The sequence below is a fragment of the Micromonospora qiuiae genome, from assembly GCF_016863555.1.
Lineage (GTDB): Bacteria > Actinomycetota > Actinomycetes > Mycobacteriales > Micromonosporaceae > Micromonospora > Micromonospora qiuiae.
The window spans coordinates 1-111352 of record NZ_BOPC01000013.1 but is presented as its reverse complement, the minus strand read 5'-3'; the positions used below and the strand labels follow the sequence as shown (position 1 = coordinate 111352).

Here is a 111352-nt window from a genome sequence, read left to right as displayed (position 1 = left end):
GAGACCCGGCAGGCCGTGCTGACCGCCCTGGACGTGCTCGGTTACGAGCGCCCCGCCCGGCTGCGCAAGCGCAGCGCCGGGTTGGTGGGTCTGGTGGTGCCGGAACTGGACAACCCGATCTTTCCCGCCTTCGCGCAGATCATCGAGTCGGCCCTGGCACCGACCGGCTACACCCCGGTGCTGTGCACCCAGACCCCCGGCGGGGTACGCGAGGACGAGTACGTCGAGATGCTGCTCGACCGCCAGGTCTCCGGCATCGTCTTCGTCTCCGGCCTGCACGCCGACACCGCCGCCGACCACGACCGGTACCGGGCACTGATCGCCCGGCCGCTGCCCATCGTCATGATCAACGGGTACGCACCCGGTCTTCCGGCACCTTTCGTCTCCTGCGACGACCGGGAGGCGGCGGAGCTGGCGGTGGCCCACCTGGCGGCGCTGGGGCACCGGCGGATCGGCCTGATCACCGGCCCGGACCGGTTCGTGCCGGTGCAGCGCAAGGTCAACGGCTACAAGACGGCGATGCAACGCCTCGCCGGGGTGAGCGACGAGGAGTTGACCGAGCTGACCGAGCTCTCACTGTTCGGCGTGGAGGGCGGCGAAGCGGCGGCCGGCCGGCTCATCGAACGCGGCGCGACCGGCATCGTCTGCGGCTCCGACCTGATGGCACTCGGCGCGATCCGGGCCGCCCGGCAGCGCGGCCTTTCCGTTCCGGAGGACCTGTCGGTGGTCGGCTACGACGACTCCCCGCTGATGGCCTTCACCGACCCGCCGCTGACCACCATGCGTCAGCCGGTGGCCGCCATGGCCGTGGCCGCCGTCCGAGCCCTGGTCGACGAGATCAACGGCCACGGCGCCCCGCACTCGGAGTACCTGTTCCGGCCGGAGCTGGTGGTCCGGGGCTCGACCGCGGTGGTGCGGCAGGACGGCGCGGAGCGCCCCGGGCGGCAGCGCCCCACCCCGCCCGCGCTCGCGGTACCGGCCTGACGCCGGACGCACCGGAGCCTCCACCGCCCTCCTTGCGCAAGGATTGCTTGACTCTTGCAGCATCGGCCCGGCATCCTTCTCAGACGCCCGCGCGTCCCACCGTTGCCACGCCGGGTGCCGCTGTCCCGCGCCACAGAACGAGGTTCACCGATGACCGTCAGCACCCCCTCGCCGCTGACCTCCGACGCCGACTGGTGGCGGTCCGCCGTCGTCTACCAGGTCTACGTCCGCAGCTTCGCCGACTCCAACGGCGACGGCATCGGTGACCTGAACGGCATCCGCGAGCGCCTGCCCTACCTACGCGACCTGGGGGTGGACGCGCTCTGGCTGACCCCCTTCTACACCTCGCCGATGGTGGACGGCGGCTACGACGTCGCCGACTACCGCGACGTCGACCCGATGTTCGGCACCCTCGGCGACTTCGAGGCGATGGTGACCGAGGCCCACGCGCTCGGCCTGCGGATCATCGTCGACATCGTGCCCAACCACACCTCCGACCGGCACCCCTGGTTCACTGCGGCGCTGGCCGCCGGCCCCGGTTCGGCCGAGCGGGCCCGTTACCTCTTCGCCGACGGCAAGGGCGAGAACGGTGAGCAGCCGCCCAACGACTGGGAGAGCATCTTCGGCGGCCCGGCCTGGACCCGGCTACCCGACGGCCAGTGGTACCTGCACCTGTTCGACCCGGCCCAGCCCGACCTGAACTGGCGTCATCCGGAGGTGCGGGCCGAGTTCGAGGACATCCTCCGGTTCTGGCTCGACCGCGGCGTCGACGGGTTCCGCATCGACGTTGCCCACGGCATGATCAAGGCCGAGGGGTTGCCGGACGTCGGCTTCAACTCGATGACCACCGGACGACGCCAGTCGGAACTGCTCGGCAAGGGCCGGCTGCCGTACTTCGACCAGGACGAGGTGCACGACATCTACCGCAGTTGGCGGCCCATCCTGGACAGCTACCCGGGTGGCCGGATGGCGGTGGCCGAGGCGTGGGCCGAGACCCCGCAGCGGCTGGCCCGCTACATCGGCCCGGACGAACTGCACCAGGCGTTCAGCTTCGACTTCCTCGACGCCACCTGGTCGACCGACTCCTTCCGCAAGGTGATCGACACCGCGCTCGCCGAGGCGACCATCGTCGGCGCACCGACCACCTGGGTGCTCTCCAACCACGACCGGCAACGGCACGTCACCCGCTACGGCGACGGGGAGGTCGGGCTGCGCCGAGCCCGCGCCGCCGCGCTGCTGATGCTCGCCCTGCCCGGCTGCGCCTACCTCTACCAGGGTGAGGAACTGGGGCTGCCCGAGGTGCTCGACCTCCCCGACGAGCTGCGGCAGGATCCAGCCTTCCTGCGTACCGGCGAGAGCCGCGACGGCTGCCGGGTGCCCATCCCGTGGAGCGGCGAACTGGCCCCGTACGGCTTCGGGCCGGCCGGCAGTGAGCTGAGCTGGCTGCCGGCCCCCGCCACCTGGCGTGCCCTGTCGGTGGCCGCCCAGACCGACGAGCCCGGCTCGACCCTGGAGCTGTACCGTGCGGCGCTGCGGATCCGTCGCACCCACCCGGCGCTTGCCGTCCTCGGCGGCATCACCTGGCTGGAGTCCGACCCGGGGGTGCTCGCCTTCCGCCGCGCCGCCCGCGACGCCGCGCTGACCTGCGTGGTCAACATCGGCGAGACCCCGGTCATGGTCGCCGGGTACGGCGAGCCCGTCGTGGCCAGCGCGGCGCTGACCGAGCAGGACGGCGCTCACCTGCTCCCAGTCGACGCCGCCGCCTGGTTCACCCGCCACACCGGTTAGCGCGTCACCGATCGGCCATCCGGCAGTGTCCTGCGCCGCCAGACGACGGTGGCGCTGCACCCTGAAGCGGCGGCCCTGCGGCCTGAAGCGACAGCGCTACCCCTGAGGCGGTGGGCGGCGCGGATTGCGGTATGTCGGGCTGTCCGGCTGCCCAGCGCGGACGCGGATTGCGGCATGTCGGCGTATCCGGGCCGATGGGCGAGGCGAGTTGCGGCATGTCGGCCCATCCGGGCCGGTTGAAGCCGCTAGTTGCGGCATCTCGCGGCGAACTCACCCCGGTGTTCGAGGCATTGGGCGCAGGCACGCGAGTTGCGGCATTTTGCGCAGGCCCGCCAGTCTGCGGCCGCGTGCCCAGTGGACGTCGGGGTTTCCTGGGCGACGGATGCCAGCGCTGGTCGCAAATCTCACCGGTCGACCACCTGTCGATCGGCCTCGCCGCCGAGCTGGTCGGCTCAGTCGGTTGCGCCAGGCAGGCGAGCGGCTAGGCGGCGGAAGCCGGCGCGCAGCTCGGCCTCGCTCGGCGCGGGCAGCGGCCCCGCCGGCTGGTCACGATCGGCTGCCGCGGTCAGCTCCTCGTCGATGACGTCCTCGAAGTCGCCGTACAGGTCGGCCTGGTCCACCTGGACCGCCTCGTCCTCGGCGGCGAGCTGCGCAGCGGCTATCTCACCGCGGATCTGCTCCACCGAGACCGCCGGCACCAGCGGCTCCACCACCGCCATCAGCTGTTCCTCGGCCACCACCGCCTCGGCCAGCGCCAGCGCGTGCGGTCGCTCGTACGGGCCGCAGACCACCGGCTCCCACTCGTCGGCGTCGCCGAGCGGCCCGAACGTGATGATCCACGGCAGGTCCAGCATCGGCGAGTCGTCCGGCAGGTCCAACGTCACGAGTGCCCCCACGCGCTCATCATCGTGGCCGCCCACCCGGCCCGGGCGCGGGTTCGCCGCATCCCACCGATCGAGGTGCTCCGCCGGCCACCACCCCCGTTCGAGGGGCCGATGACCCGGCGCGGGGCAGCGCAAACGGCCATCATCGCCGCGACGGAGAAGGCCGCTACGGCGGGACCCGGGCCAGCCAGGGCCGGCGGAACCTGCGGACTCAGCCGGGCCGGGCAGCGTCGAGGGCGGCCCGGACCAGGGACACCGCCATCTCCGGTGCCACCTGCAGCCGGGCTGCCTCGGCCGCGTACCCGGCGGCGAGCCGCTGCAACCGGTCCACCGCGTCGTCGCGTCCGGGAGCTACGAAGGTGCCGTGCCGGCCACGGGTCTCCAGCAGCCCCGCCGACTCCAGCTCGCGGTACGCCCGAGCCACCGTGTTCACCGCCAGCCCCAGCTCGGCCGCGAGCCGCCGTACCGTCGGCAGCTTCGCGCCGACCGGCAGCCGTCCGTCCCCCACCATCTCCGCGAGCTGCCCGCGCACCTGCTCGTACGGCGGCACCGGCGAACCCGGCTCGATCGAGATCTCCACGCCTCTCCGTTACCTTTCAGTGCGCTCTAGTGAGCGTGTGATCGGTAGTCCTACCTTGCGGTGGGACGGTCCCGGTCTGATCGGCGTTCGCCGTGCCGGGTTGACGCTTCACAGCCACCAGCCTGCCGGGGCGGGTCTTACGGTCGGCTCCACGTCCGGCCACCGGGCCACTCCCGGCGGGCTCCACCTCAGCCGCGAGAGCGGCGAGGTTGCGTGCGGCGTTAAGGTCGCGGTCGAGGTTCATGCCGCAGGTGGTGCAGGTGTAGGTGCGTTCGGACAGGGCGAGTTTGGTTTTCACCGCGCCGCAGCCTGAGCAGGTTTTCGATGACGGGTACCAGCGGTCGGCCACGATCAGCCGGCCGCCGTTCCATTGCGGTTTGTACGCCAATTGGCGGCGAAGTTCGCCGAAGCCGGCGTCGGCGATGTGCCGGGCCAGCCTGCGGTGGCGCAGCATCCCGGCCACATTCAAGTCTTCGACCACGATCGTGGCGTGGGTGCGGGCGAGGCGGGTGGTGAGCTTGTGCAGGCCGTCACGACGCAGATTGCTCACCCGGGCATGCGCGCGGCCCAACCGGGCGCACGCGCGGTGCCAGCGGTTCGACGGGCGCTGCCCGGTACGCCGGTCAGGGCCGGTCTTGCGGGACAGGGCCCGGCCCAGACGCCGCAACCGGGCCTGCGCGGCGGCCAGGTGACGCGGGTTGTCGACCAGCTCACCGGTGGACAACACCGCCAAGTGCGTGATGCCGACATCCACACCCACCACCGAGCCAGGGCACGCTGGTACCCGGTCGGCCCGGTCCACCTCGACGCAGAACGCCACATGCCACCGGCCGCCTTCACGACGCACCGTGGCCGACATGATCCGGGCAGTGCCGTTGTCAAGGCGTCGAGCCAGCTTCCGCGCCGACTCGTGGAGCTTCAACCGCCCCAGCCGGGGCAACACCACATGCTTACGGTCCGGCTCCACCCGGATCGGTCCAGTGGTGAACCGTACGCTCGGTCGGCGACGCGACTTGAACCGAGGAAACCCGACCAGCCGGCCAGCCCGCTTGCCGGTGCGGGAATCGGACCAGTTCCTCAACCCTCGGGCGAGAGCATCCAGACCGGTGTTGAACGCCTCCTTCGAGCACTCCCGCCACCACGGCGCGACCTCGTCCTTCGCGGCGTTCCACGCCTTACGCAGCGCCGGCAGCGACCAACCGATCGCGGGCGTCAGATCGACCTCGGCGACCCCGTAGGTGCGTTCGGCCGCCCGCTGGTTCATCACCGCCACCACCCGGGCCAGCGCCCAGTTATGGGCAACCCGAGCCGCCCCGGCATGGGCCAACGCCGCGCGCTCCTGCGCCGGTGTGAGGTCCAACGCGTAGCGATACGCCTGGATCGTCTTCACGCGGAGCTGTCCCCGGTGACAACCTCGACCGCCCGGCGGACGCGGTCCGCAGCGGCACGCCGGCCGTACAGACGGACACACAACGACTGCTCAACCACGATCGTGCCCAGGATCCCGTAACAGGGCGAGGAACTTCTCACGGTGACCGGTGAACGCGGATCTAACCTCGGTCACCACCCGATCCACCGCAATACCCTGCCCCGTCGCCCGCACAGCGACACGCGCCACCTGCCGGTCAAGCTCCGCCCTCTGGTCAGCCGACGACACACAGGCGTACACCACCGTCTGCCCCACAGTCGGGGCCGAACCGGCTAATGGCTCTCCGACCATAATCAGCCGCCCGAGACGGTACGTGGGAACGGGAAGCTTCCCAGCCGCGTACTGCCGCCGCGCAGTCACATACGCGACGCCCTGGGATGCCGCCCACTCCTTCAAATTCACCCGACCACTCTGCACCCCATAGAGCGCTAAACAACGCTGACACGCCAGCAGCAGACACCCCTTCCGCCGGTTCAGCCGGCTCCGCCCGGGGTGCCCGGACCGGTTTCCACGTCGGGGTCGGCCGGCCGGCGCGCCGCCAGATCCACCACCTGCCCGCGCCGGCTGGTCGCCGTCAGCGCCGCGCCGAAGAGCACCAACTGGTTGAGCAGATACAGGTAGACCAGCAGACCCACAGCGGTCGCCACCACCGTGTACGCCGGGTTGTGCTCGACCCGTCCCACCCAGAACCGGCCGACCGTGTTGAGCAGGGTGATGCCGACCGCGACGAGCAGCACCACCGGCCGCAGCCGGACCCGGCTCATCCGCAACCGCGGCACCGCCACCAGCAACAGGGTGGCCAGCACCGCGTTGACCAGGACACTGAGCACGGCGCTGATCGTGGTCAGCGCGATCGAGCCGGTGCTGCCCAGCAGGAAGCGCAGCAGCGACTCCAACGCGTCCACCGCCGCCACCGAGGCGCCGAGCAGCATGAAGACCATGAGCAGCACGCCGAGGTCGACCAACCGGCGGACGACCAGGTTGCCGGGATGCTGATCGAGACCGTGGATCAGCCGCTGCGAGGACCGGATGGCCTCCACCCAACCGATCCCGGTCAGCACCAGGATGAGCAGACCGACCACACCAACGGTGCCGCTGCTCTCGGCGACGTGCGCCGGATCGAGGAAGGGCAGGTTCTCCCGGAGGAAATCCTCCGCCGCCGCCCGGACCTCGTCGTTCTCCTCAAGGATCGCGCCGAAGACCGCGTAGCCGACCAGGGCCAGCGCGAAGACGGCGAAGAACCCGTAGTAGGCGATCGCGGCGGCCAGCCGACCGCCCTGCAGATCGGTGTAGAGCACCCCGGCCCGCCACAGGTGGCTGAAGGCCGGAAACCGGCGGCGGGCAGCGCTCAGTCGACGGTCGATGGCGGCCTCGGCCCGGCCCAGAAGGTTCACATCGTCATCCTTACCGATGCCTCCTCGGCTCGCCCGTACCTGACGCGGGCCGGTCGGCCGGTCAACCGCCCAGCCGGAAATGCCGGCGCGGCTGCCACCGGGCCTGCCCGCTGTGCGAGAAGAGGGTGAAGCACTCCACCTCGAACATCGCGGAGAAGCCGGCCAGGTCCTCGTACACCCGGTCCAGCGCCTCCGGCGCCACGTCCTGGGCCACCGTCACGTGCGGATGGTAGGGGAAGCGCAGCTCCCGGCGGAGCTGCGGCGCGGCGTTGATCGCGGCGGCCAGCAGCTCGCACTCGCTGATCCCGGCGGCCACCGCGACGAAGACCACCTGGGTCACCGGCCGGAAGGTGCCGGTGCCTCGCAGATGCAGGGTGAACGGCAGGTGAGCGGCGGCGACCCGGGCGAGGTGCCGCTCCACAGCGGGCAACACGGCCACCGGGATCTCGGTCGGCCCGAGCAGGGTGACGTGGGCCGGCACCGTGTTGGGGTCGCCGGCCTCCAGCCGACGCCGGGTCAGCAGGCTGCCCCACGGTTCGGGAATGTCGACCGCGATGCCGATCTGGACGGTGTCGCCGGCCTCTGCCGGTGCCCCGTTCCCCTGATCCACGCCTCGCGCCACCCCTTCGGCCGCCGACTCGTCCCCACCGCCCGCACTGGTACGGACGGCTACTCGCCGCGCACCGGCAGGAAGAAGCCCACCCGCTCGTACGTCCGCAGCAGTGTCGGCACCGCCACCCGGCGGGCCTTCTCGGCCCCGGCGGCGAGCAGCTTGTCCAGCTGGGCCGGATCCTCCAGGTAGGAGCGGGTGCGCTCCTGGATCGGTACGACGAACTCCCGGACCACCTCGGCGAGGTCCTTCTTCAGGTCGCCGTAGCCCTTGCCGTCGTACGCGGCGACCAGGTCGTCGATGCCGCGCCCGCTCAGTGCCGAGTAGATGGTCAGCAGGTTGGCGATGCCGGGCTTGGTCTCCGTGTCGAAGACGATCTCCCGGCCGGTGTCGGTGACCGCCGAGCGGATCTTCTTTGCCGTACGGGCCGGGTCCTCCAGCAGGTCGACGATGCCGCCCGGCGACGAGGACGATTTCGACATCTTCGCCGTCGGATCCTGCAGATCGGTGATCTTCGCAGTGTCCTTGACGATGTGCGGGGCGGGCACCGTGAAGGTCGGCCCGAACAGCGAGTTGAACCGCTGCGCCAGGTCGCGGGAGAGTTCCAGGTGCTGGCGCTGGTCCTCACCCACCGGGACCGCGTTGGCCTGGTAGAGCAGGATGTCGGCGGCCTGCAGGATCGGGTACGTGAACAGGCCCACGCTGGCCCGCTCGTTGCCCTGCTTCTGCGACTTGTCCTTGAACTGGGTCATCCGGCTGGCCTCGCCGAACCCCGTGATGCAGCCCAGCACCCAGGCCAGCTGCGCGTGCTCAGGCACCTGCGACTGCACGAACAGGGTGCAGCGCTCCGGGTCCAGCCCGACCGCGAGCAGTTGCGCGGCGGCCACCCGGGACCGCTGGTGCAGCACCTTCGGGTCGTGCCCAGCGGTGATGGCGTGCAGGTCGACCACACAGTAGAACGCGTCGTGCGACTCCTGCAACGCCACCCAGTGCCGCACCGCACCCAGGTAGTTGCCGAGGTGGAACGAGTCGGCCGTCGGCTGGATGCCGGAGAAGACGCGCGGCCGGGCGGGAACGTCGGACATGCCGGCAATTCTGTCAGCACCCTCCGTCGTACGTCATGACGGGCTGGTGGGTCGGGCCCGATCGGTGCCGTCGGCGGTCTCCCGCCGCTGCTCCGGCAGGCGGGCGGCGGTCACCGCGAGCCGGGCCACCCGCCGCCCCTCCAGGGTCAGCACCCGCAGCAGTGCGTCGCCCGAACGCCCGGCGGGCTCGGCGGGCACCGCAACCTCGTCGCCCGGCGCGGGCAGCCGCCCCAGCCGGGCCATCACGAACCCGCCCACCGTCTCGTACGGCCCGCTGGGCAGCGGCACGCCGGTGCGCTCGGCGAAGTCGGCGAGGTTGAGCCGGCCGTCCACCACCGCCGGGAGTCCGGTGAGCGGGGGCTCGGGCGGGTCGGCGTACTCGTCGTAGATCTCCCCGACCAGCTCCTCGATCAGGTCCTCGCAGGTCACGATGCCGGCGGTGCCGCCGTACTCGTCGACCACGACGGCCAGGTGGTGTCCCTCCCGCCGCATCTCGGTCAGCGCAGCGAGCACCCGCTTGCTGGCCGGCAGCCGTTTCACGTCGCGGATCAACTGGCCGACCCGGATCCCCGGATCGTGGTCCGGACGCAGCAGTACGTCACGCAGGTGCACGACGCCGACCACGTCGTCGTGGGTGCCGTCGATCACCGGATATCGGCTGTGCGTGTCCGCCCGGACCAGCGGCTCGGCCTCGGCGAGGGTCAGCGTCGCGGAGAGGAACACCACCTCGGTGCGGGGCATCATCACCTCGCGGACCAGGCTCGCCCCGGCCACCAGCACCTCGTCGATGATGCGACGCCCCACCGGGTCGAGCACCGTGTTCGCGGCCACCAGATCCCGCAGTTCCGCCGCGCTGATCCGCTCACGGCCGGTCGCCGTTCCCGCACCGAGCAGGTCGGTGACGAGCCGCAGCGCGCCGTCGGCCGCCCGGACCACCACCCGGGCCACGGCTCGGGCCAGCGGCCCTGGCTCGCGGCGGGGCCGATCCGGCTCCCGCCGCCGGGATCCGCGCCGACGCGCTGCCCGCATGACAGTGATGGTAGCCAGCGGCCCCGCCGTAGGGTGGTAGCACCACGAGGCCGACCCGACGGGTCCGGCGGGAGGAGAGCGACGTGAAACTGCTCGTCACCGGTGGCGCCGGCTTCATCGGCAGCGTGGTGACCCGGATGCTGCTCGACGCCGGTCACGAGGTGGTCGTCCTGGACGATCTGCGGACCGGCCACCGGGAAGCCCTCGCCCCCGACGCGATCCACGTCGAGGTCGGCCTCCACGACGCGGCCCGGGTGCTCACCCCGCAGGCCGGCTTCGACGGCGTGCTGCACTTCGCCGCGCTGATCGCCGCCGGTGAGTCGATGGTCGCCCCCGAGCGGTACTGGCACAACAACACCGTCGGCTCGCTGGCGCTGATCGACGCGGTCCGCGCCGCCGGCGTACCCCGGCTGGTCTTCTCCTCCACCGCCGCCGTCTACGGCGACCCGACCGAACTGCCCATCCCGGAGACCGCCCACAGGGCCCCGACCAACACCTACGGGGCGACCAAACTCGCCGTCGACATGGCGCTCACCTCCGAGGCGATCGGCCACGGCCTGGCCGCCGTCTCGCTGCGCTACTTCAACGTCGCCGGGGCGTACCTCGACGGCGACACCGCCCTCGGCGAGCGGCACGACCCGGAGACCCACCTCATTCCGATCGCGTTGGAGGTTGCCGCCGGACGGCGGGAGAAGCTGCAACTCTTCGGCGATGACTACCCGACCGTCGACGGCACCTGCGTCCGCGACTACATCCACGTCGCCGACCTGGCCCGCGCCCACCTGCTCGCCCTCGGCGTGGCCACCGCCGGCCAGCACCGCGTCTACAACCTCGGCAACGGCAACGGCTTCACCAACCGCCAGGTGGTCGAGGTGGTCCGCGAGGTCACCGGCCACCCGGTGCCGGTCGAGACGGCACCCCGCCGCGAGGGCGACCCCGCCGAACTGGTCGCCTCCGCCGCGCTGGCCCGCGCCGAGCTGGGCTGGACACCGGACAAACCCACCCTGCACGACATGGTCGCCGACGCCTGGGCTTTCTACCGCACCCACCTGCTGGACCGGCCGTGACCGGCCGTCGCGACGTCGCCGCCCGCGCCGCCGCCGGCTTCCAGACGGTGTACGCGACCCGGCCCGCCGGCCGCTGGGCGGCTCCCGGTCGGGTCAACCTGATCGGTGAGCACACCGACTACAACGACGGGTTCGTGCTGCCGTTCGCGCTGCCGCTGCGCACCGTCGTCGCCGCCGCGCCGCACCCGGCCGACCGCTGGGCCGTCTGGTCCGAGCTGACCGGCGAGACGGTCGACTTCGGTCCCGACGAGGTGGCCGCCCCCGGCCGGGTCACCGGCTGGGCCGCGTACGTGGCCGGGGTGGTGTGGGCGTTGCGCGAGGCCGGCCACCCGGTGCCGGGTGCCCGCCTGGCCGTCGCCTCCGACGTGCCGCTGGGTGCCGGGCTGTCCTCCTCGGCCGCGCTGGAGGCGGCCGTGCTCGCCGCGCTGGTCGACCTCGGCGGCCTCGACCTGCCCGCCGAGCACCGGCCCCGGCTGGCCCAGCGGGCCGAGAACCGCTACGTCGGCGCGCCCACCGGGATCATGGATCAGTCGGCGGCGATCCGCTGCCGGGCCGGACACGCCCTCTTCCTCGACTGCCGCACCGAACAGGTGACGCACATTCCGTTCGCGCTGGACGCCGACGGGCTGGCCGTACTGGTGGTCGACAGCCGTGCCCCGCACCGGCACGCCGACGGCGAGTACGCGGCCCGCCGCGCCTCGTGCGAGCAGGCGGCGGCGCTGCTCGGCGTGACCGCCCTGCGGGACGTGCCGGCGGAGAAGCTCGACGACGCGCTCGCCCGACTGGCCGACGAGGAGACCCGCCGCCGGGTCCGGCACGTGGTCACCGAGAACCAGCGGGTGCTGGACACCGTCGCTCTGCTCCGCGCCGGACGGCCCCGCCAGATCGGAGGGCTGCTCACCGCTTCACACGCCTCCATGCGGGACGATTTCGCCATCACCGTGCCCCAGGTGGACACCGCCGTCGAGGCCGCGCTCGCCGCCGGGGCGCTCGGCGCCCGGATGACCGGCGGCGGCTTCGGCGGCTGCGTGCTCGCCCTGGTCGAGGCGGCTCAGGCCGACCAGGTGGCTGCCGCCGTCACCGCCGCCTACGCCGACCGCTCCTTCACCCCACCCACCCACAGCACCGTCACCCCCGCCCCCGGCGCCACCCGCCTCGACTGAGCCACCCCCACCCCCACCCCCACGATCTTGCAGTTTCTGTCGGGACAAATGCCCACGGAGGCGGCAAAAAGGCGACCGGAAGTGCAAGATCGCGGAGAGGAGGAGAAGAGGGGTCAGGCGGCTTCGACGATCATGCCGGCGCCGACGGTGCGGTTGGTGGTCTCATCGATGATGACGAAGCCGCCGGTGGTGCGATTGCGGCGGTACTCGTCGGCGAGCAGCGGAACGGTGGTGCGGAGCCGGACCCGGCCGATCTCGTTGAGACGCAGCTCGGTCGCGGACTCGTCCCGGTGCAGCGAGTTGATGTCGAGGCGGTAGTGCAGGCCGCGGACGATCGCCCGCGCCGCCCGGGTGGTGTGCTTGATCGCGTACTTGCCGCCGATCTGCAACGGGCGGGTCTCGTCCATCCAGCAGACCATCGCCTCGATGTCCTGCGCCACCGTCGGCGCGTTGTTCGGCCGGCAGATCATGTCGCCCCGGGAGATGTCGATCTCGTCTTCCAGGCGTACCGTCACCGACATCGGCGGGAACGCCTCCGCCACCGGCCCGTCAGCGGTCTCCACCGCCTTGATCCGGCTGGTGAAGCCCGACGGCAGCACCATCACCTCGTCGCCCGGCTTGAGCACGCCGGAGGCCACCTGACCGGCATAGCCCCGGTAGTCCGTGACCACGGTCGACTGCGGACGGATCACGTACTGCACCGGGAAGCGGACGTCGACCAGGTTACGGTCGCTGGCGATGTGCACCCGCTCCAGGTGGTGCAGCAACGCCGGGCCCTCGTACCAGGGCATGTTCGGTGAACGGGTGACGATGTTGTCGCCCCGCAGCGCGGAGATCGGCACCACGGTCAGATCCGGCACGTCGAGCTTCGCGGCGAACGCGGTGAACTCGTCGGCGATCCGCTCGAAGACCTCCTGCGAGAAGTCGACGAGATCCATCTTGTTGACGCAGAGCACCAGGTGCGGCACCCGCAGCAGCGAGCAGAGGAAGGCGTGCCGCCGGGACTGCTCGACCAGGCCCTTGCGCGCGTCCACAAGGATCATCGCCAGGTCCGCGGTGGAGGCACCGGTGACCATGTTCCGGGTGTACTGAATGTGCCCGGGCGTGTCGGCGATGATGAACTTGCGCCGGGGCGTGGCGAAGTAGCGGTACGCCACGTCGATGGTGATGCCCTGCTCCCGCTCGGCCCGCAGGCCGTCGGTGAGCAGCGCCAGGTTGGTGTACTCGTCGCCGCGGGCCGCGCTGACCGCCTCCACGGCGGCCAACTGGTCGGTGAAGAGCGACTTCGTGTCGTACAGCAGCCGGCCGATCAGGGTCGACTTGCCGTCATCCACACTGCCGGCGGTCGCGAAGCGCAGCAGGTCCATCGGGCGGGCCTCCGGCCCGGCCTGGTCACCCGGTCGCGCGTCCGAAGCGTCTCCCGGCGCGAACGTCTCGGTGGTCATCAGAAGTAGCCCTCCCGTTTGCGGTCCTCCATCGCGGCCTCACTGACCCGGTCGTCACCCCGCGTCGCCCCGCGCTCGGTGATCCGGGTCGCGGCGACCTCCTCGATGACCTTCTCGACCGTGTCGGCGTCCGAGCGGACCGCCGCTGTGCAGGAAGCGTCTCCCACCGTGCGGTACCGCACCCGGGCCTTGAACCGCTCCTCACCGGCGCGGGCCGGCAGGAACTCGTTGACCGCGTAGAGCATCCCGTCCCGCTCCACCACCTCGCGCTCGTGCGCGTAGTAGATCGACGGGATCTCGATCCGTTCCCGGGCGATGTAGTGCCAGACGTCCAGCTCCGTCCAGTTGGACAGCGGGAAGACCCGGATCGACTCGCCCGGGTGGTGCCGACCGTTGTAGAGCGACCACAGCTCAGGCCGTTGGTTCTTCGGATCCCACTGGCCGAACTCGTCGCGGAAACTGAACACCCGCTCCTTGGCGCGGGCCTTCTCCTCGTCCCGGCGGGCACCACCGAAGAGCGCATCGAACCGGCGCTTCTCCACCGCCTCCAGCAGCACCGGCGTCTGGATCCGGTTACGCATCCCGTCGGCCGACTCCCGGACCAGCCCGCTGGCCAGCGCCTCCGGCACACTGGCCACCACCAGTTGCAGGCCCAGCTCAGCCACCCGCCGGTCGCGGTAGTCCAGCACCTCGGGAAAGTTGTGGCCAGTGTCGACGTGCATCACCGGAAAGGGAATCTGAGCCGGCGCGAACGCCTTCTGCGCCAGCCGGAGCATGACGATCGAATCCTTGCCGCCGGAGAAGAGCAGGACCGGCCGCTCCATCTCGGCGACGACCTCGCGCATCACGAAAATGCTCTCTGCCTCGAGCGCGTCGAGGTGCGTGACCTGGTAGGCCGGGGTGACGGTCATGACGATGACTCGATTCGCTCGCTCATCCGATTTCCAGACCTTTCCGGTCGGACATGCCAGGAACTAGCGTCAGGCTACCCGCAATGCCGATGCAGCGCTGCAAGTAACCGGCTGGCGAGATCCTTGCGGCACACCAGCAGGTCCGGCAGACGTGGATCCGCCTGGTTGTATTTCAGCGCAGAACCGTCGATACGGGAAGCATGCAGTCCGGTGGCCGTCGCCACAGCCACCGGCGCGGCCGAATCCCACTCGTACTGTCCGCCGGCATGCACGTACGCGTCCACCTCGCCGGTGACCACCGCGGCGATCTTCGCCCCGGCCGAACCCATCGGCACCAACCGCGCCCCGACCTCCTCGGCGAAGTCGGTCAGGAACGCCGGCGGGCGGCTCCGGCTGGCCGCCAAGCGGAGCTGCCCGGCACCCCCGGCGGTCGCCGTCTCCTCGGGCATCGGAGGGTACGCCGGCGGCACGTCCGTACCCAGCACCCGGTGCCGCACCGGCAACGCGACCGCGCCCGCGACCAGACCGTGCGACATCGGCGCGTTACGCGCCCAGAGCGCGACGTGCACCGCCCAGTCCGCGCGCCCTTCCTCACTGAACTCCCGCGTGCCGTCCAACGGATCGATGATCCACACTCGGTCGGCGGTCAATCGGGAAAGCGCACCGCTGCCCACCTCCGCCGACCGCGCCAGCCGAGAATCCTCGTCCTCTTCGGAGAGCACCGCGTCCCCCGGGCGCCACCTCGCCAGCTCGGTCCGGATCAGGTCGTGCGAGACCTTGTCCCCCGCCGACCTCAACGCACCCGCATCGGCGAATCCCATCTCCGCCCGCAGGTTCAACAACGCCTGACCAGCACGGTCGGCCAGCCACCGGGCGAACGCACCGTCGATCATCGGTGGACTGCTCATGCTCCGCGCTCCCGTCACCCGCCGTGATAGAGGTTCTGTGTCGGCTCCACACCCCGGATGACCACGGACTCCACCACATCAGCGGCCCGGTCCACCAGGAAATCCAACTCCTTGCGCTCCACTGCGCCGAAGTTTGACAGGACGTAGTCCGCAGGATCCTGCCGGCCTGGCGGTCGACCGATCCCGAACCGCACCCGTACATAATCCTTCGTGCCCAGCGACTTCGACATCGACCGCAGGCCGTTGTGCCCGCCCTCGCCCCCGCCGCACTTGACCCGCAACTGACCGTAACCGATGTCCAGCTCGTCGTGCACCGCGACCACCCGAGCCGGCGGCACTTTGTAGAACTGCGCCAAGCCGACCACCGGGCCGCCGGAGAGGTTCATGTAGGTCAACGGCTTGACCAACACCAGCTTCGGACCGCCGAAGCCGAGGCGCACCTCGGCGACCTCCGCCACCGCCCGCCTGTGCCGGCCGAACTTCCCTCCCAGCCGACCCGCCAACAGGTCCGCCACCATGAACCCGACGTTGTGCCGGTTGCCCGCGTACTCCCGACCCGGATTGCCCAGGCCGACCACCAGCCACGGCCCGGTCTCGTCCGTCACCGTCCGTCCCCTCTGCTACCTGTTCCGATACGCAAACAGGCGCCCCCGGCAACCGGGGACGCCTGTCGCACAGCCTGCGGACCGCTCAGGCCTCGCTCCGCGTTTCCGCAGTCTCCTCGCCACCCGCGGCGGCCGGCTCGCCGGCGTCGGCGCCCTCGGAGGACTCGGCGGTCCCCTCGCCGACCCCGGCCTCGACCTCCTCGTCGGCCGTCTCGACCTCGGGGAGCGTCGCCTCGAGCTGCTCGGCGGTCGGCGCGGCGGTGACCGTCGCGACCGGCAGCTCCGGGTCGGCGGCCAGCTCGACGCCGGCGGGCAGCTCGACGTCGGCGGCAGTCACCTGGACGCCCGCCTCGGCGCCCTCGATCGACGCCTCCAAGCGATCCGGCACCTTGGTCGCGTCGGCGGTCACCGAAAGAGTGTCGTGGTCGTGCACGATCAGGGTGTCCCTCGCCGCCTCACCGGTCAGCTGCACCGGCACATCGACGGTGACCTTCTCGCCCCGGCGCACCAGCAGCAGGTCGACGTGCTCGAAGGTGTCCCGGATCGGGTCGCGCTGGATCGCCTTCGGCAGGGCCAGCACCTGGGTGCCGTCGCTGACCTCGATCGCGAAGAGCTGGTTCGCGCCGCCCTTGCGGATGGCCGCCGCGAACTCGAGGGCCGGCAGCGCGATGTGCTTGGGCTTCTCGCCATGGCCGTACAGCACGGCGGGCACCTTGCCGGCCCGGCGGGTACGACGGGCACCACCCTTGCCGAACTCGGTGCGGGGCTCGGCGCTGATCTTTACCTCGGACACGGGGAAACTCCTGATGCTTCGCTGCGGCAGCTTGTCGTCTGGCGGTGCTGGGCGGGGGGCTCGCAGGGGCTCATGCGTCAGCAGACTGCCCGGAGCACCGCGTCGATCACGGTGCTCCGTGCGGCGCTTCTCAGCGGCCCGCAGGGCACCCTCGCCGTGGCAACCGCACCAGTCTAGCCGAGCGGATTCCTGGGTCTGCGGCAGTCCCCGCACCCGCCCGCCCAGACTGCGCGGCGGACCGGCCACGCCGGCCGGCCCGCCGGCTACGGCAGCGCTGCGCTCAGCTCAGCTCAGCCCACCGAAGAGGGTGGTCACCGAACCGTCGTCGAACACCTCTCGGATGGCCCTGGCCAGCAACGGCGCGATGGACAGCACGGTGAGCTTGTCGAGCTGCTTCTCCGGCGGCAGCGGCAGCGTGTTGGTCACCACCACCTCGCTGACCGGGCTGTTCTTCAACCGCTCGGTCGCCGGGTCGGAGAGCAGTGCGTGGGTGGACGCCACGATCACGTCCGCCGCACCGGACTCCCGCAGGATGTCCGCCGCCCGACAGATCGTGCCACCCGTGTCGATCATGTCGTCGACGATCAGGCAGACCCGACCCTCCACCTCGCCTACCACCCGGTTCGCCACCACCTGGTTCGGCTTCAACGGATCCCGCGTCTTGTGAATGAACGCCAGCGGACAGCCGCCCAGCCGGTCGGTCCACCGCTCGGCCACCCGCACCCGACCCGAGTCCGGGGCAACCACGGTCATCGGCCGGCCCGCGTACTTGCGTTGCACGTACTCGGCCAGGATGTCCATCGCGAAAAGGTGGTCCACCGGGCCGTCGAAGAAGCCCTGGATCTGCGCGGTGTGCAGGTCCACGGTGAGGATCCGGTTCGCCCCCGCGGTCTTCAACAGGTCCGCGATCAACCGGGCCGAGATCGGCTCCCGGCCGCGGTGCTTCTTGTCCTGTCGGGAGTACGGATAGAACGGCAGGACGACCGTGATCCGCTTGGCCGAACCGCGCTTCAGCGCGTCGACCATGATCAAGGTCTCCATGATCCAGGTGTTCACCCCGTGCGTGACCGACTGCACCACGAAGGCGTCCGAACCACGTACCGATTCCTTGAACCGGACGAAGATCTCGCCGTTGGCGAAGTCGTACGCGTCGGCCGGCGTCGGCGCAACGCCGAGCACCTCGCCGATCTCCCTGGCCAGCTCCGGAAACCCACGTCCGGAGAAGAGCATCAGGCTCTTGCGGTTTTCGGCGACGATGCTGCCCATGGGCCCGTCTGCTCCCGTTTTGGTCGGTGGTACCCGGTGCCTGGTAGTGGTGCCCGGGGACTATTCGGTTGCAGTATCTCCCGCCTCGGCTGCCGCTCCCATCGGCTCGGCGGCGCCGTGGATTGCCTCACCTTCACTTGCGGCCGACCCCTGGGACGACGCACTCTGCGACGCCCGCTCGGCCGCCTCCGCCGAGCGCGTGCCCGGTCGCTTCTGCGCCACCCAGCCGTCGATGTTGCGCTGCGGGGCCCGAGTCACCCCGAGCGCACCAGGCGGAACGTCCTTGCTGATCGCACTGCCCGCCGCCACGTACGCCCCGGCGCCCACCTCGACCGGCGCGATCAAGCTCGTGTCACAGCCCACGAACGCGGCCTCGCCGACCACCGTGCGGTGCTTGTTCACCCCGTCGTAGTTCACGAAGATCGTCGCCGCGCCGATGTTCGCCCGCGCCCCGATCGTCGCGTCACCGACATACGACAGGTGCGGCACCTTGGCACCCGCACCCAGCTCGGAGTTCTTCACCTCGACGAACGTGCCGACCTTCGACTTCTCCGCCAGCCGTGCGTCCGGCCGCAGGTACGCGTACGGTCCGACGCTGGCGCCCGGACCGATCTCGGCGCCCACCGCGTGACTGCGCAGCACCGTGGCGCCGGCATGCACCACCGTGTCGATCAGCGTCACGTCGGGCCCCACCACCGCGCCGCTGCCGACCACCGAGCCGCCGCGCAGCTGGGTGTTCTGGTCCACCACCGCGTCCCGGTCCAGGGCCACCGTCACGTCGATCCACGTCGTGTCCGGGTCGAGCAGGCTCACCCCGGCACGCATCCAGCGCTCGTTGACCCGGTCCCGCAGCAGCCGGCGCAGCGCCGCCAGCTCCACCCGGTCGTTGCAGCCGAGGGTCTCGGTGTGGTCGTCCGCCAGGTGCACCGCCACCGGCTCGCCAACCGAGACCAGCAGACCGAACACGTCGGTCAGGTACTCCTCGCCTTGGTCGTTGTCCGTGGAGAGCTTGCCCAGCACGTCGCGCAACCGCGCCGCGTCGAACGCGTAGATGCCCGCGTTGATCTCACGGATCGCCAACTGCTCCGGGCTGGCGTCGCGCTGCTCGACGATCTGTCGCAGTCGGCCCGCGGCGTCCCGCACGATGCGGCCGAGCCCGGTCGGATCCGGCACCTGCGCGGCCAGCACGGTCGCCGCCGCGCCCTCGCCCTCGTGCGCCGCGACCAACGCGGTGACCGTCTCCGGCCGCAGCAGCGGCACGTCGCCATTGAGCACCACCACGGTGCCGGTCGCCTCCGGTGCCGCCTCCAGCGCGATCCGCACCGCGTGCCCGGTGCCGAGCTGCTCGGCCTGGAACACCGCGGTGGCCTCCGGCGCAACCTCGGCCAGATGCGCCCGGACCTGGTCCGCGCCGTGCCCGACCACCACCATCGTGCGCTGCGCCGCCAGCGGCTCTGCCGCACCGAGCGCGTGACCGAGCAGCGTCCGGCCGAGCAGTGGATGCAACACCTTGGGCAACGAGGACTTCATCCGCTTGCCCTCACCGGCGGCAAGCACGACGACGGTGCGGGGGTGGGGCTCGGACACGACGTGGCTCCCGTCGGAACACGGACACTCTCTCGCGGCCATGCTAACCAGACATCAGCCGCCGATAAGCGGAAGCTCCCGGGAGAGGACTCGAACCCCTACAATCAGGACCAAAACCTGACGTCCTGCCATTAGACGACCCGGGATGGACTAAAACGGGCAAAACGCTAACGCTAGCCAGCTCCTACAGCTTAGCGTCCCGCGTCCGCGACACCATCACTCATACCCTTCATGATCCCCTCGATCTTCCAATACAACCGCCGCGACCGTGGAACCTCGACGCTGAGGCACCCTCGGTACGCCTCTCCAGTGTTGTGCCAGACGGTGGTGGGGGGGTGCCGCTTCAACGTGGCGGGCTGGAAGGTCTCGGCGGACACCCCGATCTGCTCCGCCCACCAGTTGACTGCCTCCTCGACATCCGCGCTCTCGTGAATCGCGACGCGATAGCGCAACCCCTCCCGGCGCTCGCCCAACGCTTCCACGAATCGCACGAAGAGTCCGATCAACGCCGGGTCACTGTTGACGAAGCGGACCCGGCAGTCATGCGGTCGCCAGGGCTTGGCCTTGGCACCCTCCGCCCAGTAGAGAGCTGCCCCGACCAGCACCAGTTCGCGGTACCGCAGATCTTTCACCCAGGCCGCCGTGGCCTCGACCGTCGTCGCCCGAGCGGCGTCGCGCGCCCGCCGATGCTGCTCCCATTGCGCGTCGGTCATGACCTTCGAGTGGGCGCGGCGGCGCTGCCGTTCCTCTTCCTCGTCCCGGTGCAGCGGCATGTGCCGTACCCACAGGTAGGCGGTCGACCGGCTCACCGCCAGCCGGCGGGCGATCTCCGGCACGGAGAGCCCTGTCGCGCGGAGCCGCTCCGCCTCGGCGCGCAGGTCGTCCTTGGCGTTGGGCCGCCGGGTCCACTCCGGCGCCGGCACCCCGCGCAGCAACTCGTACACCCGGTTGCGGCCGAGACCGGTGCGGGCTCGGATCTCGCGCACCGAAAGCTGTTCCTCGGTGCGCAGCCGGCGCACCTCGGCGGCGTCGAAATCGGTCATGCGGCGCAGCTTAGGACGAGCGTACGACGGTGTTGGCATCGCTCTGAGTCGCTGTCTGATGTGATCTACAGGTCCGTAAGTTACGGTGACGTAGCCGTAGATTCACGTTCCACCGTCCCCTGCGAGGTGACATGTCCACCGCTCTCATCGATGCACATCCAACCGGCCCGAAACCCCTCACCCAGGGCACCCAGTCCCGCGGCATCCTGATCGCGTTGTGGGCCTTCGTGGCGATCCCGTTCGCCGCGCTGATCGCCGCCGTGCCAGTTGCCTGGGGTGGCTGGTTGAGCTGGATCGATGTGGGCATCGCCGCCTTCTGGTACGTGCTGGCGGGCCTCGGCATCACCGTCGGCTACCACCGCTACTTCACCCACGGCTCGTTCAAGGCGAAGCGGTGGCTGCGCGTCGCCCTGGCCGTCTCCGGCTCGCTCGCCGTGCAGGGCGACATCATCCAGTGGGTCGCCGACCACCGCCGCCACCACGCCTTCTCGGATCTGGAGGGCGACCCGCATTCGCCGTGGCGTTTCGGCGCCAGCCTCGGCGGTCTGACCAAGGGGCTCTTCCACGCGCACGTCGGCTGGCTTTTCGGCCGCGAGTTGTCCAACCGGGAACGCTTCGCCCCGGACCTGCTGGCCGACCCGGACATCCGGCGGATGGACAAGCTCTTTCCCCTGCTGGCGGCCACCTCGGTGCTCGGCCCGGCGCTGATGGGTGGGCTGCTGACCTGGTCCTGGCAGGGTGCGCTGACCGCGCTGTTCTGGGCCGGTCTGGTCCGCATCTCGCTGCTGCATCACGTGACCTGGTCGATCAACTCGGTCTGCCACGTCTACGGGGAGCGGCCGTTCATGATGCGTCACGGTGACCGGGCCGCCAACTTCTGGCCGCTCGCGCTGGTGTCGTTCGGGGAGAGCTGGCACAACCTGCACCACGCCGACCCGACCAGCGCCCGGCACGGTGTGCTGCGCGGTCAGATCGACATCTCGGCCCGGGTGATCTGGCTGTTCGAGAAGGTCGGCGCGGCCTGGGACGTCCGCTGGCCGAAGCCGGAACGAATCGCGGCAAAGCTGGCGAAGCCGGCAACGTGACCGGCGACCGGCCCCCTGCCGGCAAGTTACCTGGCAGTATGTTCAGGTGACCGGGCAGAAGGCAGCAGGCAGGATCCCACAGCAGGGCCTCACCGAGCGCCGTCGAGGTGACGAGTTGGCCGAGAATCCCAGCGAGGACGGCGGCAAGCGCCGACGACGCACGGCCGCCGCATCCGCATCGGCCAAGCCGACCTCTCGGATACGCATGTCGGCGGCCCAGCGCCGCGAGCAACTGATCTCCATCGGTCGGCAGATCTTCGCCGAGCGGGGCTTCGACGCCACCTCGATAGAGGAGGTGGCGTCCCGGGCCAAGGTGTCCAAGCCGGTGGTCTACGAGCACTTCGGCGGCAAGGAGGGGCTCTACGCGGTGGTGGTGGACCGGGAGGTCCGATCCCTGCTGGATCGGATCACCACGGCGCTGACCGCGGGCCATCCGCGTGAGCTGTTGGAGCAGGCGGCGTTGGCCCTGCTCGGGTACATCGAGGAGGAGACGAGCGGCTTCCGGGTGCTGGTGCGGGAGTCACCGGTGCTCTCCGCCACCGGCAACTTCAGCAGTGTCATGAACGACGTCGCCCACCAGGTGGAGCACATCCTGGGCGCGGAGTTCTCCAGCCGGGGGTACGACCCGAAGCTGGCCGAACTGTACGCGCAGGCGCTGGTGGGCATGGTCGCGCTGACCGGCCGCTGGTGGCTGGAGGTCCGCAAGCCACGCAAGGAGACGGTGGCGGCGCATCTGGTGAACATCTCCTGGAACGGGCTGTCGCACCTGGAGGCGAAGCCGGGGCTGATCACCGTCGGACGTTGACCGGTCGGGCACGTCGTCGTGGGCCGCCGAGGCGGTCAGCGGCGGCGGTGGATTTCGGCGACCGGGTGGTGGCGGTGGTCGCGTGCCGCCTCTTCGTGCTCCTCCGGGCCGACCTTGTCGTACGCCCCGGTGCCGATCAGGATCAGCCCGAAGACCATCGAGACGATCACGGTCGACATGGAGAAGTTCAGGAAGTTGGCGCTGGTCTGTAGCACCGACATCATCAGGATGCTGGTGACCAGGAAGATGACGCCGGCGGTCAGGTTCATGTAGTGGCCGAGATTGCCGCGCCGGGACGCGCCGATGACGAGCACGAGCCCGAAGACCACGGAGACCAGCGAGAAGGCCAGGTTGGTGCGGAGCCCGAGGGCCCAGGCGCCGTCCCGGGCGAACAGCGGCTCATTCCAGGTCAGGACGGTGCCCCAGACCCCGAAGACGAGGATGTAGAGGCCGATCAGGCCGGCAAGCGCCCGGTAGATGGGCCGCGCGGGGTGGTTCACCGGAAGCTTCGCCATGACTTTCTCCAGGCCAATGGGAACAATCACCACAATTGTCCCCCATCCGGAGTCACCACGACCGGTTTTCGCCGGAGACCGATCCGCGCAGGGATCAAGCCTGACCGCCCGGAGCGGGTCGGGCTCCGGCGAAAACCCCAGCTCGTCGAGCATGGCCAGCCCAGGCACGGGCACCGTGTCCCAGCAGAAGCCCCGACAAGCCCTCAGAGGACGAGCCGAGCCTTCTGCCACGCCTCGTGCTCCTCGTCGCTGCCGACCTTGCCGTACATGCCGGCCATCAGCAGCACCAGGCTGACCATCATGAGCACGATGACCGTGGTGACGCTCATGTTGAAGAAGTTGGCCTCGGTCCGGATGAAGCTGAGCCCGGCCAGGCTGACCACCATGATCAGGTACGCCGTCCACTGGTTGATCAGCACGTCGAGGTTGCGGCCGATCGCCGTGCCGACCAGCACGAGGCCGCCGACGAGAACGCTGAACACCGCGAAGCCGAGGTTCGTGCCCTGCCCCAGGACCTGGGCGTCGCCTCGGCCGAGGAAGGGTTCGCCGCTGCCGGTGAAGAAACCGAGCACACCGAAGACCACCAGGTACAGACCGGCCAGCCCGCCGATCGCCCGGTAGATCGGCTGCGCGGGGTGGTTGACGGGGGTATGCATGTCTGTGTCTCCAACGCCGTTGGGTGAGGGTCGTCGCCGATTCTCCCGCACCCCGCGATATGACGCCGCACACGGGTCCCCGGAATGGCCGCAGGTCGCGGCGTCGCGCCCGGTCCTAGGCCGGAATCTCCTCGGCCAGCTCCAGCCATGCCTGTTCGACCTGTTCCCGCTCGGCGCGTACCTGACTGAGCTGGGCGTCCAACTCCGCGACCCGGGTGTAGTCGGTGGCGCATGCGGCGAGCTGGTCGAGCAGTGCCGCTTCCTTCTGCTCCAGCTTGCCGACCTGCCGCTCCAGCCGGGCCAGTTCCTTGCGGGCCTGTCGGGCCTCGGCGGCGCTCATCCCGGTGCCGCCTGTCGCGGTGCCGGGTGCGGTGCCGGCCGGTGCGGCGCTGCGGGCGGGCCCCGGCTGGCCGGCGCTCCGCGCCAGGTACTCCTCGACCCCACCGGGCAGGTGCACCAGCCGACCGTCGCCGAACATCCCGTACGTCGAGTCGGTCACCCGCTCGATGAGGTAGCGGTCGTGGCTGGCCACCACGATGGTGCCGGGCCAGGAGTCGAGCAGGTCCTCCAGGGCGGCGAGGGTGTCGGTGTCGAGGTCGTTGGTGGGCTCGTCGAGCAGTAGCACATTCGGCTCGCCAGCGAGCAGCCGCAGCATCTGCAGCCGGCGGCGCTCACCGCCGGACAGGTCACCGACGGGGGTCCAGAGCCGCCGGTCGTCGAAGCCGAACACCTCGGCGAGTTGAGCAGCGGAGATCTCCCGGTCACCGAGGCGCACCCGCCGGGCCACCTCCTCGACGGCCTCCAGGACACGCAGTTCGCCGGGCAGTTCGGCGAGTTCCTGGGAGAGGAAGGCGGGCCGCACGGTGGCGCCGGTGATCAGCCGTCCACCGTCGGGACGGGTGACGCCGGCGAGCATCCGCAACAGGGTGGTCTTGCCGGCACCGTTGGCGCCGAGGATGGCCACCCGGTCGCCGGGACCGACCTGCCAGGTGACGTCGTCGAGGATGGTCTTGGGACCGGCGTGCAGGCGGACCTGCTGGAGGTCGTACACCTGTTTGCCGAGCCGGGCGGTGGCCAGCCGTTGCAGCGACATGGTGTCGCGCGGCGGCGGCACGTCGGCGATGAGCGCGTTGGCCGCGTCGATGCGGAACTTCGGCTTCGACGTACGGGCCGGCGGGCCCCGGCGCAGCCAGGCGATCTCCTTGCGGAGCAGGTTCTGGCGGCGGGCCTCGGTGGCTGCGGCGATCCGTTCGCGTTCGGCGCGGGCGAGGATCCAGGCGGCGTAGCCGCCCTCGTAGGCCCGCACGGTTTGATCGGCGACCTCCCAGGTGGTGGTGCAGACGGCGTCGAGGAACCACCGGTCGTGGGTGACCACCACCAGGGCGCCCTTGCGGCCGAGCAGGTGCCGGGCCAGCCAGTCGACGCCGCCGACGTCCAGGTGGTTGGTGGGCTCGTCGAGGATGAGCAGGTCGGCGGTGCGGACCAGCAGGGCCGCGAGGGCCACCCGACGGCGCTCGCCGCCGGACATCGGCCCGACCGGCGCGTCGAGGCCGAGGTGCGGCATGCCGAGCCCGTCGAGGATGGCCCGGACACCGGCGTCGCCGGCCCACTCGTGCTCGGCGCCCATGTCCTCGGCGAGCCAGGCGGTGCCGAGGACCACGTCGCGGACGGTCGCCTGCGGGCTCAGGGTGAGGTTCTGCGGCAGCCAGGCGACCCGCAGGTCGCGGCGGTGCGTGACGCGCCCGTCGTCGGGTTCCTCGGTGCGGGTGAGCAACCGCAGCAGCGTCGACTTGCCGGCACCGTTGAGCCCGACCACGCCGATCCGGTCGGCGTCGTCGAGGCCGAGCGAGACGTCGGTGAGCAGTGGCCCGGCGGCGCCATAGCCCTTGGACACCCGGTCCAGGTTGACGATGTTGGCCACGCCCCACCTCCCATGATCAAGGCGTCCCGGTGCCGTGAGGGCACCTGGGGACGCCTGGAACCAGCGTACGCGGAGCGCCGCCCGCGTGATCGGGTCAGGTGATCCGGGCCCCGGGAACCGGGCCGTGGGCGGTGCGGGCCTGCCGGCACACCTCGGCGGCTTCCAGTTCGGCGGCGACGCGTTCGGCGTCGGCGGCGTCGGCGGTGAGGAAGACGCAGGTGGGGCCGGAGCCGGAGACGATGCCGGCCAGTGCCCCGGCCGCCTCGCCGGCCTTGAGGGTGGCCGCCAGCGCGGGACGCATGGCCAGGGCGGCGTCCTGCAGGTCGTTGCCGAGGGTGGTGGCGAGCACCCGGGGGTCACGTTGCCGCAGGGCGGCGAGCAGCGCGTCGGTGCTGCCGAGCGGCGGCCCGGCGGCGCCGGTCTCGCGGAGCCGATCGAGTTCGCGGTACGCCTGCGGGGTGGACAGCCCACCGTCGGCGATGGCGACCACCCAGTGCCAGGAGGTGGGGCGGGCCAGGACGGGGCTGACCGCCTCACCTCGACCGGTGCCCAGGGCGGTGCCGCCGTGGATCAGGAAGGGCACGTCCGAGCCGAGGTCGGCGGCGATGCCGGCCAGTTCGTCGCGGGACAGTCCGGTGCCCCAGAGAGCGTCGCAGGCAACCAGGGCGGCGGCGGCGTCGGCGCTGCCGCCGGCGAGCCCACCGGCGAGCGGGATCTGCTTGCGCAGGTGCAGCCGGGCGTGCGGCATGACGCCGGCGTACCCGGCGAGGGCGTGGGCGGCCCGGAGGACCAGGTTGGAGTCGTCCAGGGCGAGTTCCCCGGTGCCTTCGCCCTCCATGGTGAGGGTGAGCGTGTCACCCCGTCGGGCGGTCAGCTCGTCGTAGATCGAGATCGCGTGGTAGACGGTGTTCAGCTCGTGGTAGCCGTCCCGGCGCAACGGGCCGACTCCCAGGTGCAGGTTGACCTTGGCGGGCACCCGTACCCGGACCGGGCCGCTGGCCCCGCGCGGCTCGTCGTCCTCCGGATGCCAGGCTTCGGTCACGGGGTGATGTCCCGGACGGGCAACCGCAGGTCGAACGGCTTGGTCACGATCAGCTCCTCGGCGGAGTCGGCGACCAGCTCGTACCGGCCGTCGACGAGGTCGTACGCGTACACGTGCACCGGATTCTGCTCGATCCGCCAGTAGTGTGGGATGCCGGCGTCGGCGTAGTCGGCGGGCTTCTCCAACCGGTCCCGCCGCCGGGTGCCCGGCGAGACGACCTCGACGGCGAGCACCACCTGCTCGGCGTCGAAATAGTGGCTCTCGGCGACAACCGGACGCTTGAGCAGCACCACGTCCGGCTCGAAGGTGTTGCGATGACTGATCGCCACCCCGACCGCAGTGGCCGGGGAGACATCGAACGGCACATTTTGCCGGAACCACGTCCACAGCAGGTTGCTGATGGTCTGGTGAGCGTAGGTGGGGGAAGGGACCACGACCAGGACTCCGTCACGCAGCTCGACGCGGGGGGCGTCGTCGGGAAGGGCCAGCACGTCCTCGATGGTGTAGCTGGCCAGGCGCTGCCGGACCGGGTCCGGGCTCCACATGCCGGACGCGTCGGGCTCGATCGGCTGGGCGGTCACTCGTACACCTCCTCGGCGGGCACGGCCTCAGCCTACTGCGCGCCGCTGGTGGCGCTCGGGGCCGACGCGGCCACGGCGGCGAACTGCTCGACGGTGAGTGACTCGCCGCGCGCGCCGGGGTCGATCCCGGCGGCGGTGAGCGCCGTGGCGGCCCGGTCGGCGCCGCCGGCCCAGCCGGCCAGGGCAGCGCGCAGTGTCTTGCGGCGCTGCGCGAAGGCCGCGTCCACCACGGCGAAGACCTGTTCCCGGGACACGTCCGCGCGGGGCGGGTCGTGGCGGGTGAAGGCGACCAGACCGGAGTCCACGTTGGGCACCGGCCAGAACACGTTCGGTGGCACCTTCCCGGCGGCGCGGGCGCGGGCGTACCAGGCGAGCTTGACCGACGGCACGCCGTACACCTTCGAGCCGGGGCCGGCGACCAGCCGGTCGGCGACCTCCTTCTGCACCATCACCAGCCCGTGCCGGAGGGTGGGTAGTTCGGCGAGCAGGTGCAGCACCACCGGCACGGCGACGTTGTAGGGCAGGTTCGCGACCAGCGCGGTGGGCGGCGGGGCGGCCAGGTCGGCGGCGGTGATCCGCAGCGCGTCGGCGTGGTGCACGGTGAGCCGGTCGGCGGCCGGGCCGGCGTGCCGGGCGGCGGTGTCGGGCAGCGCGCCGGCCAGCGCCGCGTCGATCTCCACGGCGTGCACGTGGGCGACGGCCGGGAGCAGGGCGAGGGTGAGCGAGCCGAGACCGGGGCCGACCTCCAGCGCCACGTCGTCGCCGGTGAGCCCGGCGGTGGTGACGATCCGTCGCACGGTGTTCGGGTCGTGCACGAAGTTCTGGCCGAGCTTCTTGGTGGGGGCGACACCGAGCCGGGCGGCGAGGTCCCGGATCTCCGCCGGGCCGAGGAGACCGGTCACCTCGGTAGCGTATGCGGCCGGCCTGCGGTGTTAAGAAGGGGCCCTTTTACTGCACGAGGCGTTAAGAAGGGGCCCTTCCTTTCACCAGGGGCCGAAGGCTCGCTCGCCGGTGGCGGAGATGTTGGCGCACAGCTCGTCCAGGTCGGCACCGATGGTGGCGGCCAGCGCCCGGACGGTCAGCGGGATGAGGTACGACGCGTTCGGCCGTCCCCGGTGCGGCACCGGCGTGAGGTACGGCGCGTCGGTCTCCACCAGGAGCTGGTCGAGCGGGGTCAGCGCGGCGGCCTCACGCAGCGCCCCGGCGCTGGCGAAGGTGACGGTGCCGGCGAAACTGAGCAGGTATCCCCGGCGGACGCACTCGGCGGCGAACTCGGCGTCGCCGGAGAAGCAGTGCAGCACCACCGTGTCCGGCGCGCCCTCGGAGTCCAGGATGCGCAGGACGTCGGCGTGCGCGTCCCGGTCGTGGACGACCAGCGTCTTGCCGTACCGCTTGGCGATGGCGATGTGGGCCCGGAAGCTCTCCTCCTGCGCGGCGCGGCCGTCGTCGCGGGTGCGGTAGAAGTCCATCCCGGTCTCACCGATGCCGCGTACCCGGTCCCGGGCGGCCAGCGCCTCGATCTCGCGCAGGGCGGCGTCGAGGTCGGGCAGCCGGGGCGCCTCGTTGGGGTGCAACGCCACGGTGGCCAGCACCGCGGAGTGCTCGTCGGCCACCTCGGCGCCCCATCGGGAGGATTCGACGTCGACGCCGACCTGCACCAGCCGGTCGACGCCCACCATGGCGGCGACGTCGATGGCCGCGGCGATCGGGTCGGTGGCGGCGCTCCCGGCGGGCACGCCGACCTCGCTCACGGTGATGTCCAGGTGGGTGTGGCTGTCCAGCACCGGCTGCGGCAGCGGCTCGGGTGCGGACGGGAACTCGCCGGCGCGGCGGGCCGCGCGCTGGCTGCGGGACTCGGTCGGCTCGCTCATCTCCTCGACAGCATCACACACCGGCTGAATCCACCCGGTCGCCACCCGGGGTTCACCTCGACTACGCCCAGCCCCCTTACGGTCACCGAAAGGTGCGGTGCGCGAAGCGAGGTGACGACGTGGGGACGGCACAGCGACCGGCGCCTCGCGCTCACGACCAGGGAAGTGGGCTGAGGTGAATGTGACGTCCCGCGCGGACGGCGCGGCACCGGAGCGGACGGGCCTACGGGTGGCGTACGGCGGGACGATGTACCCGGCCGAGGAGATCGCCCGCGGCGCGGCGTACGAGCTGTTCAGCGCCGACGAGGTGGCCGGATTCGAGTGGATGCCCCGGCCGAGCTCGACGCTGCCGTGGCGACGGTTCGTCCACGTCACCGAGATCACCGCCGTGCACGGGGCGGCCGAGCAGGCCGAAGCTCCGGAGGCACCGTTGCTGGTGCCCCTGCATCGCGAACGGGGCTGGTCGGAGGTGCACCGCCTCGCCCAGCAGCCGGCCGCTGCGGATGACCCGCTGGTCGCCGCGGTACGGGCATCGGCGAGCCTGCGGCGGGGTACGCGGATGATGAAGATCCTCTCCGCTCGACAACTGGCCGGATACGTGCGGGGTTGGCTACCGCACGGGTTCTGCTATCGCGAGTACGACGTGGCGCACCTGCGTACCCCGGGGACCACGAGCGTGCTGCGTACCGATGGCGGCGACGGCCGGGACAGCGGGGACGTGACGTACGCGCTGCGGTGGCGCGCTGCCGACCCGGGCGACTACGACGTGCCGGCGGGCGCCGCGTACCGGGGACTGACCGCGATGAACGCCCGGGACCGGTTGGGACCGGCGGTGCTGGGCACGGGTTTCACGCCGAGCAGTCATCACCTGCTCCCCGAGTTCGTCACCCGCGATTTCGCCGAACTGCCGATGCCGGCCAACGCCACCCTGCTCGCGTACCCGGCCGAGGGTGTTGAGGTGATCCTCTACGCCTATCAGGCGGAGCAGCACGGCTGGCTGCGTATGGTCGGGCCGCAGTGGCGGCACCTGCTGGCGGCGGTGCCCGGCTTGTCGCCGGAGCAGGAGTACGTGCCGATCGGGAATGCGCCGCTGTCGACGCGGCTGGTCGGCACGTACGCGGGCGGGGAGTACGATGCGGTGGCCGACCCGCCCGGCGGCTTCCGCGTGCTGGCGTTGACCCGGGCCGCCCGGTATCCGGTCGAATCGGCGAGCCGGCGGCTGCGCCTGGCCACTTGGCGCGGGGTGCCGTGCCTGGTGCTTCGCGAGGAGGCGGGTTGGCTACGGCTGCGTCTGCGACGCCCGGATCCGGACGCGGTGGCCGCCCTCGGGGCACAGTGCTGCGAGCGGGGTGTCTACGAGACGTGGGCACCGGGTGCCGAGGTCACCGACGACCAGATCGTGGACCACCCGTATCTCCTCTGAGGCTGTCAACGGGTGGTGCGGCGCAGGAATATCGGTCGTCCGCTGGGGAAGGCTCGGTCTCCCGCCTTGGACAGGAGGAGACTATGCCCTTCATCACCGTCGGCACGGAGAACTCCGCGCCCATCGACCTGTATTACGAGGACCACGGCTCCGGCCAGCCGATCGTATTGATCCACGGGTTCCCGTTCAACGGGGCGACGTGGGAGAAGGTCTCCGGGCCGCTGCTCGCCGCCGGATACCGGGTGATCACGTACGACCGGCGGGGTTTCGGCAATTCGGCGCAGCCAACTGTCGGGTACGACTACGACACCTTCACCGCCGATTTCGACGTGCTGATGACGGAGCTGGACCTGCGTAACGCGATCCTGGTCGGCCACTCGATGGGCACCGGCGAGGTGACCCGCTACCTGGGCGCGTACGGCTCGGACCGGGTGGACCGGGCGGTGCTGCTGGCACCGTTGGCGCCGTACCTGAAGCAGGCGCCGGACAACCCGGAGGGTGTCGACCCGAGCCTTTTCGAGGGGTTCAAGCAGGCGATCATCAAGGATCGGTTCGCCTACCTGACTCAGTTCTGCAACAACTTCTTCAACTACGACGAGAACAAGGGCAAGTTGTTCAGCGAGGAGGCGTACCGGGCGCACTGGGACATCGGGGCGCGCGCCTCGGCGAAGGGCACCCACGACAGCGTGGACGCCTGGGGCACCGATTTCCGGGGCGACGTGTCGCGCATCGATGTGCCGGTGCTGATCGTCCAGGGCGACAAGGACAGGGTGCTGCCGTACCCGAAGACCGGGCAACGGTTGCAGCCGATGCTCTCCGACAGCCGGTTGGTCACCCTCAAGGGTGCCCCGCACGGCACCCCGTGGACCAACGCCGACGAGGTGAATCAGGCGATCATGGAGTTCATCGGATCGCCGGCCATGGCGCGGGCCTGATCGGGCAGGGCCGGACGACGGGCGCGGCCTCCGTCGAGGTCACGCCCGTCGCGCGGGTGCGGGTCAGCCGCCGAGCCGGGCCAGTTCCTCGTCCACGATCGAGGGGTCGAGCTTGCGGAACACCGGCTTGGGCGCCGCGAGCGGCCGGCCCACCTCGATCGGTACGGACTCCCACCGCGCGCCCTGGGTGTAGTCCCCGGTCAGCACCGGATAGCCCGGCCCTCCGTCGAGGTCGGTGACCTCCTCGATCACCGGCATCGGGGCGTGCACCCCGGTGCCGCCGAGCAGCTCGTGCACTTTCTGCGCGGAGTGCGGCAGGAACGGGGTGAGCAGGGTGTTGGCGTCGCTGACCACCTGGAGGGCGACGTGCAGGACGGTGCCCATCCGGGGCTTGTCCGCCTCGGCCTTGAGCTTCCACGGCGCCTGCTCGGAGAGGTACCTGTTGGCCTCGGCGACCACCTTCATCGCCTCGCCGATGGCCTGCTTCTGCCGGTGGTGGGCGATCAGGTCGCCGACCGTGGCGAAGCCGGCGCGGGCCACGGCCAGCAGCGCCTCGTCGGCCTCGGTGAGCCCGTCGGGGCCGATCGGCGGGATCGTGCCGAAGTTCTTCGCCGCCATCGAGATGGACCGGTTGACCAGGTTGCCCCAGCCGGCGACCAGCTCGTCGTTGTTGCGCCGCAGGAACTCCGCCCAGGTGAAGTCGGTGTCGTTGCTCTCCGGGCCGGCCACCGCGATGAAGTAGCGCAGCGCGTCGGCGTCGTACCGCTCGAGGAAGTCCCGGACGTAGATGACCACCCGGCGGGAGGAGGAGAATTTACGCCCCTCCATGGTCAGGAACTCGCTGGAAACCACCTCGGTGGGCAGGTTGAGCCGCCCGAGGTCACCCGGCTTGCCGTCCCGGCTGCCTTCGCCGGAGTAGCCGGCGAGCAGCGCGGGCCAGATCACCGAGTGGAAGACGATGTTGTCCTTGCCCATGAAGTAGTAGGACCGGGCATCGCCGCCGGAGGTGTCAGCGTCCGCGCCGTCCTTCGGGTGCCAGTACCGGCGCCACGCCTCCGGATCGCCGGTGCGGCGGGCCCACTCGATGGACGCGGAAAGGTAGCCGATCACCGCGTCGAACCAGACGTAGATCCGCTTGTCGGTGCGCTCGCGCCAGCCGTCGAGCGGGATCGGGACCCCCCACTCCAGGTCCCGGGTGATGGCCCGGGGGTGCAGGTCGTCCAGCAGGTTCCTGGAGAAGCGCAGCACGTTGGGGCGCCAGCCCTCGCGGGTGTCCAGCCACTGCCGCAGGACGTCGGCCAGGGCGGGCAGGTCGAGGAAGAAGTGCTCGGTCTCGACGAACTTCGGTGTCTCTCCGTTGATCTTCGACCGGGGGTTGATCAGGTCGATCGGGTCGAGCTGGTTGCCGCAGTTGTCGCACTGGTCGCCGCGGGCGCCGTCGTAGCCGCAGATCGGACAGGTGCCCTCGATGTACCGGTCGGGCAGGGTCCGGCCGGTGGACGGCGAGATGGCGCCCATGGTGGTCTTCGGCACGATGTAACCGTTGCGGTGCAGCCCCTCGAACAGCTCCTGCACCACCGCGTAGTGGTTGTGCGTGGTGGTGCGGGTGAACAGGTCGTAGGAGAGGCCGAGGCCGTGCAGATCCTCCACGATCACCCGGTTGTACCGGTCGGCCAGCTCACGCGGGGTCAGCCCCTCGGCGTCGGCCTGCACCTGGATCGGTGTGCCGTGCTCGTCGGTGCCGGAGACCATGAGCACGTCGTGGCCGGCCATCCGCATGTACCGGACGAAGACGTCGGAGGGAACGCCGAAACCGGAGACGTGGCCGATGTGGCGCGGGCCGTTGGCGTACGGCCAGGCGACCGCCGCGAGAACGTGACTCATGACCAGCAAGCCTAGTGACCCGCCCGGGGTGGCTGCGAACCAATACGGGTGCACGGTCGAGCCGGGACCGCGGCTGGTCCGATTTGTCGCCGACACGCTGCCTGAGCTGCCTGATGACCCCTGCCCGTCGGTGTCCAATGAACCGCGTGACTGGCAGCAGAGCCACCCACGGCCCCGAGGACGGCCACCCCACCGAGCAGCAGCCGGATTCGGCCGCGCCCGCGCGTACCCAGTCGGTGACGCCTCCCCACCCCCGGGCCGTGCCTGAGGGCGGCGAGGTGCCGGCCGGGCCGGAACCCGCCGCGGTCGAGCTGGAACCGACCACCGGCGCACCGGCGGACGCCCTGCCCCGCCGGGTTCCGCTCCGGCCGGCCGGCGGCCGGCACACCCAGGACGCCGGTACGCCGGACGACGACGTTTTCTGGGCGCCCATCGAGGAGGTGCACTGGGACGGTACGCCGGTGCGGCCGGAGGCGACCGGCGACGGCGGCCTGCGGTGGCGCCGTGTGTGGCGCCGGCGCCGGGCGAGGAGCAACCATCCCCCGGATCCGCTGCCGGGGCTCGCCTCGCTGGTCGGGCTGAGCCTGGTGGCGGCCTTCTTCGCCTGGGTCAGCGCCGGTCCGTTCTGGATCGCGGTCGACCATGCCACCCCGGGCACGGTCGTGGTGACGGAATGCTCCGGCGGCGGCCTGACCCAGCAATGCCGGGGCATCTTCACTGCGGCGGACGGCACCTTCCGCAGTCACGGGGTACGGATCAGTGGGGTGCCGGCCCACCGGACAGCGGCCGGGGGGAGTCTGCCGGCCCGGGTGACCGGCCCGGACGGCGGCATCGCGTACGTCGATCGCGGGTTCGGCGTCCACCTGCGTTGGCTGCTCGGCCTGCTGGCCGTGCTCGGTTGCGGCGCGGGCATCGCGCGGTGGACCGGCGCGACGCGGCTGCCCGAGCCACGCGCCCGGCGCTGGGCGGTCATCGCCTCGCTCGCCGGCCCACTCATGATCACGATCGGTTTTCTGGCCGCCGCCTGGTAGCCGGGCACCGGCGTTAAGAAGGGGCCCTTCTACTACCGGAGGCGTTAAGAAGGTGCCCTTCCTTACACCTGGTGCACGACGGCGTACACGTCGCGTCGGCGCAGGTTGAGGGCGCTCGCGACGGCGGTGATCGCGTCGCGTCGGCTGAGGCCCGCGGCCTCGTGTTCGGCCACCGCGGCGCGCAGCGCGTCGTCGTCGGGGCGGGTCGCGGGCGCGGCCGGGGCACCGGCCACCACGAGGGTGATCTCGCCGCGCGGGTCGCCCTCGGTGGCCCAGCGGGCCAGCTCGCCGAGGGGCCGACGCAGCACCTCCTCGTACGTCTTGGTCAGCTCCCGGCACAGCGCGGCGGGCCGGTCGGCGCCGAACGCGTCGGCCAGGTCGGCCAGGGCGGCGGCGACCCGGTGCGGCGCCTCGAAGAGGACCAGGGTCCGTTCCTCGGTGGCCAGCGTCCGCAGCCGGGAACGCCGTGCGCTCGACGCACGTGGCAGGAAGCCCTCGAAGCAGAACCTGTCGCAGGGCAGCCCGGACAGGGCCAGGGCGGTCGTGACGGCGCTCGGCCCGGGGGCGGCGGTGACCGGCACACCGGCGTCCAGGGCGGCCCGGACCAGCCGGTAGCCGGGGTCGGAGACGCTCGGCATGCCGCCGTCGGTGACCAGGGCGACGAGCTGTCCGGCGGCGAGCATCTCGACCAGTTCCGGTGTACGCCGCTCCTCGTTGCCCTCGAAGTAGGAGACGATCCGCCCGGGGATCATCACGTCGAGATCGCGGGCGAGCCGGCTCAGCCGCCGGGTGTCCTCGGCGGCGACCACGTCGGCGGTGCCGAGGACGTCGCGCAGCCGGGCGGAGGCGTCAGCAGGATTGCCGAGCGGCGCGCCGAGTAGCACCAGGCGACCCAAACCGACCATTTCACCCACAGGTCCGCCACTCCTTCATCGACATCCGTACCGGATTCAAGGACGACGTACGCCATCGGCCCCTTTTCCAGCCTACGATCGCCGAGTGACGAGCGCGTCGACAGCACAGAGCGCCAGCGCGGACCGGCCGGATCCGACGGTCGAGGCCGCCATTGCCGGCTCCACCGACCCGACGCCGCGTGGCGTACCGGAGATAATCCGGCGCCGGCTGGCCACCGTCGAGGATCGGCTGGACGGACACTCGTGGCATGCCACCCTGGTGGTGGTGGCGATCGCGGCGATTGTCCGCTTCGCCAACCTCAGCCATCCGTCCGGCAAGATTTTTGACGAGATCTACTACGCCCGCGACGCCTGGGCGCTGATCGACAAGGGCGTGGAGTGGAACTACAAGGACGGCGGCCCGTCGTACGTGGTCCACCCGCCACTGGGCAAGTGGTTGATCGGCCTCGGCGAGTGGGCCTTCGGCTACTTCGACGCCGAATACGGCATCTCGGTGCCCGGGCACCTCTGGACCACCTCGCCGGAGTTCGGCTGGCGCTTCTCGGCGGCGTTCATCGGCACCCTGTCGGTGCTGTTGCTGGTCCGGATCGGCCGCCGGATGTTCGGCTCGGCGTTGCTCGGCTGCGCCGCCGGTCTGCTGCTCGCCCTCGACGGCTTCCATCTGGTGCTGTCCCGCACCGCGCTGCTCGACATCTTCCTGCTCTTCTTCGTGCTGGCCGCGTTCGGCGCGCTGGTGCTCGACCGGGACGCGACCCGCCGACGCTGGGCCCGCGCCCTGGAGGCCGGCTTGGATCCCACCGCGCCGGGGCGCGCCGGTCGCCCGCCGGGCGGGTGGCGGAACTGGCCCTGGTGGCGGTTGGCGACCGGGGTGCTGCTCGGTTGCGCCTTCGCGGTGAAGTGGAGTGCGCTCTTCTTCGCCCCGGCCTTCGCGCTGCTGATGCTGCTCTGGGACGTCGGCGCCCGCCGCTCGGCCGGGGTGCCGAGGCCATGGCGGGCGACCCTGCTCGACGGGTTCCCGCAGATGGTGCTCGCCGGCGTGCTGATGCTGGTCACGTACGTGGCCACCTGGTCGGGCTGGCTGTTCAGCCAGGAGGGCTACTACCGGCTCGCCGAGCGGTACCCCGGGGCGGGTCTCAGCGACCGGCCGGTGATCGGGGCGCTGTGGAACCTGGTGCAGTACCACCAGGCCGCGCTGGGCTTCCACAGTCAGCTCGACGATCCGCACAAGTACCAGTCCTGGCCGTGGCAGTGGCTGCTGCTGGGCCGTCCGGTGGCCTTCCACTGGCACTGTGACGGCGGCGTCTGCAGCGGAACGACGCCGACCTCGGAGGTGCTGCTGCTCGGCACACCGCTGCTGTGGTGGTCGTTCCTGCCCGCGCTGGTCGCGCTGGTCTGGCTCGGCCTCGCCCGGCGGGACTGGCGGGCCGGCACGATCCTGCTGTTCGTCGGCGCGGGGTTGCTGCCCTGGTTCTGGTTCGCCCTCGACGGCCGGACGATGTTCTCCTTCTACGCCGCTCCCGCGCTGCCGTTCCTCGTGTTGGCGGTGGCCTACGTGCTCGGCGCGATCGCCGCACCGGACGGCCTGAGCGGTGCTCAACCCGTGGGAGGCGCCGACGACGAGGCCAGCCGGGACCGCCGGCTGGTCGGCGGGGTGATCGTCGGGGCGTACCTGGTGCTCGTCGTGTTCTGTTTCGCCTACTTCTATCCGATCTTCGTCGGCCAGGTCATACCGTACGACGAGTGGTCGACACGGATGTGGTTGGACGGCCGCTGGATCTGACCACGGCGACGGCCCCGGGCTGACGCCCGGGGCCGTCCGCGCAACCACACGATGAAGGGCCCACGCGCCGAGCGCATGGGCCCTTCAAAAGCACACGTGGGCCTTCTGAAGCACAAAAGGGCGCGCCCCGATCGCCTGCCACGGGGGAAGCGGGCGATTGGGGCGCGCATCAGAAGCTTAACCACCCATGACCAGCGGCACAACGGTCGGCGTGGGTCAGATTTCCGACCAGCATCGATCAAGGCAAAAATTGCCACCGACGACCACCACTGCGTGACCGGCCCGGGACGCTGCGCTCACTCCTTCTTCGGTCGAGGAGGCAACCAACCGAAGAACCGTTCCTGCAGCGTGGTCGACCCGCGAGCTCCCAGATCCTCGGCCGCGGCGGCCAGACAGGAGCCGAGGTAGACGCTGAGCATCGCCCGGTCGGTCCCGTACTCGCTCAGAAGCCGGTCACGTTTGACCTCGCAGGGCCAGTCCGCGCCACAGGATCCGCACGTCCAGTCGGGCGACACCGGGGCGTGTTCGCCCGGTGCCGCTGCGGCGCTCCTGCCCGCCTGTGACGCCGTCACACCCGGGCGATCCGCACTCGTCATCGCTTCCTCCGCCTCCACCCTGGACGGCGGGCGAGCACCCGCCGTCGGTCACACATCACCCCCACACCAAACCCAGCAGCGTCCGGAGACCCCGCGGCGTTACTTTCCCGCGGCAGCCGGTCACCACGGTCAGCGCGCTCCAGCCACCGAGCGGCATTCGTCACCGCCGACAAACTCTACGTGGCCGGTCGGCCCGGCGGACCTGACCGGTCGGTGTTGCCGGTACGCGGTAGCGTCAGGCGGTTCGCGTCCACCACCAGGTGCCCGAGGAGTACGGTGAGCCACCCCCAGCCCCCACACGGGCCGCACGATCCCTACCAGCCGAATCAACCACCCGTCTCGGGTACGCCGTACCCCCAGGGCGCTCCCTACCAGGCGAGCGGTCCCTATCCGCCCGGCGACCCATATTCGCCGGGCGGCGGCTACCCGCCGAGCGGTCCGTACCCACCCGGCGGCCCCGGTGCCCCACTCGGCCCACCGCAGCCGGTCGGTGGCGGTGGCGGCCGGAAGGTCCTGATCGTGGTGATCGTGGTGGCGGTCGTGGCGCTGCTCTGCTGCGTCGGCGGCATCGTCGCGCTCGTCGCCGCAACGAAGCAGGCCGCCGACCAGGTGTCCGAGGCGCTGCCCATGCCGACGGTCAGCTACGAACCGCCGGCACCGGCGACCAGCGCGCCTGCACCGGGCACGCCACCCTCCCCGGCCGCACCGACCACGCCGGGCAACCGCGGCGAGACGTTCGACATGAAGCCCGGTGACACCCTGGTCATCACCGACGACGACGGCACCATCGAGGTCACCGTGACGAAGTTCCGTACGGTCACCGAGGCCTGCCGATCGTTCGCACCGAAGCCCGAGAAGGGCCGCTACCTGATCGCCGAGGTGACGGCCAAGGTGACCAAGGGCACCGGTTCGATCAACCCGTTCTACTTCGAGTGGGTGGCCGACGACGGCACCACGGTCAACGGGCTGGTCGGGGCGCTTTCCGGCTGCGGGGACCCGCTCGGCTCGGGCAACGACCTGCGGACCGGCAGCAAGCGTTCCGGCACCGTGGTCTTCGATGTCGCCGACGCCAAGGGCACCCTGGAGTACCGGCACCTCTTCGAGACGGCCGGCTCCTGGAAGCCGTAGCCGGCACAGCACCGGACGCCGGGGGCGGACCGGCGCGTTTGTCCTGATTGGACATCGCTACACTCCGCCCGGTGATCAACAAGAGATGGTCGTCAGCCGTCCTGCTCGGGCTGCTGGCGGCGACCACGCTGGCCGGCCCGGTGCCGGCATCCGCCGACGACAGGGCGGAACCAATCGCCGAGCCGCCTCGCGTCCAGCTGGTACTGGACGTGAGCGGCTCGATGCGGGCCACCGACATCGACGGACGCAGCCGGATATCGGTGGCGCAGCAGGCGTTCGGCGAGGTGGTCGACGCCCTGCCCGACGAGACCCAGCTGGGCATCCGGGTGCTCGGCGCCACCTACCGGGGCAAGGACAAGCAGCAGGGCTGCCTGGACACGCAGCAGATCGTGCCGGTCGGCCCGGTGGACCGCGAGGCGGCCAAGGCGGCGGTGGCCACGCTGCGCCCGACCGGATTCACGCCGGTCGGTCTCGCCCTGCGTGAGGCCGCCAAGGACCTGGGCACCGGCAGCACCGCCCGGCGGATCGTGCTGATCACCGACGGCGAGGACACCTGCGCCCCGCCGGACCCGTGCCAGGTGGCGCGGGAACTGGCGGCGCAGGGCACCACGCTGGTGGTGGACACCCTTGGCCTGGCCCCGGACGAGAAGGTACGCAAGCAACTGCTCTGCATCGCCGCCGCCACGGGCGGCACGTACACGGCGGCGAACAGTGCCAGCGACCTGACGGATCGGCTCAAGCAGTTGGTGGACCGCGCCCGCGACACGTACGCCACGACGCCCGCTAAGGTCGACGGCACCGAGGCGTGCCCGGACGCGCCGCTGCTCGCGCCCGGTATCTACACCGATCGGGAGACCTTCTCCGAGCACCGCTGGTACCGGGTGCCGGTCCAGCCGGGACAGGAACTTCGCGCCTCGGTCAGTGTGGCGCTCGACCGTCCGGTCAACCTGGACTACGGCGTACTGCTGCGGGCCACCGCCGCCGACGGCCGGGAACTGGTGCGCGGCGTGGACGCGGGCAGCGGCCGCACCGACGTGATCTCGGCGGGCCTGCGCTGGTCGGCCGGGGCCGACGACGAGACGGACGAGCGCGACGCGGACGCCCCCACCCCCACCACCCCCGCCGTCACCACCGTCTGCCTGGTGGTCAGCAACATGTTCGCGCCGCAGCCGGGCACCGCCAAGAACCCCGGAATGCCGGTCGAACTCACCGTCGACGTGGTCGCCGCGTCGCCCACCCCGGATGGCCCGGACCTGGGCCGGGGCTGGGTGCTGCTGCTCCTGCTGACCGTGGCCGGCCTGCTCACCGGGCTCGTCGCCGGCTGGCTCACCCGCTGGTGGGTGGCGACCTGGAGGGAGAACTGAGGATGCGTACCCGCTCGGCAACCCCGCACGCCCGGCTGGCCGCCGGCCTCGCGCTGGCCCCGGCCGCACTGCTGGCCGGCGTCGCGCTGACCCCGGCCCCGGCGCTCGCCGCGCCCACCCCGACCCCTTCACCCGGTGCCGCCACCGTGACCAAGGCCGGCACGTCCTTCCTGAGCGCCACCCCGGTCGCCGCCGGCCAGCCGGTACGGGTCGGTGCATCCACCGGCGAGTACCTCTACTGGTCGTTCCCGGCCGCCGCAGGCGAGACCCACGAAATCAACGCCACGGTCTCCCTCGCCGCGAACCGCAGCGGCCGGTCGACCTGGGCCGTCGAGGTCTTCGACGGGCTGCGGCGCCGGCAGGCGTGCACGGCCGGCGCGCAGACACCGACCGCCGACGCCTCGACGAGCACCGTGGCGATCGGCTGCACCCTGCGCCGGGTCCGGCCCTGGGCCGAACCCTGGTCGGCCGACCCGCTGCCCGGCACGTACTACGTCCGCCTGACGGTGGTCGACCTGCCGGAGCCCGACCTCGGCCTGCCGATCGACGTGGACCTGCTGATCTCCACCACCGGTGATGCCGACACCTCGCCGGAGGACGGCAAGCTGGAGGCGCCGCTGGTGCCGCCGACCAACGCCGGCACGGTGCTGGACGCGGTGCCGACGCCCGCCCCGGGGGGCTCCGACGACGACGGCTGGAACCTCGACCTGACCGGCTGGTTGCCCGAGGCCGGGTCCCGCTGGGTCTGGACCACCGCCGGTGGCGTACTCGCCGCGGTGGCCGGCGTGGTCGGCTTCGCTCTGACCCGCCGCCCCGGCCGGCGGGTCGCCAGGTGACTCGCACCACCGGATGAACCCCGCCGGCAGGTCGCGCCCAGGTGCCCGGGCGTGACCTGCCGGCGGCCGGCGATCAGGCCCGATGCGGATGCGCTCTCAGCTCGACAGGCACGTGCCGACAGCACGACGCCCGGCGCGCGCATCGATCACGACTGTCCGACGGGGGCGATCTGCCGAGTGATCGACGGGTCGGTGATCTCGGCGTCCTTGGCGAGCAGCATCGCCTTGCTGAGGATGACGGCGAGCATGGCGTCCCCCTCGAACGGCAGGAACTGCTGCTCTCCCGGCCGGGCCGCGCCACGGTCCGGCACGATGCACAGGTACGCGTCGTTCGGGCTCATCAGGATGTTGCCCGACCCCAGGTGGATCCGGTACGTGCGCAGGTCCCCGTCGACGACCAGGAACCGGCCGTCGACGCGGGCCCGCCGACCCACCGCCAGGCGGGGCAGCAGCCGGGCCAGCAGGTCCCGTCGGGTCTCGGCGTTCGCCGACAGTTCCCCGAAGCTGTACGACGACCAGTACTCCCGGAACCGGCCCTGCGGGCCGCCGTCCGACCAGGTCGGGTCGTTGCCGACGCTGGCCACCCCGACGAACAGGTCCACGTCCCGCATGATCTCGCTGAACACCAGCGGCGGAACCTGGTCCAGCGGCAGCGGGTCGGCTGGCCGGGCGTCGGTCCACCGGGCACCTGTGTAGCCGCCGCCGGAGGCGTGCGACCAGTTCTGCGCGGCGTCGATCGGATAGAAGCGCACCTGATCGGTGACGAGCCGCAGGTACGACCCGCCCTCGGTGGTGTCGGCACCGTACTCGTCCCCGATTCCCTCCACCCAGTACTCGGCGCGCAGACCCCACCTGGGCAGCTCCCGGCTGGTGGGCGGGTACGAGTCGTCGACCATCAGCCGGAGCCGGTCGGTCCAGCCCCTGATCGCGGCCAGCGCATGGTACTGGTGTTGGCGCAGGATGTGCCCGGCGAACCGGTTGGAGTAGGTGCCGGTGGCCTCCTCGGCCGGGGTGAGCAGGTAGACCTCGCGGTGTGCCTGCTTGAACGGCTGGACGATGCGGTGCCGCTCCAACCACTCCCGCCAGCCGACGATCTCCGGCACCGGCCGGCCGATCGGGTGCCAGATCCGCACCTCGGCGTCGTCCTCGGCGGTCACCGGGGTGTCGTCCACCGTACGCAGCGCGCCGTCGGCCCAGCCGCAGGGCACCCCGTCGACCAGCCAGAGCAGCCGACGGGCCAGCGCGCCGACCAGCGGATGGTCGAGGTAGCGCTGCCGCCAGGTGGCCAGGCCCCAGGTGCGCTGGGCCAGGAAGAGCCCGTCCAGCCGGGCCGTCTGGGCGGCCAGCATCCCGGTGATCTCCTTGGTCAGGCCCTTCAGCTCGGCCAGCTCCGCCGCGTGGCCTCGGCGGACCGCCGCCGGTGGGCTCTTCACCTGCCGCCCGGACTCGTTGTGCCAGGTCAGGGTGGCCCCGGCGGACCCGATCAGCAGCTCCGCGCGGCACCCGCCGAGGCTCACCTCGTGCCGGCCCACCTCGGTCAGGCCGTAGTCCGGGACGGCCAGCTCCTCGATCTCGTCCCGGCCGACGCCGAGCGCCGTAGCGCGGGCGTCCAGCGCCTTGTCGATCTCCTTGCGGGTGCCCTTGTAGGTGACCCGGGCCGACAGCCGGGCGAGCTGCGCCAGCGCCGCCTCCCCGTCGAGCCGGCCGAGCACCCCGACCCCCGCGTTGGCGACCTTCGGGCAGGCCGGCCCGATCCCGGGCAGCCGACGCAGCATCGCCTCGACCAGGCCACCGATCCGGCGTACCTGCTCGGGCGTCGGGTCGGCCCGCTCGACCAGCCAGAGCAGGCCGCGCAGCAGGTCCGCGTTGATGGCGGACGGCGGCCGGTGCGGGGTACGGGAAGCGGCGGCCAGCCACCGGTCGAGCATCTGCCGCACGTCAACCGGGTCGAACCCCGCCAGCTGCCGGACCGCCTCGGTCGACCAGCCGGCCGTGGGCCGGGCCGTGGTGGCGGTGCTGGCGTGCCCGAGCAGCCGCTGCCAGGCCGGGTCGAGGGTGGGCAGCTCGGTCCGGATCTGCTCGGCCCACGGATCGTCCGGGTCGAGCTGCGGCCCGGTCAGCCCGACCACCAGTTGCCGCAGTCGTTGGCTCTCGTCGGATCGGTCGACCAGCACCGCCACCAGGTCGGCGGAGAGCGGACCGGTGGCGACTAGGCCCCGGGCCACGGTCTCCAGCGTGGTCGGCGACAACGAGTACGGCTCCTCGACGGCGTACGCGGCGAGGTCCTGAAGCTGTTCCGGCGTCAGGTCGGCGGGCAGCCGGCGGGCCAGCTGCCCGATCAGATCCAGCACCGACCAGAACCGCTTCTGGTCCCGCCGATGCACACCGATCATGGCCTGCACCAGCCGGGACACGTCCGGCCGGGACAGCGCGCGCAGCGCGGCGGACACCTCCGGATCGTCCCCACAGCGCCGGGCGTGCGTGTAGAGGTGGTCGGTCAGCGCGGTCAGGTCGTTCGCGGCGACCAGCTCGCGGGCGCGGATGCCGTACCAGGCGGTGTCGGTGCTGGTGGTCATCAGCCACCCACCAGCGGGACGAGCTTGAGGAAGGTGACCTCGGTGTCGCGGCGCAGGTCGACCTCGTCGTCCAACTCCTCCACCTGGCGGTCGCCGACCAGCACCACGAAGCCGTTACGGGTGAACGCCTCCTCGGCGAGTGCGACCTGCCGCTCCGGGTCGATCCGGCGGCGCGACCTCTCGGCCGGCTCGCCGTTGAGCGTCCGCTCGGTCGGGGTGCGCTGCACCAGCAGCCGGCGCGGCGCCGAGGCGGCGGCGTTGCACTCGGCCACCTCCTGGTGGATCCGCCGCCGGATCAGCTCGCGCAGCGTCAGCCGCTCCTCGAAGATCCGCAAAGCCCAGGCCGGGGTGCGGGCACCGGCCGTGCTCTCGTCCACAAAGGTCACCGTCGCCATGCCGAGGGAGTTTAGGTACGCCCCCCGACACGCACGTCAGTCCAGCGCGAAGGTGGCCGACGCCCGCCCGGCCGCGTCCGAGACGCTCTCCAGGTACAGCAGCCCGTCGCGGTGCCGGACGTACTGACCGGGAAAGTTGACCGACTCCAGCGACAGCTTCGCCGCGTCGGCCAGACCGGCCCGGCGAAGGAACGTGGCATCCTGGCGGAACAGGTTCGAGCCGTCGTTACGCTCGACCCAGAGCTGATGGTTGCGGTGCCGCAGGTAGTAGCCGGGATAGTTGGTCGACTCCAGCGAGACGCCCGCCGCGTCCGCCAGACCGCCGACGATCCGGAACTGTGAATCGGCCAGGTTGGTGACGTTCGGCTCCAGCCGCACCCGGAACTCCCAGTGCCGCAGGTAGCGGTCCGGCAGGTCGTGCGAGCGCAGCCGGACCGGGGTGACGCCGTCCGGCACCGGTACGCCGAAGTTCGGCGTACCGTCGGCGTTCCAGTAGACCCGCTGGATCCGGGTCCGCCGGTTCGGGTCGCTCAGCGGGTCGTAGCCGTTGCCGAGATACCGCTCGTAGTTGCGGGAGTGGTAGACGATCACGTCGCTGCCGTCCTCGGCGACGGTGAAGGAGTTGTGCCCGGGACCCCACTGGCCGGTCCGACTGTCGCTGGCCAGCACCGGCGTGGCGCGCTTGGACCACGAGGCCGGGTTGAGCAGGTCGCTACCCGCCGAGGCGGTGAGCAGCCCGACGGCGTAGCTGGCGTCGGTGGCGCTCGCCGAGTAGGTCATGAACACCCGGCCGTTGCGGATCAGCACCGCCGGTCCCTCGTTGACCCGGTAACCCCGGGTCTCCCAGGCGTACGTGGGGGTGGCGATCAGCGACGGAGTGCCCGCGTACGTCCAGGGGTTGACCGCGCGGGCGAGGTAGATGTTGGAGTTGCTGCCGGCGTACTCCGCCCAGGCCAGGTAGCGCTGGCCGTTGTGCACGAAGGTGGTCGCGTCGAGCGAGAAGCTGCTGCGGGCCGGCTGGAGCTGTCCACGCTCGACCCACGGCCCGTCCAGGGGGTTCGCGGCGCTGCTCTCCAGCACGTACGGCCGGATGGCCCAGACGTCGTCGGTCCGGCCGGCGGCGAAGTAGACGTACCACCGGCCGTCGATGAAGTGGATCTCGGGTGCCCAGATGTGCGCGCCCATCTCGCCGGTGCTGTGCTTACGCCAGATCACCCGCTCGGTGGCGGTGGCGAGCCCCTGGAGCGTGGTGGCGCGGCGGAGCACGATGCGGTCGTACTCGGGCACCGTCGCGGTGAAGTAGTAGTAGCCGTCGGTGTGCCGGTAGACGTGCGGGTCCGCGCGCCGTTCGGCGAGCGGATTGGTGAAGGTGACGGCGGCGGCCAGCGCCGGGACGGCCGGTCTCACCAGTGCGGCGGTCGCCACCACGACCAGGGCGGTGACCGCCGCCCCTATCGCACGTCCGCTGCCGAACCCCTGTCGCGTCATCGTGATCGCCTTCCGCCGCACCGACTCCCCGCCTTGATAGCGTTCACAAAGCAATCAGGTCAAGGGACCATCTTCCATATGACCGCCATCTGATTACGCTCTGGTATGCGGGTGATGAGCTGGAACCTCTGGTGGCGCTTCGGGGGTGCCTGGCGCGAACGGGAGTCCGGGATCGTGGAGACCGTCCGCCAGGTCCGACCGGATCTGCTCGGCGTCGTGGAGACCTGGGCCGGCGAGGGCACGACGCAGGTCGCCCGGCTCGCCGACGAGCTGGGTGGCGACCTGGCGACCACCTTCGTACCGACCGCACTGCCCCCGGCGCCCGATCCGCCCGAGGAGCCGTCCCAGGCCGGCATCGAGGTCGGGATCGGCCTGCTCAGCCGATGGCCGATCACCTCCACCGAGGTGCACGAACTGCCGCACTCACAACGCGGCGGCCCGCCACCGACGGCGCTGCTGGCCACCGTTGCCCACCCGCTCGGACCGCTGCCGGTGATCGTCGCCTGCACGGAGTGGGAGCCGGTCTTCGCCGCCGATCACCTGGCGCAGGTCACCGCGCTCGCGGCGCTCGCCACCGAGCCCCGCCTCGACGGCGAACTGCCGGTGCTGCTGATCGGTGACCTGAACGCGGCGGTGGACCAGCCCGACCTGGCGCCGCTGCTCGACGTCATGATCGACACCTGGCCGGCGGGTGGCGGCGACCCGGCCGCGGTCACCCTCAGCTCCGCCGTGCCCGAGGCCCCGCTGGCCGCGGCGAAACAGCTCGACCGCCGCATCGACCACATCCTGGCCCGACCGGGTCGGGCCGGCGGGACGATCACCGTACGCCGGGCCTTCCTCGCCGGTGACCGATCCATCGACGGACGCTACCCGTCCGACCACTTCGCGGTCGTCGTCGACCTGGAACCGTCCGGGTGACTGACTCCGTTCGGGCTGCCGGGCGGAGGCTCAGGCCGTTGCGCCGCCGTCGACGGCGATCGACGCGCCGGTGATGTGCCGTCCGCCGTCGCCGACCAGGTGACTGACCGTGGCTGCCACGTCGGCCGGTGACGCGTACCGGCCGAGCGCGATGTGCGACCGCTGGGCATCCGCACCGGTGCTGTCGGCCGGGTTCATGTCGGTGTCGGTGGAGCCGGGCAGGATCAGGTTGACGGTGATCCCGCGCGGCCCGAGTTCACGGGCGAGCGCCCGGGTCAGGCCGTTGACGGCGCTCTTGGTCATGGCGTACGCGCTCACCCCGGGGGCCGGGACGCGGCTGGCGAAGCTGCTGCCGATGTTGACGATCCGCCCGCCCTCGCCCATGTGGCGTACCGCCGCCTGGGTGGTGAGATACACCCCGCGCACGTTCACCGCGACAGCCCGGTCAAGGTCGTCGAAGCTGACCGATTCGATCGGCCCGCCCGCGAACACACCGGCGTTGTTGACCAGGATGTCCAGACGCCCCAACTCAGCGACCGTCCGCTCCACCGCACCCACCACCGCCGCCGGGTCGGCGCTGTCCGCGCTGATCGCCAGACCAGTGCGCCCGTACGCCTCGATGTCGGCCACCACGGCCTTCGCGCTCGCCGCAGCAGCGCGGTAGGTGAACGCGACGTGAATGCCGTCCTCGGCCAGTCGTCGCGCGATGGCGGCACCGATACCACGGCTGCCACCCGTGACCAGGGCAACCCTGCCGGCACGTCGGACCATCATGTCGCAATCCTGACAGTCGACCCAGGACCTGGATCATGGGGGTCGCTCGCTGCTGGGCAAGCTCTGGGACGGGCAGCGGTCCCGCGCCCGAAGGCTGAGTGGGGTGTCGCCCCTCGACCGCGCCCGGCGCCGGTCACTGCTTGCTGATCCGCAGCAGCCATTCGTCGAGCAGGTTCCGTTCTGCCAGGGAGAGTGCGGCCGCGTCGTCGAGTGAGGCTCGCAGGGAGACCGCCGCGTTCGTCAACCCTCCGGCGGCGTCCGGCGGGGACTCGCTGGTGACCGCCGCCAGGACCGATTCCCTGGCCATCGACGACAGACCCAGGTCGCGCTGTTCTGGTGGTGTCGCGATCAGGGTGAGGGTCACGCCTTTGCCGGTGGCGTGGACGAACTGAGCAGCGCGCTCTTCACTGACCCGGAGGCGGCCGGCCTGGGCGATCCGCTTGACCCGGTAGGCGAGGAGTTCGGCGGCCTTGAGGGCCGCCGCGGGCTCCTGACCGGGACGCGCGTCACCGAAGATGAGGGTGTAGAGGGATGGCTGAGCCAGGCCGAACCCGACGTGCAGATCCCATCCGGCTCGCAGGTCCGCGACCGGGTCGTCGCTGTCCTGGATGGCCGACTTCTGCGCGAGGTAGGCGGTGAAGCCGTGGCTGGCGACCGCGTCGAGCAGGCCGCGCATGTCGCCGAAGAGCCGGTAGATCGTGGGCGTCTGAACACCGGCCGCCGCGCAGACCGCGCGGGTGGACACCGCGTCCCTGCCACCCTCGGCGAGCAGGGCCGCTGCTGACTCGATGATGCGATCCCGTGGAACCTTCGCGGCCATGACGGAAATGTACCTCCGGCCCTTTCTGCGGCTCGGTCAGCGGTGGATCACCCCGACATTAGCGCCGCTAACTTGTTTTCGCAGTCATCGCTATGGTTACATGGCTACCAAGAACATGTTAGCGGCACTAACATGGAGGTGGAGTCGATGGCCGTCATCCTCGTGACCGGCGCCGCGACCTGCACGTCATCGAACTGGACGTCACCGCTCGAGACGGTGATCGTGATGCCGGGGGCGATCACCGAGGGCACCGAGCACTTCGCGAATGCCAGCCGGGCCAGCGATCAGGAAGTCGCCGCGGCGTACGCGGACCTGGACCCGCTCGTCGAACGCAACCACGAGGCCACCGCCGGGCTGCTGAGGCATCCGCCGATGGCGGCCGGCGTGGTCGGCCGGCTGGGCTTCGCCGACCTGCTGAACCCGGCCCGGCACTGATCCACCGAGCACCTCCCACTGAACCAGGAGTGCCACCATGACCAGCAACAACAACCGTGTCGCGATCGTCACCGGCGGTTCCCGGGGGATCGGCCGGGCCGTCGCCGAACGGCTCGTCGCCGACGGGCAGCACGTCGTGATCGCGTACGCCGGTAACGAGACCGCGGCCAAGGCCACGGTCGGGGCGATCGAGAACGCCGGCGGACACGGCGTCGCCGTACGGGCCGATGTGGCCGACGAGGCTGCGGTCACCGCACTGTTCGACACCGCCGAGCAGCGGTTCGGCGGTGTGGACGTCGTCGTCAATGCCGCCGGGATCATGATCCTCAAGCCGATCGTGGATCTCGATCTCGACGAGTTCGACCGGATGCACCGCACCAACGTTCGGGGCACGTTCGTGGTCGCGCGGGAGGCAGCCGGTCGGCTGCGCCCCGGCGGCACCCTGATCAACTTCTCCACCTCGGTCACCCGGGCGAAGCTGCCGACCTACGCGGCCTACGCGGCGAGCAAGGCCGCCGTGGAGGCGCTCGGTCCGATCCTGGCCAAGGAGTTGCGCGGCCGCGACATCACCGTCAACACCGTGGCGCCCGGCCCCACGGCCACCGAACTGTTCCTAAAGGACAAGAGCGACGAGCTGATCAAGACCATCGCCGGGCAGAACCCGATGGGTCGCCTCGGCCGGGGAGAGGACATCGCCGAGGTGGTGTCCCTGCTCGCCGGTGCCGGCCGCTGGATCAACGGCCAGACCCTGTTCGTCAACGGCGGCGCCTTCTGAGACGAAAAAGGCCGTCTCCACCACGGGAAACGGCCTTTGAGCGGGGTGGAGCTGAGGGGATTTGAACCCTGACCCCCTCGATGCGAACGAGGTGGTTACCCATCTATCGACGGTAGCAAGATCGCCCGATCCGGACTGACATGCTGTTCAGAGGCAACAACTGAGTGCCGCTCAGTGCCGGCCGATGAGGCTCCATGAGGCCTCGTCAGGGCCGGCGAGGGCATGGCACCATGACCTCTGTACCACGCCGAGTGGAGCGGGACAGACGCTGATGGAGTCGGGATGACAGAACTGACCCGTGGCCCGCTGCCGGGGCTGACCCCGTTGTGGACCCACGACCCCACGGTTGCCGGCCCGTACCGACTGTTGGGCCGTGTCGGATCGGGCGGCCAGGGGGTGGTGTACCTCGGCGAGGACGAGGCGGGGGACCGGGTCGCGGTCAAGATGATCAACATTGATCTACGCGATGCCCGGGCCCGGTCCCAGTTCATGAAGGAGATCGCCGCGGCCCGGCGGGTCGCCCCCTTCTGTACCGCCCAGGTCCTCTTCGCCGAGGTCGACGGGGAGCGCCCCTACGTGGTCAGCGAGTTCATCGAGGGACCGACCCTGTACCGGCAGGTTCGGGAGACCGGCCCGGTCGCCGGTAACGCCCTGCACCGGCTCGCCGTGGGCATCGCCACCGCCCTCACCGCGATCCACCGCTCCGAGGTGGTGCACTGTGACCTGAAGCCGGAAAACGTCGTGCTCGGCCGGGACGGTCCCCGCGTCATTGACTTCGGTATCGCCCGCGCCCTGGGAGTCACCGAGACGGCGACCAGCCAGGTGGTGGGTACCGCCGCCTACATGGCGCCGGAGCGGTTCCGCAACGATCCGATCGGCCCGGCCTGCGACGTCTTCGCCTGGGCGGCGACGATCGCCTTCGCTGCGGGGGCCCGGCCGCCCTTCGGCAACGATTCTCTCTTCGCGGTGATGCACCGGGTGCTCAACGAGCCCCCGGACCTCCCGTCCCTGCCGGTGGGGCTCGACGGTCTCGTCCGGGAGTGCCTAGCCAAGGACCCGACCGACCGGCCGGTGGCCGAACAGGTGCTGATGCGGCTGCTCGGGCAGGACATCCGGGTCGCCGGGCCGGTGCGGCCCAACACCGCCTTGGAGGTGGGGCAGGAGACCGCCGGCGCCCCGACGCCCGACCAGCCTCTTCCCCTGCCTTCCCGCACCCCGACGGTCCCGGTCACCCGGACCGCTCCGGTCGGTCCGCCGACCCTGGTCGCCGCAACTCCGGGAACCACGGCCGTGTTGGGCACCGGGATCGACCCGGGGTCGGGCGCGGCGACCATACCGGTGGGTCCGTCGCCCGTCCTCGGGGATCCCACCGCCTCGGTCGGGGGCTTCGGCCATCGGCTGCGTCGTGAGGCCACCGACGCCGGGGGCATCTCGACCGCGATCTTTCTCGGTTCGGTGGGCGCCGCCGCCGGCTACCTCGCCTCCGATGCGGTGCCGCAGGCCGGGGTGACCGGGGCGGCCACCTTCGTGGTGGTGTACGGGGTTCGGCTGCTGCTCGCCACGATGCTCGGAGGTCGACCCGACCGTCCCTGACCGTGCTGGGCCCTGGCCGCGTCGACGCCGACCCGGGCCGGGATGGCGGGCGGGAGCGGGTGGCTCGGGACCGATAGGTTTGCGGTCTCCCGTTGAGCACTGAGGAGGAGCCTTGATGGCCTCAGCCCCGACGCGTACCCGGAAGTGGTTGCCCTACGCTGCCTCAGTCAGCGCAGGGCTGGTGGTGATCGCGGGAGCCGTCGTCCTCGGGCAGCGGGAGGCAACGCCCACCGGGCAGGACCGTCCGGAGTGCACCGTCGCCCTGGAGGTCAACTCCTCCACGGAGAAGGCCGCCCTGCTCATCGAGTTGGCCGAGGGCTACAACGACAGTCGACGTTCCCTCCCCGGTGGGGGTTGCGCCCGGGTCCACGTGTCCCGCCTCAACTCGGGGGAGGCCACCGATGCCCTGGCTATCGGGTGGCGGGGTACCAACCTGCCGGAGCCCCACGTCTGGCTGCCGACTTCGAGCCTGTGGACCGGTCAGCTCCGGCTGCTGGACCGGGCCGCCGGCCGAGAGCCGCAGACCCCCGACGACTACCCCTCGATCGCGAACAGCCCCCTGGTGATCGCAATGCCCCAGCAGAAGGGGGAGTTGGTCCGCCAGCAGGGACCCCTGGGCTGGGGGGAGATTCTCGGCCTCTCCGGGCGCGAGGGGTGGGCTGGCTTCGGCAAACCGGAGTGGGGGCGGTTCACCTTCGGCAAGGACAACCCGAACCTGTCCACCTCTGGGCTGGCGGCGACCATCGCCACCTACTATGCCGCCGCGCAGCGGTCCAGCGACCTGACGCGTGCCGACCTCGCTGATCCGGCGGTGACCCAGTTCGTCCGGCGCATCGAGGCGAACGTGTCGCACTACAGCGACGACTCGGTGGAGCTGCTGCGGGACCTCGCCGAGGCCGACCTGGCTCGCGATGGGAAGGGCTCGGGTCACATGAGTGCCATGGTGCTCCAGGAGGAACTGGTCTACCTCTACAACGAGGGCAGGCTGAGCCCACGGCGCGACGGCCAGGAACAGGGGGCCCGTCCCCGCGTACCCCTGGTCGCCGTTCATCCGAAGGAGGGAACCTTCAACCTGGACCACCCGTTCGTGGTGCTCCCCTCCGCCGACGAGCAGCAGCGGGCGGCGGCGGCCGACCTCCTAGCCTATCTAACCGAGGACGCCCAGCAGGAGAGGTTCGCCCGCCTCGGGTTCCGGGACCACGAGCGGCGGGCCTCGGCGGCGCTGCTGGCCAGCGTGGGGGCCGAGCCGCCGGGCGGGTTGACCTACTTCAGCCCGCCGGAACCCGAGGTGGTCAAGGCGATGCTGGACGGGTGGAGCATCCTGCGCAAGAAGGCCAACGTGCTGATCGCCCTGGACACCTCCGGGTCGATGAAGGCGGCGGTCGGGGACCGGACCCGGTTCCAGGTGGCCTCGACGGCGGCGGGCAAGGGGCTGGCTCTGCTCAACTCCGAGGATCGGGTGGGGCTCTGGTCCTTCTCCTCGGAGACCCGCCGGCGGCCGGACCGGCCGTACCAGGAGGAGGTCCCGCTCGGCGACTTCGACCAGAAACGCCTCACCAGTCGGATCGCCAACCTGCACGTCGACGGGGGTACCGCGCTCTACACCACCGTGCGGGCCGCCCACCAACACCTGGTCGACCGCTACGACCCGGAGCGCATCAACGCGGTGGTGGTGCTGACCGACGGCAAGAACGAGTACAGCCCCGACAACGACCTGGCCAAGCTGCTCGCCGACATCGAGCTGAACCCCCAGCGCCCGGTGAAGGTGTTCTGCATCGCCTTCGACCGGGATTCGGACTTCGCCACCCTGGACAAGATCGCCAAGGCATCCTCGGGAAAGGCATTCGACGCCACCGACCCGACGAAGATCGACGACGCCTTCGTGAAGCTGGTCAGCAGCTTCTGACCCTCCCCGGCACGGTCTTGCTCGACCTCAACACCGTGAACACGGGCTGTCTCGCGGTGGTGTCCAGCCGCGGGAGGGTTCGTGCGCGCAGAGTGAGCGCGGTCATGCTGAGCAGTCCGATGAGTACGACGAAGCCCATCGTGGCTCGCCAGCTGAGGTCCTGCCCGATCAGCATCCCGACCGGTACGCCCGCGACGGTCCCGGCGGAGAGCCCGAAGGCCACCAGTGACATCGCCCGGCCACGCTCGTGCTCACCGACCATCGCCGCGGCCGTGGCAGTGGCGACCGCGGTCAGAATGCCCGCGCCGGCGCCGGTGATCACGCGGGAGGCAAGGAACACCGTGACGTCGGGGGCGAGCATCGTGATGAGGTTCCCGAGGTTGAACACGCCCAGGGCGATCAGGATCGCCCGCGCCGTGCTCCCGCGCGTCAACCGCCCGAACAGCAGCGGGCCGGCGACGGCGTACGCGGCGGTGAAGGCTGTGACCCCAAGGCCGACCATCGCCACGGTGGTGGCCAGGCTGGTGGCGATCTGTGGGAGGACTCCCGCGACGACGTAGACGTCGATGCCGAGGGCAATGGCGGCCACGGTGAGGGGCCAGACCTTGCGGATCACGCGTCCTCCTCGTCCACCCCCATCGACACCGCCATGCCCAGCGGGTGGGCTGCGCGCGACCTCTTGCCTGTCCCTGTGAGTGCTAGGCAATTGAGGGTTCTGGCTGCACTGGTGCCGCCCGAGCAGGGTGGATGCATGGCCGGTTCCGCAAGGTCAACGCCCGGCTGTGACACCAGATTCGTTGAGAGAGAAGCAGCGCATGGCAAGCCCAGTTCAGCCCGCAACACACTCCGAGCCGGCGCCTGTCGCGCGTCGCGGGACCGGGCCGGCGCTGTTCGCTCTGAGCCTGGGCGGGTTCGGCATCGGGCTGACCGAGTTCATCATCGCGGGCCTGTTGACCGAAGTGTCCGGTGATCTGAGCGTCTCGATCAGCCAGGCCGGCCATCTCGTCGGCGGCTACGCGCTCGCGGTCGTACCCGGGGCGCTCCTTCTCACCCCGTTGCTGATGCGCAGGCCGCCGAAGTACGCGCTGGCCGTGTTGCTGGGGTTCTTCATCGTCGGGAACGTGCTCTCGGCGTGGGCACCCGGGTTCGGGGTGATGCTGATGGGGCGGATCATCGCGGCACTCGCGCATGGCGGCTACTTCGGCATCGGCGCGGTCCTCGCCGCGTCCCTGGTCCCGGCGTCGAAGAGAGCGTCGGCGGTCGCGGCCTTGTTCGCGGGGTTGACGATCGCGAACGTGCTCGGCGTCCCCGCCGGGGCGCTGGTGGGTCAGCAGTTGGGCTGGCGGGCGGTGTTCTGGATCATCAGCCTCATCGGACTGATCGCTCTCGCGGGGCTGGTCGCACTGGTGCCGCGGACTGAACCCGAGCAGGGCCAGCTGCCCATCGCCGCGCAGTTCCGTGCGCTGGTACGCCCCCAGGTGCTCGCGTCACTGGCCGCGGCGGCGCTGGTGTTCGGTGGCATGTTCGGCGTGTTCACGTTCATCGAGCCGCTGCTGCGCGAGGTCACCGGATATTCCACGGCGGCGGTTCCGTGGCTGCTGGTGATCTTCGGCGCCGGACTGTTCGTCGGGAACATCGTGGGCGGGAAGGCCGCCGACCGTAACCCTGACAACGCGGTGCTGGTCCTGGTGATCCTGCTGCCGATCGTGATTCTGGCTCTCGGCGCGGTCGCGGCCTTTCCGGTACCGGTCGCGATCGTGTTGTTCCTGCTCGGCGCGGTCGGATTCGCGACCGTCCCGGGGTTGCAGGCGCGGGTAATACGGCACGCGACCGGGGCGGCGACGCTCGCTTCTGCGACCAACATCGCCGCGTTCAACCTCGGCAACACCATCGGCGTCAGCCTCGCCGGCGCCGCGATCGCGGCCGGTTGCGGGCTGCGCAGCCCGACGATCACCAGTACTGCGGTCACCCTCATCGGTCTGGCCATCATCGTGGCCGCCCGTCTTCGCGCACGCCGCACCCCTGACCCCGTCGTTTCCTCGACCTCCACCTCCGTAGCCAAAGGGAACCCCTCATGGATCTCGATTTGAACAACCTCGTCGTCATCGTCACCGGCGGCACCAGCGGCATCGGCCTGGCCACCGTTCACGCCCTCGCCGCCGAAGGAGCCCACCCGGTCGCCGTCGCCCGCCATACCCCCGACGACGGGACACTCCCCGAGAGCGCGGACTTCCTCACCGCGGACCTCGCCGACCCGGACGCAGCCACCTGGCTTGTGCAGCAGACGCTCGATCGGCATGGCCGGATCGACGGGCTGGTGAACAACGCGGCCCTGTTCGAAACGCGCGATTCGTTCGCCGCGATCGACGACGAGCTGTGGACCTCGACCTTCGAACTCAACGTCCTCGCGGTGGCGCGTCTCACCCGTGCGGTCTTCCCCGCCCTGCACGCTGCCGGGGGCGGGAGCATCGTGCATCTGGGCAGCGAGGCGGCTCGGATGCCCGACCCGACTATGGCCGCGTATGCGGCCTCGAAAGCGGCGGTGCTGTCGCTGTCGAAGTCGCTGGCGATCGAGTACAGCCCGACAGGTATTCGCTCGAACGTGGTCTCGCCCGGCCCGACCCGCACCGCCTTGTTCGACGCTCCGGGCGGGTTCGCCGACCAGCTCGCTGCCCGCTTCACCACCGACCCGAATAGCGCGGTTGACCGGTTCATCCGGGAGGAGCGCCGTCTGCCGACCGGCAGGATCGGCGCACCGGATGATGTCGCCACGGTCATCACCTATCTGCTCTCGCCGCGGGCGGGGCAGGTGACCGGTGCGGAGTGGGCCGTCGACGGCGGCGCGCTCCGCCAAATCTGAAGGGGACCCCCTGATGCTCACCGACACAGGCACGGGCGCCGTGATCCGTACGAGCCTCGCCCAGGTCACCGCCGTCGACGGGGCGCGAGTGCCGCTGCTTGTGCACCGTCCGGCCGCCCCGCGCGGCTGGCTGGTGTGGGCGCACGGCGGCTCCTGGCAGCACGGCTCCGCCCGCGCCTGGGCTCCGATCACCGCCCAGCTCGCGGCGCAGTCGGGGTGGGCCGTGGTCTCGGTCGACTACCGGCTCGCGCCGGCACATCGGTTCCCGGCCGCCGTCCTCGACATGCTCGCCGCCCTCGACTGGACCCGGCAGCAGACGACAGACCTTTCGGCAGTCGTCGGGGGCGACAGCGCCGGCGGGACGATCGCGGCTCTCGCGGCTTTGGCGTACCGCGACACCGGGGACCCGGTACCGGCCCAGGTCCTCGCGTACCCGCCGCTGGACCCGGACTGCACCGGCCCGTCCTATGGCGCTGATCCGGGGGCGTTCCCGCCGCGGGCTGACCTGCGTACGGCCTGGCGACTCTGGCTCGGACCCGACACCCCGCACCACGCAGTTCCTGCGACGCCGCTGCACGCGGGAAACCTAGCTGGGCTGTCGCCGGTCGCACTGATCGTCGGCGACGAGGATCCCGTCCGCGACGACGCAACCGCGTATGCCGACCGGCTCCGGGCCGACGGCGTTCCGAGGAGCCTGCGAGTGCTCCCCGGCGTCGGCCACGCCGACCTCCTGAACCCCGCCGGCCGGGTGCTTCCCGCCGTGACCGCCGCACTGTCCACGCTCACCACCGATTCCCGAACGACCCCACCCACGAAAAGACCCGTGTCATGACCACGACGACCCCTGCACCGCTGGACGCGCTGACCCGCCACTTCACAGACCTGCGCGATGGCGATCATTTCGGGCAGGTGACGCGCACCGGCAAGGAGTCCGCGTTCACCGAAGCCGCCCAGCTCCTCGACGCACCAGCCCGGCGGGTACTCGCCGAGTTCAACGCCCACCTGCTCGCAGACACCGGCCGGATCGATGCGACCGGCCTGCACCGCGACCAGCGCGGCGGGCTGATCGCCTCGTGGCTGCTGACCTGGCCCGAACAGCGCGCCGCCGGCCTGGCCCCGATCAGCCTGATCGCGACCTACGGGGCCGGGTTCCATCACCCGCACCTGTGTGGCGCGACCGTCGGCGAGTGGCCGCTGAACGTCGCCGAACCCGCGCATGCCGAGGAGCTGGTGCCGGTGCTGCGCACCATCGCCGCCGGGGACATCCACAACCTCGTCTTCCAGGTCGGCGGCGACTGGCGCATCATCCCCGCCCTCCACCCGGCGACCGAACGGCGGTCGGCATGAGGGTCTCGATCCTCGATCAGGTGCCGCTCACCGAGCACACCCCCACCCGCTCCGATGCCGTCGCTGCCGGGCTCCGGCTCGCGCAGGAAGCCGAGGCGCTGGGGTACCACCGCATCTGGTTCGCCGAGCACCACCACTCGGCCTCGTTCGCCAGCCCCGCCCCGGAGATGATGACCGCCCTCGCGCTGGAACGCACCGCCCGCATCCGGGTCGGCACCGGCGGCATCCTCCTGCCGCTGTACCCGGTGCAAAAAGTGATCGAGGTGATGGGCCTGCTCGGTCAGGCGCACGGCGACCGCGTCGATACCGGCATCGGACGCGCGAACCTCGACGACCCCGACTACGGAGAGAAGATCGACGCGCTCACCCGGGAACTCGGCACCCTCCACCAGCCCGTGCCCGGCGAGCCCACCGGGCGGGTGTGGGTGCTCGGCGCAGGCGGCTCCACCGCACCCCTGGCCGGGAGCACCGGTGCAGGGTATGCGCACGGGCACTTCTTCGTGCCCCGGGGCGGCGAGACCGCCACCGCCGCCTACCGGGACGCCGCGACCGCAGCCGGGCATCAGTCGCAGACGGTGCTCGCGGTGCGGGCGATCACCGCCGAGACTGCCGAACGGGCTCAAGGGCTGGCGGATTCGATGCTGCTGTGGCGCGCCCGCAAAGACCTCGGCCACGACGGCCCGATCCCATCGGTCGAAACCACGCAGTCGTACGTGTGGAGCGATCAGGAGCGCACCCGCGCGAAGGCACGATCCCAGGCGATCATCACCGGCACCCCCGACCAGGTGGCCGAAACCATCGCGCACCTCGCCCACACCCACGGGGCCGACGAGGTCATGATCAACACCCTCACCAGCGACCCCGACGACCGGCACACTTCCTACCAGCTGCTCGCCGAACGACTCATCACCTAGCCGCCCCAGAACAGAGAAGCGCTCCGCAGGCCGTTCCTGCGGAGCGCTTTCGTCCGTCTGCTGGCCGTGCGACTCGGGGCGGCCGAGTTCGGGTCAGGTGGCCGAGGTGAGCAACCGGAGGGCGGCGAAGGAGGCGCTGCCGGGTTCGGCGGTGTGGGTGAGGATGCGCTGCCCGTTGCCCTCGGGCAGGTGCAGCACCTCGTAACCCAGGGTCAGTTCGCCGACCTCGGGGTGACGGAACCGCTTCGCGCCGCTCGTGCACAGCCGCACATCGTGCCCAGCCCACAGCTGCGCGAACTCCGGGCTGCGCATCGACAGCTCACCGACCAGCTCGGCCAGGCGGCGATCGTCGGCGAACTGCGCCGCCACGTACCGCAGCGATGCGACCGCGAGCGCGGCCTCATCAGCCCAATCGACGTACAGGTCGCGGGTGTGCTCGTCCAGGAACAGCAGCTTCATCTGGTTCGGGCGATCCTCCACCTGTGAGGGGGCGTCGCAGTCCAGATGCCCGGCCAGCAGCAGGTGGCCGGCACGGTTCCAGGCCAGGATGTCGTTGAAACGGCCCAGCAGCACCGCGGGCACGTCGCCCATCGAGTGCAGCAGCTGTTTCGCGCCGGGCTTGGCGACCTCGGGCTGCCAGGCGCGGGGCCGCTGCGGTGGTGCCGGATGCGCCAGCGCATACAGGTGCGCCCGCTCATCCGCATCCAGCTGCAGGGCTCTGGCAAGAGCATCGATGATCGAATCGGACGCGTTCTGCGACTGCCCCTGCTCCAGACGAGTCAGATAGGTCACCGACACTCCGGCCAGCTGCGCGAGTTCTTCACGGCGCAGACCCGGCACGCGGCGGCGGCCATAGGAATTGACGCCGGCCTCGTCAGGGGTGATCCGGTCGCGACGCGAGCGCAGGAACTCGCCCAGCTCGGTCACCGGACCATCCGCACTCACGTTGATCGATGCTGCGAAGTTCGGTACCGCCATGCCCTCCATTGTCGCTCAGCCCATCGAGCGGAGCCTGACCCTGCCAGTGCTAGACACGTCCAGGCCACGCAGACCGGGGCTCTGGCTACCCCCCTGGCCACCCCGCGAATCTGGATGGCATGAGCAGAATCGACACCTCAGACCCATCACCAACCCCCACCAGCACCAGCACTCCCGCGTCGGGTGAGCGGTTCACCGGGACGCAGAAGATCGCCATGGCGGTCCTGCTGACAGCGAACTTCACCCTCGCCGTGGACTTCTCCATCCTCAACGTCGCCCTCCCGCACATCGGGCACGAACTCGGTTTCGCCACCGGGGCGCTGCAATGGATCGTCACCGCGTTCGCGCTGTGCGCAGCCGGGTTCACGCTCTTCTTCGGCCGGGTCGCCGACCTGTTCGGCCGCAAGCGGCTGTTCCTCATCGGCATCGTCCTGCTCGGAATCTCCTCCCTCGCCGGCGGCCTCGCCACCGAACCCGCCCTGCTGCTGACCGCCCGGGTCGGGCAGGGCATCGCCACCGCGATGGTCACCCCCGCCGCCCTGTCGCTGATGACCACGATGTTCCCCGAAGGCCCCGCCCGCTCCCGCGCCCTCGGCCTCAACGGCGCGCTCATGGCCGCCGGATTCACCGCCGGCGCCGTCCTCGGCGGCGTCCTAACCGGCACCGTCTCCTGGCGGTGGGCGTTCTTCATCAACGTCGTCGTCGCCCTCGCCGTCATCCTCATCGCCCCGTTCGTGCTCCGCGAACCCACCACCGACGGCCGCCGCCCGCGCCTGGACGTGCCGGGCGCGATCCTCATCACTCTCGCCCTGGTCGCGCTCGTATTCGGCATCGACACCGCCGGCCACAACGGCTGGGCCCACCCCGGAACCTGGGGACCACTGCTGGCCGCGATCATCCTGTTCGTCGTGTTCCTCGCCGTCGAGTCCCGCGTCACCGAACCCCTCATCGCCCCCACGCTCTTGAAGCGCCGCAACATCGCGTGGGGCAACTTCGCGGGCCTGCTCGCGTTCGCGACCGAAACCTCGCTGGTGTTCCTGCTGACCCTGTACCTGCAAGAGGTCCTCGGCTACACCGCCGTCACCGCCGGCCTCATCCTCGGCGTCCTCGGCATCGGCACCGTCATCGGTGGACTCATCGCCCCGAAGATCATCGGCAAGACCAACTCCAAGGCCGCGATCATCATCGGATTCATCGTCCAGGCCGCCGCAACCCTGCCGCTCGCGTTCGTCTCCGACAGCCGCAGCTGGCTGATCCCGCTGCTGATCGTCACCTTCATCGGCGGCGTGGCGAACCTCGTCGCCATCGTCGGCTACACCGTCACCTCCACCGCCGGAGTCCCCGCCGACCAGCAGGGCCTCGCCACCGGACTGGTCACGATGAGCCAGCAGGTCGGCATCGCCCTGGGCACCCCGCTGATGTCCGCGATCGCCGTCAGCGTCACCGCCGCGACCCTGCTGCCCGGCCTCCAACTCGCCATCGGCATCAACGCCGCCATGGCACTGGCCGCAGCACTCCTGGTCACCCTGTTCCTGAAACTCCCCAATGCCAACCGCGCAGCGTGACAAGGACCCGGGGTGCGGCATGGTCACCGGCGATCACCGCCATGCCACGCCCCGGGCCGTGGAGGTTCGGAGCACGACTCGTTTCGAACCGATCATCGCCCGAAGCTCGGCCCTGCACCGCATGATCGAGTCCCTCGCCCACAACTGTGTGAAGCTCGTCTTCGTGCGCGGCGGGTCGGCGATCCTGCACAGTGAGTTCGTGAGCAGCCGGTTAAAGTCGGCGACCTCGTTCTGCTCGGAGCAAACGTGCTCTGCGGGGCAGAGCCCGAAGGCCGTCTCACCGTCACGACGATCTACGCAGATACCGACTATCTGCTCGATCAACTGTTCTGGCAGTACGCGGATGTGCTCCGCGACCGGCTCGACGCCCAATCACTGGCCGAAAGCCTTACACCGAACCGGCACAAATCCTGCGGCTGGGCGAAGAACGGCTGAGGGTATTGAGGCCGTGGCTGGACGAACTTGTCACGCTGAGCGTCAGCAGAGCCGGTCGTGAAAGGTTCCATCGGGTCCAAGCGTTATGGTTCTCCGTGCTCGATGAGATCGCCCCGTACATTCGCAGCACCCCGTACGGGCCGCATCGCGGACAGCGGACATCTATCCGACCTGCCGATCCACGAGTCCGCCGCTTCCGCCCGCTACGCGCGGAAGCACGCCAGGCGCGCGAGGCACTGCACTCCGACATCACCCAAGCCTGGTCACTGCCAGAACTTGCCATGAAGGTGCATCTGTCCTCCAAGCAGCTCAGCCGAGTGTTCGTTGCCGCCTACGGGAAACCCCTCTTGCATACCTGACGATGCTGCGCATGCAGGAGATGGCGCGCCTACTTGCCGAACCGGAGATGCCCATCGCGGAAGCAGGCCGACGCGTCGGGTGGCAATCACGCAACCGCGCCACCGAGGCGTTCCGGGAACATTCGGGCGTCATTCCGACCCGGAGTTAATCCTCCCGGGGGCAGTCAGGGCAGTGCCGAGGCCGCGATGCCTGCGATGCCGTCGAGTTCTCGTCTACTGGCGCCGTCGCGGGCACGTTGGACGAGGCCGGCGAGCGTGGCCATCACATAGGCCGAGAGGGTCGGGGAGTCGATCTCGTCGGGCAACTGCCCGGCCTTGATATCTGCGTCGATCTTGGTCTTGAGCTGGGCGCGCTTGGCCTCGCGCAGGCGGGCCATCGCATCTCGCACGTCAGTGTCGGTCGTACCTGCATCCCCCGTGGTGACGAGGCATCCGCGCGGCAGCCCACGGCGCGTGTAGCGGGCGGGCGCTTCGGTGAGGATGCGGCGCATTGCCAGGCTGGCCGTGGGCTCCTCGACGATGGCGGCATCGATGAACCCGCCGTAGTCGCGGTCGTATGCCGCAACAGCCTCGTCGAACAGGGCGCGTTTGCCGCCGAAGGCGTTGTACAGGCTGGGCTGCCCGATCCCCAACTCTTCGCTGAGGTCGCGCACGCTGGTCGCCTCATAGCCGCGGGTCCAGAACAGTCGGATCGCTCGGTCCAGTGCCTCGTCCCGGTCGAAGGCCCGGGGCCTGCCACGTGTCGCCGTCACCATGCGACCAATTTTAGGGCATCCGCTACATAATCTGCTACCGTCGAATTATCTAGCAGTCGCTACACAACAGGAGGAACGCATGGCCACACTCGACGGCAAGACCGCACTGGTGACGGGCGGCGGGCGCGGGATCGGACGCGCGATCGCACTCCGACTGGCCACCGACGGGGCTCGGGTCGCGGTGCACTACGGGGCCAGCGCGGATGCTGCGACCGAGGTGGTCGAGCTGATCCGGGCTCGCGGCGGGGATGCGTTCGCGCTCCAGGCGCAGCTCGGCGTGCCGGGCGATGCGGCAGCGCTGTGGTCGGCGTTCGAGCGGCACGCCGACGGGGTGGACATCATCGTGAACAATGCGGGCGCCCTCGGCGCGCGCGAGCCGTTCGAGGACGTGACCGAGGCGGGCTTCGACGACGTGTTCGCGATCAACACCAAGGCCCCGTTCTTCATCGTCCAGCAGGGCCTGACCCGGTTGCGCGATGCAGGGCGGATCGTCAACGTCTCCACCTCGTTCACCCACGGCTCCCGCAACCCGGACCTGCTGGCGTACTCGATGTCGAAGGCCGCGATCGACGCCTTCACCGGGGCCCTTGCCAAGCACCTCGGCCCGCGCGGCATCACCGTCAACGCCGTCGGCCCGGGCGCGACCGCCACGGACATGAACGCCGCCCGGCTCGCTACACCGGAAGGCCGCGACGCGATCGCCTCCCGATCCCCGCTCAACCGAGTCGCCGAGCCCCAAGACATCGCCGACATCGTCGCGTTCCTCGCCTCACCCGATGCGCGATGGGTGACCGGGCAGTGGATCGACGCGACCGGCGGAGCGCTGCTGTAATGCCGCGCGCGATCTAGATCATCGGGTTCGGCATCTTCGCCCAGGGCACCAGCGAACTCATGCTCGCCGGACTCCTGCCCGACATAGCCACCGACCTCGGCGTGACCATCCCGCAAGCGGGCGGGCTGATCAGCGCGTTCGCGCTCGGGATGCTCATCGGCGCACCCGTGCTCGCAATCCTCACCCTCCGCTGGCCACGCCGCCTCGCCCTGCTGGTCTTTCTCGGCGTCTTCATCGCCACGCACATCGTCAGCGCGGTCACCGACAGCTACGGGCTGCTGTTCGCGATGCGGTTCGTCGGCGCGTTCGCCTATGCCGGGTTCTGGGCCGTGGGCGCGTCCACCGCGATGGGGATGGCCGGCCCCGCGCGACGCGGTCGGGCGATGAGCATCGTGGCCAGCGGGCTCACCGTCGCCACCGTGATCGGGCTGCCCGCCGGCACCTGGATCGGGCAGCACCTCGGCTGGCGCGGCGCGTTCTGGGCCGTCGCGATCCTCTCCGCCATCGCCGCCGTCGCAACCATCGCCGCCATCCCGACCCTCCGCCCGGAGAACCCGCCGAGCATCCGCGCCGAACTGCGCGGTCTCACCCCGCCAAGACTGTGGCTGTCCTACGCGATGACCGCGGTCGCGACCACCGCGCTGATCGGCACGTTCTCCTACCTCGCGGCGATGCTGCTGGCCACCACCGGCCTTGATGGGTGCCCGCCGTGCTCTTCGGCTACGGGCTCGGCGCCCTCATCGGCATCACCATCGGCGGACGAACCGCCGACCGCTACCCCAGGGCGATCCTCGGATTCGGATTCGCCGGGCTCCTGATCACCTCCGCACTGCTCGCCTTCGCCGCCGCCCACCTGGTCGCGACGATTGTCCTGGTCTTCGCTCTCGGACTGATCGGGTTCAGCACCAACCCCGCCCTGAACTCCCGCTTCATGGCCATCGCACCGAACGCGCCGACGCTCGCCGTCTCCGGCAACATCTCCGCGTTCAACATCGGCATCACGGCAGGCCCCTGGCTCGGCGGACTCGCCCTCACCGCCGGCTACGACTACCCGGCCGTCCCCGCCATCGGTGCCGCCGTCGCGGCCATCGCCCTCGCGCTGTGGGGGTGGGACCTCATCATCCAGACCCGCCAGCATCGAGCCCACGCACCAACGCTCGAACCCACCGGCGCGCGGGGCTGAAAGACTGACGGATGCACGCCCAGAAACGACATGCCCCAAACCCTTTTGCGGGGGCATAAGTGCGTGGACCGCCCGACGACTTTCAGGCGTTGCTTGCCCGGAACAAGACGTACTTTCGGCCCGTCGGCCCGGCAGCGTTCGACTGTGTCCAGGTGGTATTCATCCGCGACGGTTCAGCCATCCTCCTAGGCGAGGCAGGGCAAGAGCCGGTCAGCATCGGTGACGTGCTGCTGCTCGGCCCGAACGTGCTCTACGGTGCCGAGCCCGAGGGGCACGTCACCGTCACGACCATCTACCTTGACCTCGACTACCTGCTCGACCAAGTCTTCTGGCAGCACAGCCACATCCTCCGCGACCGCCTCGACGCGCAAGGCTTCGCCGAGACCATCTACGCGGAGGCGGCGCAAGTACTGCGGATCGGCGAGCAGCGAGTGAGTCTGCTGCTTCCTGCTTTGGATGAGCTGGTTGCAGTCAGTATCGACGGTGGGTTGCATCGGTTCCACCGGATGCAGTCTCTCTGGTTCGCGATCGTGGATCAGATTGCGCCGTCCATCCGCGTCACCCGCACGCGACAATCAGCCTCGCAACGCGCACGTATTCACCCGACGCACCTTCGTGCTCGTCAGTTCACGCCAATGCGTCCGGAAGCGCGGACCGCACTCGACCTGCTGCTCCGACATCGCCGCGCCGTGGACTCTCGACATGCTGGCCGACGCGGTGCATTTGTCATCGAAGCAACTCGGCCGGGTGTTCTTGGAGACGTACACCGGCCTCACTCCAGGCCAGTACCGCACGTCGTATCGGTGGTCGATCAAGCCGACGCCCGATCCCGCCGCACGTGCGTCAAGTCTGCCTTGACATTGTCAACTCAAAGTTGACCGACCATCGTCTTGCCCTCCGGCCGCAAAGGCTGTGACATCTGCGGCGATAAATCTCGGTCGCGCCTCGCTTGAAAGAAGTGTGGCAGGTCGGAGAACGCGGAGGGCAGGGCTCCGATGGCGGCTGGTTCTCGAGGTCGATCGGCGGCGCGGCATCCGGCCTTGGCGAGGCTGGCGAGTCTGTTCGTGGCGGTCGTGCACCTGGCAGGTGATCAGCCGATGCATTCCCGATGTCCTGGCCGACGCGGTCCGCTCCGCGGCTTCCTCGGTCCGGGTCGACACCACCCGGCCGGACGGCGCGCCCCTTCCTCTCGGTTGGGGTGAGCAGGTCGACGTGAAGGACATCACAGCTACCGACATCGACGTTGCCGACAACGCGGGTGACGACGAGGACCAGGCGGTGGCCGACACCCGGCTTGCCGGCTACATCGCCAAGTACGCCACCAAGGGCACCGAAGCGACTGAGACCGGAGACCGCCGCATCCGCTCACAGATGCACATTGACCGGCTCACCGTCTCCGACCATCACCGCGCCATGATCCAAACCGCGTGGGACCTCGGCGGCCTCGACCAGTACGCCGATCTCAAGCTTCGGCACTGGGCGCACATGCTCGGCTTCCGGGGCCACTTCCTCACCAAGTCGCGGATCTACTCCACCACCTTCAAGCGCCTGCGCGCGGAGCGTCAGGCTCACCAGCTCCGCACGGCGCTCACTGACGCCGGTCTGCCCGAGGACACCGACGTCCTGGTCGTCAACGACTGGCAGATCCTCGGCATCGGCTACGACACCCCCGAGCAACTCGAACTCGCCGCCGCGATCGGAGACCGCATCCGAGCCGCGCGGCAAACGCGAAAGGAACCCGAATGAACGCCACCCCCACCACCGAACGGCTGTGGAGCGTGACCGACGTATCGGCGTTCCTCGGCATCCCCGTCGGCACTCTCTACCAGTGGCGGCACCGACGAATCGGCCCCCGCGCGTCCCGCGTCGGTCGGCACCTCCGATACAACCCCGCCGACGTGCGGGCCTGGCTCGACCAGAAGGCGGCCTGACGATGTCCATCGATGACCTGTGGTACCTCACCAAACGCGGACCGGACAAGAAACGGCTGCCCTCCAAGCGACACGGCCGGGGCAAACGCTGGCGGGTCCGCTACACCGATGCTGCTGGTGAAGCTCGGGAGAAGCTGTTTGAGCGCAAGGTCGACGCGGAAGCTTTTGACCTGAGCGCCCGTGCCGGGATCGCGGAAGAGACCAAGGTCGACCAGGCGGAACGACAGGTGACGTTCCGTGAGTACGGCGAGCGGTGGCGGCTCTCGCGTCAGATCGGGCAGGCCCTCGACTACCAGCGGCACACGGAGTCTCGTCTTCGGCACCATCTCTATCCGTACATCGGCAAGCGGCAGATGCAGGCAATCACGGTTACCGACGTGATGGAGTGGGTGGCGCTCCTGCTGCGGAACAACGTGGCGCAGTCCTCGGTGAAGACCTACTTTGACCTGTTCAACGCCGTCATGAATGCGGCTGTTGCAGACAGGGTGATCTCTGACAACCCGTGCAAGGCGGTGCGGTTGTCGGCGATCCTGCGGGGTTTCTCTCGGGCTCCGAAGTGGGTGCCGACCGATGAGGACATGCTCGCCCTGGTCGACGCCGTTCCCGACCGCTGCCAGGCGGCCATCTGGTGCGGCGCGGGTGAAGGGCTGCGGCTGGGTGAAGTGCTCGGCCTGGAGGACGGCGCGGTGCGTCGATCGACTTCGCCAGGAACTGCACGTGGTTCAGCAGCTCCGCTTCCACAAGAGTGAGTACGGCGGCTTCTACCTCGCTCCGCCGAAAGGCAAGTTCGGTCGCTGATGTCGACTTGGACGACCATGTGGCGTTGGTGCTCGCGGAGCACGTCCGCAAGTATCCGCCGGTGTTGGTGGAGCTGCCCGACATCACTGCGGGGACGCCGGACCCGGGGAAGCAGACGAAGCGCCGGGCGGTCCCGCTGTTGTTCACCGACGAGCAGGGCAAGCCGATTCATGATCAGCGCTGGTCGGACTTGTGGCGTGGGTGGCGCAAGGCGGCGGGGTGGCCTGAGAGGAAGGCACGTTTCACTCTCTGCGGCACTACTTCGCGACTCGGCTGATCACCTCGGGTGCCGACCCGACCGATGTGCAGAACGCTCTACGGCACTCCAGCCTCCGCATCACGTTGGAGACGTACGTGCATTGGTGGCCGAAGAAGAACCGTCGCCGCAACATCGTCAGCACGGCGCTTCGGAAGGCTGCGGGGAACCGTTCGGGGTCGGCGCTTCCGGGCTGAGTTGTGCCGGATCTGTGCCGGATGATCAATGACCAGCGTTTCCGCTGGTCATTGGCGTTACTGGTGGAGCTGAGGGGATTTGAACCCCTGACCCCCTCGATGCGAACGAGGTGCGCTACCGGTCTGCGCCACAGCCCCTCCGCCGGCGGACCGGCGTCGGTCCCACCCGGCTGACACCGGGCGGGCCGGCGACAAGGCTAACAGGTCAACCATCCCCACTGCGAACCGCCCCGCCCGCCGGCGCCAGCACCCATAGGCGTGCCAGCGCCAGCGCCGGTGCCGGCAAGATCCGCACAACTTCTCCGAAGTTGCGGCCTCAACCACCGCCGGAGGCAGCAACTTCCCCGTAACTGCGGTGCACGCGCGGACGCTCTACGGCGCACGCACGTACGGACGTTGCGGGTCGGGCGCACGTACGGATGACCCGAGGCGCACGCACGCGCGGATGACCCGGGGCGCACGCACGCGCGGATGACCCGGGGCGCACGCACGCGCGGATGCCCTGCGGCGCGCGCACGCGGGGACGTTGCGGGTCGTGCAGGTGCCGAGGTCGCCCAGCGAGGCCGCGGGGGTGGGGCACTCCCCCACGCGCTGCTCGCCCCCGAGTGCGGCGCGCCCGCGGTGTTAATAAGGGGCCCTTCCTCTACCGCAGGCGTTAAAAGGGGGCCCTTCCTTACACCCTCACCCTCACACCCTTACACCCGTGCTTGCTTACATGCCGCGGCCGGCTTCGTAGGGGCGGCCACGGAGGCCGCCGGCGCGGCGGTAGGAGACCGAGCCGCCGCTGGCGGCGGCGGGAAGGTCGGCGGGGCGGTCCAGGCCCATGGCGGTACGGCGGACGGCCTCCCGCTGGGCGGCCAGCCGACGCTGAGCCTCACGGCGGGCGGCGGCGCGTCGGGCTTGTTCGCGGCGCACCTCGGCCTGTCGGGCGGCCAGCCAGGCGGCCTCGCGGGCACGGGCGCGACGTCGGCGGCGTTCGGCCACGGCGCGGGCGCGCAGGTGGAAGACGTACACGACCAGCAGGGTGGCGGTGACGGCGAAGCTGATCCAGAACCCGGGACCGACCACCACCACGCCGACCAGTTCGACGCCGTTGAGCAGGACCAGGGCGGCGAGCACCCGGCGGCGACGGTAGATGGCCGGGGTGTGCTGGCGACGCCGATCGGGACGGCGGCGGGGCCGGCTCGCGGCTGGCGGTACGGCGCGCAGCCGGCTCTGACGACCGGAGCGGCCTGCGGCGGGTGGTCCGGAAACAGGCACGGTTAGCCCGCCGGAGCTGGCCTCTTGGCTGAGGGTGACCACCAGACTGCGAGGTGCGTTCACCGGGCGCCGACCCGGGACAGTGCGGCGTCGTCGGCGGCGCTCGAGCACCCGCGCCGTCGACTGCGCCCGCTCCGCCACCAGCCGCTCGGCGGCGTCGTACCGGCGGACCAACGCCGGGGCGAGGGCGAGCAGACCGGCGGCGGCGAGGACGGCGAGGAGCACCGAGGTCGGCACCCTCACCCCTCCCGTCACCGAATTCGGAGCAACCGCCGCCCGGCCGCAGGATCTTCCACCGACCGGCATCGTCGGCGTGAATCGTGCAGGTCGGGCAGCGCCTGCCGCAGCTTGCAGTTACCTGAGGTTACGGGTCACCGCTCTGGGAACAACTGCGCCGCGCCGATTCCAGACGTGGGACGGCTCACCGGGCAGCGGCGCGCAGCCGGTGCCAACGGGCCAGCAGGCCGCCCTCGGCGGCGACTTCCTCACTGGTCATCGCGTACCCGATGTGATCGCGCCAGGCACCGTCGATGTGCATGTAGCGCGCGTGGTACGCCTCCTCGCGGAAGCCCAGCTTCTCCACCACCCGGCGGGACGGCCGGTTCTCCGGGCGGATGTTCACCTCTACTCGGTGCAGGCCACCGGGGCCGAAGGCGTGATCGACGGCGAGCGCCAACGCGGTGGGAATCACGCCACGGCCGGCCACCCGACGGTCCACCCAGTATCCGACGTAGCCGGAGCAGAACGCCCGGCGCACGATGTTGCCCACGTTGAGGTGGCCGACGAAACGCTCTGCACCGCCCTCGCACAGGCAGACCGCGAACGGCATCCCCTCGCCGGTACGCGCCGAACGCCGCTGGTCGCGGTGCATCCAACGGAAGGTGGCCGGCGAGTTCAGCTCGGCCCAGTCTCCGGCCAGCGACGACTCCCAGGGTGCCAGCCAGTCTCGGTTGGCGCGGCGCACCTCCGACCAGGCGGCCGCGTCCGAACGCCGGTACGGCCGCAGCAGCACCGGGCCGTCGGCGAGCACCACCGGCCAGCCGGGCGCCCGTCTGAGCCGCACCGATCCTCCAACCCCGAGCGTCAGCGGCGATTCACCGTCGGCGGTCCAGCAGCAGCACATCCACGGTGGAACCCGCAGCGGCGGCGGTCACCCGCTCGCCAAGGACGAGAAGACCATTCGCTTCTGCCAGGCCGGAGAGGGTGAACGGGCCGCCGTCGAGCGGTTGGACAGTGTATCCCCCGCCACGCCGTTCGGCGACGTGGGCGGGCCGGAACTCGCGCAGCCCGGCCGGTGAGGAGACGGTCTCCAGCAGATGTGCCCGCACGCTGGGGCGAAACACCGGCTCGGCGCCGGCCAGCAGGTTGATCGCCGGGCGGGCCAGCACCTCGAAGCCGATCATCGCGGCGCCGGGGTCGCCCGGCAGGCACACCACGGGCACCTCCTCGGCGCCGACGGTGCCGAACCCGAGCGCGGTGCCCGGGTAGAGCGCCACATCGGTGAAGGTGACGGGGCCGGCCCGGCCGCCCTCCCGACGGGACAGGATCCGGCGGACCATGTCGCCCGGCCCGGTGCCGGTGCCGCCGGTGGTGATGATCAGGTCGGCGCGCAGGGTCTGGTCCTCCAGCAACCCGCGCAGCCCTTCCGGGTCGTCGTCGCAGATACCCACCCGGTACGCCAGGGCACCCGCCTCCGCCGCCGCAGCGGTCAACGCGTGCGAGTTGGCGTCCACCACCTGGCCGGGCTGGCTGCCCCGGCCCACGTCGACCAGCTCGTCGCCGGTGGCCACGATGACCACCCGTGGGCTGGGGCGGACCACCACGTGCCCGATCCCGGTGGCGGCGAGCACGGCGACCAGGGCCGGTGTGACGTACGTGCCGGAGCGGGCGAGCAGGTCTCCGGCGGCCACCTCCTCGCCGGCCCGGCGTACCCCGTACCCCCGTTTCGGGACGCGGAAGATCTCCACCGCGGCCATGCCCTGGTCGGTCCATTCCACCGGCACCACCACGTCCGCCGCGATCGGCAGCGGCGCACCGGCGGCGACCGAGAAGCACGAGCCGGGGGTGAGCCGGACCGGCCGCCAGCTCGCCGCGCCGAGATCACCGACCACGTTGAGCCGCACCGTGCGGCCCCCCGGCCCGCCGGACTGGATCGGGACGTATCCCGCCCCCCGAGCCCCGCCGGCGATGTCCTCCCAGCGCGCCGCGTACCCGTCGACGGCCGCCTGGTCGAAGGCCGGGAAGGCGTGCGGTGCGACGACGTCCTCGGCGAGGACGTTGCCGTACGCCTGGGTGAGGTCGAGGTCGAGCGGAGGCAGCGCGCGTAGCCTGCGCAGCACGCTGCCCAGGTAGTCGGCGAGCCGCGTCAACCCGTTTTCGGCCGCCTCGGCGTCGGCCGGCGCGGTCATGTATTCGGACCGCCCGACGCGTCGCTGTTGACGAAGTCGGTCAGCCACTTGCGGAATTCGCTGCCCAGGTCCTCGCGTTCGGCAGCGATCTGGACCACGGTCTGCAGGTAGCCCAGCGGCATGCCGGTGTCGTAGCGGGTGCCCCGGTAGACGATGGCGTGCACCGGTGTGCCCTCGGTACGCAGCAGCTCCATCGCGTCGGTCAGCTGGATCTCCCCGCCGCTGCCGGGCGGGGTCCGACGGATGGCGTCGAAGATCTTGCCGGGCAGGACGTAGCGGCCGAGCACGGCGAGGTTGCTCGGCGCCTCCTCCGGTGTCGGCTTCTCGACCATGCCGGTCACCTTGACGACCTCGCCGATGTCGGTCAGCTCGGGCTCCGCCGGCTCGACCGAGGCGATGCCGTACCGCTTCGTCTCGGCCGGGTCGACCTCGAAGAAGGCGAGCACCACGCCACCTGTACGGGCCTGGAGTTCCAGCATGGCCGGCAGCAGCGGCTCGGAGAGCTTGACGAACTCGTCGCCGAGCAGCACCGCGAAGGGCTGGTCACCGACGTGCGACTCGGCGTACCCGACCGCGTGGCCGAGGCCGAGTTGCTCCGGCTGCCGGCATGTGTAGATGGCGGCCAGCTCCTCGGTCCGCTTGACGGCGGCGAGCAGGTCGGGCTTCTGCGCGAGCCGCTCCTCCAGGTCGGGGCGGCGGTCGAAGTGGTCCACCATGGATGTCTTGCCGCGGCCGGTGATCAGCAGTACGTCGCCGATCCCGGCCTGGGCGGCCTCCTCGACGATGTACTGCAACACCGGCCGGTCGACGACCGGCAGCAGTTCCTTGGGAACCGCCTTGGTGGCCGGCAGGAACCGGGTCGCCAGGCCCGCGGCCGGGATGACCGCTTTGGCGGCACGGGGACGGCCGCTGACGACGGCCGCTGAGGGGTTCGCTGAGTGCTCCGACATGTCGCGAGACTATCGGCCATGGCCGTACCTCGGCGGGTGAGGACCAGAAGACGCGCCGCCCGCCTGACCGGTTCTGCCGGTGCCGGCAGAACCCACCGCGGTGGGTTCGCCGCCTCCGTGGGCTCGTGCCGCCCGCCAGGTGTCCCGGCCGGCCGCCTTGGCCGCATAGAGCGCCTCGTCCGCTGCCTCCAGCACCCCGGCACCGGTATCGGCGTGGTCCGGATAGACGGCGATGCCGATGGAAACCGTGACCGGGATCGACTCCTGGACCCCGGCGTGTCCGACCACCGCGACCGGGGTGGTGCGGATGGCCGCGCCGAGCCGCTCGGCGACGATCGCCGCACCGCGAGCGTCGGTCTCCGGCAGTAGCACCACGAACTCCTCCCCACCCTGCCGGAAGGCGAGATCCACCTCCCGGATCTCGCCTCGTACCCGGCGGGCGAACTCGACCAGCACGGTGTCACCGGCCGCGTGGCCGTAGGTGTCGTTGACTTCCTTGAACCGGTCCAGGTCCAACGCGAGGACGCTCACCATCCGGCCGAACCGGGTGGCCCGTTCCACCTCTCGTCGCAGCGATTCACGCAGGTAGCGGTAGTTCCACAGCCCGGTGAGCGGGTCGGTGAGCGACAGCCGCTGGGTCTCCTCGTGGACGCGTACGTTGTGCACCGCCACCGCCGCGTGTCCGGCGAAGGTACGCAGGGTGGCCAGGTCGTCGTCGTCGAACTCCTCCCCGCCGAGCCGGTCGTAGAGGGCGAGCACCCCCAGCGTCGGCGCGACCCCGGCTCCGGTGGCGGCCGGCGGGCCCTCGGTGGGGCGCGCCGCCGGGGGTCCGGCCAAGGGCACCGCGATGTACGTCCGGCAGCACGGCTCGCCGGGCGGCCCCGTATCGGTCGCCAGCCGGCCCCGGCAGGGTTGCCCGGTCACCACTACGTCGCCGACCACACCGCCGCCCAGCGGTACCCGGAGCGGTCCGGTGCCGGGCCGCCACCCGTCGAACCCCTCGGTGCATTCGACGACGAGGCCGTCGTCCTGCGCGTTGAGCAGCACCGCGCCGGCCCGGGCGCCGGTCGCCGCGAGCGCGCTGTGCAGGATCACCCGCAGGATCCGTTGCAGGTCGTGAGTGCTGGCCAGAGTGTCACCGAGCACGGCCAGGTGCCCACGCAACTGGTCTCGACTGCTGGCCAGCGCCGCCAGGTAGCCACCGGTCTCGCGGGTCAGCCGGTTGACGGCATCGGCCAGCTGACCGATCTCGTCGCCGTCGCGTACCGGGACCCGGGCGGTCAGGTCACCGGCGACCACGCGGTCCACCGCACCGGCCAGTTCCACCAGCGGCCGGGTGGCCACCCGGGCCAGCCGCCAGGCCGCGACCACCCCCAGCAGAGCGGCGAGCAGCACCACCCCGACCAGTACCGCGTACAGGCCGGGTGGCTGGTCGCTGGGCACCGAGAGCACCAGCGGCAGCGGCTGCCCGGCGGCCGGGCCAGCCCGGCGCAGGTAGCGGCCGTCGGGGGTGCTGGTGACGCGATCGCCACGCAGGGCGGAGGCGGCGGCGAGCACGGCCTCCAGACCGCCGGGAGACTCGGTGCTGTGGGCCACCCGCGCGGGTGGGATTGTGCCGTCGAGCAACGTCACCGCGACCCCGGTCACGGCCGCGAGCCGCGCCACGAACGCCGGGTCCACCGGCTGCGCCGCAGCGACCGTGCCCAACGTCGTGCCGGCCGTGTCGCGCAACTCCACCCGGGCCACCAGCGCCCCGACGGGGCCACCGAACGGTGCCGATGTGGTGCAGTCCCGCCAGGGCGCCGGCGGCGCGTTCGGGGTCGCGTAGCTGACCCGGCCGGTCACGTCGGTGACCTGCACGGCAGCGGCGAGGCCCCGGTTGACCACCTGGGCGGCCACGCCCGCGTGGTCGGTGGTGAGGGCGACCGCGTCCGCCGCGGCGCGCAGTTGCTGGCAGAGTGCGTCTATCGAGGTACGCACGGCTGTTGCCGCCACCGCCAGCCGCTCGGTGGCGCGGCTACGGTCCACCGCCGCCACGGTGGAGGCGACGAACGCGCCACCGAGCAGGACCGGACCGAACGTCACAGCCAGGAAGGCTGCGGTCAACCGCCCGCGTAGCGTCAACACTTCCTCCCGGAAGTTGCGACCGTCGCCTGCGATGCTGACACAGAGCGACCAAGATGCAGGCGTTGCGTGAGGAGTGTTGCGTGCCGGATTTTGCGCAGGACGCGGAAGTGACCCATGAGGCGAAGCGGGAGCGGAGAGTCGCGCTGCTCGCCCGCCGCCGGGCCCTGCCCGAGGCCGTCCGTCGGGATGCGGCGGCACGGGTCCAGGCCGAACTGGTGGCCCTGGTACGCCGCCTGCGGCCGGGCCGGATGGCCGCGTACGCGCCGGTCGGCACCGAGCCCGGCGGACCGGACCTGCCGACGGTGCTCGCCGACGCGTTGCCGGCGGGGGCGCAGTTGATCCTGCCGGTCCTCCGCGACGACCTGGACCTGGACTGGGCCGCGTGGGCCGGGCCGGCGGCGATGGTGGCCGCCGGCCGGGGCATCCGCGAGCCCGCCTCACCCCGGCTCGGGGTGGCCGCGATCGCCGCCGCCGAACTGGTCGTGCTGCCCGCGCTGGCGGTGGATCGACGCGGCGTACGTCTCGGCCGGGGCGGCGGCTCGTACGATCGGGCACTGGCCCGGTTGGCCGCGACCGCCCGCACGGTGGTGCCGCTGTACGACGGCGAACTGCTGGACGCGCTACCCGCCGAGCCACACGACCGGCCGGTACGCGCGGTGGTCACCCCGACCGGTGGTCTGCACCCGCTGGCGGCCCCCTCGGGTGTCGTACCCCACACTTCCGCTGGACGAATCAGGGGACGATGACGCACCATTGGCACTCGAATACGTCGAGTGCCAACCGGCCGTACCAGATCCGGAGGAGAACGTGCCCACGTACCAGTACGCCTGCACCGCGTGCGGTCACCAGCTCGAGGCGGTGCAGTCCTTCTCGGACGACCCGCTGACCGACTGCCCGGCGTGCGAGGGGCGGCTGCGGAAGCTGTTCAACTCCGTCGGCGTCGTCTTCAAGGGCTCCGGCTTCTACCGCACCGACTCCCGTAAGCCCGGGCCCGACAGCGCGTCGAGCAACGAGACGAGCAAATCCGAGAAGTCTGGGAAGTCCGACTCGTCGTCCTCCGGTTCGACGACCTCGACCTCCTCGTCGACCGGCTCCACCAGCGGCTCGTCGAACGGCACCTCGGGCGGGGGCGCGAGCAAGGCTCCGGCCACCGCCACCACCTGAGCAGCAAGGAAGGGCCCCTTATTAACGCCTCGTGCGGTAAAGGGGCCCCTTCTTAACACCTGCCGCCGAAGCGCTCGGCACGGGCAGCCGAAGTTTCAACACCTGCAGCCGAAGCGCTCAGCAGATGCCGCGGCGGCGGGCGGTCAGTCCCAGTGCGGCGGGCGCTCGGCGAGCAACCGGTCGTCGTTGCCGCCCGCCAGCTCTCCCCAGCCGTGGTCGGTGTCGTCGACGGTCTGCTCGGGCAGCACCACGAAGTCGTCACTCAGGTCGACCGTACGGTCGTCGTCGCTCCGCCTGTCGGTATCCCGCGTACTCACGAGCGGCAAGGGTAACGCAGCCCGCGGCGGCGCGGCCTGACCGTCGGGTAGTGCGGTGGTTGGTAGCGTCGGAGGGCGTGACGACCCCCCGCTCCGGCCCGGCGCCCGACGATCAGTGGCGCCGGCCCGATTCCGGTGCCGGGTCAGCGCCCGGCGCCCCGGCGGGCCACCCTGCCCCAGCAGATCGTCCCGCGCCGGCCAGCGGCAGCCCCGAGCAACCGCCGGCCCCGCCAGCCCCCGCCCCGGCCGGTGGGAGCCCCGGGCCACCGATCCCGCCAGTTCCCGCCCCGGCCAGCTACCTCGGGCCACCGCCCACCATCGCCCCGCCGGCCGGCTGGCGGCCGGAGGTGCACCTGCGGCCGAACCCGCCCCGGCAACTACCGCCCCAGGACATGACCGCCCTGGACGCCGAGGAGCAGCGGGCGCAGCGGGTGACCTGGGCGGTGGGCCTGGTCGCCGCCGCCGTCCTGCTCCTGCTGGTCTGCCTGCTCTGCTCCCGGGCGCTGCGCTGAAGCCACCAGGCCGGGCCTAGGCACCGCCTCGCGGACCATGAGTGCTGCTTATCCGACCACTGCGGCACGAGGACGAGAGCACGAGTGAGCGGCGCCGGCGCCGATACCCGTGGTGGACGGCGCTGATCTGTCTTCGACCACGACCGGTCGAATCTGCCGCCTTCCGGTCAGTTGGTCGTCAGCCTCTATGGGCAGTGGCATACTCGCACGAGTGTCGATCGAAAGCATCTTTACGAGATCCAGCGCGCAGGCGGCAAGATACCTCGGCTCGACGATCGTGAAGACGCTCAAGACGAAACGGCTCGCGGAGAAGGCCCCGCACCCGATCGCCCAGAAGACAATCGCCGAATTCCTCGAACGCCTGACTCCCGCAACAGCCACCGAACTGCACGGCTTCCTCGAATCTGCACAGTTTGACTACTTGGCGAACCAGGTCCTGTCGTGGCAGATGACTGGCTGGCACGAAGACCGGCGCGCGGAATTGCTGCATGACTTCCGCAGCAACTTGGGCCGCATTACCGGCATGGAGAGAACCGACGTCTGGGTCTGCGCCGACATTCTCCTGCAATTACTTACCGTGGTCATCGCGGACACGGCGACGCGCGTTGACAGGAACGTGCATCCCCAAGCGGTCAGCGCTGCCACCGCCATGGCCTGCCAGCACCTGAGGAACAACGACTTCATCGCCTACTTGCGCAATCTCACGGCAATTGAAGAGTACAGCACGCGGCTGCGGGACCAGGTCGCCACGCTCCGGTCCAAACTACGCCTGGCCCATCTCGCGAGCGGTCCGGTAACCGGCTACGACGGTCTTCACGTCGAGCCCTCGTTCAGCCGAGGAGAAGATGCCACTCGATTGTTCGACATCCACCAACTGGTCACGGCCTACAGCCGGCTGGTCGTTCTGGGCGATCCCGGCGCCGGCAAGTCCACCTTTGCTGCGAAACTGGCCTTCGATCTCGCAACCGACCGCGTGCCCGGATTCGTCGGCAAGGTGCCGTTCCTGCTCCTCGTGCGCGAGTACGCGCACATGCTTCAGGGCGGACACACTCTCAACGACTTCCTGGACGCGACCTCGCACAATCCGTATAACCTGACGCCACCCGACGATGGGCTGGAGTACCTGCTGAAATCGGGTGCCGCAGTCGTGATCGTTGACGGTGTGGACGAACTCGGCACGCCCGAGGCCCGCCGCCGTTTTGGCGAATTGGTGGAAGGATTCGCCAGCAGGTATGCGGCGACTCAGATCGTGGTCACCTCGCGAATCGTCGGCTACGACGACGCCCCGCTCGATCCACATCGCTTCTTCCGCGCACGGGTACAACCGTTCACCATGGCGCAGTGCCGGCAGTACGCCTTGAATTGGTTTGCCCTCGACGACGAGTCGACGCCGGAGCAGCAGGAGCGAATGGCGCACGGTCTCATCGCCGAGACCGACCCCGTCGACGATCTGCGCCGCAACCCGCTCCTGTTATCGCTACTGTGCTCGGTTTACGCCTCGAAGCACTACATCCCGCGGCACCGTACCGAAATTTACGAACAGTGTGCCGAACTTTTGTTCGAGCGCTGGGACAAACGCCGCGAGATCTTCGTGCCCCTGAAGTACGTGGTTGACGTTCGGCCCGCAATTACCGAACTCGCCTGGCGGCTGTTCTGTGATCCGTCCAAGCGCCAAGCCATGCGGAAGCGGGAGATCCTTGACTTCCTGACCCGCTACCTGCGGGAGGAACGGTATGCGACTGACCACGAAGCCGCTGCCGCCGCCCAGGATTTCCTGGCATTTTGCGCCGGCAGGGCATGGGTGCTCACCGAGATCGGAACGGTTGACCACGAGCCGCTGTACGGCTTCACACACAGCACCTTCCTGGAGTACTTCGCCGCCCTCCAGCTGGTCCGGCAGAAGGAGACGGTCGAGGCCACATGGCAGGCCCTGCGACCACACATCGGCGACGCATCGTGGTCGGTGATCAGCGAGCTCGCGGTGCAGATCCTCGACCGTAACAGCAACGGCGGCGCCAACCGGTTCGTGGGCCATCTGGTACGTGACCAGGTCGAGGCGACCGAAGCCGTCCGGCTGAACTTCGCAGCCCGGCTCACCTGTCACCTGACGCTCAACAACGTGTCGCTCCAGAACCTGTGCCTACGCGCAGTCGACCGCTCGTGCGCGGTCCCGGCGAGCCTCCGACGACGGTTCCTGGACCACGGGCCCCGCAGCGAGGTCCGCTTTATCGATCAGCCCCTGTCTGATCTGCTGCTGGTTTCGCTACCAGAGAACGCGAGCCGCGTCGCGAAGTACGTCGTCGACGCCCTGCTCGACCGATCAGAGGCCGCCGACCATGTCGACTGGCGCGAGAACACGCCGGATTTCCTACTCGCCTTCCTGAGGAGCTTCTCGCGAAAGAACAACGAGACGTCCCAGTACATCACCGCGCGCATGCATGAGCTGCAACTCCCGCCCGGGGCGCGCCAGTGGGAGGCGCTGTTCAACCCCCAACCCGAGCACCTGTCTGAGCACGGCCTCGGGATCCTCTATGAGGAAACCCTCGTGGGCCAGGTTGGGCTCCCCTCGAACGCACAGGTCCTGCTGGCACTGGCGCTGGCCAACGACCAGGGCAACACGTTCGACGACCATCTCCAATGGTGGCTGCCCCAACTTTACGACTTCATGATCGGCCAGCCATGGCCTTGGCTGATCTCTCCAGTGTCACACGGGCACGGCTACGCGGCCGTCCGCGACGAGGCCGCCTTCCTTGCCCCACGCGTGTCGACGGCACGGTTCATGCGCCTGCCGCGAAGGGCACGGTCGGCGGCGCTCCTGATGTTGCTTCCCTACGCGCAGTTGTTCACTCCCGCCCCGACCGATTCACCGAGCAACATCGTCAACCTGCTGAGCCTCGCCCGGCACCAGCCCGATCGCATCAATCATGTGATACGCGCGATTGATCAATGGGATCTGGACCCCTACGCCTACGGTTTGCTCATGCAATACCTCCATGGAGAGGCATCCCCGATCGGCTAGGTCCTGCATTGGGGATCACGAGTCTCGCTCGTCAAGCGGGGTATGGCGCGAGGTGGTCTCACGAACCATGAGTGGGCGGTGCCGGCACCGTTGCTGCCGGCACCGCCCCTGCGGGTCGGCCGGTGGCGGGGCCACCGGATCGCCAAGCGGAAGCGGCGGGGACGACGCGGAGGCCAACCACGCAGACAGCGCTCAGTCGAAGGTGTTGCCCCAGACCATCTCGGCACCCGAGTGGCCGGCCAACCAGGTGTAGACGACGGCGAGCACGCCCAGCCCCACCACCGCGACCGACAGCACCGGCGGCACCCAACGCGGCAGTCTCGATGCTCGGGGGTGGCTGCCGGTCGCCGCCAGCAGCAGGATGACCGCCAGGGCGAGACCCAGCGTGTAGCGGAACAGCAGCTCGCCGTACTCGGCATGTTCGTTGATCTTTTTCAGGATCTCGCCGGAGAAGCCCCGCGCGATCTGCCGTTCCTGGAGCGCCTCGCCGGACTCTTCGGCGACCCAGGCGGTGACCGGCGCGACCACCGCCAGGATCCCCACCGCCCAGTCCAGCCGCGGCCAAAACCGCGGCAGCGCGATGTAGGCGACGGCGAGCAGCACCAGCAGCGGAACGAAGACCACAACCGCGTGTACGACCAGCACGTGCACGGGTAGACCCAGCACCTTCTCGAACATCGGACCTCCGGCGTAGGTGATGGAACGTCAGGGTACGGCGGTGCCTTCCACCCGCCCAGACCCTCTTGGTGCACACGCGAAACCGACCGGCCGGGTTCAACCGGGCCCGTGCCGGCCGGGAGCCCGGCACCTGGTTGTCGCGTCACGATCGCCGTGCTGTCATTGACGTATGTACAGCGGGGAGGAACTGCTCCGGTCGCGTGGCCTGCGCGTCACCCGGCCGCGCCTCGCCGTTCTCGACGTCCTGGCCGAAGGGGGCCACCTGGAGGTCGAGGAGATCACCCGACGGGTCCGCCAGCGCCTCGACTCCGTCTCCGTGCAGGCGGTCTACGACGTGCTGGGCGCGCTGTCCCGCGCCGGCCTGTCCCGCCGGATCGAGCCGGCCGGCAGCCCCGCCCGCTACGAGGCCCGCGTCGGTGACAACCATCACCACGTGGTGTGTCGGAGCTGCGGCGAGATCGCCGACATCGACTGCACCGTCGGCAGCAGCCCCTGCCTCGACCCGGGCCGCGGCCACGGCTTTCAGGTGGACGAGGCGGAAGTGACCTTCTGGGGGCACTGTCCCGCCTGCCAGGTCCGCCGCGACGCCGACGACTGACCGCGCGACGGCAACGACTGACCGCGCGACGCCGACGACTGACCGCGTGACGGCAACGACTGACCGCGCGACGGCGACGACTGACCGCGCGACCGGGGCATGGCACGCTTGACTGGTGGATGCCCATGACGTCGGACTGTTCGGTCCCGGTTCGGTCACCTGGAAGCTGCACGCGGAGCCGATCCTGTTCCTCGCCGGCCTGCGGTCGCTCTACCTCCAGGCGCTGCACCCGCGGGCGATGGCCGGGGTCGCGCAGAACAGCAACTACCGCCGGGACGCCTGGGGGCGCCTGATCCGCACGGCCAACTACGTGGGAACCACGGTCTTCGGCACCTCCAGCGAGGCGGAGGAGGCCGGGCGGCGGCTCCGCCGGCTGCACGGCAGGATGACGGCGGTCGACCCGGCCACCGGTGAACGGTTCCGGATCGACGAGCCGGACCTGTTGCGCTGGGTCCACGTCACCGAGGTGGAGTCGTTCCTCGACACGGCGCGCCGCGCCGGCGTACCGCTGGACGCGACGGAGGTGGACGGGTATTACACCGAGCAGCGGCGAAGCGCCGCCCTGGTCGGGCTGGACCCGGAGACCGTCCCCGGCACTGCCGCAGAGGTGGCAGAGTACTACCGGCGCGTCCGGCCGGAGCTGCGGATGACCCGGGAGGCCGCCGAGACAGCCCTGTTCCTCACCGCGCCGCCGCTGCCCTGGCGGCTCAGCCTGCCCGCCCGGCTCGGGCTCAACCTCGGGCCACCCCGCTGGGCCTACCTGGGGATCGCCGGCACCGCGCTCGCGCTCCTGCCGGCCTGGGCCCGGAGACTGTACGGCGGGCTGGGCCTGCCCACCACCGCCCTCTCGGCCGACGTGACCGTACGCGCGCTGCGGCTCGCCCTCACCGCGCTGCCCCGTGACTGGCGGGAGGGCCCGATGCAGCGCGCAGCCAAGGAACGTGCCGCCCGACTGGGCGGCACTCAGCCCTGCTCCGGGGGGCGTTCCACGGCGGCCCACGGGTCCTTCCCCGGCGCGGCGGCACCGGCCGGGCAGGTCCGCCGGTAGTCACACCAGGCGCACCGCGGCCCGGGTGTGGTCGGGAAGGCGTCATCCGGATCGTCGCCGTCGGCGACCGACCGCTCGGCCGCCATGATGTCGCGAGCGGTCTCCTCGGCCCGGGTCACCTGCCGCGCCAGCGACTCGGCGGTGTGCTCGTGCGCCGCGACGGTGCCGCTCGGCAGGTGGTGCAGTTCGACCCGGCGGCAGGGCCGGCGGAACACCCGCTCGGCCGCGTACGCGTAGAGCGCCAACGCCTGCGAGCCGCGCGCGTCGTCGGTGTCCAGCGCGGCGCGGCCGGTCTTGTAGTCGACGATGGCCAGCTCGGGGCCGTGAGCACCGGCCCGGGCGTCGATCCGGTCGGCACGGCCGTTGAACGCCAGCACGCCGGTCTTCGCCGCCACCACCCGCTCCACCCCGACCGGTTCGTCGGCCGGATCGAGCCCGTCGACGTACGCCTCAAGCCAGCCCAACGCCCGCCGGTAGACGTCGCGTTCCTGCTCGTCGTCACGGTAACCCTCGCGCACCCAGGTGCCCTTGAGCAACGTGGGCAGCACCTCGGGGCGACGCCGGTCGGGCGGCAGGGCGTACCAGTTCTTCAGGGCGGTGTGCACGCTGGCGCCGAGCGAGTTGTGTGCCCACGGCGGCCCCTTCGGCGGAGCCGGACGGTCGACGTAGGAGTAGCGGTAGCGCCGCGGACAGTCGGCGTACGCGCCGAGTTTGCTCGGGGTGCAGACGAACAGCCGCTCCGGCATGCCCTCGAAGCCGAGCTGCTCGGGCTGCGCGTCGCGGGGTCGGGGCGCACGACCACCGGCGGGTCGTCCGGTCGGGAAGGCTCGTCGCACGCCGATGATCCTGCCACCCACCTCCGACACTTCCGCCGACCGGTCAGCCCGCGCCGGTGAAGTCGGCCACAAAGGCGAAGATCGCGTCCGCAATGAGCTGTACGGCGATCGCGGCCAGCAGCAGGCCGGCGATCCGGGTGACCACCTCGATCCCGCCGGGACGCAGGATCCTGACGATCCCGCCGGAGAACCGCAACACGATCCAGACCGCCAGCATCACCGCGACGATGGCGACGGCGATGGCGACGTAGTCCCCCACCGCCTCGGCCTGCTGCACGAAGAGCATCGTCGCCACGATCGCGCCGGGTCCGGCCAGCAGTGGCGTACCGAGCGGCACCAGGGCGATGTTGGAGGTGGCCTGCTTGGTCGGGTCGTCGGTCTTGCCGGTGAGCAGCTCCAACGCGACCAGGATCAGCAACAGCCCGCCGGCCGCCTGCAACGCCGGCAGATCGACGTGCAGGTAGGCGAGCAGGGTCTGGCCGGCCACCGCGAAGACCACGATGACACCGAGCGCCAGTGCGACCGCCTGCCAGGCCGCCCGGTTGCGCTCCCGCGCCGACAGCGGCCCGGTCAGCGCAAGGAAGATCGGCATCATGCCCGGCGGATCCATGATGACCAGCAGGGTCACGAAGACCCCGCCGAAGAGCTTGAGATCCACCCGGTCACGGTAGCCGTGCCGGGCGGCACCGAAACCCCGGTCAGCCGGAAGCGACCTCGGTCACGCCGGACGAGGCGGCGACGATCCGCTCGTACGCCTCGGGTTCGGTGGTGAAGGCACCCAGCCGGACGGTCTTGTGGGTGCCATGAAAGTCCGACGAGCCGGTGACCAGCAGGCCCAGCTCGGTGGCGAGCCCGCGTACGTGCGCCCGCTCGGCGGGCGAATGGTCCTCGTGGTCGGCCTCCAGCCCGGCCAGACCGACCGCCGCCAGCTCGGCGATCAGCTCGTCCGGCACGATCCGGCCACGCCGGGTGGCCCTGGGGTGGGCGAACACCGGCACGCCGCCGGCCGCCCGGACCAGCCGGACGGCCCGGAAGACGTCGATGTCGTCCTTGGGCAGCCGGTACCGCTCCCCCAGCCAGTCCGGGCCGAATGCCTCGGTGGTGGTGGCGACCAGGCCGGCCTGGATCAGCGCATGGGCGATGTGTGGCCGGCCCACCGTTCCGCCGCCCGCTGCGGCCAGGATCTCCGTCCAGCTCACGTCGATGCCGTCGGCCCGCAGCAGCGCGACGATCCGCTCGCCCCGTTCCGCGCGGGCGATCCGTACCCGGGCCAGCTCGGCGGCCAGTTCCGGAAAGTCCGGATCGAAGAGGTACGCCAGCAGGTGCAGCGGCACCGGCGGCTGTTCGCCGGACCAGCGGCAGGAAAGTTCGGCTCCCCGTACCAGCCGCAGCCCGCGCGGCAGCGCCCGCAGCGCCGGCTGCCAACCGGCGGTGGTGTCGTGGTCGGTGATCGCCACCACGTCCAGCCCTTCGTCGGCGGCGGCGTGGACCAGCTCTGCTGGGCTGAGCGTGCCGTCACTGGCGGTGGAATGGGTGTGCAGGTCGATCCGGGCGATCATCGCCCGAGGCTACCGGCCGGCATCAGCCACCGCTCACCACCACCGGGCGTATCCCGTCGGGAAGGCCGGCAATGACGAGCGGCTCGGCAGGGCGACCGGCGGTCACCCGGTCGACGTCCATTCGGATCAGGCGGCCGGCGGCGTCGGCGTAGTAGGCGGTGCCGGGCCTGCTCCAGACCACGTCTCCGGTCGCCGCCAGCCCGACCGGAACCGGATCGACGGACGGGTCGAGCCGGCGCAAGTCGACCAGTACCGCCCCCTCCTGCCGCCCGGACCGCCCGTTGACCAGTAGCCAGCGTCCGTCCGGCGAGACCGAGCCCGGTCCGTCGCCGCTCAGCTGCGGGCCGCATTCCCGGCCGGCCGGGGTGAGGCCCGCCGGGTTGAGCACGGTCAGGCAGGACTTTTCCGGCGAGCCCTCGGTGATCTCAGCAACGAGGCGTCCGTCGGGCAGCGCGCCGAAAATTCGGTTGCTGGCCCGGTCGGTGCCCGGGTCGAGCGGGCCGGGTTGCAGACGCCACAGCACATGCCCGGGACGGTCGGGAGCGAGCCGCACCAGGACGGCGCCGCCGACGAACCGCAGCGGCACGGCTTCGGCCGGCGCCTCCGCGCGTACGGTGGCGACCAGCTCCTTGTTGACGACCTTGGCGGCGGCCAGCGCTGTGCCCTGCTTCCAGGCGACCTGCTGGCCCCCCTCGTCCAGGACGATCTCGTCGGCGCCGCCGAGCAGCACCCGGGCGGTGCCGTCCGGTGCCACCGCCCAGAGAAATCGGCCGGCCAGGCTCGGTGGCCCGATGACCAGCCAGCCACGATCGTCGGCGAGGCGGTGCGCGCGCTCGATCCCGCCGGTGTCGACGAGGGGTACCCGTCTCCCCTGCGCGGTGGCGATCGTTCCGCCCAGCACCAGGTCGACGTCGGCGAGCGGGGCCCCGGTGCCGGGGCCGGTCGGCGGGCTGCTCGGGGCCCAGGTCACCGTCGACTCGGAGTCCGGCTCGCCGATCACCACGGTGCTCCCGGTCGGCGGCCGTTCCCCGCCCAGTTGCATCGCCGCGGCGGTGGCGAGGACGACCACCATCGCGGCGAGACTCGTTCCGGCCACGGTCCGGCAATGCTGGATGCGGTTCGCCCGCCGGATGACCGCTGTGGCTCGGTCCCCGGCAGGGACATGCGATGCCGCCGCCTGCCGGACGAACGCCTCCCGGACAGCACGTTCCAGTTCGTTCTGCCCCACGTTCAAGGAACGGCCCGGAGCCCTCTCCGGGTTGTCACGGTCTCCGGAACCAGCGCTCACCGACGCTCTCCCGCCAGGGCACCGCTCGGCTGCGCGACGACCGGCGGTCGCTGTCCGGACCGGCCGGAAAGGTCACCAGTTGGCGCCGGCAGTGGCTCGGGCGCCGGCCGCACCGCGCCGGCCATGCCGCCCGGCCGGACGGCGACCGGCTCGGCCCGGGCCGCCGTGCCGAGGAGCGAGTCACCCGGCCCGCTCTGCGGCGTTCCGCCGGCCCGCCGCGCCGTGGTCAGCCCGGACCGGCCGGTCGTCACCGGCCCGCCGGGACGGCGGGTCGTCGCCCGCGTGCCGGAACGGCCGGTCGCCGCCTGCGGATCGCCAGCGGGCGGGGCATCGGAGCCGGGCAGTGCGAGCGCGTCCTCCGTGCCGATCCGCCGACGCAGGGTGGCCAGTGCCCGAGAGGTCTGGCTCTTGACGGTGCCCCGCGAGATGTCGAGCAGGGCGGCGGTCTGCGCCTCCGACATGTCCTCATAGAAGCGCAGCACCAGCACGGCGCGCTGTCGGGCGGGCAGCGCGCGCAGGTGCCGCCAGAGCACGTCCCGGTCGAGTTGCTGCTCGATCACGTCGGCGGCGGCCCGCTCGGGCATCACCTCGGTGGGGCGCTCGCCGTGCCAGCGGCGTCGCCACCAACTGGTCGAGGTGTTCACCATGACCCGGCGGGCGTACGGCTCGATCGCCTCGATCCCGCCGAGCCGCTTCCAGGCCAGGTAGGTCTTGGTCAACGCGGTCTGGAGGAGGTCCTCCGCGGTGCCCCAGTCCCCGGTGAGCAGGTACGCGCTCCGCAGCAGCGCGCCGGAGCGGGTCGTGACGAAATCACGGAACTCCTCCTCCAGCGGGTCGCTGTCGGCCACGCGCCACCTCCGTTCCTGGTTTCGTCCAGGCAGCCTGCCATGCCGGACCAAGCGGGTCGAGGGCGAAGGGGTTTGCGGCAGCTCCAGCGTGCGGCCGGAGGATTTCAAGCGCCGTCGTCGGCCTTGGCCTCGTCCTGCTCCTTGCCCAGCCGCGCCTCGACCGCCTGCGGCTCGTACATCTCTTCGACGACGCGCAGGTAGAGCTCGTTGGGGTTGGGCAGGTTCTTCACCTCGCGCAGCGCCTGCTCCTGACCGGCGGACTCCAGCACGAAGGTGCCGTAGTTGAGCGCGCGGCCGGCCGGCGACTGCTCGTACTTCATGTCGGTGACCCGGGTCAGGGGCATCATCGCGACCCGTCGGGTGATGATCCCGTTGACCACCATGACCCGCTTGTTGGTCAGGATGAAGCGGTCGTACCACCAGTCGGCGACCCGCCAGGCCACCCAGCCCATGACCGCGAACCAGAGCAGGACCGCGATCGTGGTGAGCGCCCCGACGTCCTGCCCGGCGAGGAAGCCGGAGAGGTAACCGAGCACGAAGGTGGCGGCGATGCCGACGATGAGCGGGGTGGTGAGGTGGATCCAGTGCCGCTTCCACTCGCCCCGGTAGCGCTCGGTCGGGAAGAGGTAACGCGCGACCAGCGAGCTGGGTTCGTCCTCCAGCGGCAGGACCCGGCGCGGGGTCATTCCACTGGCGTCGGCCCGCAGCCCCGCCAACTCCTCCTCGGAGATCTGCGGCGGCTGGTAACCGGCCTCGGGATCCCGCACCCAGGCGCGCCCCGACCGGCTCTCGCCGGCGTAGCCCGGGCCGTCACCGTAGCCCGCGTCGTCGGAGAAGACAGGGCCGTCGGAGCGGCGGGGGTCGGAGCCGTAGCCCGGACCGTCATCGGGATCGATCCGGGGAATCGGCTCGGTGTCACGCTCCCGACGAGCCCGGTCGGGGTCGTCGGGATCAAAAGGCGGGCCGGTGGGGCTTCCCATCGGCGGCTAGGCGACCAGGCTGGTGAAGAAGTCGCCGAAGCCCTGGGCGATGTCCATGATGCCGCCACCCAGTGACTTGAACACGTCTGCGGCGGAATTTGGCCGGTAGGCGACGAAGAAGATCAAGAATGCGATTCCGGCCCAGGTGAGGACCTTCTTGACCATGGCGGGCCATCCTCTCGCGCGGCGCCGGGTCCCATTACCGCAGCGGCACCCAGAGTATCAGCGTGGTGTCTTACCGTGAATATCTGCGTCCGTTCTCCGACATTCCGGGGAGCTTGTCAAGCCCTCCCGTGCAGATACGGAGACGGTGCGCCGTACACGAGCTCGGACGGCGTCCACTCGACCAGGTCGTGCAGCACCACGTCCTCCGCGAGCAGATGCCCCGCACTCGCCGGCCAGGCTATCGCATACAGCCACAATCCCCGAGCCTCACCGGCGTACGCGCTTCGATCTGTCAGCGAATTCACCAACCACAGTGGAGTGGGATGGCCGGCCACCCGGATTCCCGCCCGCCCGACATGCCCGGGATGCCCGGGACCGGGCTCGGTCAATGCCTCGGCCAGCTCCGGTCCCGCGTCCGGGCCGGGCACCCCCGCGTACCGCGCCCCCAGGCCCACCCCCGGTTCCTCGGCCACGAAGACCAGGTCGGCGGGGCCGCCACCGAGCGGTGCCGGGCCGGCGCAGGCGATCGCGGTGGCGCGGACCCCGAGCCGGTCATCGCCGGCCCACGCCACGCCGGTCGTCGTCCAGCCCGGCGGCAACGGCCATGGGCACCACAGCGGCACCGCCCGCCGCCGCTCCGCGTCCGCCTGGATGCGCTCGACGACGCTGGCCACGATCTCGGCGCCGATGCGCTCCGGCACGTGCAGCGGTGCCACCGGCCCGCAGTCGAGGCAGCGCGACTCGCCGTGCATCAGGTCCGGCGACCGCACCGATCCACCACATCTGGGGCAACTCACCGCGACACTCATCACACCACCGTCACCCCGGGCCGAGGAGCCGTCAAGCGGAGCGGCCTCATTGCCACGCCGGAGACGCTCGCCTCCGGTCCGGCACGGATCGCCGGGAAGGACCAGCGTTCGGGGCGGTCGCTCAGTCCGGCGGCGGGCCGGCGTGAGCGCGGATCCACGCGTGCATCGCGATCCCGCTCGCCACGCCGGCGTTGATGGAGCGGGTGGAGCCGTACTGGGCGATGGAGAAGAGCTGGTCGCAGGCGCTGCGTGCGGCGTCCGACAGCCCCGGGCCCTCCTGACCGAAGAGCAGGACGCACCGCCGGGGCAGCGTGGTGGTCTCCAGCGGACGGGAACCGGGCAGATTGTCGATCCCGACCAGCGGCAGGGCCTCCCGCGTGGCCCAGGCGGCGAACTGCTCGATCGTCTCGTGGTGCCTTACGTGCTGGTACCGGTCGGTCACCATCGCGCCCCGCCGGTTCCAGCGCCGCCGGCCGACGATGTGCACCTCGGCGGCGAGGAACGCGTTCGCGTTGCGCACCACCGTGCCGATGTTGAAATCGTGCTGCCAGTTCTCGATCGCCACGTGGAAGTCGTGCCGCCGGCGGTCCAGGTCGGCCACCACAGCCTCCCGCCGCCAGTACCGGTAGCGGTCGACGACGTTGCGCCGGTCGCCTTCGGCGAGCAGGTCCGGGTCGTATCGGGGATCGTCCGGCGGATCCCCGGGCCAGGGTCCCACGCCGACGTCGAGCTGCTCACCGGTCACGGTCACGCAGGTTACGCCCCAGCCACCGGGCCCCCACCGCCCGCCGTCCGGACGCCGGAACCGAGAGAAGCGCGGGACCTAACGGAGTCCGAGCGCGGCGCCGAGCCGGTCGAGGAAACGGCGGTCGACGGGGGCCAGCCCCGCGCCCGGAAGCGCCACCGATGCCATGCCGCAGACCCGGGCCGCGACCGACTGCACCCATTGCCGGTACGCCGCCGAGTCGGCCGGATCGGCGCGCCGGTCGAGCACCCGGACCACCGTGCGGCATGCGGCTAGCACGTCAACGAGATCGGTACGCGCGGCGGACAGCGGCGCATCGTCGTGCCGGGCGTAGATCGCGGCCACCACGGCCCGGACGAGGTCACTGTCGAAGGCCCGACCGGCGGCCACCGCGTCCAGCCCGGCGACGCCGGCGCGTACCCCCCGGTCGGGTCGTCCGGGACCGGGCTGGGCAGCGGCCACGATCACCCGGCCCGGCAGGCCGGTGAGCAGATCCCACTCGGTCGTCGAATAGGGGCCGGCGCTGGTGGGCCCGATGGCTTGTTCGCAGCGCTCGCTCATGGCGGGAACCTCCGGCGTCAGCATATGCGCCGACGCGGGAGCCGAACCCCATCCGCCGCGAACCGGTTGTCGCGGATTGGCCGAAGACCGCCGACCGGGTCCGGACGCAATGAGCGGCGGGGCCCTCCCCGGCACCCGCCGCCCACGCTCTGATGTCTCAAGATTCTGCCGTACGCCAGTGCAGCGGCACAGAGACCGAGGTCACATTTATCTTTTTGTTACATTACGGAGAGTGATTGATCATCTTCCATCAAGCGATCTCCGCAGGTCGAATCGGTGCTCGTCAACGCGCAAATTACCAGCCCGTAGCGTGATCGGCGATCGCTTGAGCTGGAAACGCTCCCATCACGGCTGGTTACGCAAATGCGACATGCATTTGCGATCTGCGTGCCACGGCAGGACCGACAGTGATCGATGCGGACAAAGCTCCCAACGGGGCCAGGCAACCGGGTTTCGGGGGCAGCGGGGCGGGAATGCGATGGCTCGCGGCCGGGTTCCACCAGACGTAGATGTTCCGGGTGATCGGAGAGATTCGCATGGCAACCGTCGAGCTGACCACGGCTAACTTCGACCAGGTGACCGAGAGCGATGGCATCGTGCTGGTCGACTTCTGGGCCGACTGGTGTGGCCCCTGTAAGCGGTTCGCCCCGGTCTACGAGCGCTCGTCCGAGAAGCACTCCGACATCACCTTCGGCAAGGTGGACACCGAGGCGCAGCAGGAACTCGCCGCCAAGTTCGAGATCCGGTCGATCCCCACGATCATGGCCATCCGCGATGGTGTGATCGTTTTCGCTCAGCCGGGCGCGCTGCCGGAGTCGGCCCTGGAGAACCTCATCGAGCAGGTCCGCGGGCTGGACATGGACGACGTACGCAAGAAGCTCGCCGAGCACAAGCACTGACACCGCGTACCACCGCGGCGGCCGGGTCCCGCATCGGGGCCCGGCCGTCGTCGCGCCTGCCCGTCGCCACAGCTCCGGACACGGCCCACCAGACGAGCACGGGTGCCGTATCTTCTGTCTGGAGATGGATACGTTGACCAGCCGTGGCCGCGCGGTCCGGGTGGGAGTCACCGCGCTCGCCCTGGCCGTCCTGCTGGCCGGCACCCTCTGGGGCGACGACGACCACTTCCCGTTCGGCCCCTTCCGGATGTACTCCACCTCGGATCCGCCGAACGCGGACGCCCGGGACACCCGGGTCGAGGGGGTTGACATCACCGGCGACCTGGTCGACCTCGGGGAACGTGCGACCGGCATCCGGCGGGCCGAGATCGAGGGCCAGCAGGCGCGCTACGCGGCCGATCCCGGCCTGCTGCGGGAGGTGGCCGAGGCGTACACCCGACGGAACCCGGACGCCCCGCAGCTGACCGAGGTCCGCATCGTGATCCGTTGGCACGACATCACCGACCGCCGGCCCACCGGGCGGTGGTTCGACGAAACCGTGGTGCGCTGGCAGGTGACTCCGTGAGCCGCTGGTTGACCGAGCCGGTGCCGCGCGGTCGCGTCGCCGCCTTCCGTACCCTGGTCTACCTCTTCATCGTCGGCGACCTGCTGATCTTCACGCCCTGGATACGTTCCCGCGTCGACGTCTCCGGGGACCTGTACCAGCCGCTCTTCGTCGGGCGCGTACTGCCGCTGCCGACCCCCACCCCGGCGCTGGTGAGCGTGATCTTCTGGGCGTTGCTGCTGCTCGCCCTCCTCGCGGCCACCGGTCGCGCTCCCCGGCTGCTCGGTTGGGCCGTCTTCGCGCTCTACCTCGAGTGGATGATCATCGCGATGAGCTACGGCAAGGTGGACCACGACCGGTTCGCCCTGCTCGTCGCGCTGGCCGTGCTGCCGACGGCGGGTCGCGCCCGGCACGGAGATCCGACCAGAAGCGAGGCCGGCGGCTGGGCCTTGCGGGTCACCCAGATCGCGGTGGTCTGCACCTACTTCCTCGCCGCCTGGGCGAAGTTCCGCTTCGGCGGCCTGGACTGGGCGACCGGCTCGGTGCTGGCCAAGGCGATCATCCGACGCGGCACCGAACTGGCCGACCTGATCGCCCAGGTGCCCCACCTGCTGCTCATCGCCCAGTTCGGCATCCTCGCCTTCGAGTTGCTCAGCCCGTTGGTCTTCGTGCTGCCCGAACGCTGGCGGCTCGCCACGGTGGGTTTCTTCTACTCGTTCCACCTGGTCACCATCGCGACCATCACCATCTCGTTCGCCCCGCACCTGGTCGCCATGACCAGTTTCCTGCCACTGGAGAAGATCCGTCCGCTGGTCGCGCTGCGGGGGCTGCTGGCCCGCCGATCCGGTCACGGCAGGCCCGGGGCCGCCGCGCCAGCGGTCACCCCGGCCGACGGCCGACCAGAGGAGGTCCCGGTGGTCGCGGACGAAGCCCCGGCCACCGCCCCGCTCCCGGACGCCGGCTCCGTCCCGCGCCCCGCGAGCCCTCAGCAGGCGCCTTCGTCCTGAACTGCGCCGCCAGGCGGGCCGGCACAGGACGGGCGTGCCGGTCAGCCGCCCGGCGGGCCGTAGAGACGCTCCCGGGCCGCCTGCGGCAGGGAGCAGGCGGCCGTACCGCCGGGCATCCGGTGCCGGTTGCGGGCCACCCAGCGGTACGCGGGCCAGGCGGCGGCGCGCACCGGCGCGAAGCGGAGCCCGGCCCCGGCGATCCGCCAGACCCGGCCGCTGCTGGCCAGCAGGGCGGCGATGGCGTCCGGGCCGGCGGCGCGACTGCCGTCGGTCCCCACCCACTGCACCGCCTCGTCGCACTCTGCCTCGGTCAACCCGAGTTCGTCGAGATCGGCGAACTGCCAGGGCAGCACCCGGGCACGGGTCGGGATCCGGCGCTCGACGAACTCAGCGCAGCGGGTGCAGAACGCGCAGTCCCCGTCGTAGACGAAGGTCGACCTCTCCATGCCACCATCCTCCACCGGCACGGCAGGAACCACCGCCCGATGTCCGCCGCCTCACTTGCGCCGCTGTCGTACGTGTGTTCGAATAAGCGCCATGCGCTGGGAGAACCTGACCGCTCCCCCGGTCGAGGGAGTTCCCGGTCGGGCAGCGCCGGCGGCGTCACCCCTGCCGCTGGCGCTGCCCGACGCGATCGTTCGCACCTTCGACACCCCGGCCTTCGCCGGCATGACCTTCTACGAGGTGCGGGCCAAGTCGATCCTGAACAAGGTCCCCGGCACGTCCCGCGTCCCCTTCGAGTGGACGGTCAACCCCTACCGGGGATGCAGCCACGCCTGTGTCTACTGCCTCGCTCGAAACACGCACAGCTACCTCGATCTGGATGCAGGGGCGGACTTCGACCGGCAGGTGGTCGTCAAGGTCAACGCGGGCGAGTTGCTGCGCCGGGAGTTGTCCACGCCGCGCTGGCGGGGCGCGCACGTCGCGATGGGCACCAACGTCGACTGCTACCAGCGGGCCGAGGGGCGTTACCAGCTCATGCCGCCGATCATCGAGGCGCTGCGCGACTTCGCGAACCCGTTCTCGATCCTGACCAAGGGCACCCTGATCCTGCGGGACCTGCCGCTGCTGCGACAGGCGGCCCAGGTCACTCGGGTCAGCGTGTCATTCTCGGTGGGCTTCGTCGACGAGCCGCTGTGGCGGTCGGTCGAGCCGGGCACTCCGAGCCCCCGGCGGCGGCTTGAGGCCGTACGCCAGTTCGCCGACGCCGGTTTCGAGGTGGGGGTGTTGATGGCGCCGATCCTGCCCGGCCTCAGCGACTCCGACGAGTCCATCGACTCCACCGTCGCGGCGATCGCCGCCGCCGGGGCGGCCAGCGTGACGCCACTGCCGCTGCATCTGCGCCCCGGCGCCCGCGAATGGTACGCACACTGGCTGGGCCGGGAACACCCTCACCTGGTTCCCCGCTACCGGGAGCTGTACGCCTCGGGCGCCTACCTGCCGCAGCCGTACCAGCGGGAGTTGGCCGCACGGGTACGCATCGCCGCCCGCCGTCACGGCCTGCACCGCCCCGATCGGGGTGACCACCGCCAGGCGTCGCCGCCCACCGCGCCGGAGCCGGTGCAACTCACCCTGCTCTAACCGTCAGCGCGCGACGACGCGGTGGCACGGCAGGCGGTGGGTCATGGCGCGGTGGGTCATGGCACGGTGGGCGACTGGCGGGCGGAGCCGGCACGGCGCGGTTACAGTCGGCGGGTGCGTTCCGCTGAGCAGATCCTCGCCGACTCCGCCGTCATCGCCGTCGTCGGCGCCTCCCGCGACCCGAGCAAGGCCGCACATCGTGTGCCGGCGGAGATGCAGCGGTACGGATGGCGGATCATCCCGGTCAACCCGACCGCTGATGAACTGTTCGGCGAGCCGGTGTACCGGTCACTGGCCGACATCCCGCACCCGGTCGACCTGGTCGACGTGTTCCGCCCGGCCGAGGAGGCGGTCGACGTGGTCCGCCAGGCCGCGGCGATCGGCGCATCCGCCGTCTGGCTGCAGCTCGGGATCGTCTCTCCCCAGGCACGCCAGATCGCCGAGGAGGCCAGCATCGACTATGTCGAGAACCGCTGCCTGGCCATCGAGCGCGCCGCCGCCAATCTCACTCGACTGGGCTGAACTCGGCCGCTCGGGTGGTGGCCCAAAGGCCGTCATGTCGGCCTTGGGCCCTGTCGAGCTGAGAGCGCAAACGGGTCAGCTCGACAGCAGCCGACAGCGACATCTCTGGGCCCGACGCGTCCGGGCGGATCACCGGCATGGTGGTGCGCGGGCTGACCGCGAAGACGGGTACAGAGCGGGCCAAGACTCGCCGGATGCTCCAGGCCCCGTGTGCACGGGTGTCGGCACACCTCAGCCGAACCCGGCGAGGTTGACAGCGGGCGCTTCCTTGCCAAAAAGCTTCGTGCGGCGGGTAGCGTCCGGCAGTGTGAGCCAGCCGCCAGAACCGGACCAGCCACCGTCGCCCTACGAGCCGCCGTCGGCTGAGCAGCCTCAGTACGGGCAGCCGTGGAGTGAGCAGCCGCACCACGGGCAGCCGGCCTACGGGCAGCCGTCGTACGAGCACCCGGGGCAGCCGCCGCACGGCCAGCAGTGGGGGCAGCAGCCGCCGTACGCCCCACAGGTGCCCTACGGGCAGTACGGCCCGCCGGCACCGCCCGGCGGCGGTCGTGGCACCAACGTGCTGGCCGTCCTGTCGCTGGTCTTCGCGTTCGTCTTCGCGCCCGCCGGCATCGCCCTCGGACATCTGGCCAAGCGGCAGTTACGCACCAGCGGCGAGGAGGGCGACCAGTTGGCCACCTGGGGCCTGGTCCTGAGCTACATCTTCACCGGGTTCTACCTAGTGTTCTGCTGCGGCTGGCTCGCCCTGGCGCTCTGGGCCGGCTCAGACGGCACCCGCACCTGACCCCCGGCGCCGCTCAGCGGAACTGGGCCTCCCGCACGCTGTTGCCCCCGTCGACCACCAGCATCTGGCCGGTGATGTAGGACGCCGCCGGTGAGCAGAGGAACGCGATCGCGGCAGCCACCTCGTCGGGGGTGCCGGGACGGCCAACCGGGGTGCCCAGGCCTTGCTTGATCTCGGCCATTGTGGAGGCGGCGGTGTAGATGGTGCCCGGGGCCACCGCGTTGACCGTCACGCCGTCGGCGATCATCTCCATCGCCAGCGCCCGGGTCAGCCCCACCACGCCCGCCTTGGCCGCCGCGTACGCCGCCTCGGTGGGCAGCGCATTGACCGGACCGGCCGTCGCCGCCAGGTTCACGATCCGACCCCAGCCCCGCTCGGCCATCCCGCCGATGAACGCCCGGCTGCACAGAAACGCGGTGGTGAGATTGCGGTCGATCTCGCCACGCCATTCGTCGTAGCTGAGCTGGCCGACCGGGCGCAGCACCTCCGGGCTCGCCCGGCTGGCCAGACCGGCGTTGTTGACCAGGACCTCCACGTCACCGAGCTGTTCGGCAACCGCGTCGGCCAGCGCGCCTACCTCCGCCTCGTCGGTGAGGTCGGCGACGAACCCGGTGACGCCGAGTTCGCCGGCGCGCTCGTGGATGCGCCGGGTGGTAGAGACGATCGCCACCCGGGCGCCCAGATCGGTCAGCCGCCGCGCGGTGGCGTACCCGATGCCGTCCGGACTGCCCGCACCGGTCACCAGGGCGACCCTGCCGTCCAGCCGCATGGTCACCGGCTCGGGCAACGGGGCCGATGTGCTCTCGTCGCCGGGACCCGGTGCCGTGCCGACGCGGGAGCGTCGTGCCACGCCAGGCCGGCTCACGTCCCGCCTCGATCTGCCGCCGGACCGGTCAGCCGCACGCGCGTCAATGCCCATGCCGAGATCCTGCCCCTTGCCGGGGCGTCGAGCAATGCGGCACCGCTTGCCGGGCGCGTCGAGGCGTTGCCCGGCGATGGCTACCCTGACTGGGTCCGAGCATCGCGACGGAAGTGAGCCCGATGACACAGCCCCCGCCGTCCGGCGGCTGGCCCGACCCTGCGTCGACCGGCCAGCCTTCCAGCCCGCCGGCCGATCCGACCCTGCCGGTGAGCCCTCAGCCCGTACCGCAGCAGCCCACCGGGTACGACCCGTACCAGCCGACCGTCCAGTACCAGCAGACCGACCCGTACGCCGGGGCAGGGCCGGTGCCGGGCACCGCGGGGGCCGCCGGCTACCCGCCGCCGCCCCAGCCCGGCTACGGCTATCCACCGCCGCCCGGATACGGCTTTCCCCAGCAGCAGACGAACGCGCTGGCCATCGTCGCCCTGGTGCTCTCCCTGATCGGGATCGGCTCGTGCATCACCGCGCCGATCGGCGCGATCATGGGGCATGTGGCCATGCGCCAGATCCGGGAGACCGGCGAAGGCGGCGAGGGCATGGCGAAGGCGGCCATCATCGTCGGCTGGATCCTCACCGGCCTGCTCGCGCTGGTGATCATCGGTTACGTCGTGGCCATCGCGATCGCCATCGCGAACTCGTCCACCACCTGAACGCCGAGGCGCCCGCCCCGACTCCGGTCCGGGTGGGCCCTTGGGGTGGTCACCCCGGCGGCGTGAAGGTCGAGGTACGCGTCATGCCGGCGGCCCGGCCCTTGGCCGCGATCACCAGCGCCATCTTGCGGGACGCCTCGTCGATCATCTCGTCGCCGAGCATGACCGCGCCGAGTTTGCCGCCCGCCGCCGAGGTGTAGTGCTCGTACGCGTCGAGGATCAACTCGGCGTGGTCGTAGTCGGCCTGAGCCGGCGAGTAGACCTCGTTCGCTGCTTCGATCTGCCCGGGGTGCAGCACCCACTTGCCGTCGAAGCCCAGGGCCGCCGAGCGCTTCGCCGCCTCGCGGAAGGCGTCCACGTCCCGGATCTGCAGGAACGGGCCGTCGATGGCCTGCTTGTCGTGCATCCGGGCGGCCATCAGGAGCCGCATCAGGATGTAGTGGTACGGGTCGCCCGGGTAGTCCGGAATCAGCCCGCCGACCATCAGCGACCTCATGTTGATCGAGGCCATGAAGTCGGCCGGGCCGAAGACGATGGTTTCCACTCGGGGCGAAGCGGCGGCGATGGCGTCGACGTTGACCAGGCCGGCAGCGTTCTCGATCTGCGCCTCGATGCCGATCCGCCCCACCTGGAGGCCGAGCGTCTTCTCCAGTTGGGTGAGCGTCAGGTCCAACCACTGCACCTGGACGGCGTCCTGCACCTTGGGCAGCATCACGCAGTCGAGGTTGGCGCCCGCCCCCTCCACGACGTCGATCACGTCCCGGTACGTCCACGGTGTGGTGAGGTCGTTGACTCGGACCACCCGGGTCTTTCCCGTCCAGTCGCCCTCGTTGAGCGCCGCCACGATGTTCTTGCGGGCATCCGACTTCGCCAGCGGCGCGACCGCGTCCTCCAGATCCAGGAAGACCTGGTCGGCCGGCAGACCCTGGGCCTTGCCGAGCATCTTGACGCTGGATCCGGGCACGGCCAGGCAGGACCGGCGGGGTCGCCCAACAGCGGCCATCGATTGTTCTCCTCCCGGCACGGCCCGATTCGACGATTGCACAGGCACGTGTGACGCCACGGTAACCTCACGGCGTGACCGGGGCGAACGGACCTGTGGAGGATCTCACTGGCCGTCGACTGCGCAACGGCCGACCTCAGTCGGGTACCGGTGCCGGGGCGGCGGGGACGGCGGCGGGAGGCAGCGAGGCGCGGCGGGCCGTCCGGGCGCTGGAGAGCACCACCACGGCGACGCCGGCCACGACCAGCGCCAGGCCGGGCAGGGTCGCCGGGGCGGGCAGTTGGCCCAGCCAGGCCCAGCCGATCAGCGCAGCCCCGGGCACCTCCAGCAGGATCAGCACACTGATCGTGGTGGCCGGGATCCGCCGCAGCGCATAGCTGAACATCGAATGGCCGAGCAGTTGGGCCCCGGCGACCAGGGCCAGCACGGCCAGCCAGGTCCCGGTGTCGAAGCCGCCCAGGGGCACCCGACCGACCAGGCAGACCACCAGCAGGATCAGCCCGCACACGCTGTAGCAGATCGTGGTGTAGGTGGCGGTGCTGACGGTGACCCGGGCACGCTCGCCCAGCGCGACGTAGACCGCCGCGAACATGCCGCCGGCCAACGCCAGCAGGTCTCCGGCGAAGGCCGCGCCGGAGACGGTGAAGTCGGCACCGGTGGCCAGCATCGCACCGACGACGGACACGCCCACGCCGGCCCACACCCCCAACGGCAGCCGCCGGCCCTGAACTCGGGCGATCAGGCCCTGCCAGACCGGCTGGGTGGCGACCAGTGCCGCCGCCGCGGCGACCGAGGTCAGCTTCGCACTCGGCATCCAGGTGGCGAAATGGGCCGCCAGGGCCACGCCGGAAAGCACGCAGAACATGCCCTCCCGCCGCCCGGTACCGCCGATCAGCCGCCCGAACTCGGCCCGCCGACGCACCAACACGAACGGGCTCAGCGCGGTGACCGCGATCAGGTTGCGCCAGAACGCCACGGCCAGGGCGGGGGCGGCGGCGAAGGCGATCAGCGGCGCGGACGAGGAGACGGCGACGACGGCGAGCGCCAGTGCTCCGGTGGTGAGCAGGTCCAGCGGTGGTCGGCGGGGTTCGGCAGACACAAGGCGAAATCCTCACATGTCACCGACCGGCACGCTGCGTCAGGGGTCACTCACGATCAAGCATCGCGCCGCCGTGACCAGGCAATATCCGACGTACGTCAGCGGCGCCGGACCCGGTGCAACCGGAACGGCCTGCGGGTCGGACGGACCACCGGTGCCGGCCGGGGCGGTTCCGCGAGCGAGCCGTCGGGCAGCTCCGCGCCGTGTACCGGTGTGCCGGCGGGAGCCAGTCGGAGCAGGGCGCAGTCGTCTGCGGCCCAGCGGGCCACCAGGTCCACGGTGGGGCCCGACGCGTTCAGCCGCTTGGCGCCCACCAGCGGGGCCAGCGTCTCCCACTCGTCGGTCCCCGGGACGACCCGGGTCACCCGTGCCGGCCAGGTCACGATCCGGCCGCCGTGGTCACCACGGAGCGTCACCTGCGCCTCGTCGGCCTCGGCCAATCCCGGCGCGGCCTGCTCGCCGGGCCCGGTGACCACGAACAGCGCGTTCTCCAGCGGCACGCACCACAGGGCGAACGACGGGCCACCGGACACCGCGACCCAGGCCACGGACGCCTTCTTCATCGCCTCGTCGACCAGGGGGCTGCGGTCGCGCTCGTCGGTCACCGGAACATCCTCTCGTACTCGCCCGTGGGGTGGTGTCAGCCGACGAACGGCGGGACCAGGATCTCTCCTCGCGCCACCGCCATCACCTGGCCAGCGACGGTGGCACCCACCGCCACACCGCCGTCCGCGGTGACCGTGCAGGCCAGCGAGGACGGCCGGCCCATCTCGACACCCTGCCGGACGGTGTACGACGATTTTCCCTCCGCTGGCAGCAGGCCGCTGGCGACCAGCCAGACCCCCAGGCCGAGCGCGGCCGATCCGGTCGCCGGGTCCTCGGGCACACCGAGGCTGGGAACGAAGACCCGGGCGTGGGCGGTTTGCGTGGCGGCGTTCCAGGAGAAGACGCTGACATGCTCGATGCCGTACCGCCGCGCCGCGACCGGGTTGACCTGTGCGCGGGCCAGGGCGTCGGGACGTACCGGCAGGAACGGGAACTCCAGGCCGCAGCCGGCCACCCGGGGCGGCGGGCCGGAGTGGTCCTCGGCGGTCAGTCCGGCCATCTCCAGCAAGGGTTCCGGGTCCAGTTCCGGGCCGAGCGTGGGATTGCCACCGGTCAGGGTCGCGCCGCCGTCGGTCACGTCGATGAGCAGCACGCCGGCATGGCACTCCTGGGTGATCTGCCCCATACCGAACAGGCCCCGTCGGCTGGCGGTGACCGCCGCGCCGACGCTGGGATGACCGGCGAACGGCAGTTCCTCGGTGGGGGTGAAGATCCGGGCGCGGTAGGTGGCACCGACCTGGGTGGCGGGCAGCACGAAGACCGTCTCCGAGAGGTTGAACTCCCGGGCCAGCTGCTGCATCTGCTCGGTCGCCAGCTCCTCGGCGCCGAACACCACTGCGAGCGGGTTCCCGGCGTACGGACGGTCGGTGAACACGTCCACGATCTCGTAAGCCAAGGTCGACATGTTGATAAACCCTAGGCCCTTAGGCTGGTGCGCGTGAGCACGCCGACCCGGGTGTACGTCGCCCGTCTCGCCGGAGTGGCCGTCTTCGATCCCAATGGCGATCAGGTTGGCCGGGTCCGCGACGCGGTGGCCCGGCTGCGTCCTGCCCAACGACCGCCCGAGGTGGTGGGCCTGGTCGCCGAGATGCCGCTGCGGCGGCGGATCTTCCTGTCCATCAACCGGATCACCACGATCGATGCCGAAGCGATCGTGCTGGGCAGCGGCACGTTGAACCTGCGTCGGTTCGAGAAGCGTCCGAACGAGCTGCTGGTGCTCCAGGAACTGCTGGACCGCCGGGTGCAGATCGAGCCGGACGGGCGGGCGGCGACGGTGGTGGACGTGGCGATGGAGTGCAGCCGTGCCGGCGAGTGGTCGTTGGTCCGGGTGGCCGTCCGCGAACAGACCGGCCGGCTCGCCCGCCGGGGCAACCTGCAGCAGGTCGAGTGGGAGAAGGTACGCGGACTCGGCGGCGCCGCCGACACCCGCGGCACCGCGAACCTGCTGGCCATCCTCTCGGACCTGCGCCCGGCCGACATGGCGAACGCGTTGCAGGACCTGCCCGACGCTCGGCGTAACGAGATTGCCGCGGCCCTGGACGACCAGTTGCTCGCCGACGTCATCAGTGAGCTGCCCGAACGCGATCAGGTCGAGATCCTCGCCGCGCTGGGTCGCAGGCGGGCCGCCGACGTCCTGGAGGTGATGGATCCGGACGACGCCGCCGACCTGCTCGGCGAGTTGCCCCCGCCGGAGCAGGACGTGTTGCTCGACCTGATGGAACCGGACGAGGCCGACCCGGTGCGGCAGTTGCTGAAGTACACCCCGGGCACGGCTGGCAGCGTCATGACCTCCGAACCGGTCATCCTGCCGCCGGACGCCACCGTCGCGGAGGCGTTGGCGCGGATCCGGGAGCCGCAGTTGTCCCCGGCGGTGGCCGCGCAGGTGTTCGTGGCCCGTACGCCGATGACCACCCCGACCGGCCGTTACCTCGGCATGGTGCACTTCCAGCGGCTGCTCCGCGAGCCGCCCGCCGATCTGCTCGGCGGGGTGGTGGTCAACGACATCGACCCGTTGCGCCCGGCCACCCCGCTACCGGAGATCACCCGCCGGATGGCCACCTACGATCTGGTGGCCATGCCGGTGATCGACCGGAACAACCGCCTGGTGGGCGCCGTCACCGTGGACGACGTGCTGGATCATTCGCTGCCCCGGGACTGGCGGGAGCGCGATGGCGCGAACACCGCCTCGGAGGCGACGATGAAACCGACCACCGCCACCACGGAGCACCGCAATGGCTGATCAGCGACGCGCCGAGCGGCTGGACCTGCCTCGGGAGCCACGCGGCGTGCGGTTGCCCCGAGTCGATCAGGAGACTTTCGGCCGGTGGGCCGAGGGCATCGCGCGGGGCATGGGCACGGCGCTCTTCATCGTGTACATGACCCTGGTCCTGGCGCTCTGGTTCGTCTGGAACACCCTCACTCCGGAGAACCTTCGCTTCGACCCGTACACCTTCACCTTCCTCACGCTGATCCTCTCCATCCAGGCGTCGTACGCGGCACCGCTGATCCTGCTGGCGCAGAACCGCCAGTCGGACCGGGATCGGGTGGCGCTGGAGGAGGATCGGCGCCGGGCCACCATGCAGAAGGCCGACACCGAGTACCTGGCCCGGGAGATCGCCGCGCTGCGTATCGCATTGGGCGAGGTGGCGACCCGGGACTTCGTCCGCTCGGAGCTGTCCCGGCTGGCCGAGGAACTGGACGAGGTGACGCTGCGCCGGCGGCGGCTGGAGCGCCGGCAGCGGACGGAGGCCGTTCCGCGTACCGGCGACGGCGACGGGCTCGACGAGCCCCTTGACGAACTGGATGGCGACCGGTCCGGTGGCGAAGCCCGCGACCAGTCCGGTGGCGAAGCCCGCGACCAGTCCGGTGGCGGAGTCGGCGACGCCGGGGCGGGGCGTCCTCCGGAGAGCTGACCGACTCGCTCACATCGGGCACCGCTGACCCTGGTCCCGGATCCCGACCGACGTAGCATTGCGGGCATGTCAGCTCCCGTCAGCACCGTCAACGACGCCATCCAGGCCGCCCTGGCCACCGTCAACGACCCGGAGATCCGCCGGCCGATCACCGAGCTCGGCATGGTCCGCTCCGCCGAGATCGGCGAGGACGGTGTGGTCCGGGTCGAGCTGCTGCTCACGGTGGCCGGCTGCCCGCTGAAGGACAAGCTGCGCTCGGACATCACCGACGCGGTGGGCGCGGTGGCCGGGGTTGCCGGCGTCGAGGTCATCTTCGGGGTGATGAGCCCCGAGCAGCGCCAGGCACTACAGACCAAGCTGCGCGGCGGCGCGACCGAGGAGCCCGTCATCCCCTTCGCCCAGCCCGGCTCGCGTACCCGGGTGTACGCGGTGGCCAGCGGCAAGGGTGGCGTGGGCAAGTCCAGCGTGACGGTGAACCTGGCCGCGTCCCTGGCCGCCCGGGGTCTCTCCGTCGGCGTGGTGGACGCGGACATCTACGGACACTCCGTGCCCCGGATGCTCGGCGCGGACGGCCGGCCCACCCGGGTCGAAGACATGATCATGCCGCCTCAGTCGCATGGCGTGAAGGTCATCTCGATCGGCATGTTCACTGCCGGCAACGCCGCCGTGGTCTGGCGCGGCCCGATGCTGCACCGCGCGTTGCAGCAGTTCCTCGCCGACGTCTACTGGGGCGACCTCGACGTTCTCCTGCTCGACCTGCCTCCGGGCACCGGCGACGTGGCCATCTCCCTGGCCCAACTGCTGCCCAACGCCGAGATCCTGGTGGTCACCACGCCGCAGGCCGCCGCCGCTGAGGTGGCCGAGCGGGCCGGCGCGATCTCCCTGCAGACCCACCAGCGGGTGGTCGGTGTGATCGAGAACATGTCCTGGCTGGAGCTGCCGGACGGCTCCCGGATGGAGGTCTTCGGTGCCGGCGGCGGCCAGACCGTGGCCGACTCGCTGACCCGGACCATCGGCGCGCAGGTGCCGCTGCTCGGCCAGGTGCCGCTGGACACCCGGGTCCGGGAGGCGGGCGACGAGGGGAATCCGATCGTGCTCGCCGAGCCGGACTCCCCGGCGGCGAAGGCGCTGAACCAGGTCGCCGACCGTCTCGCGCTGCGGCGCGAGTCGCTGCTCGGCAAACCGCTGGGCCTCAAGCCGGCCGGCCGCTGACCCCACCGGGCCGCCCCGCCCAGCCGGCCGCTCGCTGGCTCTTCCGCGCCGCCCCGCCCAGCCGGCCGCTCGCTGGCCCCACCGGGCCGCTCTGCCCAGCCGGCCGGGTCGCCGTCAGGTCATCTCGTCGTAGCCGGCTGCGCGGGGAGCCGGGGCCGCGCCGCCGGCCGGTGCGGAGCCCGACGACGACGAGGCGGCGGACGAGCGGGGATCCGCTGCGGTAGCCACCTCCTTGAGGTCCTTGTGCACGTTCGTGACGTCCGCGCGGAGATCGTCGTAGATGCCCTGCAACGGCTTCCGGATCGCCTGCTCGTCCTCTTCGCTGAGCAGGTGCTTGCGGATGAACGCCTTGGGGTGCAGGTCCTCCAGCTGGATGTCGGTGCCGAGTTCCTTGCTCAGGTCGCTGGTGGCGTTGCGGGCCATGGCGCGGAGGTTTCGCACCATGCGCAGCCCGTCAGCGATCACCGCCGGCAGCCGGTCGCCGAAGATCAGTAGCGCCAGCAGCAGCAGCGCACCGACCTCCCACACGTTCAGGTTCTCGAACACGCTGGGCCTCCTCCCCGGCTACGAGGCCAGGGTACGCACGTCGGGGGCCCGGCCAGAAGAGGGCGAGCGGTCACTTCACATCCGCGGCGAGGGTCACCGAGGCGTTCTGCCGGGTGGAGCCCCGGCGGTACTCGACGGTCACCACCGAACCGGGCGCGTATTTGCGGACCAGGGCGATCAGGTCGGTCGGCTCGCTCATCGGGCGGCCGTTGAGCTTCAGGATCACGTCACCGGTTTGGAGCCCGGCGCCGGCCGCCGGGCCGGACGGCTCGACCGCCGCGAGGCGTACGCCCGAGCCGCCGGTGCCTGAGCCGGGGCCACCGACCTGGGCGCCGATCACCGTACGGCGGGCCTTGCCGGTGCCGATGATGTCCTGTGTGATCCGCTTGGCCTGGTTGATCGGAATGGCGAAGGCGAGACCGATGTTGCCCGCCTCCTGACCGTCGGAGACCAGGGACTTGATGGTGGAGTTCACCCCGATCACCCGCCCGGCCGCGTCGACCAGCGGCCCACCCGAGTTGCCGTGGTTGACCGCGGCGTCGGTCTGGATCGCGGCGTAGTAGCGCGTCGGCCCGCCGGGCTCACCGGCCTGCATCGTCCGGTCCAGGGCGCTGACGATGCCCGCGGTGACCGTGTTGGCCAGCGACAACGGTGAACCGATGGCCAGCACCGGGTCGCCCACCGCCAGCGCGTCGGAGTCGCCGAACTCGACCGGCCGCAGCCCGTTGCGGGAGACCTTGATCACCGCGATGTCGGACTCCGGATCCTGGCCCACCACCCTCGCAGAGGCGGTACTACCGTCGTTGAAGATCACCGACGCCCGCCCGCTGCCACCCGCGACCACGTGATCGTTGGTGATCACGTGCCCGTCGGCGCTGGCGATGAAGCCGGAGCCCTCGCTCGTGCCAGCCACCCCGGCCACCCGGACGGTCACCACGCTGGGCAGGACCCGCTCGGCGACCCCGGCCAGCGACTCCGGCGGCCGTTGCGCGAGCGTGGGAGCCGAGCCCGCAGGGGCGCCGAGGACCGGCGCGACCGCCCCGCCACGGACGGCGAAGGCGTACCCGAGGGCACCACCGAGCGTGCCGGCCAGCAGGGCGCTGATCAGCGTGATGAGCATCAGTTGGTGCAGTCTCGGCCGCCCGGGCGCGTCCGGGTCGGTGACCGGTTCCGGCTCGGATCCCGGGGCCGGTGCCACCGGTATCACCACCGCCGCCGGCGCGTGCGGGTCTCGCCACGGGTCGGCGAGCGCATCCGACCACCATGGCGACGCCGCGTGGCCGCTCCGCAACGGTGACGCGGCCGGCTGGCCGCCTTGCTGCGGTGTCGCCGGCGAACCCACCGGCGGGTGCCCGGGCACCGGCTGCCCCGCCGGTACGCCGCTCCCGCCGGGCTGGCGCCAGTCCCAGCCGTCGGTCACTCGGTGCCTCCCACTCCGTCCCCGGCATCCACGTCCCGCGATCGGGTACCGCCCGTGAGCGGTCGACGGGATACCGCTTCCAGGATTGCACGGATACGCCTCACGGGGTCAGCGGTTGTCACTGCGGGTGGACGCCCGGCTGCGGCCCTGGCGGGCCGCCTCTAGAGTCACAGTGCCCACCCGCCCCACGCATCATGCTCGCCGCCCGGAGGTGTCCCATCGCCACGGTCGCCGGTTCCGGCAGTTCGACGAACCCGACTTCGCAGTTCGCCGAGTCGTACGTCACCGAGGATCTCGTGCTGCGCACCGCGCGCAGCCTCGCCCGCGAAGTCGGCCTCGAAGCGGTCACCCCCGGCGCGGGTGCCGCCTTGCGCCTTCTCGCCGCCGCCGGCAACGCCCGTGCGGTGGTCGAGATCGGCACCGGCACCGGAGTCAGCGGCGTGTGGCTGCTGCGCGGCATGCGCGCCGACGGGGTGCTCACCACCATCGACGTCGAGGTGGAGCACCAACGGATCGCCCGACGCATCTTCGCCGAGTCCGGATTCGCCGCCGGCCGAACGCGGATCATCACCGGTCGGGCGCTGGACGTCCTGCCCCGGCTGGCGGACGGCGCGTACGACCTGGTCTTCGTCGACGCCGAGGCGACCGGTTTCACCGCCTGCGTGGAGGCCGCCCTGCGGCTGCTGCGCCCGGGAGGTGTGCTGGTGCTCAACGGCGCATTCGCCGGAGGGCGGATCGGCGATCCGGCGGCGCGCGACGCGGACACGGTGACGGTGCGCGAGACGGTCAAGGCCATCCGTGAGTCGGAGCACTGGGTGCCGGCGCTGCTGCCCGTGGGAAGCGGGCTGCTCGCCGCAGTCAGGTGCTGAGCCACCCCGGTCAGGCGAACGTGGCCAGCCAGCGCAGCAGGCCGCGTACGCCCCATCCGGTCGCGCCCCGGGTCAGCTCCGCGTCGTCCCGCTCGCACCAGGAGGGCGCGGACATGTCGACGTGCAGCCATCGCTCACGCAGGTCACCGGTGAACTCGCGCAGGTAGAGCGCGGCGAGCACGGATCCGGCGCCCTGCGTGGGCGCACTGTACAGGTCGGCCAGGTCGCTGCCGAGGTGCTCGACGTAGTCGGCGGTCAGCGGCATCCGCCAGGCGGACTCGCCCGCCGCGTCGATGGCGGCCAGCAGATCCTTGGCAAGCTGGTCGTTGTCGCTGTAGAGGGCGCCGGTACGGGTGCCGAGCGCGACCGCGTTCGCCCCGGTCAGGGTGGCCAGGTCGATCAGCAGATCCGGCTTGAGCTCCTGCACGGCGTACGCCAGCGCGTCGGCGAGGACCAACCGCCCCTCGGCGTCGGAGTTGGTCGTCTCGCTGGTCAGCCCGCCGTAGTGGCGGACGACGTCGCCGGGTCGGAAGGCGCCGCCGCTGACCATGTTCTCGGCCAGCGGGGCGAGCGCGGTGACCCGGACCGGTAGCCGCAACGCCGCCGCGCCGAGGGTGGCCGCAACGACGGCCGCCGCCCCGGCCATGTCCTTGCGCATCAGCTTCATCGCCGGCACCGGCTTGATCGAGATGCCGCCGGTGTCGAAGGTGATGCCCTTGCCGGCCAACACCACGTGGGTAGCGGCCTCGGTCGGCTGCCAGTCCAGCTCCACCAGCCGCGGACCGCTGGCCGAGCCGGCGCCGACGGCGAGGATCCCGCCGAATCCCTCGGCGGCCAGTTGCTCCGGCTCACGCACCCGCAGCCGCAGCCCGGGCAGCCCGGCGGCGGCCTCGGCGACCTGGTCGGCGAACCACTGGGGGTTCTTGACCGAGGAGGGGGTGTTGGTGAGGTCTCTGGCCAGGCGGGTCATCCGGGCGGTCGTGCGGGCCAGTTCCACCGCCTGCTCGTGGGCGTCGGGATCGGCGACCGCCAGGTCGACGCCGGCCAGCGCGGGGGCATCGGCGTCGGCACCCAGCCGGAACCGGTACGAGCCGAGTAGCAGCCCCTCGACGAGGCCACGGATCGCCTCCGGCGACACGCCGACCGGCAACCCGAATGTGACATGTGTCTCATCCTTGGCTGCCCGGACCAGCGCCGCCCCGGCCGACCGCCACGCGGCCTCGTCGCCCTCGCCGATTCCCACCAGCAACAGCCGGGTCGGAACAGCACCCGGTCGCAGCTGGTCACGAACCTCACCTGCCCGGCCGGTCAGCCGCGCCAGCGGAACCAGCGCGACGGCTGTGTCGGCGACCCCGTCGGGCAGCGCCACGGCGGTCGGGACCGGCTCAGCCGGCGCCTCGTCGGCACCGCTCGGCCGGACGGGCAGGGCCACGGTGTCGAGCCGGTCCGGCTCGGCAGTCAGACGGATGGCGAGCACGCGGAGCCGTACCTCCTGAAGAAACCGCGAGTCGTACGCCCGCGAAATGGTATGGAGGCCCTGAGCCATCGGCGAAACCGATGGCTCAGGGCCGGACGAAACCGTCCGCGGCGGCGAACGTCGCCAACGGACCGGCCTTGATCAGCCGGTGGCCGCCTTCAGCGCGTCGCTGAGCGCCGTCGCCTCGTCGGGAGTCATCTCGACGACGAGCCGGCCACCGCCCTCCAGCGGAACGCGCATGACGATGCCCCGGCCCTCCTTGGTGACTTCCAGCGGACCGTCGCCCGTCCGCGGCTTCATCGCCGCCATGTTGTCTCCCCTCAGACCTACACCAGGGTCGGTGGGTTGCCCCACAGCCACTTAGCCATGACCACCCGCACAGCGCACGGGAGTTGTCGACCAACGATTTTCCCTGATGAACACCGCCGGACCCAAACTGAAGCAGCATTGATGTAACAGCATCTAGCTTATCCCGAGATGGCCTGTCACAATGTGCGGTCATGCAGGCACGGTCGGCGCTCTTCGACCTGTACGGCGACCACCTCCGGCCCCGGGGTGGCCGCGCACCGGTCGCCGCCCTGGTCAAGCTCCTGGCACCGCTCGGGATCGCCCCACCGGCCGTCCGGACGGCGGTCTCCCGGATGGTCCGTCAGGGCTGGCTCGAACCGCTGAAACTGGCCTCCGGACCGGGCTATTCGATCACACCGAAAGCCGCTCGCCGACTGGACGAGGCCGCTTCCCGGATCTACCGCACCGGCCGGATCACCTGGGACGGCCGGTTCGACCTGCTGGTGCTGGACGCCCCGACCGCGCGTCGGGAGCGCCAACGACTCGCCGCCACCCTGCGCTACCTCGGCTACGGCACGCTCGACGAGCACACCTGGGTCGCCACCCGGTCGGCCGAGGACGTCGACCTGCTGCTCAGCGAGGCGGGCGTGCGCTTCGAGCGGTTCAGCGCCGTGCACGCCGCCGGCACTCCCGGCGCGATGGGCCTGGTCCGCCGGGCCTGGGACCTGGCCGAGATCGGCCGGGCGTACGAGCGCTTCGTCGCCGAGCAGCGGGCGGCGCTGGCCGGGATCACCGCCCGCAGCAACGACGAGGACGCGTACGCGGCCCGGTTCCGGTTGGTGCACGCGTGGCGCACTTTCCTCTTCCGGGACCCACAGTTGCCTCCGGCGCTGCTGCCCGAACGCTGGCCCGGCATCGCCGCGGCCGGCTTCTTCGACCGCCACGCGGCCCGGCTCCGGCCGGCCGCCGACCGGTATGTCGAGCAGTGCCTCGACGGTGGTAACCGGCCAGCCCGACCGAAGGATCGCCGAAAGTGACCGACCCGCTGCTCGTTGACCGTACCGATGCCGTCGTCACCCTCACGTTGAACCGCCCGACGGCGATGAACGCGCTCGACGTGGCGCTGAAGGAGGCGCTACGGGACGTCCTCGCGGAACTGGAGGCGGACCGGAGCTGCCGGGCGGTGGTGCTCGCCGGGGCCGGCGGGTCGTTCTGCGCCGGCCAGGACCTGCGCGAGCACGTGGGCGCCCTGGAGGCGGGAGCCGGCAACCCGCTGGACACCGTCCAGGCCCACTACAACCCGATCGCCGCCCGGCTGGCCGGGCTGCCCAAGCCGGTGGTGGCCGCGGTCCGCGGGATGGCCGCCGGGGCCGGTGCCTCGCTGGCGTTCCTGGCCGACATCCGGATCGGCGGCCCGTCGACCAGCTTCCTGATGGCCTTCGCCAAGGTGGGGCTCGCCGCCGACACCGGCGCGTCCTGGACGTTGCCCCGGCTGGTCGGCCACGCCAAGGCCGTCGAGATGCTGATGCTGGCCGAGCCGGTACGCGCCGAGGAGGCATGCCAGCTGGGCCTGCTCAACCGGCTGGTGGACGACGACGAGGGCGTACTTCCGGCCGCCCAGGAACTCGCCGCCCGGCTGGCCGCCGGCCCGACGGTGGCGTACGGGGCGATCAAGCGCCAGCTCTCCGTGGCCGACGCCGGCACCCTGGCCGACGCGTTGGCCGCCGAGGCGCAGGCGCAGACGATCTGCGGCGGCACCAGCGACCACCGGGCGGCCACGATGGCCTTCGTCAACAAGCAGAAGCCGGTCTTCGAGGGCCGCTGAGCCGCTCGCGGGGCGGCGTCAGTCGTCCTCCTCCGGATCCTGGTTCGCCTCCGCGCCGAGCACGAACGCCTGCATGGCCAGCTCGTCGCCGGAGGGCGAGACGAAGGCGGGCAGCTCGCGCGGCCCCAGCTCCTGCACGTACGCCCAGAACAGGCGGACCGCCTCGGCCGGCGAGTCGGCCTCGATCGGCAGGTCCAGGCTGACCAGCCAGGAGCGTCGCTGCGGCGGCGGGCCGAGTCGGTCGACCAGCTCGCGGAAGGTGCCCGGGTCGAGGGCGGTCACCGGGCCGCCGAGGGCCAGCGCGTCGGCCGGCACCGGCTCGTCGAAGGCCCGCCGGGTGTACGCCACCACCAGTGCCCCGGGCCCCCGGTCGGACTGTGGGTCGTCCGGGTCCTCCGGACGCCGAGCGGTCGGCGCGGCGACCCGGCCCACCGCCACCAGCCGGGGCGGCTCGTCGGCGAGCACCGCGACCTGATCACCCGGGCGGGGCAGGGCGGCCTCCTCCAGTCCGGTCAGCTCCAGCGTGTCGTGGTGGACGAGCCGTTCGGCGTCGTATCGCCCGGCGGGCAGCAGGACCGCCCAGGTGCCCGTACCTCCCGCGTGGCTCGCCCCGTTCACCCGGCGTGCGGCGTCGGTTGTCATGGCTTTATCCCATCACGCCCGCTCCGGCCGGCACGACGTGGCAGCCCGCGAGGTGGTCGTCGACCATCCCGGTTGCCTGCATCAGCGCGTACGCCGTGGTCGGGCCGACAAACCGGAAGCCGCGCTTCTTGAGCGCCTTGGCCATCGCGGTGGAGACGTCGGTCAGCGCCGGCACCTCGGCGTTGCTGGTGGGCCGGGCCCGGCCGGGCGGGGCGAAGGACCAGAGCAGCGCGGACAGCCCTTCGGGCAACTCCAGTGCGGCCCGCGCGTTGGCGATGGCCGCCTCGATCTTGGCGCGATTGCGGACGATGCCCGCGTCGGCGAGCAGCCGAGCCACCTCGGCTTCGCCGTAGCCGGCCACCGTGGCGATCCGGAAATCGTCGAAGGCTCGCCGGAACGCCGACCGCTTGCGCAGAATGGTCAACCAGGACAACCCGGACTGGAACGCCTCCAACGTGATCCGCTCGTAGAGCGCGTCGTCGCCGTGCAGTGGTTGCCCCCACTCGGTGTCGTGGTAGGCCGCATAGTCGGGGGTGCTCGCTCCCCAGGCGCAGCGCGCCAGCCCGTCGGCACCGATCACCAGGTCAGTCACGCCGTCCAGAGTAGGCGGGCCCCCGACAACCTGATGATCGACACAGCTCCGGCGAAGTTGCGGTGTCAGCGTGCAGCCCGTGAGGCAGCAACTTCGGCGAAGTTGGGGTATCTGCGTGCCCGCACTCAGGGTAGGCGGCCCTGCTCGACCTGGCGGGCGAAGCGCCGCAGCGCCTGGGTGAGGCTGAACTTCGAGCCCGGCCAGAGCACCGGCCAGGCCACCCGGCCGGCCGTCCCGCCCGGCACGTGGAACCACTCGTGCCAGACCACCTGGCTGCGGCCGTTCGCCAGCGGGGTACAGCGCAGCACACCCGGGCCGCGCAGCAGTTTGCCGCAGTGCACCACGCCGATCTCGTACGGCGCGTCCACCCGGACCACCCGCATCTCGTCCCGCAGCACCGCCGGGCCGAGCGTGGTGACGGCCTCGATCAGGCTGCCCTCGCCGCCGTCGCCCTCGACCACCCGCACCCTGGTGAACGGGATCCAGTCGGACTGCCGTTCCCAGGCCAGCAACGCCGCGAAGACGTGCTCCGCCGGAGCGTTGACGATCACGGTGGCGGTTACCTCACCGGCACCGGGCTGGGCCGCCTCTCGGAGATCGTCGGGAGTGTCCGCTTCACTCACGTCGACTCCGAGCGGACCGCGGAAGCGTCCGGCTCGTCCTTCGGCGTCCCGATCTGAGCGTCCGCCGCATCGGCCGGCGTCACCTCGCCGTGCCCGCTGTCGCCGAGCTCAGCTCCGGCCGACCGGCCGCTGGCCGGTGCGGTGTCGGCCGCCGGGCCCGCCGACGCACCACGCGCCCCTCCCGCCGGCACCACAGCGTCCTCGCCCTCGGCGACGGCGGCGAACTCGGTGCCGCTCTCCGGCGTGGGATCCATCGCCAGCGCGGCACTGGCCGACCCGGCGTCCGTGGTCGCCGACGCGCTGGCCCCAGTCGCCGGCGCGCTGACCACAGCGGCTGGCACGGCGCCCGCGACGGCGGCCGACTCAGCCGGCACGGCGCCCGCGACGGCGGCCGACTCAGCCGGCACGGCGCCCGCGACGGCGGCCGAC

At 71.1% G+C, this 111352-nt stretch carries 116 protein-coding genes, 2 tRNA genes and 3 pseudogenes (1 of these 121 cut by a window edge); 54 read left to right on the top strand and 67 right to left on the bottom strand.

Annotated elements, in window-relative coordinates:
- Positions 1–984: the 3' portion of a LacI family DNA-binding transcriptional regulator gene (locus Vqi01_RS05215; protein ID WP_204033341.1), read on the top strand. Its footprint begins 93 nt before the window's first position; the window shows 984 of its 1077 coding nt (coding positions 94–1077); the start codon falls outside the window, past its left edge; its stop codon occupies positions 982–984.
- 150 nt (positions 985–1134) lie between these two features.
- The gene (locus Vqi01_RS05210) at positions 1135–2772 is read left to right on the top strand and encodes a glycoside hydrolase family 13 protein (RefSeq protein WP_204033340.1); all 1638 of its coding nucleotides are present in this window, start codon (positions 1135–1137) and stop codon (positions 2770–2772) included.
- A 452-nt stretch (positions 2773–3224) separates the two neighbouring features.
- On the opposite strand, the gene Vqi01_RS05205 is transcribed toward Vqi01_RS05210, so the two are convergent.
- From Vqi01_RS05205 to Vqi01_RS05170, 8 genes and pseudogenes are all read right to left on the bottom strand, one after another.
- Positions 3225–3668 (bottom strand): hypothetical protein, encoded by a 444-nt coding sequence (locus tag Vqi01_RS05205; RefSeq protein WP_204033339.1) that lies wholly within the window; start codon positions 3666–3668, stop codon positions 3225–3227.
- 199 nt (positions 3669–3867) lie between these two features.
- On the bottom strand, positions 3868–4236 hold the full coding sequence (locus Vqi01_RS05200; protein ID WP_204033338.1) for a GntR family transcriptional regulator: 369 nt from the start codon (positions 4234–4236) through the stop codon (positions 3868–3870).
- A 16-nt stretch (positions 4237–4252) separates the two neighbouring features.
- The gene (gene tnpB, locus Vqi01_RS05195; RefSeq protein ID WP_204033337.1) at positions 4253–5626 is read right to left on the bottom strand and encodes an IS607 family element RNA-guided endonuclease TnpB; all 1374 of its coding nucleotides are present in this window, start codon (positions 5624–5626) and stop codon (positions 4253–4255) included.
- A pseudogene (locus Vqi01_RS05190) lies at positions 5623–6067 on the bottom strand (recombinase family protein). The gene tnpB and the pseudogene Vqi01_RS05190 overlap by 4 nt, the downstream one beginning before the upstream one ends.
- A 71-nt stretch (positions 6068–6138) precedes the next feature.
- A complete protein-coding gene (locus tag Vqi01_RS05185; RefSeq protein ID WP_204033336.1) occupies positions 6139–7059 on the bottom strand; it encodes a YihY/virulence factor BrkB family protein in 921 nt (306 codons plus the stop codon).
- A gap of 61 nt (positions 7060–7120) precedes the next feature.
- On the bottom strand, positions 7121–7669 hold the full coding sequence (locus Vqi01_RS05180) for a 2'-5' RNA ligase family protein (protein WP_204033335.1): 549 nt from the start codon (positions 7667–7669) through the stop codon (positions 7121–7123).
- A 59-nt stretch (positions 7670–7728) separates the two neighbouring features.
- Complete coding sequence (gene trpS, locus Vqi01_RS05175) at positions 7729–8754, bottom strand: tryptophan--tRNA ligase (protein ID WP_204033334.1); 1026 nt, start codon at positions 8752–8754, stop codon at positions 7729–7731.
- Positions 8755–8787: 33 nt separating this feature from the next.
- Complete coding sequence (locus Vqi01_RS05170) at positions 8788–9783, bottom strand: hemolysin family protein (protein WP_204033333.1); 996 nt, start codon at positions 9781–9783, stop codon at positions 8788–8790.
- 83 nt (positions 9784–9866) lie between these two features.
- On the opposite strand from Vqi01_RS05170, the gene galE reads away from it, so the two are divergent.
- Both galE and galK read left to right on the top strand, forming a co-directional pair.
- Positions 9867–10850, top strand: coding sequence for a UDP-glucose 4-epimerase GalE (gene galE, locus Vqi01_RS05165; RefSeq protein WP_204033332.1), 984 nt, complete (start codon positions 9867–9869; stop codon positions 10848–10850).
- Positions 10847–12013 carry a galactokinase gene (galK, locus tag Vqi01_RS05160; protein WP_204033331.1) on the top strand — a complete coding sequence of 389 codons (1167 nt, stop codon included), beginning with the start codon at positions 10847–10849 and terminating at the stop codon, positions 12011–12013. The genes galE and galK overlap by 4 nt, the downstream gene beginning before the upstream one ends.
- 113 nt (positions 12014–12126) lie before the next feature.
- Here galK and Vqi01_RS05155 read toward each other — a convergent pair whose 3' ends face one another.
- The 9 genes from Vqi01_RS05155 to Vqi01_RS05115 all read right to left on the bottom strand — a co-directional run bounded on the left by Vqi01_RS05155 (position 12127) and on the right by Vqi01_RS05115 (position 20571).
- Positions 12127–13458 (bottom strand): sulfate adenylyltransferase subunit 1, encoded by a 1332-nt coding sequence (locus tag Vqi01_RS05155; protein ID WP_372444308.1) that lies wholly within the window; start codon positions 13456–13458, stop codon positions 12127–12129.
- Positions 13458–14369 (bottom strand): sulfate adenylyltransferase subunit CysD, encoded by a 912-nt coding sequence (cysD, locus tag Vqi01_RS05150; RefSeq protein ID WP_204033329.1) that lies wholly within the window; start codon positions 14367–14369, stop codon positions 13458–13460. The genes Vqi01_RS05155 and cysD overlap by 1 nt, the downstream gene beginning before the upstream one ends.
- Before the next feature lie 74 nt (positions 14370–14443).
- Positions 14444–15277, bottom strand: a complete 834-nt coding sequence (locus tag Vqi01_RS05145; RefSeq protein WP_204033328.1) for a 3'(2'),5'-bisphosphate nucleotidase CysQ — start codon at positions 15275–15277, stop codon at positions 14444–14446.
- 14 nt (positions 15278–15291) lie between these two features.
- Complete coding sequence (pth, locus tag Vqi01_RS05140; protein WP_204033327.1) at positions 15292–15882, bottom strand: aminoacyl-tRNA hydrolase; 591 nt, start codon at positions 15880–15882, stop codon at positions 15292–15294.
- 85 nt (positions 15883–15967) lie between these two features.
- Complete coding sequence (locus Vqi01_RS05135) at positions 15968–16675, bottom strand: 50S ribosomal protein L25/general stress protein Ctc (RefSeq protein ID WP_204033326.1); 708 nt, start codon at positions 16673–16675, stop codon at positions 15968–15970.
- 285 nt (positions 16676–16960) lie between these two features.
- On the bottom strand, positions 16961–17941 hold the full coding sequence (locus Vqi01_RS05130) for a ribose-phosphate diphosphokinase (RefSeq protein WP_204033325.1): 981 nt from the start codon (positions 17939–17941) through the stop codon (positions 16961–16963).
- A 60-nt stretch (positions 17942–18001) separates the two neighbouring features.
- Positions 18002–19528 (bottom strand): bifunctional UDP-N-acetylglucosamine diphosphorylase/glucosamine-1-phosphate N-acetyltransferase GlmU, encoded by a 1527-nt coding sequence (glmU, locus tag Vqi01_RS05125; RefSeq protein WP_372444307.1) that lies wholly within the window; start codon positions 19526–19528, stop codon positions 18002–18004.
- A 75-nt stretch (positions 19529–19603) separates the two neighbouring features.
- Positions 19604–19674, bottom strand: a tRNA-Gln gene (locus Vqi01_RS05120).
- Between the two features lie 45 nt (positions 19675–19719).
- Positions 19720–20571, bottom strand: a complete 852-nt coding sequence (locus Vqi01_RS05115) for a helix-turn-helix domain-containing protein (RefSeq protein WP_204033323.1) — start codon at positions 20569–20571, stop codon at positions 19720–19722.
- Between the two features lie 131 nt (positions 20572–20702).
- Between Vqi01_RS05115 and Vqi01_RS05110 the strand changes: the two genes are divergently transcribed.
- Complete coding sequence (locus tag Vqi01_RS05110; RefSeq protein ID WP_204033322.1) at positions 20703–21656, top strand: acyl-CoA desaturase; 954 nt, start codon at positions 20703–20705, stop codon at positions 21654–21656.
- A gap of 115 nt (positions 21657–21771) precedes the next feature.
- On the top strand, positions 21772–22461 hold the full coding sequence (locus tag Vqi01_RS05105) for a TetR/AcrR family transcriptional regulator (RefSeq protein WP_204033450.1): 690 nt from the start codon (positions 21772–21774) through the stop codon (positions 22459–22461).
- 35 nt (positions 22462–22496) lie between these two features.
- Here Vqi01_RS05105 and Vqi01_RS05100 read toward each other — a convergent pair whose 3' ends face one another.
- From Vqi01_RS05100 to Vqi01_RS05070, 7 genes are all read right to left on the bottom strand, one after another.
- Positions 22497–22976, bottom strand: a complete 480-nt coding sequence (locus Vqi01_RS05100) for a DUF4383 domain-containing protein (RefSeq protein ID WP_204033321.1) — start codon at positions 22974–22976, stop codon at positions 22497–22499.
- 203 nt (positions 22977–23179) lie between these two features.
- Positions 23180–23632 carry a DUF4383 domain-containing protein gene (locus tag Vqi01_RS05095; protein ID WP_204033320.1) on the bottom strand — a complete coding sequence of 151 codons (453 nt, stop codon included), beginning with the start codon at positions 23630–23632 and terminating at the stop codon, positions 23180–23182.
- Between the two features lie 115 nt (positions 23633–23747).
- Positions 23748–25553, bottom strand: coding sequence for an ABC-F family ATP-binding cassette domain-containing protein (locus tag Vqi01_RS05090; RefSeq protein ID WP_204033319.1), 1806 nt, complete (start codon positions 25551–25553; stop codon positions 23748–23750).
- 94 nt (positions 25554–25647) lie between these two features.
- A complete protein-coding gene (locus Vqi01_RS05085; RefSeq protein ID WP_204033318.1) occupies positions 25648–26595 on the bottom strand; it encodes a 4-(cytidine 5'-diphospho)-2-C-methyl-D-erythritol kinase in 948 nt (315 codons plus the stop codon).
- Positions 26592–27176 (bottom strand): Uma2 family endonuclease, encoded by a 585-nt coding sequence (locus Vqi01_RS05080; protein ID WP_239098196.1) that lies wholly within the window; start codon positions 27174–27176, stop codon positions 26592–26594. The genes Vqi01_RS05085 and Vqi01_RS05080 overlap by 4 nt, the downstream gene beginning before the upstream one ends.
- A gap of 32 nt (positions 27177–27208) precedes the next feature.
- Positions 27209–28078: a 16S rRNA (adenine(1518)-N(6)/adenine(1519)-N(6))-dimethyltransferase RsmA gene (gene rsmA, locus Vqi01_RS05075; RefSeq protein WP_204033316.1), complete on the bottom strand. Its 870-nt coding sequence runs from the start codon at positions 28076–28078 to the stop codon at positions 27209–27211.
- An 81-nt stretch (positions 28079–28159) separates the two neighbouring features.
- Entirely contained in the window at positions 28160–29047 is an 888-nt protein-coding gene (locus Vqi01_RS05070) for a TatD family hydrolase (protein WP_204033315.1), read from the bottom strand.
- A 175-nt stretch (positions 29048–29222) separates the two neighbouring features.
- Here Vqi01_RS05070 and Vqi01_RS05065 point away from each other — a divergent pair, with 175 nt between their 5' ends.
- Together Vqi01_RS05065 and Vqi01_RS05060 are read left to right on the top strand one after the other, a co-directional pair.
- Positions 29223–30470 carry a hypothetical protein gene (locus tag Vqi01_RS05065; protein WP_204033314.1) on the top strand — a complete coding sequence of 416 codons (1248 nt, stop codon included), beginning with the start codon at positions 29223–29225 and terminating at the stop codon, positions 30468–30470.
- 83 nt (positions 30471–30553) lie between these two features.
- Complete coding sequence (locus Vqi01_RS05060; protein WP_204033313.1) at positions 30554–31405, top strand: alpha/beta fold hydrolase; 852 nt, start codon at positions 30554–30556, stop codon at positions 31403–31405.
- A 63-nt stretch (positions 31406–31468) separates the two neighbouring features.
- Here the strand turns inward: Vqi01_RS05060 and metG are convergent, their stop codons facing one another.
- The gene (metG, locus tag Vqi01_RS05055) at positions 31469–33289 is read right to left on the bottom strand and encodes a methionine--tRNA ligase (protein ID WP_204033311.1); all 1821 of its coding nucleotides are present in this window, start codon (positions 33287–33289) and stop codon (positions 31469–31471) included.
- Positions 33290–33426: 137 nt separating this feature from the next.
- On the opposite strand from metG, the gene Vqi01_RS05050 reads away from it, so the two are divergent.
- Positions 33427–34320 (top strand): hypothetical protein, encoded by an 894-nt coding sequence (locus Vqi01_RS05050; protein WP_239098195.1) that lies wholly within the window; start codon positions 33427–33429, stop codon positions 34318–34320.
- Positions 34321–34382: 62 nt separating this feature from the next.
- On the opposite strand, the gene rsmI is transcribed toward Vqi01_RS05050, so the two are convergent.
- A complete protein-coding gene (gene rsmI / locus Vqi01_RS05045) occupies positions 34383–35225 on the bottom strand; it encodes a 16S rRNA (cytidine(1402)-2'-O)-methyltransferase (protein ID WP_204033447.1) in 843 nt (280 codons plus the stop codon).
- A gap of 94 nt (positions 35226–35319) precedes the next feature.
- Here rsmI and Vqi01_RS05040 point away from each other — a divergent pair, with 94 nt between their 5' ends.
- Positions 35320–37014, top strand: coding sequence for a dolichyl-phosphate-mannose--protein mannosyltransferase (locus Vqi01_RS05040; RefSeq protein WP_204033310.1), 1695 nt, complete (start codon positions 35320–35322; stop codon positions 37012–37014).
- 296 nt (positions 37015–37310) lie between these two features.
- On the opposite strand, the gene Vqi01_RS05035 is transcribed toward Vqi01_RS05040, so the two are convergent.
- Positions 37311–37610, bottom strand: coding sequence for a hypothetical protein (locus tag Vqi01_RS05035; protein WP_239098194.1), 300 nt, complete (start codon positions 37608–37610; stop codon positions 37311–37313).
- 276 nt (positions 37611–37886) lie between these two features.
- Here Vqi01_RS05035 and Vqi01_RS05030 point away from each other — a divergent pair, with 276 nt between their 5' ends.
- From Vqi01_RS05030 to Vqi01_RS05020, 3 genes are all read left to right on the top strand, one after another.
- On the top strand, positions 37887–38738 hold the full coding sequence (locus Vqi01_RS05030; protein ID WP_204033307.1) for a DUF4352 domain-containing protein: 852 nt from the start codon (positions 37887–37889) through the stop codon (positions 38736–38738).
- Between the two features lie 71 nt (positions 38739–38809).
- The gene (locus Vqi01_RS05025) at positions 38810–40102 is read left to right on the top strand and encodes a vWA domain-containing protein (RefSeq protein WP_204033306.1); all 1293 of its coding nucleotides are present in this window, start codon (positions 38810–38812) and stop codon (positions 40100–40102) included.
- A gap of 2 nt (positions 40103–40104) precedes the next feature.
- Entirely contained in the window at positions 40105–40938 is an 834-nt protein-coding gene (locus Vqi01_RS05020; RefSeq protein ID WP_239098193.1) for a peptidase, read from the top strand.
- A gap of 146 nt (positions 40939–41084) precedes the next feature.
- Here the strand turns inward: Vqi01_RS05020 and Vqi01_RS05015 are convergent, their stop codons facing one another.
- Genes Vqi01_RS05015 through Vqi01_RS05005 form a run of 3 tightly spaced genes read right to left on the bottom strand, consistent with a single transcriptional unit; the run spans position 41085 to position 45397 of the window.
- A complete protein-coding gene (locus Vqi01_RS05015; protein ID WP_204033305.1) occupies positions 41085–43514 on the bottom strand; it encodes a DUF4132 domain-containing protein in 2430 nt (809 codons plus the stop codon).
- Complete coding sequence (locus Vqi01_RS05010; RefSeq protein WP_239098192.1) at positions 43514–43909, bottom strand: hypothetical protein; 396 nt, start codon at positions 43907–43909, stop codon at positions 43514–43516. Before Vqi01_RS05010 ends, Vqi01_RS05015 begins: the two co-directional genes overlap by 1 nt.
- A 36-nt stretch (positions 43910–43945) precedes the next feature.
- Positions 43946–45397 (bottom strand): family 43 glycosylhydrolase, encoded by a 1452-nt coding sequence (locus Vqi01_RS05005; protein WP_239098191.1) that lies wholly within the window; start codon positions 45395–45397, stop codon positions 43946–43948.
- Between the two features lie 114 nt (positions 45398–45511).
- Between Vqi01_RS05005 and Vqi01_RS05000 the strand changes: the two genes are divergently transcribed.
- Positions 45512–46315, top strand: coding sequence for an endonuclease/exonuclease/phosphatase family protein (locus Vqi01_RS05000; protein WP_239098206.1), 804 nt, complete (start codon positions 45512–45514; stop codon positions 46313–46315).
- A gap of 30 nt (positions 46316–46345) precedes the next feature.
- Here Vqi01_RS05000 and Vqi01_RS04995 read toward each other — a convergent pair whose 3' ends face one another.
- On the bottom strand, positions 46346–47089 hold the full coding sequence (locus Vqi01_RS04995) for an SDR family NAD(P)-dependent oxidoreductase (protein ID WP_204033302.1): 744 nt from the start codon (positions 47087–47089) through the stop codon (positions 46346–46348).
- Positions 47090–47222: 133 nt separating this feature from the next.
- A complete protein-coding gene (locus Vqi01_RS04990; RefSeq protein ID WP_204033301.1) occupies positions 47223–47909 on the bottom strand; it encodes a TetR/AcrR family transcriptional regulator in 687 nt (228 codons plus the stop codon).
- 147 nt (positions 47910–48056) lie between these two features.
- Here Vqi01_RS04990 and Vqi01_RS04985 point away from each other — a divergent pair, with 147 nt between their 5' ends.
- From Vqi01_RS04985 to Vqi01_RS04970, 4 genes are all read left to right on the top strand, one after another.
- Complete coding sequence (locus Vqi01_RS04985; protein ID WP_204033300.1) at positions 48057–48344, top strand: hypothetical protein; 288 nt, start codon at positions 48057–48059, stop codon at positions 48342–48344.
- A 37-nt stretch (positions 48345–48381) separates the two neighbouring features.
- The gene (locus Vqi01_RS04980) at positions 48382–49119 is read left to right on the top strand and encodes an SDR family oxidoreductase (protein WP_204033299.1); all 738 of its coding nucleotides are present in this window, start codon (positions 48382–48384) and stop codon (positions 49117–49119) included.
- Between the two features lie 282 nt (positions 49120–49401).
- The gene (locus tag Vqi01_RS04975) at positions 49402–50712 is read left to right on the top strand and encodes a serine/threonine protein kinase (protein WP_204033298.1); all 1311 of its coding nucleotides are present in this window, start codon (positions 49402–49404) and stop codon (positions 50710–50712) included.
- A 115-nt stretch (positions 50713–50827) separates the two neighbouring features.
- Entirely contained in the window at positions 50828–52618 is a 1791-nt protein-coding gene (locus Vqi01_RS04970; protein ID WP_204033296.1) for a vWA domain-containing protein, read from the top strand.
- On the opposite strand, the gene Vqi01_RS04965 is transcribed toward Vqi01_RS04970, so the two are convergent.
- Positions 52605–53234: an MFS transporter gene (locus Vqi01_RS04965; RefSeq protein ID WP_204033295.1), complete on the bottom strand. Its 630-nt coding sequence runs from the start codon at positions 53232–53234 to the stop codon at positions 52605–52607. The genes Vqi01_RS04970 and Vqi01_RS04965 overlap by 14 nt on opposite strands.
- 181 nt (positions 53235–53415) lie before the next feature.
- On the opposite strand from Vqi01_RS04965, the gene Vqi01_RS04960 reads away from it, so the two are divergent.
- The 5 genes from Vqi01_RS04960 to Vqi01_RS04940 are packed head-to-tail and all read left to right on the top strand — an operon-like array spanning position 53416 to position 57739.
- Positions 53416–54708 carry an MFS transporter gene (locus Vqi01_RS04960; protein WP_239098190.1) on the top strand — a complete coding sequence of 431 codons (1293 nt, stop codon included), beginning with the start codon at positions 53416–53418 and terminating at the stop codon, positions 54706–54708.
- The gene (locus tag Vqi01_RS04955; RefSeq protein ID WP_204033294.1) at positions 54693–55478 is read left to right on the top strand and encodes an SDR family NAD(P)-dependent oxidoreductase; all 786 of its coding nucleotides are present in this window, start codon (positions 54693–54695) and stop codon (positions 55476–55478) included. The genes Vqi01_RS04960 and Vqi01_RS04955 overlap by 16 nt, the downstream gene beginning before the upstream one ends.
- A 13-nt stretch (positions 55479–55491) precedes the next feature.
- Positions 55492–56310 carry an alpha/beta hydrolase gene (locus Vqi01_RS04950; protein ID WP_204033293.1) on the top strand — a complete coding sequence of 273 codons (819 nt, stop codon included), beginning with the start codon at positions 55492–55494 and terminating at the stop codon, positions 56308–56310.
- A complete protein-coding gene (locus tag Vqi01_RS04945; protein ID WP_204033291.1) occupies positions 56307–56825 on the top strand; it encodes a hypothetical protein in 519 nt (172 codons plus the stop codon). The genes Vqi01_RS04950 and Vqi01_RS04945 overlap by 4 nt, the downstream gene beginning before the upstream one ends.
- Complete coding sequence (locus tag Vqi01_RS04940; protein WP_204033290.1) at positions 56822–57739, top strand: MsnO8 family LLM class oxidoreductase; 918 nt, start codon at positions 56822–56824, stop codon at positions 57737–57739. The genes Vqi01_RS04945 and Vqi01_RS04940 overlap by 4 nt, the downstream gene beginning before the upstream one ends.
- 93 nt (positions 57740–57832) lie before the next feature.
- Here the strand turns inward: Vqi01_RS04940 and Vqi01_RS04935 are convergent, their stop codons facing one another.
- Positions 57833–58717 carry a helix-turn-helix transcriptional regulator gene (locus Vqi01_RS04935; protein ID WP_204033289.1) on the bottom strand — a complete coding sequence of 295 codons (885 nt, stop codon included), beginning with the start codon at positions 58715–58717 and terminating at the stop codon, positions 57833–57835.
- Between the two features lie 119 nt (positions 58718–58836).
- Here Vqi01_RS04935 and Vqi01_RS04930 point away from each other — a divergent pair, with 119 nt between their 5' ends.
- From Vqi01_RS04930 to Vqi01_RS31510, 3 genes are all read left to right on the top strand, one after another.
- Positions 58837–60282 (top strand): MFS transporter, encoded by a 1446-nt coding sequence (locus Vqi01_RS04930; protein WP_204033288.1) that lies wholly within the window; start codon positions 58837–58839, stop codon positions 60280–60282.
- A gap of 246 nt (positions 60283–60528) precedes the next feature.
- Entirely contained in the window at positions 60529–60717 is a 189-nt protein-coding gene (locus Vqi01_RS04925; protein ID WP_204033287.1) for a hypothetical protein, read from the top strand.
- Positions 60718–60877: 160 nt separating this feature from the next.
- On the top strand, positions 60878–61225 hold the full coding sequence (locus Vqi01_RS31510) for a helix-turn-helix domain-containing protein (protein ID WP_372444314.1): 348 nt from the start codon (positions 60878–60880) through the stop codon (positions 61223–61225).
- Positions 61226–61240: 15 nt separating this feature from the next.
- On the opposite strand, the gene Vqi01_RS04915 is transcribed toward Vqi01_RS31510, so the two are convergent.
- Positions 61241–61831: a TetR/AcrR family transcriptional regulator gene (locus tag Vqi01_RS04915; protein WP_204033285.1), complete on the bottom strand. Its 591-nt coding sequence runs from the start codon at positions 61829–61831 to the stop codon at positions 61241–61243.
- 79 nt (positions 61832–61910) lie between these two features.
- Here Vqi01_RS04915 and Vqi01_RS04910 point away from each other — a divergent pair, with 79 nt between their 5' ends.
- From Vqi01_RS04910 to Vqi01_RS30575, 9 genes and pseudogenes are all read left to right on the top strand, one after another.
- Entirely contained in the window at positions 61911–62663 is a 753-nt protein-coding gene (locus Vqi01_RS04910; protein WP_204033284.1) for an SDR family oxidoreductase, read from the top strand.
- Positions 62664–62680: 17 nt separating this feature from the next.
- Positions 62681–63481 (top strand): MFS transporter, encoded by an 801-nt coding sequence (locus tag Vqi01_RS04905; protein WP_307825025.1) that lies wholly within the window; start codon positions 62681–62683, stop codon positions 63479–63481.
- Entirely contained in the window at positions 63373–63846 is a 474-nt protein-coding gene (locus Vqi01_RS04900; RefSeq protein ID WP_204033282.1) for an MFS transporter, read from the top strand. Before Vqi01_RS04905 ends, Vqi01_RS04900 begins: the two co-directional genes overlap by 109 nt.
- A gap of 59 nt (positions 63847–63905) precedes the next feature.
- On the top strand, positions 63906–64724 hold the full coding sequence (locus tag Vqi01_RS04895; RefSeq protein WP_204033281.1) for a hypothetical protein: 819 nt from the start codon (positions 63906–63908) through the stop codon (positions 64722–64724).
- Between the two features lie 229 nt (positions 64725–64953).
- Positions 64954–65592: pseudogene (locus tag Vqi01_RS04890) on the top strand (replication initiator); the annotation flags it as partial.
- On the top strand, positions 65589–65777 hold the full coding sequence (locus tag Vqi01_RS04885; protein WP_204033279.1) for a helix-turn-helix transcriptional regulator: 189 nt from the start codon (positions 65589–65591) through the stop codon (positions 65775–65777). The pseudogene Vqi01_RS04890 and the gene Vqi01_RS04885, both read left to right, overlap by 4 nt.
- Positions 65778–65779: 2 nt before the next feature.
- Positions 65780–66526 (top strand): phage integrase central domain-containing protein, encoded by a 747-nt coding sequence (locus Vqi01_RS30585; protein ID WP_239098189.1) that lies wholly within the window; start codon positions 65780–65782, stop codon positions 66524–66526.
- Between the two features lie 56 nt (positions 66527–66582).
- Positions 66583–66852, top strand: coding sequence for a hypothetical protein (locus tag Vqi01_RS30580; RefSeq protein ID WP_239098188.1), 270 nt, complete (start codon positions 66583–66585; stop codon positions 66850–66852).
- Positions 66825–67028 (top strand): tyrosine-type recombinase/integrase, encoded by a 204-nt coding sequence (locus Vqi01_RS30575; protein ID WP_307825024.1) that lies wholly within the window; start codon positions 66825–66827, stop codon positions 67026–67028. Before Vqi01_RS30580 ends, Vqi01_RS30575 begins: the two co-directional genes overlap by 28 nt.
- A gap of 61 nt (positions 67029–67089) precedes the next feature.
- Here the strand turns inward: Vqi01_RS30575 and Vqi01_RS04875 are convergent.
- The 6 genes from Vqi01_RS04875 to Vqi01_RS04850 form a co-directional block, all read right to left on the bottom strand.
- Positions 67090–67166: transfer RNA gene (locus Vqi01_RS04875), tRNA-Ala, on the bottom strand.
- A 573-nt stretch (positions 67167–67739) separates the two neighbouring features.
- A complete protein-coding gene (gene sepX / locus Vqi01_RS04870; RefSeq protein WP_239098187.1) occupies positions 67740–68525 on the bottom strand; it encodes a divisome protein SepX/GlpR in 786 nt (261 codons plus the stop codon).
- 184 nt (positions 68526–68709) lie between these two features.
- Positions 68710–69351, bottom strand: coding sequence for a GNAT family N-acetyltransferase (locus Vqi01_RS04865; protein ID WP_372444306.1), 642 nt, complete (start codon positions 69349–69351; stop codon positions 68710–68712).
- A 31-nt stretch (positions 69352–69382) separates the two neighbouring features.
- Entirely contained in the window at positions 69383–70696 is a 1314-nt protein-coding gene (locus Vqi01_RS04860) for a molybdopterin molybdotransferase MoeA (protein ID WP_204033276.1), read from the bottom strand.
- On the bottom strand, positions 70693–71646 hold the full coding sequence (locus tag Vqi01_RS04855) for a UTP--glucose-1-phosphate uridylyltransferase (RefSeq protein WP_204033275.1): 954 nt from the start codon (positions 71644–71646) through the stop codon (positions 70693–70695). The genes Vqi01_RS04860 and Vqi01_RS04855 overlap by 4 nt, the downstream gene beginning before the upstream one ends.
- A 9-nt stretch (positions 71647–71655) precedes the next feature.
- Positions 71656–73770, bottom strand: coding sequence for a diguanylate cyclase (locus Vqi01_RS04850; protein ID WP_204033273.1), 2115 nt, complete (start codon positions 73768–73770; stop codon positions 71656–71658).
- An 83-nt stretch (positions 73771–73853) separates the two neighbouring features.
- Here Vqi01_RS04850 and Vqi01_RS04845 point away from each other — a divergent pair, with 83 nt between their 5' ends.
- Both Vqi01_RS04845 and Vqi01_RS04840 read left to right on the top strand, forming a co-directional pair.
- Positions 73854–74519: a 5-formyltetrahydrofolate cyclo-ligase gene (locus Vqi01_RS04845; protein ID WP_239098186.1), complete on the top strand. Its 666-nt coding sequence runs from the start codon at positions 73854–73856 to the stop codon at positions 74517–74519.
- 7 nt (positions 74520–74526) lie between these two features.
- On the top strand, positions 74527–74937 hold the full coding sequence (locus Vqi01_RS04840; protein WP_239098185.1) for an FmdB family zinc ribbon protein: 411 nt from the start codon (positions 74527–74529) through the stop codon (positions 74935–74937).
- A 143-nt stretch (positions 74938–75080) separates the two neighbouring features.
- On the opposite strand, the gene Vqi01_RS04835 is transcribed toward Vqi01_RS04840, so the two are convergent.
- Complete coding sequence (locus Vqi01_RS04835; protein WP_372444305.1) at positions 75081–75263, bottom strand: hypothetical protein; 183 nt, start codon at positions 75261–75263, stop codon at positions 75081–75083.
- A gap of 68 nt (positions 75264–75331) precedes the next feature.
- On the opposite strand from Vqi01_RS04835, the gene Vqi01_RS04830 reads away from it, so the two are divergent.
- Complete coding sequence (locus Vqi01_RS04830) at positions 75332–75766, top strand: hypothetical protein (protein WP_204033270.1); 435 nt, start codon at positions 75332–75334, stop codon at positions 75764–75766.
- A gap of 211 nt (positions 75767–75977) precedes the next feature.
- The gene (locus tag Vqi01_RS04825; protein ID WP_204033269.1) at positions 75978–78785 is read left to right on the top strand and encodes an NACHT domain-containing protein; all 2808 of its coding nucleotides are present in this window, start codon (positions 75978–75980) and stop codon (positions 78783–78785) included.
- Between the two features lie 192 nt (positions 78786–78977).
- Here the strand turns inward: Vqi01_RS04825 and Vqi01_RS04820 are convergent, their stop codons facing one another.
- A complete protein-coding gene (locus Vqi01_RS04820) occupies positions 78978–79463 on the bottom strand; it encodes a DUF2231 domain-containing protein (protein ID WP_204033267.1) in 486 nt (161 codons plus the stop codon).
- Positions 79464–79632: 169 nt separating this feature from the next.
- On the opposite strand from Vqi01_RS04820, the gene Vqi01_RS04815 reads away from it, so the two are divergent.
- Positions 79633–80061, top strand: a complete 429-nt coding sequence (locus Vqi01_RS04815) for a Fur family transcriptional regulator (RefSeq protein WP_204033266.1) — start codon at positions 79633–79635, stop codon at positions 80059–80061.
- Positions 80062–80176: 115 nt separating this feature from the next.
- A complete protein-coding gene (locus tag Vqi01_RS04810) occupies positions 80177–81109 on the top strand; it encodes an oxygenase MpaB family protein (RefSeq protein ID WP_239098184.1) in 933 nt (310 codons plus the stop codon).
- Here Vqi01_RS04810 and Vqi01_RS04805 read toward each other — a convergent pair.
- The 10 genes from Vqi01_RS04805 to Vqi01_RS04760 form a co-directional block, all read right to left on the bottom strand.
- Positions 81025–81945: a RecB family exonuclease gene (locus Vqi01_RS04805; RefSeq protein ID WP_204033265.1), complete on the bottom strand. Its 921-nt coding sequence runs from the start codon at positions 81943–81945 to the stop codon at positions 81025–81027. The two genes, Vqi01_RS04810 and Vqi01_RS04805, sit on opposite strands and share 85 nt — an antisense overlap.
- A 43-nt stretch (positions 81946–81988) precedes the next feature.
- Positions 81989–82603 (bottom strand): MarC family protein, encoded by a 615-nt coding sequence (locus tag Vqi01_RS04800; protein ID WP_204033264.1) that lies wholly within the window; start codon positions 82601–82603, stop codon positions 81989–81991.
- A gap of 40 nt (positions 82604–82643) precedes the next feature.
- Positions 82644–83504 (bottom strand): PHP domain-containing protein, encoded by an 861-nt coding sequence (locus tag Vqi01_RS04795; protein WP_204033263.1) that lies wholly within the window; start codon positions 83502–83504, stop codon positions 82644–82646.
- Positions 83505–83526: 22 nt separating this feature from the next.
- The gene (locus tag Vqi01_RS04790) at positions 83527–84600 is read right to left on the bottom strand and encodes a hypothetical protein (protein WP_204033261.1); all 1074 of its coding nucleotides are present in this window, start codon (positions 84598–84600) and stop codon (positions 83527–83529) included.
- 188 nt (positions 84601–84788) lie between these two features.
- On the bottom strand, positions 84789–85640 hold the full coding sequence (locus Vqi01_RS04785; RefSeq protein WP_204033260.1) for a SigE family RNA polymerase sigma factor: 852 nt from the start codon (positions 85638–85640) through the stop codon (positions 84789–84791).
- Positions 85641–85744: 104 nt separating this feature from the next.
- Positions 85745–86620 (bottom strand): PH domain-containing protein, encoded by an 876-nt coding sequence (locus Vqi01_RS04780; RefSeq protein ID WP_204033259.1) that lies wholly within the window; start codon positions 86618–86620, stop codon positions 85745–85747.
- Positions 86621–86626: 6 nt separating this feature from the next.
- Complete coding sequence (locus Vqi01_RS04775; protein ID WP_007455302.1) at positions 86627–86785, bottom strand: hypothetical protein; 159 nt, start codon at positions 86783–86785, stop codon at positions 86627–86629.
- Positions 86786–86901: 116 nt separating this feature from the next.
- Positions 86902–87594 (bottom strand): DUF6758 family protein, encoded by a 693-nt coding sequence (locus tag Vqi01_RS04770; protein ID WP_307825016.1) that lies wholly within the window; start codon positions 87592–87594, stop codon positions 86902–86904.
- 121 nt (positions 87595–87715) lie between these two features.
- The gene (locus tag Vqi01_RS04765; protein WP_204033258.1) at positions 87716–88339 is read right to left on the bottom strand and encodes a TrmH family RNA methyltransferase; all 624 of its coding nucleotides are present in this window, start codon (positions 88337–88339) and stop codon (positions 87716–87718) included.
- A 78-nt stretch (positions 88340–88417) separates the two neighbouring features.
- Positions 88418–88900, bottom strand: a complete 483-nt coding sequence (locus Vqi01_RS04760; protein WP_239098183.1) for a hypothetical protein — start codon at positions 88898–88900, stop codon at positions 88418–88420.
- 536 nt (positions 88901–89436) lie between these two features.
- Here Vqi01_RS04760 and trxA point away from each other — a divergent pair.
- The 3 genes from trxA to Vqi01_RS04745 all read left to right on the top strand — a co-directional run bounded on the left by trxA (position 89437) and on the right by Vqi01_RS04745 (position 91350).
- Positions 89437–89799 carry a thioredoxin gene (gene trxA / locus Vqi01_RS04755; RefSeq protein WP_204033255.1) on the top strand — a complete coding sequence of 121 codons (363 nt, stop codon included), beginning with the start codon at positions 89437–89439 and terminating at the stop codon, positions 89797–89799.
- A gap of 124 nt (positions 89800–89923) precedes the next feature.
- Positions 89924–90364, top strand: coding sequence for a hypothetical protein (locus Vqi01_RS04750; protein ID WP_204033254.1), 441 nt, complete (start codon positions 89924–89926; stop codon positions 90362–90364).
- On the top strand, positions 90361–91350 hold the full coding sequence (locus Vqi01_RS04745) for an HTTM domain-containing protein (protein WP_204033253.1): 990 nt from the start codon (positions 90361–90363) through the stop codon (positions 91348–91350). The genes Vqi01_RS04750 and Vqi01_RS04745 overlap by 4 nt, the downstream gene beginning before the upstream one ends.
- 41 nt (positions 91351–91391) lie before the next feature.
- On the opposite strand, the gene Vqi01_RS04740 is transcribed toward Vqi01_RS04745, so the two are convergent.
- Positions 91392–91796 (bottom strand): thiol-disulfide oxidoreductase DCC family protein, encoded by a 405-nt coding sequence (locus Vqi01_RS04740; protein WP_204033252.1) that lies wholly within the window; start codon positions 91794–91796, stop codon positions 91392–91394.
- Between the two features lie 91 nt (positions 91797–91887).
- On the opposite strand from Vqi01_RS04740, the gene Vqi01_RS04735 reads away from it, so the two are divergent.
- From Vqi01_RS04735 to Vqi01_RS30565, 3 genes are all read left to right on the top strand, one after another.
- On the top strand, positions 91888–92931 hold the full coding sequence (locus Vqi01_RS04735) for an Rv2578c family radical SAM protein (RefSeq protein ID WP_204033251.1): 1044 nt from the start codon (positions 91888–91890) through the stop codon (positions 92929–92931).
- Positions 92932–93045: 114 nt separating this feature from the next.
- Positions 93046–93453, top strand: a complete 408-nt coding sequence (locus Vqi01_RS04730) for a CoA-binding protein (RefSeq protein WP_204033249.1) — start codon at positions 93046–93048, stop codon at positions 93451–93453.
- A gap of 307 nt (positions 93454–93760) precedes the next feature.
- Positions 93761–94237: a DUF4190 domain-containing protein gene (locus Vqi01_RS30565; RefSeq protein ID WP_239098182.1), complete on the top strand. Its 477-nt coding sequence runs from the start codon at positions 93761–93763 to the stop codon at positions 94235–94237.
- 13 nt (positions 94238–94250) lie between these two features.
- On the opposite strand, the gene Vqi01_RS04720 is transcribed toward Vqi01_RS30565, so the two are convergent.
- Positions 94251–95087 (bottom strand): SDR family NAD(P)-dependent oxidoreductase, encoded by an 837-nt coding sequence (locus Vqi01_RS04720; RefSeq protein WP_372444304.1) that lies wholly within the window; start codon positions 95085–95087, stop codon positions 94251–94253.
- Between the two features lie 191 nt (positions 95088–95278).
- Between Vqi01_RS04720 and Vqi01_RS04715 the strand changes: the two genes are divergently transcribed.
- Positions 95279–95809, top strand: a complete 531-nt coding sequence (locus tag Vqi01_RS04715; RefSeq protein ID WP_204033246.1) for a DUF4190 domain-containing protein — start codon at positions 95279–95281, stop codon at positions 95807–95809.
- Positions 95810–95858: 49 nt separating this feature from the next.
- Here Vqi01_RS04715 and Vqi01_RS04710 read toward each other — a convergent pair whose 3' ends face one another.
- The 4 genes from Vqi01_RS04710 to Vqi01_RS04695 all read right to left on the bottom strand — a co-directional run bounded on the left by Vqi01_RS04710 (position 95859) and on the right by Vqi01_RS04695 (position 99421).
- Positions 95859–96812 (bottom strand): HpcH/HpaI aldolase/citrate lyase family protein, encoded by a 954-nt coding sequence (locus Vqi01_RS04710; protein ID WP_204033244.1) that lies wholly within the window; start codon positions 96810–96812, stop codon positions 95859–95861.
- A gap of 136 nt (positions 96813–96948) precedes the next feature.
- Positions 96949–97911, bottom strand: coding sequence for a DMT family transporter (locus tag Vqi01_RS04705; RefSeq protein ID WP_204033243.1), 963 nt, complete (start codon positions 97909–97911; stop codon positions 96949–96951).
- A 98-nt stretch (positions 97912–98009) separates the two neighbouring features.
- Positions 98010–98474 (bottom strand): hypothetical protein, encoded by a 465-nt coding sequence (locus Vqi01_RS04700; protein ID WP_372444313.1) that lies wholly within the window; start codon positions 98472–98474, stop codon positions 98010–98012.
- Positions 98475–98551: 77 nt separating this feature from the next.
- The gene (locus Vqi01_RS04695; RefSeq protein ID WP_204033241.1) at positions 98552–99421 is read right to left on the bottom strand and encodes a PhzF family phenazine biosynthesis protein; all 870 of its coding nucleotides are present in this window, start codon (positions 99419–99421) and stop codon (positions 98552–98554) included.
- A 33-nt stretch (positions 99422–99454) separates the two neighbouring features.
- On the opposite strand from Vqi01_RS04695, the gene Vqi01_RS04690 reads away from it, so the two are divergent.
- The 3 genes from Vqi01_RS04690 to Vqi01_RS04680 all read left to right on the top strand — a co-directional run bounded on the left by Vqi01_RS04690 (position 99455) and on the right by Vqi01_RS04680 (position 102641).
- The gene (locus tag Vqi01_RS04690; protein WP_204033240.1) at positions 99455–100756 is read left to right on the top strand and encodes a magnesium transporter MgtE N-terminal domain-containing protein; all 1302 of its coding nucleotides are present in this window, start codon (positions 99455–99457) and stop codon (positions 100754–100756) included.
- Positions 100749–101429 (top strand): DUF1003 domain-containing protein, encoded by a 681-nt coding sequence (locus tag Vqi01_RS04685; RefSeq protein WP_204033238.1) that lies wholly within the window; start codon positions 100749–100751, stop codon positions 101427–101429. Before Vqi01_RS04690 ends, Vqi01_RS04685 begins: the two co-directional genes overlap by 8 nt.
- 66 nt (positions 101430–101495) lie before the next feature.
- On the top strand, positions 101496–102641 hold the full coding sequence (locus Vqi01_RS04680) for an Mrp/NBP35 family ATP-binding protein (RefSeq protein ID WP_204033237.1): 1146 nt from the start codon (positions 101496–101498) through the stop codon (positions 102639–102641).
- 114 nt (positions 102642–102755) lie between these two features.
- On the opposite strand, the gene Vqi01_RS04675 is transcribed toward Vqi01_RS04680, so the two are convergent.
- Positions 102756–103187 carry a twin-arginine translocase TatA/TatE family subunit gene (locus Vqi01_RS04675; protein ID WP_204033236.1) on the bottom strand — a complete coding sequence of 144 codons (432 nt, stop codon included), beginning with the start codon at positions 103185–103187 and terminating at the stop codon, positions 102756–102758.
- 70 nt (positions 103188–103257) lie between these two features.
- The gene (locus Vqi01_RS04670; protein ID WP_204033235.1) at positions 103258–104607 is read right to left on the bottom strand and encodes a S1C family serine protease; all 1350 of its coding nucleotides are present in this window, start codon (positions 104605–104607) and stop codon (positions 103258–103260) included.
- A 194-nt stretch (positions 104608–104801) separates the two neighbouring features.
- On the opposite strand from Vqi01_RS04670, the gene Vqi01_RS04665 reads away from it, so the two are divergent.
- The gene (locus tag Vqi01_RS04665) at positions 104802–105476 is read left to right on the top strand and encodes an O-methyltransferase (protein WP_275408713.1); all 675 of its coding nucleotides are present in this window, start codon (positions 104802–104804) and stop codon (positions 105474–105476) included.
- Positions 105477–105486: 10 nt separating this feature from the next.
- Here Vqi01_RS04665 and Vqi01_RS04660 read toward each other — a convergent pair whose 3' ends face one another.
- Both Vqi01_RS04660 and Vqi01_RS04655 read right to left on the bottom strand, forming a co-directional pair.
- Positions 105487–106953, bottom strand: coding sequence for a leucyl aminopeptidase family protein (locus Vqi01_RS04660; RefSeq protein WP_204033233.1), 1467 nt, complete (start codon positions 106951–106953; stop codon positions 105487–105489).
- Between the two features lie 141 nt (positions 106954–107094).
- Positions 107095–107262 carry a DUF3117 domain-containing protein gene (locus Vqi01_RS04655; protein WP_189040919.1) on the bottom strand — a complete coding sequence of 56 codons (168 nt, stop codon included), beginning with the start codon at positions 107260–107262 and terminating at the stop codon, positions 107095–107097.
- Between the two features lie 191 nt (positions 107263–107453).
- Between Vqi01_RS04655 and Vqi01_RS04650 the strand changes: the two genes are divergently transcribed.
- Positions 107454–108278, top strand: coding sequence for a PaaX family transcriptional regulator (locus Vqi01_RS04650; RefSeq protein ID WP_204033232.1), 825 nt, complete (start codon positions 107454–107456; stop codon positions 108276–108278).
- The gene (locus tag Vqi01_RS04645; protein ID WP_204033231.1) at positions 108275–109066 is read left to right on the top strand and encodes an enoyl-CoA hydratase-related protein; all 792 of its coding nucleotides are present in this window, start codon (positions 108275–108277) and stop codon (positions 109064–109066) included. Before Vqi01_RS04650 ends, Vqi01_RS04645 begins: the two co-directional genes overlap by 4 nt.
- 18 nt (positions 109067–109084) lie before the next feature.
- Here Vqi01_RS04645 and Vqi01_RS04640 read toward each other — a convergent pair whose 3' ends face one another.
- From Vqi01_RS04640 to Vqi01_RS04625, 4 genes and pseudogenes are all read right to left on the bottom strand, one after another.
- On the bottom strand, positions 109085–109708 hold the full coding sequence (locus Vqi01_RS04640; protein ID WP_204033230.1) for a hypothetical protein: 624 nt from the start codon (positions 109706–109708) through the stop codon (positions 109085–109087).
- Positions 109709–109712: 4 nt separating this feature from the next.
- Positions 109713–110300 (bottom strand): DNA-3-methyladenine glycosylase I, encoded by a 588-nt coding sequence (locus Vqi01_RS04635; RefSeq protein WP_204033228.1) that lies wholly within the window; start codon positions 110298–110300, stop codon positions 109713–109715.
- A gap of 125 nt (positions 110301–110425) precedes the next feature.
- A complete protein-coding gene (locus Vqi01_RS04630; RefSeq protein WP_204033227.1) occupies positions 110426–110923 on the bottom strand; it encodes an SRPBCC family protein in 498 nt (165 codons plus the stop codon).
- Positions 110920–111352: pseudogene (locus Vqi01_RS04625) on the bottom strand (hypothetical protein); the annotation flags it as partial. The pseudogene Vqi01_RS04625 and the gene Vqi01_RS04630, both read right to left, overlap by 4 nt.

Bases quoted from the DNA above. Each gene is read 5' to 3' on its own strand.
- Vqi01_RS05095 (WP_204033320.1), bottom strand. From the start codon at position 23,632: ATGCATACCCCCGTCAACCACCCCGCGCAGCCGATCTACCGGGCGATC.
- Vqi01_RS04760 (WP_239098183.1), bottom strand. From the start codon at position 88,900: ATGAGCGAGCGCTGCGAACAAGCCATCGGGCCCACCAGCGCCGGCCCC.
- Vqi01_RS05110 (WP_204033322.1), top strand. From the start codon at position 20,703: ATGTCCACCGCTCTCATCGATGCACATCCAACCGGCCCGAAACCCCTC.
- Vqi01_RS30585 (WP_239098189.1), top strand. From the start codon at position 65,780: ATGTCCATCGATGACCTGTGGTACCTCACCAAACGCGGACCGGACAAG.
- Vqi01_RS05130 (WP_204033325.1), bottom strand. From the start codon at position 17,941: ATGGGCAGCATCGTCGCCGAAAACCGCAAGAGCCTGATGCTCTTCTCC.
- Vqi01_RS04975 (WP_204033298.1), top strand. From the start codon at position 49,402: ATGACAGAACTGACCCGTGGCCCGCTGCCGGGGCTGACCCCGTTGTGG.
- Vqi01_RS05155 (WP_372444308.1), bottom strand. From the start codon at position 13,458: ATGACCACCGAGACGTTCGCGCCGGGAGACGCTTCGGACGCGCGACCG.
- Vqi01_RS04935 (WP_204033289.1), bottom strand. From the start codon at position 58,717: ATGGCGGTACCGAACTTCGCAGCATCGATCAACGTGAGTGCGGATGGT.
- Vqi01_RS04655 (WP_189040919.1), bottom strand. From the start codon at position 107,262: ATGGCGGCGATGAAGCCGCGGACGGGCGACGGTCCGCTGGAAGTCACC.
- Vqi01_RS04685 (WP_204033238.1), top strand. From the start codon at position 100,749: ATGGCTGATCAGCGACGCGCCGAGCGGCTGGACCTGCCTCGGGAGCCA.
- Vqi01_RS05210 (WP_204033340.1), top strand. From the start codon at position 1,135: ATGACCGTCAGCACCCCCTCGCCGCTGACCTCCGACGCCGACTGGTGG.
- Vqi01_RS05000 (WP_239098206.1), top strand. From the start codon at position 45,512: ATGAGCTGGAACCTCTGGTGGCGCTTCGGGGGTGCCTGGCGCGAACGG.
- Vqi01_RS04665 (WP_275408713.1), top strand. From the start codon at position 104,802: ATGCTCGCCGCCCGGAGGTGTCCCATCGCCACGGTCGCCGGTTCCGGC.
- Vqi01_RS05145 (WP_204033328.1), bottom strand. From the start codon at position 15,277: ATGAGCAGTCCACCGATGATCGACGGTGCGTTCGCCCGGTGGCTGGCC.
- Vqi01_RS04985 (WP_204033300.1), top strand. From the start codon at position 48,057: ATGGCCGTCATCCTCGTGACCGGCGCCGCGACCTGCACGTCATCGAAC.
- Vqi01_RS04710 (WP_204033244.1), bottom strand. From the start codon at position 96,812: ATGGCCGCTGTTGGGCGACCCCGCCGGTCCTGCCTGGCCGTGCCCGGA.
- Vqi01_RS04695 (WP_204033241.1), bottom strand. From the start codon at position 99,421: ATGTCGACCTTGGCTTACGAGATCGTGGACGTGTTCACCGACCGTCCG.
- Vqi01_RS05010 (WP_239098192.1), bottom strand. From the start codon at position 43,909: ATGGCGACGGTGACCTTTGTGGACGAGAGCACGGCCGGTGCCCGCACC.
- Vqi01_RS04780 (WP_204033259.1), bottom strand. From the start codon at position 86,620: ATGGGAAGCCCCACCGGCCCGCCTTTTGATCCCGACGACCCCGACCGG.
- Vqi01_RS05020 (WP_239098193.1), top strand. From the start codon at position 40,105: ATGCGTACCCGCTCGGCAACCCCGCACGCCCGGCTGGCCGCCGGCCTC.
- Vqi01_RS04650 (WP_204033232.1), top strand. From the start codon at position 107,454: ATGCAGGCACGGTCGGCGCTCTTCGACCTGTACGGCGACCACCTCCGG.
- Vqi01_RS04990 (WP_204033301.1), bottom strand. From the start codon at position 47,909: ATGGCCGCGAAGGTTCCACGGGATCGCATCATCGAGTCAGCAGCGGCC.
- Vqi01_RS04680 (WP_204033237.1), top strand. From the start codon at position 101,496: ATGTCAGCTCCCGTCAGCACCGTCAACGACGCCATCCAGGCCGCCCTG.
- Vqi01_RS04885 (WP_204033279.1), top strand. From the start codon at position 65,589: ATGAACGCCACCCCCACCACCGAACGGCTGTGGAGCGTGACCGACGTA.
- Vqi01_RS05015 (WP_204033305.1), bottom strand. From the start codon at position 43,514: ATGACCACCAGCACCGACACCGCCTGGTACGGCATCCGCGCCCGCGAG.
- Vqi01_RS05100 (WP_204033321.1), bottom strand. From the start codon at position 22,976: ATGGCGAAGCTTCCGGTGAACCACCCCGCGCGGCCCATCTACCGGGCG.
- Vqi01_RS05005 (WP_239098191.1), bottom strand. From the start codon at position 45,397: ATGACGCGACAGGGGTTCGGCAGCGGACGTGCGATAGGGGCGGCGGTC.
- Vqi01_RS04735 (WP_204033251.1), top strand. From the start codon at position 91,888: ATGCGCTGGGAGAACCTGACCGCTCCCCCGGTCGAGGGAGTTCCCGGT.
- trpS (WP_204033334.1), bottom strand. From the start codon at position 8,754: ATGTCCGACGTTCCCGCCCGGCCGCGCGTCTTCTCCGGCATCCAGCCG.
- Vqi01_RS04640 (WP_204033230.1), bottom strand. From the start codon at position 109,708: ATGACAACCGACGCCGCACGCCGGGTGAACGGGGCGAGCCACGCGGGA.
- Vqi01_RS04860 (WP_204033276.1), bottom strand. From the start codon at position 70,696: ATGACCGCGCCGGCCGACGCCGAGGCGGCCGAAAACGGGTTGACGCGG.
- Vqi01_RS05115 (WP_204033323.1), bottom strand. From the start codon at position 20,571: ATGACCGATTTCGACGCCGCCGAGGTGCGCCGGCTGCGCACCGAGGAA.
- Vqi01_RS05170 (WP_204033333.1), bottom strand. From the start codon at position 9,783: ATGCGGGCAGCGCGTCGGCGCGGATCCCGGCGGCGGGAGCCGGATCGG.
- Vqi01_RS04715 (WP_204033246.1), top strand. From the start codon at position 95,279: ATGACACAGCCCCCGCCGTCCGGCGGCTGGCCCGACCCTGCGTCGACC.
- Vqi01_RS04970 (WP_204033296.1), top strand. From the start codon at position 50,828: ATGGCCTCAGCCCCGACGCGTACCCGGAAGTGGTTGCCCTACGCTGCC.
- Vqi01_RS05050 (WP_239098195.1), top strand. From the start codon at position 33,427: ATGAACCGCGTGACTGGCAGCAGAGCCACCCACGGCCCCGAGGACGGC.
- Vqi01_RS04940 (WP_204033290.1), top strand. From the start codon at position 56,822: ATGAGGGTCTCGATCCTCGATCAGGTGCCGCTCACCGAGCACACCCCC.
- Vqi01_RS04930 (WP_204033288.1), top strand. From the start codon at position 58,837: ATGAGCAGAATCGACACCTCAGACCCATCACCAACCCCCACCAGCACC.
- Vqi01_RS04910 (WP_204033284.1), top strand. From the start codon at position 61,911: ATGGCCACACTCGACGGCAAGACCGCACTGGTGACGGGCGGCGGGCGC.
- Vqi01_RS05060 (WP_204033313.1), top strand. From the start codon at position 30,554: ATGCCCTTCATCACCGTCGGCACGGAGAACTCCGCGCCCATCGACCTG.
- Vqi01_RS04795 (WP_204033263.1), bottom strand. From the start codon at position 83,504: ATGATCGCCCGGATCGACCTGCACACCCATTCCACCGCCAGTGACGGC.
- metG (WP_204033311.1), bottom strand. From the start codon at position 33,289: ATGAGTCACGTTCTCGCGGCGGTCGCCTGGCCGTACGCCAACGGCCCG.
- Vqi01_RS04740 (WP_204033252.1), bottom strand. From the start codon at position 91,796: ATGGAGAGGTCGACCTTCGTCTACGACGGGGACTGCGCGTTCTGCACC.
- Vqi01_RS04820 (WP_204033267.1), bottom strand. From the start codon at position 79,463: ATGTTCGAGAAGGTGCTGGGTCTACCCGTGCACGTGCTGGTCGTACAC.
- Vqi01_RS04980 (WP_204033299.1), top strand. From the start codon at position 48,382: ATGACCAGCAACAACAACCGTGTCGCGATCGTCACCGGCGGTTCCCGG.
- Vqi01_RS04855 (WP_204033275.1), bottom strand. From the start codon at position 71,646: ATGTCGGAGCACTCAGCGAACCCCTCAGCGGCCGTCGTCAGCGGCCGT.
- Vqi01_RS04700 (WP_372444313.1), bottom strand. From the start codon at position 98,474: ATGAAGAAGGCGTCCGTGGCCTGGGTCGCGGTGTCCGGTGGCCCGTCG.
- Vqi01_RS04995 (WP_204033302.1), bottom strand. From the start codon at position 47,089: ATGATGGTCCGACGTGCCGGCAGGGTTGCCCTGGTCACGGGTGGCAGC.
- Vqi01_RS04770 (WP_307825016.1), bottom strand. From the start codon at position 87,594: ATGAGTGTCGCGGTGAGTTGCCCCAGATGTGGTGGATCGGTGCGGTCG.
- Vqi01_RS04950 (WP_204033293.1), top strand. From the start codon at position 55,492: ATGCTCACCGACACAGGCACGGGCGCCGTGATCCGTACGAGCCTCGCC.
- Vqi01_RS04915 (WP_204033285.1), bottom strand. From the start codon at position 61,831: ATGGTGACGGCGACACGTGGCAGGCCCCGGGCCTTCGACCGGGACGAG.
- Vqi01_RS04945 (WP_204033291.1), top strand. From the start codon at position 56,307: ATGACCACGACGACCCCTGCACCGCTGGACGCGCTGACCCGCCACTTC.
- Vqi01_RS04750 (WP_204033254.1), top strand. From the start codon at position 89,924: ATGGATACGTTGACCAGCCGTGGCCGCGCGGTCCGGGTGGGAGTCACC.
- Vqi01_RS05070 (WP_204033315.1), bottom strand. From the start codon at position 29,047: ATGAGCGAGCCGACCGAGTCCCGCAGCCAGCGCGCGGCCCGCCGCGCC.
- Vqi01_RS04955 (WP_204033294.1), top strand. From the start codon at position 54,693: ATGGATCTCGATTTGAACAACCTCGTCGTCATCGTCACCGGCGGCACC.
- Vqi01_RS04815 (WP_204033266.1), top strand. From the start codon at position 79,633: ATGTACAGCGGGGAGGAACTGCTCCGGTCGCGTGGCCTGCGCGTCACC.
- trxA (WP_204033255.1), top strand. From the start codon at position 89,437: ATGGCAACCGTCGAGCTGACCACGGCTAACTTCGACCAGGTGACCGAG.
- Vqi01_RS04775 (WP_007455302.1), bottom strand. From the start codon at position 86,785: ATGGTCAAGAAGGTCCTCACCTGGGCCGGAATCGCATTCTTGATCTTC.
- Vqi01_RS05035 (WP_239098194.1), bottom strand. From the start codon at position 37,610: ATGACGAGTGCGGATCGCCCGGGTGTGACGGCGTCACAGGCGGGCAGG.
- rsmI (WP_204033447.1), bottom strand. From the start codon at position 35,225: ATGGTCGGTTTGGGTCGCCTGGTGCTACTCGGCGCGCCGCTCGGCAAT.
- cysD (WP_204033329.1), bottom strand. From the start codon at position 14,369: ATGACCGTCACCCCGGCCTACCAGGTCACGCACCTCGACGCGCTCGAG.